The sequence below is a fragment of the Blautia difficilis genome (assembly GCF_014297245.1).
GTDB lineage: Bacteria > Bacillota > Clostridia > Lachnospirales > Lachnospiraceae > Blautia_A > Blautia_A difficilis.
Genome location: NZ_JACOQG010000001.1, coordinates 230,687 through 334,536, shown reverse-complemented (window position 1 = coordinate 334,536; position 103,850 = coordinate 230,687). Strand labels below are relative to the sequence as shown.

101 protein-coding genes (1 of these 101 cut by a window edge) are annotated in these 103,850 nt (G+C 40.7%); 11 read left to right on the top strand and 90 right to left on the bottom strand.

The window, feature by feature from the left end:
* Together H8Z82_RS01475 and H8Z82_RS01470 are read left to right on the top strand one after the other, a co-directional pair.
* The coding region (locus tag H8Z82_RS01475; protein WP_186994031.1) for a tyrosine-type recombinase/integrase at positions 1-324 on the top strand (324 nt) is incomplete at its 5' end.
* Positions 321-1,496, top strand: a complete 1,176-nt coding sequence (locus H8Z82_RS01470) for an IS91 family transposase (protein ID WP_186994030.1) — start codon at positions 321-323, stop codon at positions 1,494-1,496. The genes H8Z82_RS01475 and H8Z82_RS01470, both read left to right, overlap by 4 nt.
* A 623-nt stretch (positions 1,497-2,119) precedes the next feature.
* Here H8Z82_RS01470 and atpC read toward each other — a convergent pair.
* From atpC to H8Z82_RS01390, 17 genes are all read right to left on the bottom strand, one after another.
* The gene (gene atpC / locus H8Z82_RS01465; RefSeq protein WP_186994029.1) at positions 2,120-2,521 is read right to left on the bottom strand and encodes an ATP synthase F1 subunit epsilon; all 402 of its coding nucleotides are present in this window, start codon (positions 2,519-2,521) and stop codon (positions 2,120-2,122) included.
* 15 nt (positions 2,522-2,536) lie between these two features.
* A complete protein-coding gene (gene atpD / locus H8Z82_RS01460; RefSeq protein ID WP_008704959.1) occupies positions 2,537-3,931 on the bottom strand; it encodes a F0F1 ATP synthase subunit beta in 1,395 nt (464 codons plus the stop codon).
* Positions 3,932-3,949: 18 nt separating this feature from the next.
* Complete coding sequence (gene atpG, locus H8Z82_RS01455; RefSeq protein WP_186994028.1) at positions 3,950-4,807, bottom strand: ATP synthase F1 subunit gamma; 858 nt, start codon at positions 4,805-4,807, stop codon at positions 3,950-3,952.
* Between the two features lie 20 nt (positions 4,808-4,827).
* Positions 4,828-6,357: a F0F1 ATP synthase subunit alpha gene (atpA, locus tag H8Z82_RS01450; RefSeq protein WP_008704965.1), complete on the bottom strand. Its 1,530-nt coding sequence runs from the start codon at positions 6,355-6,357 to the stop codon at positions 4,828-4,830.
* A 110-nt stretch (positions 6,358-6,467) separates the two neighbouring features.
* Positions 6,468-7,007, bottom strand: coding sequence for an ATP synthase F1 subunit delta (atpH, locus tag H8Z82_RS01445; RefSeq protein ID WP_019162979.1), 540 nt, complete (start codon positions 7,005-7,007; stop codon positions 6,468-6,470).
* On the bottom strand, positions 7,004-7,507 hold the full coding sequence (atpF, locus tag H8Z82_RS01440; RefSeq protein ID WP_019162980.1) for a F0F1 ATP synthase subunit B: 504 nt from the start codon (positions 7,505-7,507) through the stop codon (positions 7,004-7,006). The genes atpH and atpF overlap by 4 nt, the downstream gene beginning before the upstream one ends.
* Before the next feature lie 118 nt (positions 7,508-7,625).
* Positions 7,626-7,904 (bottom strand): ATP synthase F0 subunit C, encoded by a 279-nt coding sequence (gene atpE / locus H8Z82_RS01435; RefSeq protein ID WP_008704968.1) that lies wholly within the window; start codon positions 7,902-7,904, stop codon positions 7,626-7,628.
* A 131-nt stretch (positions 7,905-8,035) separates the two neighbouring features.
* Positions 8,036-8,794, bottom strand: coding sequence for a F0F1 ATP synthase subunit A (locus tag H8Z82_RS01430; RefSeq protein WP_019162981.1), 759 nt, complete (start codon positions 8,792-8,794; stop codon positions 8,036-8,038).
* 56 nt (positions 8,795-8,850) lie between these two features.
* Entirely contained in the window at positions 8,851-9,267 is a 417-nt protein-coding gene (locus H8Z82_RS01425) for a hypothetical protein (RefSeq protein WP_019162982.1), read from the bottom strand.
* A gap of 20 nt (positions 9,268-9,287) precedes the next feature.
* The gene (locus tag H8Z82_RS01420) at positions 9,288-9,578 is read right to left on the bottom strand and encodes an AtpZ/AtpI family protein (RefSeq protein ID WP_019162983.1); all 291 of its coding nucleotides are present in this window, start codon (positions 9,576-9,578) and stop codon (positions 9,288-9,290) included.
* A gap of 366 nt (positions 9,579-9,944) precedes the next feature.
* The gene (locus H8Z82_RS01415) at positions 9,945-11,054 is read right to left on the bottom strand and encodes a substrate-binding domain-containing protein (RefSeq protein WP_186994027.1); all 1,110 of its coding nucleotides are present in this window, start codon (positions 11,052-11,054) and stop codon (positions 9,945-9,947) included.
* A 155-nt stretch (positions 11,055-11,209) separates the two neighbouring features.
* Positions 11,210-11,950 (bottom strand): RluA family pseudouridine synthase, encoded by a 741-nt coding sequence (locus tag H8Z82_RS01410; protein WP_186994026.1) that lies wholly within the window; start codon positions 11,948-11,950, stop codon positions 11,210-11,212.
* A gap of 931 nt (positions 11,951-12,881) precedes the next feature.
* Positions 12,882-13,007: a hypothetical protein gene (locus H8Z82_RS17535; RefSeq protein WP_019162986.1), complete on the bottom strand. Its 126-nt coding sequence runs from the start codon at positions 13,005-13,007 to the stop codon at positions 12,882-12,884.
* 376 nt (positions 13,008-13,383) lie between these two features.
* Positions 13,384-15,642, bottom strand: a complete 2,259-nt coding sequence (locus H8Z82_RS01405) for a hydratase (protein WP_186994025.1) — start codon at positions 15,640-15,642, stop codon at positions 13,384-13,386.
* A 235-nt stretch (positions 15,643-15,877) separates the two neighbouring features.
* Positions 15,878-16,744 carry a carbohydrate ABC transporter permease gene (locus H8Z82_RS01400; RefSeq protein WP_019162988.1) on the bottom strand — a complete coding sequence of 289 codons (867 nt, stop codon included), beginning with the start codon at positions 16,742-16,744 and terminating at the stop codon, positions 15,878-15,880.
* 4 nt (positions 16,745-16,748) lie between these two features.
* Positions 16,749-17,642 (bottom strand): carbohydrate ABC transporter permease, encoded by an 894-nt coding sequence (locus H8Z82_RS01395; protein ID WP_019162989.1) that lies wholly within the window; start codon positions 17,640-17,642, stop codon positions 16,749-16,751.
* Positions 17,643-17,739: 97 nt separating this feature from the next.
* Positions 17,740-19,098: an extracellular solute-binding protein gene (locus H8Z82_RS01390; RefSeq protein ID WP_186994024.1), complete on the bottom strand. Its 1,359-nt coding sequence runs from the start codon at positions 19,096-19,098 to the stop codon at positions 17,740-17,742.
* A 446-nt stretch (positions 19,099-19,544) separates the two neighbouring features.
* Between H8Z82_RS01390 and H8Z82_RS01385 the strand changes: the two genes are divergently transcribed.
* Positions 19,545-19,817, top strand: coding sequence for a hypothetical protein (locus tag H8Z82_RS01385; RefSeq protein ID WP_019162991.1), 273 nt, complete (start codon positions 19,545-19,547; stop codon positions 19,815-19,817).
* Positions 19,818-19,830: 13 nt separating this feature from the next.
* Here H8Z82_RS01385 and H8Z82_RS01380 read toward each other — a convergent pair whose 3' ends face one another.
* From H8Z82_RS01380 to H8Z82_RS01220, 33 genes are all read right to left on the bottom strand, one after another.
* Positions 19,831-20,487 (bottom strand): hypothetical protein, encoded by a 657-nt coding sequence (locus tag H8Z82_RS01380; RefSeq protein WP_330607794.1) that lies wholly within the window; start codon positions 20,485-20,487, stop codon positions 19,831-19,833.
* A gap of 187 nt (positions 20,488-20,674) precedes the next feature.
* On the bottom strand, positions 20,675-22,045 hold the full coding sequence (locus H8Z82_RS01375; protein ID WP_186994023.1) for a UDP-N-acetylmuramoyl-tripeptide--D-alanyl-D-alanine ligase: 1,371 nt from the start codon (positions 22,043-22,045) through the stop codon (positions 20,675-20,677).
* 69 nt (positions 22,046-22,114) lie between these two features.
* Positions 22,115-23,149 (bottom strand): D-alanine--D-alanine ligase family protein, encoded by a 1,035-nt coding sequence (locus tag H8Z82_RS01370; protein WP_019162994.1) that lies wholly within the window; start codon positions 23,147-23,149, stop codon positions 22,115-22,117.
* 57 nt (positions 23,150-23,206) lie between these two features.
* Positions 23,207-24,586: a L,D-transpeptidase family protein gene (locus H8Z82_RS01365; RefSeq protein ID WP_186994022.1), complete on the bottom strand. Its 1,380-nt coding sequence runs from the start codon at positions 24,584-24,586 to the stop codon at positions 23,207-23,209.
* Between the two features lie 82 nt (positions 24,587-24,668).
* Positions 24,669-25,955 (bottom strand): PLP-dependent aminotransferase family protein, encoded by a 1,287-nt coding sequence (locus H8Z82_RS01360; RefSeq protein WP_019162996.1) that lies wholly within the window; start codon positions 25,953-25,955, stop codon positions 24,669-24,671.
* 173 nt (positions 25,956-26,128) lie between these two features.
* Positions 26,129-27,442 carry a phosphodiester glycosidase family protein gene (locus tag H8Z82_RS01355; RefSeq protein ID WP_207724592.1) on the bottom strand — a complete coding sequence of 438 codons (1,314 nt, stop codon included), beginning with the start codon at positions 27,440-27,442 and terminating at the stop codon, positions 26,129-26,131.
* A 34-nt stretch (positions 27,443-27,476) separates the two neighbouring features.
* Complete coding sequence (locus tag H8Z82_RS01350; protein WP_186994020.1) at positions 27,477-28,412, bottom strand: DUF2971 domain-containing protein; 936 nt, start codon at positions 28,410-28,412, stop codon at positions 27,477-27,479.
* Between the two features lie 221 nt (positions 28,413-28,633).
* Positions 28,634-30,730, bottom strand: coding sequence for a glycoside hydrolase family 36 protein (locus H8Z82_RS01345; protein ID WP_186994019.1), 2,097 nt, complete (start codon positions 30,728-30,730; stop codon positions 28,634-28,636).
* A 28-nt stretch (positions 30,731-30,758) separates the two neighbouring features.
* Entirely contained in the window at positions 30,759-31,628 is an 870-nt protein-coding gene (locus H8Z82_RS01340) for a carbohydrate ABC transporter permease (protein ID WP_186994018.1), read from the bottom strand.
* The gene (locus H8Z82_RS01335) at positions 31,625-32,515 is read right to left on the bottom strand and encodes a carbohydrate ABC transporter permease (protein WP_186994017.1); all 891 of its coding nucleotides are present in this window, start codon (positions 32,513-32,515) and stop codon (positions 31,625-31,627) included. The genes H8Z82_RS01340 and H8Z82_RS01335 overlap by 4 nt, the downstream gene beginning before the upstream one ends.
* Before the next feature lie 71 nt (positions 32,516-32,586).
* Positions 32,587-33,846: an ABC transporter substrate-binding protein gene (locus H8Z82_RS01330; protein ID WP_186994016.1), complete on the bottom strand. Its 1,260-nt coding sequence runs from the start codon at positions 33,844-33,846 to the stop codon at positions 32,587-32,589.
* 113 nt (positions 33,847-33,959) lie between these two features.
* Complete coding sequence (locus tag H8Z82_RS01325; RefSeq protein WP_186994015.1) at positions 33,960-35,228, bottom strand: ABC transporter substrate-binding protein; 1,269 nt, start codon at positions 35,226-35,228, stop codon at positions 33,960-33,962.
* Positions 35,225-36,847 carry a response regulator transcription factor gene (locus tag H8Z82_RS01320; protein ID WP_186994014.1) on the bottom strand — a complete coding sequence of 541 codons (1,623 nt, stop codon included), beginning with the start codon at positions 36,845-36,847 and terminating at the stop codon, positions 35,225-35,227. The genes H8Z82_RS01325 and H8Z82_RS01320 overlap by 4 nt, the downstream gene beginning before the upstream one ends.
* Positions 36,828-38,633: a sensor histidine kinase gene (locus tag H8Z82_RS01315; RefSeq protein ID WP_186994013.1), complete on the bottom strand. Its 1,806-nt coding sequence runs from the start codon at positions 38,631-38,633 to the stop codon at positions 36,828-36,830. The genes H8Z82_RS01320 and H8Z82_RS01315 overlap by 20 nt, the downstream gene beginning before the upstream one ends.
* Before the next feature lie 224 nt (positions 38,634-38,857).
* Positions 38,858-39,043 carry a hypothetical protein gene (locus H8Z82_RS01310; RefSeq protein WP_019162999.1) on the bottom strand — a complete coding sequence of 62 codons (186 nt, stop codon included), beginning with the start codon at positions 39,041-39,043 and terminating at the stop codon, positions 38,858-38,860.
* 118 nt (positions 39,044-39,161) lie between these two features.
* A complete protein-coding gene (locus H8Z82_RS01305) occupies positions 39,162-40,025 on the bottom strand; it encodes a YitT family protein (RefSeq protein WP_173743296.1) in 864 nt (287 codons plus the stop codon).
* Between the two features lie 44 nt (positions 40,026-40,069).
* A complete protein-coding gene (locus H8Z82_RS01300; protein WP_173743297.1) occupies positions 40,070-40,927 on the bottom strand; it encodes a class I SAM-dependent methyltransferase in 858 nt (285 codons plus the stop codon).
* A gap of 282 nt (positions 40,928-41,209) precedes the next feature.
* A complete protein-coding gene (locus H8Z82_RS01295; RefSeq protein ID WP_118331575.1) occupies positions 41,210-42,235 on the bottom strand; it encodes an ABC transporter permease subunit in 1,026 nt (341 codons plus the stop codon).
* The gene (locus H8Z82_RS01290; RefSeq protein WP_173743298.1) at positions 42,235-43,290 is read right to left on the bottom strand and encodes an ABC transporter permease; all 1,056 of its coding nucleotides are present in this window, start codon (positions 43,288-43,290) and stop codon (positions 42,235-42,237) included. The genes H8Z82_RS01295 and H8Z82_RS01290 overlap by 1 nt, the downstream gene beginning before the upstream one ends.
* The gene (locus H8Z82_RS01285; RefSeq protein WP_173743299.1) at positions 43,290-44,810 is read right to left on the bottom strand and encodes a sugar ABC transporter ATP-binding protein; all 1,521 of its coding nucleotides are present in this window, start codon (positions 44,808-44,810) and stop codon (positions 43,290-43,292) included. The genes H8Z82_RS01290 and H8Z82_RS01285 overlap by 1 nt, the downstream gene beginning before the upstream one ends.
* A gap of 301 nt (positions 44,811-45,111) precedes the next feature.
* The gene (locus H8Z82_RS01280; protein ID WP_118247909.1) at positions 45,112-46,155 is read right to left on the bottom strand and encodes an ABC transporter substrate-binding protein; all 1,044 of its coding nucleotides are present in this window, start codon (positions 46,153-46,155) and stop codon (positions 45,112-45,114) included.
* A 188-nt stretch (positions 46,156-46,343) separates the two neighbouring features.
* On the bottom strand, positions 46,344-47,813 hold the full coding sequence (locus H8Z82_RS01275) for a sensor histidine kinase (protein ID WP_186994012.1): 1,470 nt from the start codon (positions 47,811-47,813) through the stop codon (positions 46,344-46,346).
* A gap of 3 nt (positions 47,814-47,816) precedes the next feature.
* A complete protein-coding gene (locus H8Z82_RS01270) occupies positions 47,817-49,463 on the bottom strand; it encodes a response regulator (RefSeq protein WP_186994011.1) in 1,647 nt (548 codons plus the stop codon).
* A 265-nt stretch (positions 49,464-49,728) separates the two neighbouring features.
* A complete protein-coding gene (locus H8Z82_RS01265; RefSeq protein ID WP_186994010.1) occupies positions 49,729-51,072 on the bottom strand; it encodes a radical SAM protein in 1,344 nt (447 codons plus the stop codon).
* 44 nt (positions 51,073-51,116) lie between these two features.
* Positions 51,117-51,698 (bottom strand): HdeD family acid-resistance protein, encoded by a 582-nt coding sequence (locus H8Z82_RS01260; protein ID WP_186994009.1) that lies wholly within the window; start codon positions 51,696-51,698, stop codon positions 51,117-51,119.
* A 135-nt stretch (positions 51,699-51,833) separates the two neighbouring features.
* Entirely contained in the window at positions 51,834-52,388 is a 555-nt protein-coding gene (locus tag H8Z82_RS01255) for a TetR/AcrR family transcriptional regulator (protein ID WP_173743304.1), read from the bottom strand.
* Between the two features lie 171 nt (positions 52,389-52,559).
* Positions 52,560-55,325, bottom strand: coding sequence for a glycoside hydrolase family 3 protein (locus H8Z82_RS01250; RefSeq protein WP_186994008.1), 2,766 nt, complete (start codon positions 55,323-55,325; stop codon positions 52,560-52,562).
* 111 nt (positions 55,326-55,436) lie between these two features.
* Complete coding sequence (locus tag H8Z82_RS01245) at positions 55,437-57,104, bottom strand: sensor histidine kinase (protein ID WP_243176360.1); 1,668 nt, start codon at positions 57,102-57,104, stop codon at positions 55,437-55,439.
* A 58-nt stretch (positions 57,105-57,162) separates the two neighbouring features.
* Complete coding sequence (gene phoU, locus H8Z82_RS01240) at positions 57,163-57,825, bottom strand: phosphate signaling complex protein PhoU (RefSeq protein ID WP_173743306.1); 663 nt, start codon at positions 57,823-57,825, stop codon at positions 57,163-57,165.
* A 2-nt stretch (positions 57,826-57,827) separates the two neighbouring features.
* Positions 57,828-58,586 carry a phosphate ABC transporter ATP-binding protein PstB gene (gene pstB, locus H8Z82_RS01235; protein WP_186994007.1) on the bottom strand — a complete coding sequence of 253 codons (759 nt, stop codon included), beginning with the start codon at positions 58,584-58,586 and terminating at the stop codon, positions 57,828-57,830.
* A 5-nt stretch (positions 58,587-58,591) separates the two neighbouring features.
* Positions 58,592-59,497 carry a phosphate ABC transporter permease PstA gene (gene pstA / locus H8Z82_RS01230; RefSeq protein WP_117674898.1) on the bottom strand — a complete coding sequence of 302 codons (906 nt, stop codon included), beginning with the start codon at positions 59,495-59,497 and terminating at the stop codon, positions 58,592-58,594.
* Entirely contained in the window at positions 59,487-60,344 is an 858-nt protein-coding gene (gene pstC / locus H8Z82_RS01225) for a phosphate ABC transporter permease subunit PstC (protein ID WP_008705066.1), read from the bottom strand. Before pstC ends, pstA begins: the two co-directional genes overlap by 11 nt.
* Positions 60,345-60,490: 146 nt before the next feature.
* The gene (locus H8Z82_RS01220; protein WP_186994006.1) at positions 60,491-61,354 is read right to left on the bottom strand and encodes a substrate-binding domain-containing protein; all 864 of its coding nucleotides are present in this window, start codon (positions 61,352-61,354) and stop codon (positions 60,491-60,493) included.
* A 257-nt stretch (positions 61,355-61,611) separates the two neighbouring features.
* On the opposite strand from H8Z82_RS01220, the gene H8Z82_RS01215 reads away from it, so the two are divergent.
* A complete protein-coding gene (locus H8Z82_RS01215; RefSeq protein ID WP_186994005.1) occupies positions 61,612-62,004 on the top strand; it encodes a C-GCAxxG-C-C family protein in 393 nt (130 codons plus the stop codon).
* A 205-nt stretch (positions 62,005-62,209) separates the two neighbouring features.
* On the opposite strand, the gene H8Z82_RS01210 is transcribed toward H8Z82_RS01215, so the two are convergent.
* The 4 genes from H8Z82_RS01210 to H8Z82_RS01195 form a co-directional block, all read right to left on the bottom strand.
* Entirely contained in the window at positions 62,210-63,022 is an 813-nt protein-coding gene (locus H8Z82_RS01210) for an HAD-IIA family hydrolase (RefSeq protein WP_004074351.1), read from the bottom strand.
* 161 nt (positions 63,023-63,183) lie between these two features.
* Complete coding sequence (locus H8Z82_RS01205; RefSeq protein WP_186994004.1) at positions 63,184-63,984, bottom strand: AraC family transcriptional regulator; 801 nt, start codon at positions 63,982-63,984, stop codon at positions 63,184-63,186.
* Between the two features lie 351 nt (positions 63,985-64,335).
* A complete protein-coding gene (locus tag H8Z82_RS01200; RefSeq protein ID WP_186994003.1) occupies positions 64,336-65,733 on the bottom strand; it encodes an MFS transporter in 1,398 nt (465 codons plus the stop codon).
* Positions 65,734-65,902: 169 nt separating this feature from the next.
* The gene (locus H8Z82_RS01195; RefSeq protein WP_186994002.1) at positions 65,903-68,941 is read right to left on the bottom strand and encodes a glycoside hydrolase family 2 TIM barrel-domain containing protein; all 3,039 of its coding nucleotides are present in this window, start codon (positions 68,939-68,941) and stop codon (positions 65,903-65,905) included.
* Positions 68,942-69,141: 200 nt separating this feature from the next.
* Here H8Z82_RS01195 and H8Z82_RS01190 point away from each other — a divergent pair, with 200 nt between their 5' ends.
* On the top strand, positions 69,142-70,005 hold the full coding sequence (locus H8Z82_RS01190; RefSeq protein WP_186994001.1) for an AraC family transcriptional regulator: 864 nt from the start codon (positions 69,142-69,144) through the stop codon (positions 70,003-70,005).
* A gap of 130 nt (positions 70,006-70,135) precedes the next feature.
* On the opposite strand, the gene H8Z82_RS01185 is transcribed toward H8Z82_RS01190, so the two are convergent.
* From H8Z82_RS01185 to H8Z82_RS01150, 8 genes are all read right to left on the bottom strand, one after another.
* Complete coding sequence (locus H8Z82_RS01185; RefSeq protein ID WP_186994000.1) at positions 70,136-70,294, bottom strand: hypothetical protein; 159 nt, start codon at positions 70,292-70,294, stop codon at positions 70,136-70,138.
* A gap of 23 nt (positions 70,295-70,317) precedes the next feature.
* Positions 70,318-71,223 (bottom strand): YitT family protein, encoded by a 906-nt coding sequence (locus H8Z82_RS01180; protein ID WP_186993999.1) that lies wholly within the window; start codon positions 71,221-71,223, stop codon positions 70,318-70,320.
* A complete protein-coding gene (locus H8Z82_RS01175; RefSeq protein ID WP_186993998.1) occupies positions 71,199-73,232 on the bottom strand; it encodes a beta-galactosidase in 2,034 nt (677 codons plus the stop codon). The genes H8Z82_RS01180 and H8Z82_RS01175 overlap by 25 nt, the downstream gene beginning before the upstream one ends.
* A gap of 31 nt (positions 73,233-73,263) precedes the next feature.
* Complete coding sequence (locus tag H8Z82_RS01170; RefSeq protein ID WP_022066796.1) at positions 73,264-74,073, bottom strand: carbohydrate ABC transporter permease; 810 nt, start codon at positions 74,071-74,073, stop codon at positions 73,264-73,266.
* A complete protein-coding gene (locus H8Z82_RS01165) occupies positions 74,066-74,959 on the bottom strand; it encodes a carbohydrate ABC transporter permease (protein WP_016222129.1) in 894 nt (297 codons plus the stop codon). Before H8Z82_RS01165 ends, H8Z82_RS01170 begins: the two co-directional genes overlap by 8 nt.
* Before the next feature lie 71 nt (positions 74,960-75,030).
* On the bottom strand, positions 75,031-76,311 hold the full coding sequence (locus H8Z82_RS01160) for an ABC transporter substrate-binding protein (RefSeq protein WP_186993997.1): 1,281 nt from the start codon (positions 76,309-76,311) through the stop codon (positions 75,031-75,033).
* Positions 76,312-76,327: 16 nt separating this feature from the next.
* The gene (locus H8Z82_RS01155; protein WP_016222131.1) at positions 76,328-77,179 is read right to left on the bottom strand and encodes a PfkB family carbohydrate kinase; all 852 of its coding nucleotides are present in this window, start codon (positions 77,177-77,179) and stop codon (positions 76,328-76,330) included.
* Positions 77,180-77,188: 9 nt separating this feature from the next.
* Positions 77,189-78,184, bottom strand: coding sequence for an SIS domain-containing protein (locus H8Z82_RS01150; protein WP_019163030.1), 996 nt, complete (start codon positions 78,182-78,184; stop codon positions 77,189-77,191).
* Between the two features lie 309 nt (positions 78,185-78,493).
* Here H8Z82_RS01150 and H8Z82_RS01145 point away from each other — a divergent pair, with 309 nt between their 5' ends.
* Positions 78,494-79,204, top strand: coding sequence for a GntR family transcriptional regulator (locus H8Z82_RS01145; protein ID WP_186993996.1), 711 nt, complete (start codon positions 78,494-78,496; stop codon positions 79,202-79,204).
* Positions 79,201-79,938: a GntR family transcriptional regulator gene (locus tag H8Z82_RS01140; protein WP_008370857.1), complete on the top strand. Its 738-nt coding sequence runs from the start codon at positions 79,201-79,203 to the stop codon at positions 79,936-79,938. Before H8Z82_RS01145 ends, H8Z82_RS01140 begins: the two co-directional genes overlap by 4 nt.
* A 329-nt stretch (positions 79,939-80,267) precedes the next feature.
* Here the strand turns inward: H8Z82_RS01140 and H8Z82_RS01135 are convergent, their stop codons facing one another.
* Complete coding sequence (locus H8Z82_RS01135; RefSeq protein WP_186993995.1) at positions 80,268-80,492, bottom strand: RpnC/YadD family protein; 225 nt, start codon at positions 80,490-80,492, stop codon at positions 80,268-80,270.
* A 351-nt stretch (positions 80,493-80,843) separates the two neighbouring features.
* Between H8Z82_RS01135 and H8Z82_RS01130 the strand changes: the two genes are divergently transcribed.
* A complete protein-coding gene (locus H8Z82_RS01130) occupies positions 80,844-81,203 on the top strand; it encodes an arsenate reductase family protein (protein WP_186993994.1) in 360 nt (119 codons plus the stop codon).
* A 59-nt stretch (positions 81,204-81,262) separates the two neighbouring features.
* On the opposite strand, the gene H8Z82_RS01125 is transcribed toward H8Z82_RS01130, so the two are convergent.
* The 8 genes from H8Z82_RS01125 to ureA all read right to left on the bottom strand — a co-directional run bounded on the left by H8Z82_RS01125 (position 81,263) and on the right by ureA (position 87,177).
* Positions 81,263-82,123 carry an urease accessory protein UreD gene (locus tag H8Z82_RS01125; RefSeq protein WP_243176359.1) on the bottom strand — a complete coding sequence of 287 codons (861 nt, stop codon included), beginning with the start codon at positions 82,121-82,123 and terminating at the stop codon, positions 81,263-81,265.
* 12 nt (positions 82,124-82,135) lie between these two features.
* Positions 82,136-82,744 carry an urease accessory protein UreG gene (gene ureG / locus H8Z82_RS01120; RefSeq protein WP_008705089.1) on the bottom strand — a complete coding sequence of 203 codons (609 nt, stop codon included), beginning with the start codon at positions 82,742-82,744 and terminating at the stop codon, positions 82,136-82,138.
* 21 nt (positions 82,745-82,765) lie between these two features.
* Positions 82,766-83,458 carry an urease accessory protein UreF gene (locus H8Z82_RS01115; protein ID WP_186993992.1) on the bottom strand — a complete coding sequence of 231 codons (693 nt, stop codon included), beginning with the start codon at positions 83,456-83,458 and terminating at the stop codon, positions 82,766-82,768.
* An 18-nt stretch (positions 83,459-83,476) separates the two neighbouring features.
* Positions 83,477-83,953, bottom strand: coding sequence for an urease accessory protein UreE (locus tag H8Z82_RS01110; protein ID WP_186993991.1), 477 nt, complete (start codon positions 83,951-83,953; stop codon positions 83,477-83,479).
* Between the two features lie 49 nt (positions 83,954-84,002).
* Positions 84,003-84,509 (bottom strand): AmiS/UreI family transporter, encoded by a 507-nt coding sequence (locus H8Z82_RS01105; protein ID WP_117674909.1) that lies wholly within the window; start codon positions 84,507-84,509, stop codon positions 84,003-84,005.
* 257 nt (positions 84,510-84,766) lie between these two features.
* Positions 84,767-86,488 (bottom strand): urease subunit beta, encoded by a 1,722-nt coding sequence (gene ureB / locus H8Z82_RS01100; protein ID WP_008705097.1) that lies wholly within the window; start codon positions 86,486-86,488, stop codon positions 84,767-84,769.
* Positions 86,489-86,500: 12 nt separating this feature from the next.
* Positions 86,501-86,860, bottom strand: coding sequence for an urease subunit beta (gene ureB, locus H8Z82_RS01095; RefSeq protein ID WP_019163039.1), 360 nt, complete (start codon positions 86,858-86,860; stop codon positions 86,501-86,503).
* 14 nt (positions 86,861-86,874) lie between these two features.
* Positions 86,875-87,177, bottom strand: a complete 303-nt coding sequence (gene ureA, locus H8Z82_RS01090) for an urease subunit gamma (protein WP_008705098.1) — start codon at positions 87,175-87,177, stop codon at positions 86,875-86,877.
* A 391-nt stretch (positions 87,178-87,568) separates the two neighbouring features.
* Here ureA and H8Z82_RS01085 point away from each other — a divergent pair, with 391 nt between their 5' ends.
* Complete coding sequence (locus H8Z82_RS01085) at positions 87,569-88,753, top strand: SAM-dependent methyltransferase (protein WP_186993990.1); 1,185 nt, start codon at positions 87,569-87,571, stop codon at positions 88,751-88,753.
* A gap of 192 nt (positions 88,754-88,945) precedes the next feature.
* Here H8Z82_RS01085 and H8Z82_RS01080 read toward each other — a convergent pair whose 3' ends face one another.
* On the bottom strand, positions 88,946-89,278 hold the full coding sequence (locus tag H8Z82_RS01080; protein ID WP_186993989.1) for an MFS transporter: 333 nt from the start codon (positions 89,276-89,278) through the stop codon (positions 88,946-88,948).
* A gap of 20 nt (positions 89,279-89,298) precedes the next feature.
* Between H8Z82_RS01080 and H8Z82_RS01075 the strand changes: the two genes are divergently transcribed.
* The gene (locus H8Z82_RS01075; RefSeq protein WP_186993988.1) at positions 89,299-89,700 is read left to right on the top strand and encodes a helix-turn-helix domain-containing protein; all 402 of its coding nucleotides are present in this window, start codon (positions 89,299-89,301) and stop codon (positions 89,698-89,700) included.
* Positions 89,701-89,713: 13 nt separating this feature from the next.
* Here the strand turns inward: H8Z82_RS01075 and H8Z82_RS01070 are convergent, their stop codons facing one another.
* Entirely contained in the window at positions 89,714-90,172 is a 459-nt protein-coding gene (locus tag H8Z82_RS01070) for a ferritin-like domain-containing protein (protein WP_055058331.1), read from the bottom strand.
* Between the two features lie 358 nt (positions 90,173-90,530).
* Here H8Z82_RS01070 and H8Z82_RS01065 point away from each other — a divergent pair, with 358 nt between their 5' ends.
* Entirely contained in the window at positions 90,531-91,898 is a 1,368-nt protein-coding gene (locus H8Z82_RS01065) for an MATE family efflux transporter (RefSeq protein WP_186993987.1), read from the top strand.
* 118 nt (positions 91,899-92,016) lie between these two features.
* On the opposite strand, the gene H8Z82_RS01060 is transcribed toward H8Z82_RS01065, so the two are convergent.
* The 17 genes from H8Z82_RS01060 to H8Z82_RS00985 form a co-directional block, all read right to left on the bottom strand.
* Complete coding sequence (locus tag H8Z82_RS01060) at positions 92,017-92,445, bottom strand: SseB family protein (protein WP_118521419.1); 429 nt, start codon at positions 92,443-92,445, stop codon at positions 92,017-92,019.
* Between the two features lie 57 nt (positions 92,446-92,502).
* Entirely contained in the window at positions 92,503-92,838 is a 336-nt protein-coding gene (locus H8Z82_RS01055; RefSeq protein ID WP_019163047.1) for a hypothetical protein, read from the bottom strand.
* An 88-nt stretch (positions 92,839-92,926) separates the two neighbouring features.
* On the bottom strand, positions 92,927-93,244 hold the full coding sequence (locus H8Z82_RS01050) for a YbjQ family protein (RefSeq protein ID WP_019163048.1): 318 nt from the start codon (positions 93,242-93,244) through the stop codon (positions 92,927-92,929).
* Positions 93,225-93,866 carry a MerR family transcriptional regulator gene (locus H8Z82_RS01045; protein WP_055060018.1) on the bottom strand — a complete coding sequence of 214 codons (642 nt, stop codon included), beginning with the start codon at positions 93,864-93,866 and terminating at the stop codon, positions 93,225-93,227. Before H8Z82_RS01045 ends, H8Z82_RS01050 begins: the two co-directional genes overlap by 20 nt.
* A 153-nt stretch (positions 93,867-94,019) precedes the next feature.
* On the bottom strand, positions 94,020-95,333 hold the full coding sequence (locus H8Z82_RS01040; protein ID WP_186993986.1) for a Na+/H+ antiporter NhaC family protein: 1,314 nt from the start codon (positions 95,331-95,333) through the stop codon (positions 94,020-94,022).
* Positions 95,334-95,423: 90 nt separating this feature from the next.
* Positions 95,424-96,278, bottom strand: coding sequence for a YitT family protein (locus tag H8Z82_RS01035; RefSeq protein WP_186993985.1), 855 nt, complete (start codon positions 96,276-96,278; stop codon positions 95,424-95,426).
* A 186-nt stretch (positions 96,279-96,464) separates the two neighbouring features.
* Entirely contained in the window at positions 96,465-97,118 is a 654-nt protein-coding gene (locus H8Z82_RS01030; protein WP_177285129.1) for a zf-HC2 domain-containing protein, read from the bottom strand.
* Between the two features lies 1 nt (position 97,119).
* Entirely contained in the window at positions 97,120-97,629 is a 510-nt protein-coding gene (locus tag H8Z82_RS01025) for an RNA polymerase sigma factor (protein ID WP_025580248.1), read from the bottom strand.
* A 21-nt stretch (positions 97,630-97,650) separates the two neighbouring features.
* Positions 97,651-97,947 (bottom strand): hypothetical protein, encoded by a 297-nt coding sequence (locus H8Z82_RS01020; RefSeq protein WP_055058326.1) that lies wholly within the window; start codon positions 97,945-97,947, stop codon positions 97,651-97,653.
* Positions 97,948-98,190: 243 nt separating this feature from the next.
* Positions 98,191-99,444 carry an ATP-binding protein gene (locus H8Z82_RS01015; RefSeq protein ID WP_186993984.1) on the bottom strand — a complete coding sequence of 418 codons (1,254 nt, stop codon included), beginning with the start codon at positions 99,442-99,444 and terminating at the stop codon, positions 98,191-98,193.
* A 134-nt stretch (positions 99,445-99,578) separates the two neighbouring features.
* Positions 99,579-99,716 carry a hypothetical protein gene (locus H8Z82_RS01010; protein WP_186993983.1) on the bottom strand — a complete coding sequence of 46 codons (138 nt, stop codon included), beginning with the start codon at positions 99,714-99,716 and terminating at the stop codon, positions 99,579-99,581.
* Positions 99,709-99,843: a hypothetical protein gene (locus H8Z82_RS17530; protein ID WP_279289707.1), complete on the bottom strand. Its 135-nt coding sequence runs from the start codon at positions 99,841-99,843 to the stop codon at positions 99,709-99,711. The genes H8Z82_RS01010 and H8Z82_RS17530 overlap by 8 nt, the downstream gene beginning before the upstream one ends.
* 18 nt (positions 99,844-99,861) lie before the next feature.
* Entirely contained in the window at positions 99,862-100,224 is a 363-nt protein-coding gene (gene crcB / locus H8Z82_RS01005) for a fluoride efflux transporter CrcB (protein WP_186993982.1), read from the bottom strand.
* Between the two features lie 79 nt (positions 100,225-100,303).
* The gene (locus H8Z82_RS01000; RefSeq protein ID WP_186993981.1) at positions 100,304-100,933 is read right to left on the bottom strand and encodes a DUF3786 domain-containing protein; all 630 of its coding nucleotides are present in this window, start codon (positions 100,931-100,933) and stop codon (positions 100,304-100,306) included.
* 377 nt (positions 100,934-101,310) lie between these two features.
* On the bottom strand, positions 101,311-102,270 hold the full coding sequence (locus H8Z82_RS00995) for an ABC transporter permease (RefSeq protein WP_186993980.1): 960 nt from the start codon (positions 102,268-102,270) through the stop codon (positions 101,311-101,313).
* Positions 102,271-102,282: 12 nt separating this feature from the next.
* Positions 102,283-103,779, bottom strand: coding sequence for a sugar ABC transporter ATP-binding protein (locus H8Z82_RS00990; RefSeq protein ID WP_186993979.1), 1,497 nt, complete (start codon positions 103,777-103,779; stop codon positions 102,283-102,285).
* 11 nt (positions 103,780-103,790) lie between these two features.
* Positions 103,791-103,850, bottom strand: the final stretch of a protein-coding gene (locus H8Z82_RS00985; protein WP_019163061.1) for an ABC transporter permease. 879 nt of this gene lie beyond the right edge of the window; the window shows 60 of its 939 coding nt (coding positions 880-939); its start codon lies off the right edge, out of view; it ends in the stop codon at positions 103,791-103,793.

The following is a 103,850-nucleotide window of genomic DNA, read 5'->3' as shown; positions in this document are numbered from 1 at the left end:
ACAGAGTATTGGTACAAATGTGGTCGCCCTAAAGATATCCTTTTCCCAAGTTCCTGGTCCGGTGGATATCTTGATATAGCCAGTGTTAACCAGTTCTTTAAGAAAAGTGCTAAACTCGCCGGCATTAACCGTCATGTTTCCTCTCATGCGTGCCGTCACAGTTTTGCCAGCCACTTATTCGAAAGTGGCACGGATATAAAATATATCCAGTCACTTCTGGGACATGTCGATCCTCGCTCTACAGATGTTTACCTTCATGTGAGCAACAAGACACTTCTTGGAATACGCAGCCCGTTCGACAACCCGGAAGGTGGTGAATCATGAGTAAGGATTGTACGATTCAGGATGTTTTTCATCGTTTTTATTCATCATTTGAATCCACACATGATATTTCTCCCACTCAGAGAAAAGCCGCTTACCACATCATGAATTGCAAAACCGGTGCCTTTGGTGTGAATGTAAGCGTATGCGAGGACTGCGGTTGCATATCAGTCCACTATAACTCCTGCCGTGACAGATGCGGTCCTATGTGTCAGGAGTTTCCAAAAGAAAAATGGGTGGATGCACGGCGTGAGGATATCTTAGATGCTCCTTATTTCCATGTGGTTTTTACAGTTCCGGAAGAACTTAATCCCATTATCTACAGCAACCAGAAATTCTTATACACTGCTCTTTATCATGCGGCTTCAGATACTCTCAGTGAACTTGCTGCTGATAGTAAGTATCTTGGGACTGATATCGGCTATATTTGTATCCTCCATACATGGGGAAGCACCATGAATTTTCATCCTCATATCCATGCGATTGTTCTTGGGGGAGGGCTGGATGTGAAAAATCATTGGAAAGACAATGGGAAAGATTTTTTCCTTCCGATTAAGGCGATCTCCAAAACGTTTCGTGGAAAATATATGGCTGAACTTAAGCAGCTCTGGGAAAATGACAGACTTGAATTTCATGGATCAGCTGCTCCTTACAAAAACTACTATACTTTCAAAGAATTGTTAAATACCTGCTATACAAAGGAATGGATTCCTTATTGTAAGAAACCATTTGATGGTGCCGAATCTGTTATCAGATATCTTGGAAAATACACCCACCGGATTGCTATCAGCAACTACCGTATCAAAGGCATGACAGAATCTACAGTTACCTTTTCTGCTAAAGATTACAAAAATCAAGGGCATTGGAAAGAGATCAGCATATCCGGCGAGGAATTTATCCGTCGATTTTTAATGCATGTTCCTCCAAAACGTTTTGTACGTATCAGGCACTATGGTCTTCTTTCATCCAGAAATAAGAAGAAAAAGATTACCCTATGCAGAAACATCCTTGGTTGCAAAAAATATATTTCCAAGCTGAAAGATATGGATGCACCTGCCATTATCCGTCTTCTTTATAATAAAGATATATGCAAGTGCTCTTCCTGTGGTGGTAAGATTATTCCTCTGCCTACAGAACAACATTTTATAAAACCAAAACCACATATGCTCTGTTAACGTATTATAACTGTATATTTTTTTAGCTTCCTTAGGGAGGCTTATTTCTGGTGTCATAATACAGGACTGAATTATAAATTCTATGTGTTTCTATGTGTACACGCTATCCTATTATAAATAGAGTGTCAGAATTAAAAGTCCATATAGAGTTGACGCGCTTTGTTCAACCAGAAAAAATCGAAATTGATGCAAACGAAAGGGCAGTTAATGAAAAGTCTCAATACTGCTTTTTCGTTTGCACCACCTTCGATTCTTTCCTTAACGATTTGTTACTCACATGATATCATATTTTTTCTTCAATTACATCCACCTAATTTTAATACACTGCCATTCGGCTTTATTCATCATTTTTTCCTTTTGGTTTCCCCGCAGGGGACTTACCTGATTCGCTTAAAGTGTATTTAAAAGAGCCAACCACCAGCATAGAAAAATAATTTATTTCATGTGCATTTGCAGAATATCTTAATGTCCGAAACCGCACATGAAATAAATTATTTTTCTATGCGTCCCTCCTTCAAATTTTTCCTACTATATCCCCCAAAATCATATATACAACAACCAAAAAGACCGACAGTCTCACCCTTCCCGGATTCCCTGTCAGTCTTTTAATAACTCTTATTTTCTCAGTTCTTCACACTCAAACGCACCAACGCCCTCTGCAGCTTAGCCTCCGCAACCTTATAATCATGATCAGTCAAACCACCTTTGGCGATCATCTCCTCAGCTCTTTTCTTAGCTTCCTGTGCGCGCTGCTCATCAATATCCTCTTTCCACTCCCAGGTAGTTGCAAGGACACGGCACTTTCCATTCATAACAGAAAGCATTCCGCCAATACAAGCTGCGGTCCGCCTGCTGCCATCTTCCATTACCACACTTGCTTCGCCCATTCCCAGGGCAGTACAGTAATTACAGTGTCTGGCAAGAATAGCCAGATCACCACTGACAGTTCTGCAGACCACACGCTCCACATTGCCTTCAAAGAGCAGTCCGTCCGGTGTTCCGATTCTCAACGGGAAAGTACTCATAGGACATTTCCCCCTTTACTGATTCTTGGCTTTTTCAAACACTTCATCGATGGTTCCCACAAACAGGAAATAACTCTCAGGAATGTCATCACACTCACCGTTCAGGATCATCCTGAATCCTCTCAGTGTCTCCTTCAGCGGAACATATTTGCCAGGCATACCTGTAAACTGTTCTGCTACAGAGAAACTCTGTGACAGGAATCTCTGAACCTTACGGGCACGGCTTACAGTACGTTTGTCTTCCTCTGACAACTCATCCATACCCATGATGGCAATAATGTCCTGAAGCTCTTTGTAACGCTGAAGAACTCTCTGTACTGATCTGGCAATCTCATAATGCTCTGTTCCTACGATTTCAGGAGAAAGGATACGACTTGTGGAATCCAGAGGATCAACGGCCGGATAAATACCCTGGCTGGAGATCTCACGGGAAAGTACAGTTGTTGCATCCAGATGTGAGAATGTAGTTGCAGGAGCCGGGTCAGTCAGGTCATCGGCAGGCACATATACAGCCTGTACAGATGTGATGGAACCCTTTCTTGTAGAAGTAATTCGTTCCTGCAGGTTACCCATTTCAGTTGCCAGTGTAGGCTGATAACCTACAGCTGAAGGCATACGTCCCAGAAGCGCAGACACCTCGGAACCTGCCTGTGTAAAACGGAAAATATTGTCAATAAAGAGGAGCACATCCTGGTTCTTCTCATCACGGAAGTATTCCGCCATGGTAAGTCCGGAAAGGCCAACTCTCATACGTGCTCCGGGCGGCTCATTCATCTGACCGTAAACCAGAGCAGTTTTATCAATAACTCCACTTTCTTTCATTTCATTATAAAGGTCATTTCCTTCACGCGTACGCTCTCCTACACCTGTAAATACGGAAAGTCCGCCGTGAGCAGTTGCTACGTTGTGGATCAGCTCCATAATCAGAACTGTTTTTCCTACACCAGCACCACCGAAAAGACCAATCTTACCACCCTTTGCATAAGGGCAGATCAGGTCAACGACCTTAATTCCTGTCTCCAGGATCTCTGTTGCAGGCATCTGTTCTTCATAAGAAGGAGCCTGACGATGGATAGACCAGCGTTCCTTTGCCTCTGGTGCCGGAAGATTATCTACCGGGTCACCCAGAAGGTTAAATACTCGTCCCAGGCATTCCTCACCTACAGGAACGGAAATTGGACCGCCTGTATCCAGAGCTTTGGCACCGCGCACCAGACCGTCAGTAGAATTCATGGCAATACATCTTACCACATCATCACCAACCTGCTGTGCAACCTCGGCAACCAGCTTTGCGCCATCATTATCAATCTCTATGGCATTGAGAAGAGGTGGCAGCTCATCGTGCGCAAAGCGGATGTCCAGAACCGGACCAATAACCTGCACTACCTCGCCAATGTGTTTTTCACTCATGTTTATAATCTCCTATTTCTAAAGACCTTCCGCACCTGCAACAATCTCCGTGATCTCCTGCGTGATGCTGGCCTGACGCGCTCTGTTATAATACAGGTTGAGCTGGTCGATCATCTCTTCCGCATTACTTGTAGCTGCGTCCATAGCCATACGTCTGGCTGCCAGTTCACTTGCAATACTTTCGCAGATACCACCATAAACCAGGCCTGCCAGATATTCCGGAACAATGGCATCAAATACTGTCTCTCCGTCCGGTTCATAGAGGATCAGATTCTTCGTCTCAATCTTACCGCCGCTTTCCTCTCTGATATCAGTCATAGGAAGCATGGAAAATACCTCCGGCTGCTGAGAAAGCATGGAATTAAAAACAGTATAGCATAATTCAATATGGCCAAAGGTTCCTTTTCGAAATTCCGTGCAGAGCATATTTGCCATCTCAAAACAGTCCGCCACAGAAATACTTCCCACTTCTGCAAACTGTTCTGTCAGGGCTTCAATCCCTCTCTGTCGGAAATATTCTACTGCTTTCTTTCCAACCGGCAGAACCATGTAGTCCTTACCCTCTGCCGAAGCCTCCAGACATTTGAAAAGATTGGTGTTATAACCACCTGCAAGTCCTCTGTCACCTGCAATCACTACATAGCAGGTTTTATTGTTGGAAGACTCTTTCGCATAAATGGATGAGAAATCTGTATTCTCCCTTGCAATCTCTTTCAATGTCTCATGAAGTTCTGTAAAGTACGGACGGCATACCTCTGCACGTTCCTTTGCCTTACGCAGTTTGGAGGATGCTACAAGCTCCATGGCCTTGGTAATCTGCATGGTACTCTGTACACTCTTGATACGCAGCTTTACCGCTTTCATATTCGAAGCCATACGATACCCTCCTAATCACTTTATTTCTCAGGTCTTGTATTCAGGAAGTTCTCTGTATACGCATCCAGTACGCTGCGAAGCTTCTGCTCTGTTTCCTGCTCCAGCTTACCTGTTGAGCGGATCTCCTGCATAACCTCTACGCCTGCTGCATCTGTATCCAGATAGGTATATAATCCTGATTCATATACATTTACGTCTTCAACTTTTACTGATTCAAGAACACCCTTTGTAACCGCATAAAGGATCGCAACCTGCTTCTCTACAGGAACCGGTGCATTCTGGTTCTGTTTCAGAACTTCCACAATACGTGCTCCCTGTTCCAGACGTGCCTTTGTATCAGCATCCAGATCAGAACCAAACTGTGCGAAGCTCTGCAGCTCACGGTACTGGGAATAAATCAGTTTCAGTGTTCCTGCTACCTTCTTCATTGCCTTAATCTGCGCATCACCACCAACTCGTGATACAGAGATACCCGGGTTTACAGCAGGCATGATTCCTGAATGGAATAACTCTGTCTCCAGGAAGATCTGTCCGTCTGTAATAGAAATAACGTTAGTAGGAATATAGGCAGATACGTCACCTGCCTGTGTCTCGATGATCGGCAGTGCTGTCATAGAGCCACCGCCATGTTCATCATCCAGCTTCGCTGCACGTTCCAGAAGTCTGGAATGCAGATAGAAAACATCACCCGGATATGCCTCACGTCCAGGTGGACGACGGATCAGCAGGGAAAGTGCACGGTATGCAACCGCATGCTTACTCAGATCATCATAAATGATCAGCACGTCTTTTCCCTTATTCATAAAGTACTCGCCCATTGCACAGCCGGAATACGGTGCGATATACTGCAGCGGGCTTGACTCAGATGCTGTAGCAGCTACGACGATGGTGTAATCCATCGCGCCATTTCTTGTCAGGTTCTCTACTAATGTAGCTACTGTGGAACGCTTCTGTCCGATGGCTACATAGATACAGATCACATCTTTTCCCTTCTGGTTAATGATGGTATCTGTAGCAATCGTTGTTTTACCGGTCTGACGGTCACCAATGATCAGTTCTCGCTGACCACGTCCGATAGGGATCATGGAGTCGATGGCTTTGATACCGGTCTGGAGAGGCTGATATACAGATCTTCTCTCACAGATTCCCGGTGCCTTACTCTCAATCGGCCGGAATTCTTTTGTATCAATCGGGCCTGCTCCGTCAATTGGCTGTCCCAGTGCATTTACAACACGTCCAACCATGGCGTCGCCTACCGGTACAGACACGACCTTGCCTGTACGCTTTACGGTCTGACCCTCACCAATGTTCTCATCTGAACCAAAGATTACGATGGAGACACTGTTCTCCTCCAGGTTCTGTGCCATACCGAAGCTTCCGTCCTCAAATTCCAGAAGCTCTCCTGACATACAGTTTACCAGTCCGCTAGCTCTGGCAATACCGTCACCAACCATAAGGATCGTACCTGTCTCGTTCTGTTGAATGGCATTTTCGTAATATTTTATCTGGCTTCGGATGACCTTGGAGATTTCCTCAGGTTTTAATTGCATGTTTCCATTCCATCCTTTTATATTCTTTTATTTTCGATTCCAGGACCAGCATACTAAAATCATTCGTGTCCGCACGAAATGACTCCTTAATCTGTAATCCTGATATCTTCTCACATTACCATTTCATTCAGTTTCTTTGAAATGCCGGAAATACGACTCTGCACTGTACCGTCAAGCTGCACGCCTTCCAGTTCCACACGAAGTCCGGCGATTACGGATGTATCGGTCTTCTGTACCAGATACACCTGCTTTCCGCTTATTTTCTCAAGCTTCGCTTTCAGAGCCTCCATCTGAGTTTCATTGAGCTTCACTGCACTTGTTACTACTGCTTCAGCAATTCCATGTGCACTGTTATAGCGTCTGATGAACTCTTCGCAGCATCCGGCAAATTCTCTCAGAATCTTGCGTTCACACAATAATTTCAGGAAATTCACCAGATACCTCTCTGCCTGCCCTCCGAAAGCCTCTTCAATCATCTTAAGTCTCTCGTCTTCAGGAATTGCCGGTTCTCCCAGCAATTTCAGATATCCCGGATTCTCCCTGAAAATCTGTCTGACTGCGATCATCTGCTCCATGATCTGTCCATCGAGCTTTTCTTCAGCGGCAAGGTCATACAGACTTCCGCCGTAAACTCTGGCAGTTTTTGTCATGATGCCTCACCTACATTCTCAATAAACTCATCAATCAGTTTTGCATGATCTTCTTCACTAATTTCGCGCTCGATCACTTTTCCGGCAATCTCAACAGCCATACCGCCGATTTCTCCCTTGATCTCGTTGACTGCCTTACGTTTCTCCTGGGCAATATCTTTCTCTGCCTTCTCTTTCATGGCAGTTACCTGACTGGAAGCCTCTTTAAGCATCTCTTCACTCTGGATAGCAGCTGTTTTCTGAGCTGTCATCACAATGTCATTTGCCTTATTTTTGGCTTCCTGCATATTCTTTTCATATTCTGCTTTCATTGCCTGGGCTTCTTCCTTTGCCTTCACTGCATCCTGGATCTGGGCATCAGCTTTCGCTTTGCGCTTTTCCAACATCTCATTGATGGGCTTGAAGAGGAAACGTTTGATCAGATATACCTGAATAAAAAGGTTGCAAATCGTCGCTATAAAATTCCACGGCACAATTCCAACTAATTCCTGTACCTGCATGTTTGTAACCTCCTGTCTATACTTATGCGGATCATTCTCCGGCTGTTGCCGGAATTATCCACAGGTTCCATATCAGATGCCGCTTAATCTGTAATATCCGGCATCTCAGCTGTTTTTATCAGCTCAGGAAGTTCATGAACATACCAGGTGCAACGAAGATAAGTAACAGACCGGTTACGAAACCGTAGATACCTGTTGTCTCTGCAATGGCACATCCAAGAAGCATGGTAGAAGTAACATCACCCTTGCACTCAGGCTGACGTCCGATTGCTTCCAGTGCCTTTGCTACTGCGTTACCTTCACCAATACCAGGTCCGATACCTGCGATCAGCGCACATCCTGCTCCAATTGCACATCCTGCTAATGCGATACCTTTTGCCAATAACTGAAAATCCATATTAAAACCCTCCTGTTAAATAATAATCTGTAGCTTTTTCCCCTTTGCTGCGGTATTAATTTTTTCTGCTGTATTCCAGCTTTTTTTCGGTTACCACCGTTGCCGTTTTGCTCCGGCAAATCATGTTTCTGCTACTCTTCTGCTGCATTTGCAATATACATCACAGTCAGCATACAGAAAATAAACGCCTGCATAACTCCCGAGAACCAGTCAAAATAGACCGACGTTATCGCAGGTACACCGACATCAAGAATCGGTATCTTTGACAGTACATTTCCCAGTGCACCCGGGATCAGCCCCAGAAGTGCGGAACTTGCGACTGCCAGTGCCCCATAGATCAGGCCATTGATTACCACACCGGAAAGGATATTTCCGAAATGACGACACGCCATACTGACAGGTGTAGCTAGCTCGGAAAGAATATTAAACGGTGTCATAACTGCGATCGGGGTTGTAAATCCTTTTAGATAACCGCCAAATCCGCTGGTCTTTATCTTCTGTGCTGTGATCATAATGAAAACCACAACTGCCCAGGCAGCCTCAGTAGAAAGGTCTGCTGTAGGGCTTCTAAGTCCGATCAGACTGATCAGGTTGGAAACCACGCTGGTTGCAAAAAGTGCTGCAACAAATGGTATCAGGTATCTGAATCTCTCACCCATATTTCCGATTACAAAGCTGTTGGCCTTCTCTACAATGAGTTCTGCCACAGCCTGACGTTTGGAAATGTTCTCTTCTTTCAGATCATGTGTCAGCCAGATACACAAACCTGTTATGAGTATCATAACAATCCAGCTTACCACCATTGTCTCACTGATCCTTAATTGTCCGAGAACAGGCACATCAATGGGTAATGTAAAGAATATCCTTGCCCCGCTGATATCCAATTCCATACTCTTTATTCACCTCCCGTCTCTCCCGGTACTGTTCCGGTTTGATATAGAAATACCTACTTGTTAGTATGAAAAATTCCTGCAATTTTAATTCCTGTTCCGGGAAATAAAAGAGGAACGATTCCTGCCACAAAATGAAAGCACGGAGCCACGATAGCTATGATCACCCACAGCATCTGGATCAGCATTCTCTGGGAATAACTGGCTTTGATCCTCATTCTTGCTGTATCCTCATCTGTTGCTGCAGCTGCTTTCTGCACTGCAAGTCCCATAAAAAAGAAATTAAGGACTGCCACACATCCTCCAGCCGCACCTCCAAGAAATACCGTATAATCAAGCGGTACCTTCTGCGGCATAAAAACATGCAGCACTCCAAATACGATCCACATAATCACCAGTCCGATTCCGGTAATGGCAGACACCCTTCCGGTTTCTTTCTTTACGACTGGCTGAACATCATTCATAATACTCATACAAATCTCCCTTCCATCCACTATAAATGTCTGTTGAACGATACTTTATTTCTCTTCTTTCTGCTCTCTTTTCTCTGCTGTCTGTTAATAGAAAGATAAAATTTATATGCTACTGTCCCTGAACCTCCCAGGCCAAAAAAGAAGCCAGGAATAAAAATCCATCCACCAACGCCTGTATGGGAAATAAGAAACCAGCAGAACGCCAGACACAGCAAAAGCGGTGTGATAAGAGACAAGCTAAACTGAGACAACATAGTAACATTTTTAATAATCTCTGACCATTGCTTCATGCCATTCTCTTTTTTATCCAATTTTCCTCCTATTTATGACTACAAATCATCCATATCCTTTCAGTTATAAACTTATATAATCCTGTTTTCCTCTGATCACTGATTATGTTCATAATTTTATCATATCGCATGTAAAATTACAAGAAAGCTGTATAATTTTATCAAAATTTAATTATAATTTTACTATTTTTTTGTTATATTTATATCATGCACGTGATTATTTCAACATATAATATTTATTTTTTGTGACCAAATAAAAGCAAAAAAAGCACAAGAACAGTACACTTCTGTTCTCATGCTTTCTCTTTTGTATTTTTCTCTTACCGTAAATACCCGATATTCTCAATAATCATTTTTTATTCATAATCTCTCCGGAAACTGCCAGTTCTAATCTGTATAAAGATATGCACTGCTCTCCGGATCATCAAGAGTGGATGCATCGATCCATGCCGGATTGATCAGCACGTTTTTCTCTATTTTCACCGACTTTCTGGGTGCTGTGGTCTCTGCTGCCGCCCAGATTGTCTGATATCCCATAGCATAAGGCTGCTGGGAAACACAGCCAATCTCTGTTCCCTTTCTGATCGCCTCCTGTTGTTTGGAAGTAGCATCTACACCAACCAGGGCAATACTGTCACTTTCTGTACTTTTATCCATTTCCAGATATAGTTCTGTAACATCCGCATTGGTACAGAACACTCCATCCAGTGTTGGATATTTCTCCAGAACCTCCTGCATTGCAGCTTCCATATCATCAACCTGATCGGAATAAATGGTCTCCACTACCTCAATATCTCCATATTTCTGGATATTATCCATGAAGCCCTGGACTCTGTCCTGTACACTCTTTGTTTTCTCCTGAGCAGAAAATATTGCTATCTTTCCCATCTTTCCAATCGCACTTCCCAGCCTGTATGCAGCCATCTTACCTACCTGTGCATTATCTGTACCACGATATGCCCGCACCAGCTTCTTCTCAGAAACATTAGAGTCAAAAACAATAACCGGAATCCCATTCTCATGAGCTGCTTCAAGCTGTGCCTGACAGGAATCCATATCTCCTGCTGAAATGCACAATACTTCAGGATTCTCTGCAATTACCGCGTCAATAATGTTGATTTCGCTTTCCACATCCTCTTCATCTTCCGGTCCCTCAAAGGTCATGGTAATAGCATCATCCTTCTTATAACCATAGGCATCATTTATGGCCGCCACAGCGTCCTCCATGCCTTTCTTTACCATTTTCCAGTACTCTCCCTTTGTGGACTTGCTCACAACAGCAATTCTGGAACCTGCCTGAATCTTCACACTGGTGTCAATTTCAGGAATCAGAGGACTCTCATCTCCATCCTCCACTGCCTCTGCCTCAGAATCCTCTTCCTCAATAGCATCTGCTACCAATGGCTGGATAGTCTCCTCAACCTCATCCTTACTGCAACCTGACAGCATTGTCAAAGCCACTGTCATACCGATCACTGCTACTATCGGTTTCTTCATGATCAATCTCCTCTTTCTATCGCGCTACAACCGAGCGGGTAAATCATCCGTTTCACTGCTTATACACAGCCGAAAAATCAGGCTTTGTTCATTTACATAAAGCTAACATTATATCCCTTATATTATACACATTTTAAATCTTTCGTCCAGAGATTTTATATTTTTTTCACGGAGAATTCACGAAATGCCGTTCCTGTGGGTGCAACCTGAAATTTCATCTTTTTCCCTGATTCCGGATGTGTAAACTCCAGCTGTATCGAGCATAATGCCAGTGCTTCTCTGCTGTTTTTCACAGGATTATATTTACGGTCTCCCACCAAGGGCATCCCTGCATGTGACAGCTGTACTCTGATCTGATGATGGCGTCCTGTTTCCAGCCGGACCTGTACCATGCAGCGTTTCTGTCCCTGTACTTCCCTGCTTTCCAGAATCTTATAATATAAAACTGCTTTCTTCCCACCTGCTGTACCGGCAGGCACCACTGAAGAAGAATTCGTTTTATTATCCTTGCAGAGCCAGTCTGTGAGGCATATCATCTGCACTTTTTCCTCTTTCTTTGTGTCTGTGCTTTCCTTTTGCAGTACACTTTCCCTTTTCACATCTGTCACCGCCAGATAAGTTTTGGAAATCTCCCCCATCGTCATCTGTCTGTTTAAAGCCGCTGCCGCTTTCGGATTCAGAGCAAACACGAGCACTCCTTCCACCGGCTGATCCAATCGATGGATCACAGCCAGATAAGGTATCTTTCCCGGTTTTTTTTGCGCAATATAATTCTTTAGCAGGTTTTCCAGATCCATACTCCCCACACGCCCACTCTGTACTGCAATCCCTGCCGGCTTATGGCAGACCAGGATATCCTTATCTTCATATAAAATACATTCTCTCACATCTTTCATCTATATATAATCTCCTTTATAAAAGCAGTAAATATCCCAAAAATTATACCTCAATCTTCATTTTCACGCAACGCCAGTTTCACTCCAAGATGGTCTGCCGCAAAACATGCAAAATAAAAAACCACGCCAGGCGTGATTTTTTCAGGCAAACTCAAAGACGGTCATCACTTTTTACTCTACCAGATTTCAAAAATGATGACCGCCTCAATGTTCTTCGTTATTCAATTTATTTTCCTCTTAGTATTCTTTCTATATTATTTATAGACTGTTCTACAAGATTCGCTATTCAATTTTTAAATTTCAAATCTTAAAATTCTTCTCTGATTTCCTGCTCATAATCCAAATGATATGTAATCATTGGTCTTACTTAGAAAGTTATATAGATTTTAATTATAATTTCACGGATTATAATTAAAAATTGGAAATACTGGATACACTTTTTCATCTTTTATATAAGCAATTATAAATTTAACTTCTTAAACTCATAACCGTTTATGTGTTTATACTTTATCATCTCATCCGAACCAGGTTTTTCAAATACAATATTTCTATTTTAATTCAAGAAATCTGTCATCCTATGTAAAGTATTTTGAAAAAGTACCTTCGTAATTCACACTCAATATCTGAATCCATTATTATATGGAAGATATTCTTCTGATGCAAAGCTTCAATCTATATCCTAAAGTTACTGATATACATCTCAAAGTATCGTTCTTACCTTCAATCTATCTGTTCCCTGAAACTCAGCTTTCAGGCTAACTATTGAGATAAGGGTTATACTCTTTTAATAAATATTTCTTTACATATTTATCAAAATCTCTGTACCAGGTCTGTGACAGTTATTCAATATAAGTTATCGCTTCTATAATACTCTGGATACAAATTCTATTCCATTCTGAAAAATAATTTCATTTGTTGGAAAACCGTTTCATCATCTTATGTATCCGGTCTTTCTGGCAGGAAATGCGATATCTGCCACTCTTATATTGATTAAGTCTGTAAATTCATTTCCAACGGAATCACCTAACCCTTCTAAAATAATTTCATCCTTCTTCATTGTAACATTTATCTATACTATGAATTGAATGAATTTCTTTTTTAAGATTTTGTTTCCTGTTTCTTTTTGATGAACTTATAATACCATCATAATTTGTATTTGTCAACACATTTTTCTAGTTATTTTCATATTTTTTATCTTATTATTGTTTTATTTTTATTAATTTCATAATTTCTATATTTATCTTATAATTTTCTGACTTTTTAAGTTTCCAAGATTTGATCCCGGTCAAACGGATATTCGCAATCTGCTTCGTTACTTGCTCATAACCGTTCATTCCGCTCTCAGTAAAACGCTTTGCGGGATATTGCCTATGAACAATAACGACAAAATCAGAAATGCAGCCGCTTCCCAAACGACTGCATTTCTTTATTATTTATTTACGATTATAATTGATCAGACATCCTTTAAGGATAATCTCTCTCTCATCATCTGTAAGCTCGCCCAGAGTCACCTCAAATTCTTTCAGACCTTCCTGTCCGACTACATATCCTTTGATCACATCTGCCTTATTCTCCACAGCCTGACGGATTTCCGGGAAAAACAGGTAATCCCCATTCACAAACGGAAGCTTTCCTTCCTGGATCAAAAATGGAAGCATGCCCCAGTTGATCAGATTCGAACGATATCTCTTTGTTGCATATTCATTTGCCACATTTGCCCATCCTCCAAGTACTTTCTGGCAGGAGGCAGCCTGTTCACGGGCTGAGCCGTCACCAGGTTTCACAGCAAAAATGGTACTTCCAACTCCCAGATTTTCTTTGCTGACCTTCGGATAGGATTTCTTGATTACTTCCATCACCGGTTTCAGCTCCGGAAGTGCTTCAGCCGGACATTTACCCTCTTCAATTGCTTTCTGAGCAATCTGGACTTCCTTGGCGCGGCCTACATAAGCCGGATCCTTTCTGGAAAGGGTAAATTCTGCCAGTCCCAGAGGATTGGAGCGGTAGGAAGAAGTCTCACCGGAAGGAATCAGTTCATCTGTGGTAGTAACCGGATCATGGATCTCAGAAACAACCTTCACAATAAGATTCTCCGGAAGTGCAGACATCTTTGGCCAGTCCTTAATATTGGGACCAAACTGGATCTCTACAGACGGATCAGCTACACCCTTGCTGTCAAAAACACGATTTTCATAAATAGTCTTATCAAAGAAATATTTCTGACCTGTATATCCTCCGGCATATTCCTCAGCAGAAGTAAGGAATCCCTTATTAGCAGCTGTAGCAGCTATAGAGCGGGCATCCATAAGTGCCACAGAAGAAATCTGGCCATTCTGGATCTTAGAGCCTTCACGGTTCGGGAAATTCCTGGTGGTATGACGAATGCTGAACGCATTGTTTGCAGGTGTGTCACCAGCCCCAAAGCACGGTCCACAGAAAGCAGTCTTAACTACAGCACCTGTTTCCAACAGATTAGCCAGAACACCATTTTTTGCCAGTTCCATATAAATTGGAGTACTTGCCGGATAAACACTTAACGTAAAAGCGTCTGCACCAATGCTCTTGCCCTTCAGAATATCTGCTGCAGCACAGATATTTTCAAATCCGCCGCCTGCACAGCCGGCAATAATTCCCTGATCTACATACAGTTTTCCATCAACCACTTTGTCTCTGAGTGTATATGGTACCTTACCATCCAGACTTATCTGAGCTTTTTTCTCCACATCTGCAAGAATATCATCCAGATTGGCTTTTAACTCGTCAATGGTATAGGTATTACTTGGATGGAACGGCATTGCGATCATAGGTTTGATCTCTCCCAGATCAATCTCCACACATCCATCATAGTATGCAGTTTCGCCTGGTTTCAGTTCTTTATAGTCCTGACTTCTGCCGTGAATCTCATAGAATTCCTGAATTTTCTCATCTGTCTGCCAGATAGAAGAAAGACAGGTTGTCTCTGTAGTCATAACATCCACACCAATACGGAAATCAGCACTTAAATTTGCCACACCAGGTCCTACAAACTCCATAACCTTATTCTTCACATAACCATTGGCAAAAACCTTACCGATAATAGCCAGAGCAACGTCCTGAGGTCCCACACCAGGTCTGGGTGCTCCCTTCAGATAAATAGCAACTACACCCGGCATATTAATATCATAGGTCTGGGAAAGAAGCTGCTTCACAAGCTCCGGTCCGCCTTCTCCCATTGCCATAGTTCCAAGAGCACCATAGCGTGTATGGCTGTCTGAACCGAGGATCATTTTCCCCCCTGCTGCAAGCATCTCTCTTGCAAACTGGTGAATAACCGCCTGATGAGGCGGTACATATACGCCGCCATATTTCTTGGCACAGGTAAGTCCAAACATATGATCATCCTCATTGATCGTCCCGCCTACTGCACAAAGAGAATTATGACAGTTAGTCAACACATAGGGTACAGGAAACTTCTCCAGTCCGGATGCTCTGGCTGTCTGAATAATTCCCACAAAGGTAATATCATGGGATGTCAGTTTATCAAATTTAATCTGAAGCTTCTCCATATTTCCGGAAATATTGTGGGATTTCAGGATTGAATAAGCAATCGTATTCTCTGCCGCCTTTTCTCTGAAAACAGACAGCTTTGCCTCAGTCTCCGGTACAATCTCCTTACCATTCAGCAGGTAAACACCGGTATCATATAATTTCATAATATATCCTCCTTTTCCTGACTTTCTCCGAAAGTACACTTTTATACGGTAATTTGCAGAAATTTAAACTTAATTATAGGTTATCTGAAGCAAATAATCAAGTGCCAATCCGAAACAAAAGAAATCCTGTTACCGCGAACGGAGCAAACAATAAAGAAATCCCCCGGAAAGGAGTTACACACACCTTCCAGGGGACTCTTGGCATTAGTTTATGAATAGCAGAATCTGTGGCAGATCAGCCTTTGACAGCTCCTGATACCATACCTTTGATAATCTCCTTGCTAAATGCAAAATACAGGATTACTACCGGCGCCATAGTGATCAACATGGCAGCCATCTGCTTCGGATAATCCGATGCAAACTGTCCCTTGAACTGTGTCAGGGCAAGCGGCACAGTCTGAAGACCAACATCCTTGATCAGAACCAATGCGAAAGAAAACTCGTTCCAGCAGCTGAATACCTGAATGATTGCAATAGTTGTAAGAATCGGACGGCAGATTGGAAGAATAATCGTCCATAAAGTATGGGTAAAGTTACTTCCGTCAATTGCCGCAGCCTCTTCCAGCGATACCGGAATAGATTTCACATAGCCCTCTACCAGGAAAATACCGATAGGAAGGCCAAAGGATACATACGGAAGAAGCAAAGTGAACCATCTGTTGTTGATTCCGCATTTCTGGAATACTACATAAATAGGAACCAACAGAGAATGGATGGGGATCAACATACCCATCAGGAACATGATATACAGTACACGGTTCAGTTTAAAATGAACACGTGCCAGAATATAACCTACAATAAAACTGAATATAATAATAAGAACAATAGACACACCTGTAGTTCTCACACTGTTTAACATAGACTGTCCCAGATGGTAATCCTTATTAGAAAGGATTTTAATATAATTAATCAAAGTAGGGTTCTTTGGAAGCCCCATAATATCTGCATTAAATACTCGTTTTTCCTTCAGTGAGGAATACAGCATCCACACAATAGGGAAAATACAGGAAAGAGAGAAAATAAGCAGGACCGCATTTATGATCACAGCTGCAATTCCTTTTCTCACTTTGTGAGTTGCCGGTACATTTGCACTTGAATTCATAAACCTACGCCTCCTTTTCCCTGGTGAGATATTTGATCAGCGCCTGAGAACCGCCGATTACCAACAACGACAGTACAAAGATTGCTACTGAAATACAGCTACCATAGCCCATGTTACTCTGATTAAAGGAAACCTGGTATCCGTACATTGCCATAACCATGGATGCCGTACCCGGGCCACCCTTTGTCATAACATAAATATTGTCGAAAGCTTTCATATTACCAGCTACACAAAGGGTAATACATACAAGCATTGTGTTCTTGATCAATGGCAAGGTAATATACCATGCTGTCTGAAGTCCATTCGCTCCGTCAATCTGAGCACTTTCAAAAATTTCCGTATCAATAGAAGCAATGGCTGAAAGAATAATTACCATATAATAACCTATGTACTGCCAGATCAGAGGAATTGTTACACAAAGCATAACGATTTTCGGATTATTCAGCCATACCTGACACAAATCTGCACGTCCGATTGCTTTCAGGAACCAGTTGATCAAACCATATTTGTTATGATAGATCATGTTCCAGATCAAACCAATACATACAGCTGCGATCGTACTTGGGAAAAATCCGAAAGTACGGTGCATACCTTTTAATTTTGTTGCTTTTGCATTAACCAGCAGAACCAGGAGGAAAGCAATGCCAACCTGTCCGATGATACATGCGATTACCAGATAAATATTATGCCCAAAAGACTGCCAGAAAGTAGAATCATGGATCAGCTGAACATAGTTTGCAAGTCCGTTAAAGGTTTTTACAGGGCCGCCCTTCCACTCAAAGAAACTATATACAAGAGCTGTTACCAGCGGAACAAATACCGTAAAAATAAACATTGCAACCGGCAGGCACAGATATAAAATAAGAGTTTTAGTTTTAGGTTTAATTGTCGTCAACATATGCTGCATCTCTCCTTTCTACACTCAAAAACCGCTCCGCCCACCGCAGTGGGCAGAACGGTCATTGCTTATAGATTTTTATTCTTATTTATATAATCTATTTATAGTTCTCTTCATATGCTTTCTGAGCATTTGCAGCTACATCTTCCGGAGTCATATCACCATTCATCATAGTCTGAAGATCTGTGTTAAGAACATCCCATACAGCGCTGTTGATGTAGGAGTCATAAATCTCGCATTTTGTTGTATCAACATAAGAGTAGTTGTAGAAGTCCTGTGTAACCTGGTCGAATTTGCTCAGGTCAACATCGTCTGTCTTTGTTAATCCGCTAAGTGCATAGTTCTCTGCTACATAAGAGGAGAATGCAGGTCCTGTAAGTTCCTGTGCAAGGTCAATAGCTGCTGCTAATTTGTCAGCATCGTCAGCAACCTTAGGATTGATTGCTACTGCATATCCAAGACCGATGTTCTGAGAATCAGGATCCTCTGTTGCATCTGCAGGCTGTGGAAGAACTGCAAAGCCGATGTTGTTATATTTTTCTTCATCGCTGTCTTTCAGAGTTGCTGCGATATAAGATTCATCCCAGTTACCACCGATAAATGCTGCTGCATCACCGGAAATATAGTACTCACGTGCATCTTCGTTTGTTACAGAGTTGAAGTCCTCATTAAAGATCTTGGTTTCTGTGAACAGGTGCTGTGTTTCTGTCAGAGCTTTTACAAATGCTTCGTCAGTAAATTTGGAACCGCTGTTGTCGATCAGACCCTGGAACCAGTCTTTACCTGTATATCTGTCACCTAAAGTAGAAAGGAAATCGCTGTTTGCCTGCCATTTTCCACCATTACCAAATGCAACAGTATCAATACCCTGCTCCTGGAAATATTCGGAAGCTTTCTCAACATCTTCCCATGTAGATGGGAATGTATCGTATCCTGCTTCTTTCCACATAGCCTTGTCATAGATAACTACTGTACAGGTACCACCTGTCAGTACTGGATATCCATAAAGCTTATCGCCAACCTTAAATGGTGTAAAGTAATCCTGATCATATTTATCATAATACGGAGAAGCTTTGATTGTGTCTGTCAGATCCATAACCAGTCCCTGCTCAGCCCATGCCTTGGTATTCATACCCTGAAGTAAGAATACATCCGGAAGGTTATCTGCTGCTGCCAATGTAGCGATCTGTGTTTTGTATTCTGCATTTGCAAGAACATTTTCGTTCAATGTAATGTCCGGATGAGCTTCCTGCCATGCTGCAAGAGTTGTACGGAATCCATCAGATCCACCGTTTCCTTCAGACTCCTCTGATGTGGAGTAATGCATGATCTCAAGTTCACCCTTGTAAGCCAGATCATTCTTTGCAACTTCTGTAGCTGCGCTTACGCCTGTAGCGCCTACCATTGATACAACTGTTGCTGCTGCAAGTGCAACTGCCATGACTTTTTTCTTCATTGTGTGTCCTCCTTTTAAAATTAAAATAATTTCGTTCCTTTTGGTGTGTGTGCTTCTCAAATCCAATTCTCGAAACACCTTTCGATTAAGTTTTCCTTGATTTGTTTTACTTAATCGTTTTCTTTCCTTTATTAAACCTCATATCTACTAATTTGTCAATGCTTATTTTGCTTAAATTATGCGTTTCGTATAATTCGCTATATTTTTAATCTGTTTTATTATGCACTTTTACTTTTCTTCATTTTCGCAAGAATTTTATCCGTTTATATTTTTTGACTATTTTCGCTTTTTCCAACTATTTATCCGAACTTTAGCTTAATCGTTTTCGATACTGTTTCCCATAGCTTTTCTTCCCTTTACTGTCTCCTGTTTCTTTACATTTTGCCTGTAATCCTCTATACTGTTTTCATCACTATCTGCAGACAACAGAATCAGGGAGGCAAATTATGTTTCGTTTATGGGGCAAAATATGGAAAGATAACCGTTTATTAAGAGATACTGTAATATGTGACGATTCTCAGGATACCAGAACCCACAAAATATTCCGGGGGCTGGAATCCGTCTGTTATGAAATGGATCTGGGAAATCCTATCTGGCTGGACTCCACTGTCAAGGATTTCCAAAAACATGACAAAGCCAGATTTTATCAGGATAACTTCATTGAACAGATTGATTTTGATTATCTGGAGATCCAGGTTATAGAAGAGGACGGTCAATAGGCCGTCCTCTTTGTCAATCCATAAACTCCCGGATGATTTCTCTCATGATCTCCTCTTCCTCAGGAGTAAGCATTCTGCTGAAATGGCTTCCTGCAGCCGCAGTCTGCCGGATACTCTCTGCAATATGTTCTACAATTTCTTCTCTGGAAGCCTCATCCGGCTTTCCTGCTGCCGGAGTTTCCTCTGTCCAGATCCTGACCTGCTCCACATAATCAGAAAGTGTATTCATAATAAGCTCCTCCTTATAGGTAAAATCCAAAGCCTGGCGAAGCAGCAAAAGAGCTGCCGGTACAATTGCCCCTACATAGAGATAAGCAAGAGGCACCCCCTTCTGCCCGGCACCGGTAGCAGTAAGGGAAATCGCAGTCACCAGGAGAGCGGTACAGAAAAGGGAAGGGTACCATACCATACGATTCATCCTGTTCAGAAGCCTGTCCCTGGTTCTCCATAAATTCATCCATTTCTCTTTGAGATTTGATTTTATCCCTGTGTTTTTTCTGATCAGTCTTCGATAAGTAAGATGTGTTGTCAGCATCCCTGCTGCTCCCAGGCCACCCAGGGCAGCCATTGCATAGAGCAGAAGATGCAGATTCATGACCTTCTCCGCCATAACATCCTCCTTCTGATTCTGAACTGCAGTCATTCCGTAAAATTCCTCTTCCCGTTTCACAGTCTCAAGGTATTTTTCGAAATCTCCATAAATGTATTATACCTCTGTCACAGCCCCCGGGAAACTAAATTCGTTCGTCAAATTCAGCCACAAAAATACAGAACCTGCATATAAAGCAGATTCTGCATCTATTCCTGTCTATTTCATTTTCTTCAGCACACACCAACCGGTATTTGCTTTTCCTCTTTTACATTTTCTGTAATGCTTCAACAACTTCCTCAAACTTCATAAAATGAGATGCTTTTACCAGAATCGTATCCTCTTTCTGTACATATTTTTTCAGATGAGCCAGAAGGCTTTCTCTGTCTGGCTCATAAATCACCTCCAGGGAGGGATTCGCCTCAGCTGCTGCTTCTGCCATATTCTTGCAGAGTGCACCTGTACAGATCAGTACATCTATTCTGCATTTACCGGCATGCTCTCCCACTTCCCTGTGAAGCTCCGCCTCATTGGTTCCCAGCTCTCCCATGTCACCAAGGATAGCTACTCTACGTCCGGCTCCGTCCTGAAGCACATCCAGGGAAGCCTTCATGGACATTGGATTGGCATTATAACAGTCATCCACGATCAGGAATTTCTCTGTCTCAATCATTTTAAAACGTCCGCTTACCGGCTCCAGGCTCTCAATTCCGGCCTTGATCTGCTCCGGTGTCAGTCCATAAATCCTGCCCACAGCTGCCGCTGCCAGGGCATTATATACCATATGACGCCCTGGCATAGGAATATCCACTGTAAAAACAACATCTCCCATATGTATGGTACAGGTCATTCCCTTTAGTCCACGGCTGATGATCTGATCTCCATATACCTGGCATTCTCCATTCATCCCAAAAAATACCGGTGAAATTCCCTCATAGTCTTTTACTGTAGATAGCTTATCATCGTCTCCGTTTAATACAATATGGCCGTCTTTCTTCAGAAACTTGAATATTTCCGTCTTAGCACGCAGTACACCATCTCTGTCTCCCAGATTCTCCAGATGGCAGGTACCGATATTAGTGATCACACAGGTATCCGGTCTGGCAATCCTTGCCAGCCTGGTCATCTCTCCAAAATCACTGATTCCCATTTCCAGCACTGCCAGTTCATCCTCTTCCCGCAGACGGAACACAGTCAGGGGCAATCCCAGTTCATTATTAAAGTTTCCCTGTGTTTTCAAAGTGCGGTATTTCTGGCTGAGTACAGAAGCGATCACTTCCTTGGTGCTGGTCTTGCCTACGCTTCCGGTAATCCCAACTACCGGAATCTGAAGCTGCTTCAGATAGAATTCCGCAATGTCCTTTACTGCCTGAAGGGAGGATTCCACCACAATATATGGAAAATCCGCACTTTCCAGTACATGCTCAGACAATGTTGCCAGCGCTCCTGCTTCCATCACCTGAGGGATAAATCTGTGGGCATCTACCCTTTCTCCTACGATAGGCACAAACAGACACCCCTTATCTGCCTTTCTGCTGTCAGTAACAACAGACTGCACCTCTTCCTGCATTTTGTCTGCCGGTCCATAATAAGTGCCTCCGCAGACCTGTGTAATATGTTCCAGAGTTAAATTCTTCATAATATCTTCTTTCTGTTTTCTCTTCTTTTGGATTCTGTTGGCTTCTGTCCTGACAGCTCTGGCTCCAGACTACTGATACTTTCTCAGAGACACTTCGATCAGTTTCTCACAGAGGGTAGGGTAATCAATTCCAAGTACTCCGGCTTCCTGAGGGATCAGACTGGTAGGTGTCATTCCCGGCAGGGTATTGGCCTCCAGACAGTACATATCCCCGTTTTCCTTCATCATGAAATCCAGACGGCAGTATCCCTCCATAAACAGAGCCTTCGCTCCTGCCTCTGCATAATGCTGCATTTTTTCAGTAAGCTCCGGTGAAAGCTCTGCAGGACAGGTCTCGATGGTAGATCCGGCCTGATATTTATTTTTATAATCATAGAATCCCTGTATGGGAGCAATTTCTATGACAGGATATGCTTTCCCGTCTACTACAGCCACTGAGAACTCACGTCCCTTAATATATTCCTCAATAACTACCTCGTCCTCATAGGAATAGGCATCCTTCAACGCCTGCTCATATTCCTTCTGGTCATTTACAATATAAACTCCCACACTGGAACCGCCGCAGCAGGTCTTGACCACTACAGGGAATTCCATTCCCAGCGCCTTCAGATCTGTGGTCATCTGAGACTTTACCATAGAAACTCCCCTTGGTGTAGGTACATGGTTCATCATAAACATCTGCTTGGTGATTCCCTTGTCCATAGCCATTGCACTGCTAAGATATCCTGTTCCTGTATAACGGATTCCCATCAGATCAAAAGTGGCCTGAAGTCTGCCATCTTCTCCATTGGAGCCATGCAGTCCCAGAAAAACAATGTCTGCCATTTCACAGAGCTTCAGGATATTTTCCCCGAAAAAGCTTCTGCGTTCTTTTTTCATAGTTTCTATTTTATCATCAAACCCGGACATATATGCGGAGGCAGCGTCCACATCATATTCCTCAGGGAAAGGATTCTCCCAGTCTACATTCTCCACTCCACAGAAAACATCTGCAAGAATTGCCTGATGTCCTTTCTGGCGCAAAGCCTTACAAATACCAGTTCCGGATATAATGGAAATGGCACGCTCTGTACTTGTTCCTCCAGCCAATACAACAATCTTCATTTTATTCCTCCTTATAACACATGCCGTTATTATAATACGATTGCGCCAAAATAACAACTATCCATAAATGATAACCGGAGTATTTTTCTCCACTGCACTGTAAATGATCTGAACCTGATCGGCCGGTGCACAGATACAGCCATGAGTTCCCTCAAAATCATAAATCTGTCCGCCAAATTCTGTTCTCCAGGGAGCATCATTGATTCCCAGGCCACCACCAAAAGGAATCCAGTAATTTACAGATCCCGGATAATCCTCTCCGGGTACTGTATATCCGGATATCTTCTCTCCTGTGGAATAGCAGCCCACAGGGGTAGAACAGTTGGGAACATTGGGATTTCCGGTAAGGATCTGTGCATCTGCTGTAGGAACTCCGTCTTTGTAATATACCATCCTCTGGGCAGTAAGACTGATTTCTATATAGGTATATCCGATATCATTGGTTTTACGGCTCAGTCCCTCATGGGCGTACTCCGGCTCCCTTACCTGGGTTTTGCCTTCTTTGATCAGCCCTGTCAATGCCTTTACCTCTGCTTCCTGATCGATCTGCCATCCATAATTACCGCCCTCTACTGTAATTTCCTGTCCGTCATAGGTATGAAAGGTTCTGCTATTACCAACAGTATCGTACTTTTCGCTCAACCCCCTCACATAGGCAGTCACCTGCTTTTTGTCCAGAGTATAATTACCTTTTTTGTCTTTCTTCAGCCAGTTTTTAATCGTCTCTCTGTCTACAGTCTCTGTGCGGTCATCAAAATCATAGGTGATCACCACATCTGTCAGCTTATTGATCTGCTCACAGTTTTTCACCAGCATTTCATCATTCTGATAAACAGACGGTTTCTTATAGCAGCCGCTTTCTTCCAGATTTACAGCCACTTTTCCGGTAAGCATAGCATCCAGGATTACCTGGCGGGTCTTTTCCGGATCCAGGGCTGCTCCCTCTACCTCAGGAATAATGATAAATTTATCATCTTTTTCTGCAATATATGCATCCGAAGGCTCCGTACTGTTCTCAGGCTGCATGCATTTCAGAGCGGCAACTGCCGTTTCTTCCTTCTGTTCATCATACTGGATCGAAGATGGGATCTCATAGTCCTGATGCTGATTAAAAGCCAGGAACCAGCGGAAACGCTGCTGTTCCTTTACCAGCTGGTTTACACTGCCGTCAGACTTGTAGGAAAGCCCTGCATCCTGGGCACTGATGCTCTCCTGTCCGTTATTTCTGGTTTCCACAGCCAGCACATAAGCGCCGATCCGTTCATCCAGAAGCTTCTCTGATTCCTCTACCGTCATATAGGAACAGTTAAATCCATTTACCATAGAACCAGGCAGGAAATGACTGGTAAAATAATAAACCCCATATCCATAAGCACCTGCTGCGAGCAAAAGCAGGATGATGATCAGGCTGATCAGAATTTTTTTCCGGGTACTCATTTTTCTCCCCTTTCCAACTACAACCGCCCGGCACACAAAAATATGCCGGGCAGTTTATCGTTATCGTAAATTTTTATTCAGTTCAGGCATTCTCCAGAAGCTTTTCCACACTTGCAAGTTTTACACAAAGTACAAATACTTCCGCTGCTTTTCCAAGCTCTTCCGGAGTCGGGAAGCTTGGTGCGATACGGATATTGGAGTCTTTAGGATCCTTTCCGTATGGATAGGTAGCACCTGCTCCTGTCAGTACAACGCCTGCCTCTTTTGCTTTGGCTACGATTGCTTTTGCACATCCTTCCATTGAATCAAAGGAAATGAAGTATCCACCATGAGGTTTTGTCCACTCACCGATTCCAAGACCACTGAGTTCTCTGTCCAGTGTATCCAGAACCATTTCAAATTTCGGGCGGAGAATATCTGCATGCTTTCTCATGTGTGCATGAAGTCCCTCCAGATCCTTGAAAAATCTTACGTGACGAAGCTGGTTTAATTTGTCATGTCCAATTGTCTGGATCTGCATATAGCTGCGGAAATCTGCCAGGTTTGCTTTGGAAGCTGCAACTGCTGCAATACCGGAACCTGGAAAGCTTACTTTGGATGTTGATGTGAATTTATATACAAGATCAGGGTTTCCTGCTTTTGCACATGCCTCAAGAATTTCTACAAGGAAATCCTGATTATCATCATAGAGATGGTGGATGCTGTATGCGTTATCCCAGTAGATACGGAAATCAGGTGCTGCCGGTTTCAGTCTTGCAAAGCGTTCTACTGTTTCTTTGGAATATGTGTAACCCTGGGGATTAGAATATTTCGGTACACACCAGATTCCTTTGATTGCTGCATCTTCGCTGACAAGTTTCTCTACCATATCCATATCCGGACCCTGTGGAGTCATTGGTACGTTGATCATTTCGATTCCAAAGAATTCTGTGATCTTGAAATGACGGTCATATCCAGGTACAGGACAGAGGAATTTTACTTTGTCAAGTTTACACCATGGTGTATTTCCCATTACGCCGTGAGTCATGGAACGTGCAATGCTGTCAAACATTACGTTCAGGCTGGAGTTTCCATAGATGATAATGTGTTCCGGGTCTACTTCGGACATTTCACCGAGAAGACGTTTTGCTTCCGGAATTCCGTCGATGACTCCATAATTACGGCAGTCTACACCTGTTTCGCATTTAAGATCTGAGTCACTTCCTAATACATCCATTAATTCCATGGAAAGATTAAGCTGATCTGCTGCCGGTTTTCCACGTGACATATCAAGGGCAAGTCCCTGTGCTTTGATGTCTGCGAATTCTTTATCCAGCTGTGCCTTGAGTGTAAGCAGTTCCTCTTTACTCATGTCGCTGTATTTTTTCATAATATTCCTCCTTGTTCTGCCATAGATACAAACGGCTATTCCGCAAAGGGCAAGCATTTGTTTTTCCTGCGGCAACATTTTTTACACTTTTTACATTTTAGTATGGTAAATCGGGGATTGTCAAGTGTTTTTGGCGAATTGTTAATATAAATCAAAATATGTATGTCTCGGCATTATCGGGTAAAGTAGAGGAAATCGGCGCAGGGGCGCTGAGTATTTCCGATGAGTTTGTTCATTACTTTTCCATTGAAGTATAATGTTGCGGAGCCACCGCCATCCAGGTTGTAAGCATAGGTACAGCCATAGGATTTAAAAATATTAACCATATCCCAGTGATTCAGTCCTGAGTAATTTCCAGTGTCTGTTACAAGGAGTACATAATCATTGGGCTTTACCATCCCCACTGCTGTACGGGGATAATATTTCTCTGTTTCTGCCCACGGCAGCTGTGCTGCGCCATCCTTGATCAGAATCGGCCCGAAGTTATAGGTATCTTTTACACCGGCTGCCAGCAGATCTTTTCCCATAAGGCCCTGAGCAGGGGTATAGATCGTTCCGTTATTTTTAACTGCCATAACAGAATAACTGGTCATATAGTTGCCGTAAATGATTCCGTTTTTGATGCACATTCCAAGTGGAGAAGGTTTTCCTGTCCCATAGTCAAAAGCACTGCCGTTTACCCCAATGATTCCGCCATTGGAGGATACTGCTGAGGAAGTAGTCTGACGTTCCCCTCCGTAGGTTCCGTTGGAAAGTGCAGATCTCAGCTGTTTGGGACTGGCAGTTTTTATATGCGCAGCCCAGTAAGAAATACCGTGGACAGATTTACGCTCCAGCTTAATATTCAGGGTGCCGCTTTTATATGTATAGGTATTTCCGCTCTGACTGACTGTTGGCTTTGCATCTGAAGATTTTACACGCTGTCCTTTGGCATTGACATAATATTTTCCTACCCAGGTATTCTTTGCCATAGCTCCTGTTTTCTTGCTGAAATAGTAATAGTATTTTCCTATTTTCTGCCATCCCTTTGCCATGGTGGAATTGCTGAGAAAATAATATTTTTTTCCATACTCAGTAAGCCACTGGCTGGCGATGGCCACACCGGATTTATTGAAATAATAGGTATATTTATCTCCCGTTGCCCAGCGATTACGGAACATAGCTCCATTTTTACGGTTATAATAATATTTGTTGCCGGAACGTTTCATCCATCCAGTGAACCGTTTCCCATTGGAATTGCTGTAGTAATAGTATCCCTTGTATTTGAAAGAACCGCAGATGAGACGGCCTTTGGAGTTGTAGAAATAGTAGTCTCCGCCTATTTTCTGCCATCCGGTTTTCTTAGATGTAATACTGACAGAGGTTTCATTCTGTTTGACGTAGGCTGCTGCCTGTACGGAGGCTGTACTCATAAAAATTCCCGCTGTCAGAAATAATGCCAGCATAAGAAATACTGCCAGTTTCCTGAAAAATAATTTTCCTTTCATTTTTGTCATCTGCCTTTCCCCGATGTATGATACTTTAACGATAAGTTCCCTGTGATTTATTTACCTGACAACCCGGAAGGCCCAGTGTAGCCAGATAAAACTCCATATCCCGCTGTGACATCAGACATTTCGGCCCTATGACAACCTCTCTGACCAGCTTTTCAAAGCAATCTGAAAAATCAAAGTCCACATAGGATATGAGCTGATTTTCCTTGACATAATAAGAATAATTGTGCAGGCGGGCTCCCTGGGAAAGCTTAACCTCTCTTCCCATGAGAAATTGCTTTGGAGAAAACTCACATAAGCGGATTTCACTTTCTTCTCTGAAAAAAGGATTCTTCATATAAACGGATTCCTGAAATAATTCCATAAACTTTCTCTCAAAACAGCTCATAACATTATCAAGCAATTCTATTTTACAGTCCTGGGAGTTCTTAGCATTTTCCGGATATTCCCTTTCTTTCTGCAGCATTTCCTCAATTTCAGCGATCAGTTCCTTCACGATCTGATGCACAACCTCCCGCTGCTCTGCCTCAGAATAACTAATCTTATGTAATGACACAATAGATGGCTTCGAAATCTCCGGTGAGACTGTGGTAATCTCCTTCAGCACATCCAGATCAAATCCGATGGCAGCTCCCCGTCCGTCATCTGCATACCCGCGCCACTGGCTGAGCAGATCATTCTGATAGGAAAAACAGGTTACATAATATCTGAAATCCGCATAATTTTCATCAAAAAATTCATCTGCAAATAACTTCACATAGCCTCTGAACCTCTCCGGTGAAATACAGGCTTTGAATAAATCCGAAGTATTTTTATAAGCTTTTTTAAATTCTGCTTCATAATATCGACAGATCCAGCTGATCTCCATGGAATCATTGGATTTCAAAATATTTGTCAGACGAAGAGAGCGATTTTTCAAAATAGAATTAAATGAATCCAAACTGCAATAGTGATATACGATCATATCTTTCTCCTTCTGTAAATAGTCCATTCTTTACGTAAAACAACAATAAAACAATATTATTATATCATAAACATTTTACAATTCTGTAAACTTAAGGAAACATTGCAATTATACAATACTATCGGCCAAATATAACAAAAAAACAGCAGAACAGATATATGTAATCCATTCTGCCGCTTACTCATAACTGAATAACTGTTTCGCAGTTTATTAAGTTATAATCATTCCAAAAATACAGCAACTGTATCTCCCTGCTGTAAGTCATAAAAAGTAATTGTTTTGTTTCGGATCTCAGCTTTTTTGTCTTCCCAGCTAAAGAGATCAGATATGTCTGACGGACAATTTTCAGGCAATGAGAATGATATTTTATCCGGTACATCCTTCATAAAGGTATGAAGTACTATATATGCTTTTCCATTATTGCCTATACGTAAAACTGCCTGCCAGCCATCCGGATGACGTATACTTTTTATTTCCGTACCAAAATGATAAGACTGTCCTCTTTTTATTACAGAAGCAATCTTTTTATAAAATACGATTCCATTGTCAATGACTGCCCACTGTTCCTTATTTAACTGCCACACATCTCCTGATATGCACATTCTTCCAAGGAAAGTTGCTGCAACTGAATATGAAATCCTTTTCAGTGAATCTGTTTTTCTGATAACGGCCCAGATCTGACTCTGACGCGGCAGGATAACCCTGTGGAGATTTGCCGCAATAACCGGAATTTCCACACATTCATGTGCGTCAGAAAAAGATGCCATACTTGTAAGAGCCATATAACCAGGCTCCAGTCTGTGTCCTCCTGATGCACAGTTTTCCAGAACAATTCCAGGTATTTCTTTTTTTACCTTCTCAACAAATTCTCTGGCTGCTGCCATATTCTGTCTGAGTCCTTCTCCAATGGACTCATATCCGTCACAGCCCATTCCGACTGTGTCATTATAGTCCATTTTCATATATTCAAAACCATATTTCTTCAGGAACTCAATGACATGTTCTGTGAGATACTGGTTTACCCATGGGTCTGTCATATCCCAGAATCTGCGTCTGGTAGTAGTAAGTGGTTTTCCATCTAAATGAAGCAGATGTTCTGTATTGTTATAAGCCTCAGAAGCCTGTCCCACATTTTCAATCTCAAACCAGATTCCCGGCTTCAGACCGGCATTTCGAATTTCCTGTACTGTCTGTTCCAGTCCCATAGGAAACAGACTTACGGATGGATCATAATCCCCCATGCTGATATCCCACGGAACGCCTTCTCTTTTGTACCAGCCACAGTCGATTACAAAATAAGTAAAGCCTTTTCCTTTTATTGTCTTCAGGATCTCACAAATATTTTCATGAGATGGATTTCCCCATGTAGTGCAGTATTCATTAAAAACAATCGGAAGATCCTGCTCACATTCCGGTCCTGCATCAGCAGCATTCTGACCTGCATTAGCAAGTCTTCCGGTAAAAAAGTCAGCAGAATCTGTATGGCATACCGTAACGATTGCTTCCGGAGTCAGAAATCTCTCTCCGGGAGCTATATTTTTCATCCAATGGCCAAATTCTCTGTCAGCAAGACCTCCGCTTATTGCAAGATTCTCATCAATTCTGTATATTTCCATTTGCCAGGAAGCATTATGTGCAATCTGCATTCCCCAGAATATATGGTTACGTCTGTCTTCTACTCCAAGAAACGGGAAATAATGATTTACAGGTAAAGAACCTGCCTGTCCAAATCTTTCACAACGTACCGCTTCTTTTGTCCAGGATACATCCAGTTGAAGTTCTTCAAGGCTCTGGGAGAGAAGACGTCCCTCCTGACTCCATCTGCTCTGCAGACGATGGACCATGATCTCTCCTGCTTCATCACCTGAGATATAAGGTGAAATTTCACTGAGAGATACACTTTCAAACATTTCCAGTTTCACAGATTCTGCTGATTTATTCAGAAACTCACACTCTGCACGCAGGACCTTTTCCCCCTGTACATAGGAAAGCTTATGAGTAACCTGATATCCTCTTTCATCTTCCATAACTGTTATAACAGTCTGAACATTATTCTCCTCAGTAAGTTTCTGGGAAACATATTTCATCCGAATAGTACTTTCCCCATTACGAAGGGTATTTCCCGGAGCATATGCTCCATTGTACATATCACCTGCAATTTTAAGCTGTACCAGACTATCTATGGCAGTATCAGGATTGGCACATTTTTCAAGCGGCATATCTGCAGGATACAAAAACAGCCCTACCTGTTTTTCATCATTGATCTCATAGCAGACCACCATATCATCAAACTGATATCTGTTTAAAATCTGTTTCATAAAACTTCTCCTAATATTTATTCCTATATCATCCCTTTACGGCACCAACGGTCATACCTTTGATAAAATATTTCTGTAATGCCATAAACAAAACTGCAATCGGCAGGACCGAAATTACAATAGCTGCCATAGCAGTTGTATAATCACTGCTCTGTGCTGAGAAAAGCGACTGGATTGCTACAGTAAGAGTCTTCAGCTGTTTCTTGCTGACATACAGACTTGCAAGAAGATAATCATTCCAGATCTGAAATGCCTGCATAATGATCAATGTTGCCATGGCCGGTTTCAAAAGAGGAAGTACGATCTTAAAGTATGTCTGAAATACAGAGCATCCATCTATTCTTGCCGATTCTTCCAGTTCCAGAGGAACTGTATTCATAAAGCTGGTCATCAGAAAGACTCCAAACGAAATACCTGTTGCCACATACATCAAGATAATACCATACCGGGTATTTGTAAGTTTCATTCTGTAACCGATAGTATAAATAGGAAGGAATAATGCCTGATATGGGATCAGGATTCCTACTATAAAATAAACATATGCAAACTTGAAAAACTTACGGTGACATCTTGAGATTGCCCAGGCTGTTGTACCACACAAAATTGCAAGGATCACAACACTGGCTGCTGTATAAAGCAATGTATTGACAAACGTGCTTTTCATATTAAGTTTTTCAAATGCTTTTACATAATTTTCAAAATTCAGAGATTCCGGAAGAGACAGGGGACTTCCCAGATATAGTTCTCTTTTTGTCTTAAATGAATAATTGAATATGATAAAAATAGGTGCCAGGAAAAATATGGCACATATGGTCATAATAACCTGAGTAATTGCAGTTGCCTTTGTATATGGCTCTTTGATTTTCTCTTCCTTTTCTTTGCTTTTTCGGAATATCATGCCTGTACCTCCTTTTTACGAAGTCCTTTTACCTGGATCAGAGCTACCAGGAGCAACGCTATTACAAGCGTTACTGTCATCGCTGAACCATAACCATACTGGCGTCCGTTAATAGCTGTTGTATAGGTTTTATAAATAACAGATGTAGAAGCACGACCCGGGCCTCCCTTTGTGGAAGCTACCAGCAGATCATAAACCTTAAGAGAACCTGTAGTAATACCTACTACACAGATTGTAATGGCCGGTGCAAGCATAGGAATTGTTACATTAAAAAATCTATGTATCGCATTTGCTCCGTCAACCTTTGCGGCTTCATATAATTCAGCCGGAACAGACTGAAGACCTGCAAGATAGATTAGCATCCAGTAGCCAACCCACTGCCAGTTATTTGCTATAAGAAGACCACCAAGTACAGTTTCTGCTTTTCCAAAAAGAAGAAAATTAAATCCGGTTCCAAGCAAATCATTAATTGCCGGAAGTACATTGGAGAACATTTTCAGCCAGACAAATCCAACTACGATCGCACTGATCAGACATGGTACAAAAAATGCTGCACGATATAATTTCTGGAAACGGATCCCACTGTCCAGTGCAACCGCAAATAAAAGAGCAAGTACGTTCTGGATAATCGTATTTCCTATTGTAAACTTAATGGTAAACCACCATGATTCCAAAAATTCTTTATCCTTAAATAATTTAATATAATTCTGTATACCGACAAAAGTTTTTTTGGCAGTCATACCGTCCCAGTCTGTAAGAGAATACCGGAAAGACAAAAATAAAGGGATAATCAATCCAACTGTAAAAATGATCATTCCGGGAAGTACTAAAACCAGATACTGACGAACCATACGTTTTTCTATTCCTGAACCACCTTTTTGTTTCATATTCTTTCACTCCTCAGATTCTTTACGGATTTTTAATAAGGGAGAGATTTCTCCCTCCCTTTCCAAACATATCAGTTAGCACTGCTTGAATCTACTCTGCCATCGCAGGCTTTCAGGCAGTCTTCAATGGATTCCTGACCCTGAAGCCATGCAGCAATATCTTTTGCATTTTCTTCCTGGAATCCACCCCATACAAGCTGGTTGTTTCCAAGTGTTACATCCACGATCATATCCTCTGATGCATATTTATCTATGTCTTCCTGACTTGGATTACTAAAGGTTGGTGTAACATCTTTAAGCATGGAAGCTGTTTTTGTGTAATCAAGGATTTCTACGGCAAGATCTTTATCAGAACTCATTAAATCAAGGAAATCATTAACTGCATCCTGATGTTCTGTATTGGCACTTGTCATAATTGTGATATTTGGCTCAAAAATCAGTTTTGAATCTCCGGTCTGATTCGGAAACGGGAATATACCAAAATCAAAGTTTTCATCAATATCAAGGAAGTTCTGGATAGACCAGGAACCTGATACCTTCATTGCAGCATCACCTAATACCATTTTTGCATCACAGTCTGTCTGCTCAGTTGAGAAAGTATCCTCAAAGGTGTTGTCATAAATTAATTTGTTATAATTGAGTGCATTCTGCATATCTTCGCTGTCAGAGAAGCTTACTTCTCCTGCACGGAATTTATCACCCCAGTCCGGAGTCTTATTAAATACGTCATTCATTGCAAACTGCATGCTCATATTTCCGATAGACCAGGTATCTACCATATGGCTGGCGAACGGAGTAATTCCTTTTTCCTTACAGTCATCAATGATCACCTGCAGATCATCAAGTGTTTTGGGGATTTCCCATCCGTTTTCTTTAAACATAGCCTTGTTATAATAAACGCCCTGATACATAGCATTGTAAACCAGGCCATATGTTTTTCCATCAATGGTAACATTTTCTCTGGATGCATCCAGACCTCTGTCAAGATAGGTACTGTCAATTTCGCCAAGAACACCCTGTGGTGCATAAGTTGAAACATCCTGCGCTTTTCCGATCATAATATCAGGAAGTCCTGACTGCATATACTGCTGCATTTTGGGCTGAAAATCATTTCCCCAGTCTACACATTCCCACTCAAGGGTAATATTAGGATATTTTTCTGCAAGCGCTTCATCGATCATATCCTCAATTCCGGCATCTGTAGTAGACTGTCCTGCCAGTACTGTAAGTGTTACAGGTTCATCATCTGCTTTTACCATCACTGCAGTTCCTGTCATTGTTCCTGTGATCATTGCTGCTGCAAGTAACACGCTCATCGCTCTTTTTCTCATTTTCTTTCCTCCTTAAAAATGATCTGTTTTATTTGATGAGTGTATTATATAAAAGAATCCTGCAGAAGTATTAGGGCTGTTTTGAAAAAACTGGTAGTAAAATATTGAACTTATTATTCAAGATTACCACTGTCCATTCTGTTTCTGTCAGCAAACTCCAGGACATCCTCCAGGGATAACCGGCCTTTTAACCATTCCTGGCATTTTTCAGCAAGATTGATCTGAAAGCTCCACACGATTTGCGAATTTCCCACAGCTGCTTCTATGATTTTATCTGATTTCACATAATCCTGTACTTCATCGCTGATACAGGTATAGCTTATCTCCTGCATATCTTTTCTCACAGAAAAAGTCTGGGTAAACTCAAGTATTTCATTCAGCAATTCTTTATCATCCATCAGCATCTGAAATATTTCATCTACCAGTTCTCCATGTTCCGTGTATGCACTTTTCATAAAAGTCATATTTGTTTCCCGGATCAGTCTGGAATTTCCTTCAGAATCAGGATATGGAAAAATACCATAGTTGTATTGATTTTCTGACTGATTGGCAAACTGAAGCGACCAGCAGCCTCCCGGATACATGGCAGCTATTCCCTCGTCAAAAAGCCTGTCACTGTCTGCCTGAGACAGAGAAAGTGCATTCGAAAAAGAATGATCATAAATATAGGCAATATCCTCAAAACAGTTCTGTATTTCTTCAGAATCAGAAAAATTCACTCTTCCTTTTCGAAATTTCTCCCCCCAGTCAGGCGAATCCATAAAAATATTCCCGATCATTGACTGCATAAATAAATTTCCGATTTTCCAGCTTTCCATAAAGTGTCCTGCAAAAGGCGTTATTCCTTTCTCTTCCAGAAGCTGTACTGTTTTTTCCATATCTCTTTTGGTCTGCGGAACACTGATATCATATTTTTCAAAAATATCTTTATTGTAAAGAACCCCCTGATACCATGCATTATAAGGCAATCCATACAATACACTGCCTGACTTCACTGTGTCTGCGGCCTCTTCATAAAAAATATCTGTATCCTTAATTTTTACAGGAGACAAAATACCTGCATTTGTAAATCCCTCTACATCCTGAGCTTTCCCGATAATAATATCCGGCACATCTCCTGATGACAGTCTTGCCCGCATTCTGTCAAAAAAATCTTCTCCCCAATCTACACATTCCCATTGAAGCTCAACCTGTGGAAAACGTTCTGTTACTGCATCTTCAATCATATCCTCCGTACCTGCATCAGACGTAGACTGTCCTGCAAGAATACTGATTGTTACAGGTTTCCTGATTTCTGTATCCTCCTGATGATTTTCTGTACAGCCACTTGATATAAACATTAAAATTGACAGTAATATCCCTGCACATTTCTTTTTTTTCAACTCTTTTGATCCTCCAGCTGATTTCTGAACTCTCTTGGACTTATGCTCATCATTTTTCTGAATACCTTATTAAAATATGTATAATCATCGTAACCTACCATGAATGCGATCTCAGTAAGGCTGCGCTCTGTATTTCTCATATATTCAATTGCTTTTTCCATTCTTTTTCTGCAAATATAGAGCATAAGATTTTCTCCTGTTTCCTTCCTGAACATTTTGGAAAAATAAGAACTCTCAACATGGAACTGAGCAGACAGAGAGGAAAGACTGAGATTCTCTTCAAAATGCTCGTCTATATAGATCACTGCCTTCTGAATCCCGCTCTTTATGGAATCTGAGTCTGTCTGCTGATTGTTTTCCACAAAAACATCTATTACTTCGTCAAGAATCTCCTCCAGAAGTTTCATATCCATACTGTCAACTGCTTTATCTGCCATCTCCAACATGCTCTGAGTTTCCATGATCTTAGCAGTTTCTGCCCCCTCTGTCTTTTCTTCAAAAAGAAGATTCAGGAAACGTCGTACTGTCTGCCGCACTTCCAGATAAGTCCATCCATCACTTTCACACTGTTTCAGTCCTACATTTTCATACAGATATTTTTTTACTGCAGATGGAGACTGTATCCTGATATATCCCTGCAGTTCTTTTATCTGCATATCCTGTAAGTGGTTGATAAAGGATTTCTCTTCGTCAGAGGTATTTTCTTCTGCCTGTATAAAAGCAGACTGCTGACCAAAAGAACGCTGCATCAGATTTGAAACATCCTGTACATAAGCTTCTGCAAGATTTCCCATAGAAAAACAATGGCTGCTTGCAACTATGGTGATCGGGCTTACAGTAGCATTTTCAAAGTCCCGTATAATATCCTGCGCCAGTTTACATACCTCAGATATTCCCAGTTCCCCTGCGATCAGGAATTCATTGGAACGGTAAATATGATTAAAAATAAGCACTTCAGGATTACCGCTGACTTCCTGCAAACGCTTTTTCACAGAAAAGGAAAGCAGATTCATATCATAATCATACAGTTGCATAAACTCCTGCAGGCGATGTATCTTTACAAGGATCAGCGTTCCTCCTGCAAATTCCATATGACTGTTCAGCACAAAACCTGCACTTGAAGAAGCTGCCTTTGGATCAAGCAGCTGCGAAAATTCACGGTCTTTAATAAAGGAAGAAGCCCTCTGTAATTCCTGCTGTTTCTGCAGTTCCTCTTCTTTTTTGCTCTGCCTCTGACTGATCAGTTCCAGTGCCTTTGACAAAGCATTGATAAGATCTATTTTTCCAACCGGTTTCATAAGATAATGAATAGTCCCTGACAAGAAAGAGTCCCTTACATATTCAAAATCATCATACCCACTGATCACAAATGTGATCAGTTCCGGATATTCTGTATGAACCTTCTTCAAAAGTTCCACTCCGTTTACATAAGGCATATTAATGTCTGTAATCAGAATATCCGGTTTTTCTTCTGAAAGCCGTTCCAGTACCTCCTCTCCGTCAGAAGCCGGCTTCAGAAACTCCAGAGAATATTTCTCCCATGGTATGATCCTTGCCATCTTCTCTCTTGTCCAATATTCATCATCTGCAAATAAAACCTTATAACTTTTTACATGCATTTTGATTCTCCCCCTGTTTTTTTCTTGGAATTTCCAGAAAAACAACCGTACCCTTTTCCGGCTCACTTTTAATCTTCACACCGTATGATTCACCGTATAAATACTGCATACGTTTATGTATATTAAAGATTCCAATGGAACGATTTTTCTGTTTTTCTCCAGGATCTTCCGAAAATAATTCCCGTATCTTCTCATCCGACATACCAATACCATTATCTTCTACGGAAATTAACAGATCATCATCCCTGATCCCAGCTGAAATAATAACCTTTTTCTTTCCTTTCTGATTTTTCAGCCCATGGTTTAATGCATTTTCAACCAATGGCTGAATAGAAATTCTTGGCAATGTGTCCTGCAAAACATTATCATCAATATGAAATTCATATTCTACCTGATTCTGCATACGTACATTCATAACATAAATATAATTTTTCAGATGGACAAGTTCTCCTGATACAGTGGAAAGAGGATTTTTCATATCCAGGCTATACCGAAACAGGCCTGCCAGAGACTGACAGAGATTACTCACCTGAATGCAGCCCTGTATTTCTGCAATACTTCCCATTGTGTCCAGTGTATTATATAAGAAATGAGGATTGATCTGCGCCTGAAGTGCCTGATACCTTGCATAATTCAGAGACATTTTGTTTTCATATTCATCAGCAATCAGCTTTTCGATCTGATCCAGCATATTGTTAAAACTCTTTCCAAGTTCCCCAACCTCATCATTTCTCAGGTTTTCCATTCTAAGCTGAGTTTCGCCACCCTGGATTCTTTTAACTGTCTTTGTCATCTCCTCAAGCGGCCGGCTTAATAACCGACTCACAAAATAAAAAGATATACTGACAACAGCAAGCATAATCAGTGTAATAAGTATCAGGTTTTCATTCAGAATCTTCTGATTCCTATTCAGCAGATCTCTTGGAATAAGAGTATAGGCCCCAAGATTGTACTTATCCTGATAAACTGAAAAAAACACTTTATTTTTCTCCTGTATATTCTCAAATTCCTGATTTCCTTTTTGTATCTGGTCACAAATCTGTTCATACACATTACTGTCACTGTCCATGATATTTCCGGCAGCCAGAACAGGTCTGTCATTAAACGGCTGTAACCAGATAAATATTTCATCCTCCGAAGTGTACTTTCTCATAATTTTTTTCAGGATCTTACTGTCCACGTCACAGACTACATATCCTATCTTCGAATGAATATTTACCGAGTTATATACCTTCAGTACAAAACGCACTATATTTTTCTCACGATACACATTATAATAACTGGAAATCAGCATCTGAGTCTCATCTGAATCAACATATTCTTTTACTTTCTCTGCATTATCATTAAATAACGGATCATAAATATCTGTAGGATAATTATGTTTCGGTGTCACCGCCCGCCTGTATGTACTGATGATCCTGTGGGATTTATCATAAATATACAGAGAAACGACGCCATCTGAAGTCTGAAAATTCTCTGTGGCAATATCATAAGCAGTACGATAATACCGGTTTTGCAAGGTTGATGACTCCATTCCACTTCTCAGATCCATAATGAATTCCTTCTCATTATAGATATCGATCAGTCCATTCTCAATGGATTTGATAAATGTATAAATATCATCCTGCATATTCTCCATAGAACGGTAACTGTCAGACTTTGCCTGATTATAAATCAGCTCCGACGAAGTTGTCTGGAATAAATAAGTCTGTAAAAGAAGTCCCGCCAGTGTACATCCAAGACACAAAAATAAAATCTTCAAACGCATAGTTTTATTTTTCAGCATAAAAAAATCCCCCATAAAAACATTCCTGCCACAATTATAACAGACATTACAGGAAACTCTTAGGAGATTTTATAAATTTTACTAGTAATATTTTGAAATTTTTGCAATTATCGAAAACCACAAAAATAATGCAAGCCGCTGTATATTCCACAGCGGCTTTGTCCGTTCTGCCACCAGAGTATATTTGAAAAAGTCTCCGGTAACAATTTTTAATTGTGTTGAGGTTAATAGTTATATGCTCCCTCATAGGCATTACACCTGTCTAATTTCCGTGACTGATTCTGGCAGGAGCTGCATCTGTCACAGAACTCCTGCTCATAACAGGTGGAACAGGCGCATGTCCTGCAGGCTTTGCGGTCATAGCCTGAGGTATTGCTGTGAGGAAGTGTGCTTTCTGCTACATTACCCATATATATCACCCTCCTTGTGTGCCGGTTACTGTTCGTCCAATCTTGTGTAAAAGTCCCATGAACGAGCAGAGTTCCTTGTACCTTATATTATACGCTCACAGAAGGGGAATACAAGTAATTAATAATCTGTTTTCTGGTAAAATCTTCCGTTTATGTAGTCGGTCTTAATAATATTTACAAAGGCTTTCGGATCAATCTCATGAACCTTCTTTACCAGATATTTCGCTTCTTCTGTAGAGACTACAGAATAGATCATACTGGTCTTCTCGTCTGTGTAACATCCGATACCTTCAAAACGTGTCGCCGTATGATTGGTAAGTTTAAAAATCTCCTCATAAATCTGATACGGCTCCTTCGTGATAATAAACAGCGTATGCTTCTTATATCTCTGATGCAGCATCTGAATCACCTGAGTAGAGGTAAACTGAAAGATAATAGAGTAAAGTGCCCTGTCCCATCCAAAAAGTAAACCTGCCACAGTCAGAATCACTGCATTTCCACACAGAATATAATTCCAGATATCTCTGCCGCTCTTCTCAGAAAAATAAATTGCAATAAAGTCAGTTCCACCTGTACTTGTATTACCGATCAGACAGAGACTGATGCAGAAGCCATTAATCAAACCGCCAAAGATACTAATCAGCAATGTATCATAAGTGATCGGCTGACTGGGAATAATATCTGTAAGCAGACCTGAAAGCACGATCACACAGACAGAACTTATGGTAAATTTCTTTCCGATAAATTTCAGACCGATAAATACAGGAATAGAGTTCAGCAATACATTAATCAGCGTATACGGAACTGCAATCCCCATAAATGTCTGAAAAATATTCTGGAGCAGCAGAGTAAGTCCTGTAAATCCTCCCGGAAAAAGACCTCCTGCACGAACAAATGTCTTAATATTCAACGCCATGATCGTTGCAGCCAGAACCGCACAGCCGTAACGCTTGGCTTCATGTTTTAAATTAAGTTCCTTCATAATTTAAGCTTCCTCCCATCCCGCCAGGCAGGTAAAAACAAGTTCTAAGCTTCCCATCTTCCAGAAGCACCACACGGAAGAACCAGTCCATTAGAACTTACCGGAAGGCCGATTTCCTGAGAGTCCACATGTCCGCCGAACTTCTTAAGCTCAGTAGAAAGCATATAAGTAAGAACTGCCGGTGCCAGACCTGTTGTATAAGAATTTATCAGGAAAAACAGAGGCTCATCACTGAGAATCTTTGTACACAGCTTGATCAGATCATGAATACAATCCTCGATCTTCCAGATTTCCCCCTTCGGTCCACGTCCATAAGAAGGGGGATCCATAATGATCGCATCATATTGATTTCCTCTGCGGATCTCACGCTCCACAAACTTCACACAGTCATCTACCAGCCAGCGTATCGGTGCATTTCCAAGGCCGGATGCTACTGCATTCTCCTTCGCCCAGGTAACCATACCCTTAGAAGCATCCACATGAGTAACAGAAGCTCCCGCTGCTGCTGCCGCCAGAGTGGCACCACCAGTATAAGCAAAAAGATTCAGAACCTTCACCGGACGTCCCGCATGACGGATCTTATTGCCAAACCAGTCCCAGTTCGTAGCCTGCTCCGGAAAAAGCCCGGTATGCTTAAAACTAAAGGGTTTTAAATGAAAGGTCAGATCCTTATAATGAATCTCCCACTGCTCCGGCAGATCAAAAAACTCCCATTCACCGCCGCCTTTCTTACTTCTGTGATAATGCCCGTTCATATGCTTCCAGCCCTTATTTACCTTGGGCGTATCCCAGATAACCTGCGGATCCGGACGCACCAGAAGATAATCCCCCCAACGCTCCAGCTTCTCCCCACAGGAAGTATCAATCACCTCATAATCTTTCCATCCATCTGCAATCCACATTGTATAATAATCCTCCTAAAATAAACGCATAATAAGTTACGATTGTACTACATATCCAACCATTAGTAAAGCCATATTTCTCACATAACTTCCATTGTGTAAAGTATAAAATAAAACTCCTCTCATGGCAAGCAAACCGTCATAATTCACAGTTATAAACAAATAAAGTTTACTGTTCATGTTCAACTTAACTCATAGCCAGTACCCAGCGCGAAACAGCATCTCTCTGCAAAAAAACAAGCCAAGACTCCCAAAAGTCCCAGCTTGTTTCATATAAATCACTTATTTCGCTTTCTTCTTCATAGAAGCAATCACTGACTGAATCACAATAAAGAAACACAGCAACAGTGAAAGAATAATTCTTACCCACCAGCTTGATAATGTACCCTGTGTAGTGATCAGACTGGAAATGGTACCCTTGATCAATACACCAAACAAAGTACCGATCGGTGTACCAACACCACCTGAAAGAAGTGTACCACCGATAACCGCTGAAGAAATCGCATCCATCTCAAGGCCCTTCGCCTGCTCAACAAAGCCTGCACAGCTGTTTAAGCAGAACAGAAATCCACCAAGGCCTGCAAGGAAACCATCCAGCACATAAGCCTGGAACATTGTCCTCTTAACATTCAGACCCATCATTAATGCACTCTGGCGGTTGCCGCCGATTGCATACAGCTTACGTCCGAATTTACGGTATTTCAGAAGAACTGCAATGATAATAACAACGATCACTGCGATCACTACTGTAGGAGGAATATAAGCCGGAATGAATTTTCCTTTCTTATTGGTAGAACCAAAAGGCATATAGAAACGGAAGTTTGCCCATTTCAGGAATAACTCATTCTTAATGGAAATCATATCTGTGCTGATAATAGCTGTCATACCACGTCCAAAGAACATACCTGCCAGGGTTACGATAAATGGCTGGATATCCAGGTATGCTACCAGAAAGCCCTGCACAACACCAAAAGCAACACCAATAAGCAGTGCAACTAAAACTGCCACATATGTATTTACACCCTTGTTTTCCATCAGATCTGCAAGAACCATACAAACAAGAGCTGTTACAGAACCTACGGAAATATCAATACCGCCGGTGATCATTACAATGGTAAGTCCGCATGCAATAACCAGAAGTCCTGCATTAGATACAAACAGATTCAGAAACATCTGCGGTTTTGCAAAACCTTTGTCAGCAAAGATGATCATACCTGCAATATACATTACTGCAAATAAAGCGATTGTTATCAGAAGCAGGAAGCCGTTTCCTGTCATTTTCTTTTTCTGCATTCCATTTGCTTTCATTACTTCTGACCTCCTTCTACTGCCACACTCTTTTTAGCTTTTAAGCCGGCAATATATTTTTTAAATACATCACTCTGCAGAGTAACGATAATGACTACCACGATTGCCTTATAAACAGGAAGCTGGTCAGCCTTTACGTTCATTGCATAGAGTGTTGTGGTCAGAGCCTGAATGGTATAAGCGCCAATTACGGAACCGATCAGACTGAATTTACCACCGCCAAGGAAGTTTCCGCCAAGTGCTACTGCAAGGATAGCATCCATTTCCAGGTTAAGACCAATGTTGTTTGCATCTGCGGAATAGATACGGCTGGATGCCACGATTCCGGCAATACCAGCCAGCACACCGCAAATGACATAAGTAAGGAATTTGATCATTGTGGAATTTAATCCAACAAGGCGGGCTGCCTTTCCATTAATACCAACACTTTCAATGTAAAGACCAAGTGCTGTTTTCTTCAGGATCAGATAAACAATTAAAACTGTGATGATTGCAAAGAAAATAGGAGTTGGGATTGGACACTTTCCAATGTAACCACCTGCCATCTTGAAAGAATCCACACGAATATAAGTAATCTGTCCATTTGTTACAAGCTGTGCAATACCACGTCCGGCTGTATAAAGGATCAGAGTTGCAACCATCGGCTGAATATTCAGCTTAGCTACCAGAAATCCATTGAATGCACCACATAATGCAGATGCAAGAAGTGCTGCAATCACTGCAATAATAATAGAATTCTGATACTCATTTACAGAAACCTGTCCGCCGGAAAGAATCTGGCAGCAAACTGCAGCTGCTACAGCCATGACCGCACCAACACTGATATCCTGTCCACCGGATGCCGCTGTTACCAGTGTCATACCGATTGCAAGGATAACCAGCTCTGAAGCACGATTGATAACATCAATGATATAACCGTAAAGTACACCGTTTCGAATAGATACATTAAAGAAGTCCGGTGTCTTGATCACATTGAGCAAAAGTACGGCGATGAGACACACGATAGGAAGAAACAGACGCGCACTTGTTATTTTCTTTAATTTACTCTTATTCATTATTTATCGTCACCTCCGGCAATAGCTTTCATAACTCCGCTCTGGGAAAGTTCATTCTCTTCCAGCTCGCCTACCTTCTGACCGTCACGAAGAACTGCCATACGGGAACAAGTACGGAGCATTTCCTCAACCTCTGAGGAGATAAATGTAACTGCCATTCCCTGATCTGCAAGATCAAGAACCAGTTTCTGGATTTCAGTCTTTGTACCGATATCAATACCTCTGGTGGGCTCATCCAGAATCAGATAATCCGGATTTGTCAGAAGCCATCTTCCAAGGATAACCTTCTGCTGGTTACCGCCTGACAGACTCTTGATCGGTGTTTCACGGCTTGCAGTCTTGATCTGCAGTAATTTAATATACTTATCGGCTGCTTCATCCATTTCTTTTCTGCTTAATGGATGGAACATACCCCGTTTAGCCTGGAGCGCTATAATAATATTTTCTCTTACAGAAAGATCTGCAATGATACCTTCTGCTTTTCTGTCTTCCGGAAGATATGCCATACCAAGTTTCATGGCATCCAGAGGACTGTTGATCTTTGCTTCTTTTCCCTTTACCTTAAGGGTTCCTGTCTCAGCCTTATCTGCACCATAGATTGCACGAACCAGTTCAGAACGTCCGGAACCAAGAAGTCCTGTAAGACCAATAACTTCTCCCTTGTTAATAGTAATGTCGAAGGGTTTAATGGTTCCTTTATGGGAAATTCCTTTTGCTTCAATAACAGGTTCAGGTTTTCCCTGTTTCTTATCTTTGTGCTCGCTTTTAATATCAGCAAGATCATCAAAATCTTTACCCATCATCTTGGCAACCAGCATAACTCTCGGAAGATCCTTTGTCTCATATTCTCCTACCAGTTCGCCGTTACGAAGAACTGTAATTCTGTCGCAGACTGCATATACCTGTTCAAGGAAATGGGTGACAAAGATAATACCTACTCCTTCGTCACGAAGTCTTCTCATAAGTACAAACAGCTTCTCAACTTCATCGTCATCCAGTGATGAGGTTGGCTCATCCAGGATCAGCACACGGCATTTCATATCAACTGCACGTGCAATTGCGATCATCTGCTGGATAGCGATGGAACATTCTTCCAGCATCTGTGTTGGCGGCACATGAATGTCCAGGCTCTCAAGAAGCTTTCCTGAGCGCTCATTCATCTGCTTCCAATCAATCATTCCCATCTTTCTCGGCTCTCTACCGATAAATAAATTCTCGGCTACAGTCAGGTTCGGGCAAAGGTTTACTTCCTGGTACACTGTACTGATACCGTTTGCCTGTGCCTCCTGCGGAGAATGATTTAAAATTGCATTGCTGTTTCCGGCCATATGAATAGAACCGCTTTCAAATTCGTGAACACCGGTCAGCACCTTGATCAGTGTTGATTTACCTGCACCGTTCTCACCCATCAGTGCGTGGATCTCACCTTTACGAAGGGTAAAGTCCACATGGGAAAGGGCACGAACGCCAGTGAAATTTTTGGAAATATCGCGCATCTCCAATACTACATTTTGTTCCATAATCTTTCCACCTGCTTTCTATACTGTTATTTACCCCTCATTACCGAATTTTTTCAGCAAAGCGGGTTAATTGTTACTGTTCACAGGTAATATCCCGCGAGGTGTTTTTTGTGAGCGAAGGTCACAGAAAACCCGAGACATACCGCGCGAATTTATGCGATTAGCATAAATCCTGTGCATCGCGAAGCGTGTTACTGGGCACGAAGTGGACAGTAACGGTTAATTCATGGCATAAAGGTAGCGTGGTCCGCAACCCGGGTTTCTCCGAATTATGAACCACGCTCCGGATTTACACTAATAATTAGTATGCACGTCCATCAATGATGTCCTGTGTAATAGTTGTTACTTCATAGTCAGCGTCATCAACTTTGATAGATGTAACTGTATCATCAGCTGCAAACATTTCTTCATCTACATAAGCCTGTTTGTCAACCTCTTCGCCAGCTTCAAGTTTCTCAATGATTTCCTGTACACGTGGTCCGTGTAATGGGTTACACTCTGTATCCAGTGTGATCTTTCCGCTTAATGTATCTGTAAGACCAGCGTTTGTTGTATCGAAGGACATTACAAGGATCTGGCCTTCTTCTCCACCAACTTCATAACCAGCTGCTTCGATGGCATCAATTGCGCCAAATGCTTCGTTATCATTCTCACAGTAAACAACATCAATGTCATCACCGCTCTGTTTCAGGATAGATTCCATAACTTCCTGACCTTTGGCCTGTGTAAATTCACCTGACTGCTGTGCAAGTGTTGTCCAGTTGTCATGAGCCTCTACTGCATCGTCAAATCCCTGTGTACGTCCGATCTGAGCAGATGCACCGATGGTTCCCTGGATATCAACAAGATTTATTTCTTCATCTCCACGTCCCTTTGCTTCCAGATATGCATCCAGCCATGCCATAGCTTTCTGACCTTCAAGTTTGAAGTTTGAGCCAACCCACGCTGTGTAAAGGCTGTCATCAGATACATCAACCATACGGTCTACGATGATTACTGGGATTCCTGCATCTTTTGCTTCCTGGAGAACTGTATCCCAACCTGTCTCTGTTACAGGAGCAAGTACAATATAGTCAACTTCCTGCTGGATGAAGTTACGGATTGCTGTTAACTGGTTTTCCTGTTTCTGCTGTGCATCATCAAAAATCAGGTTGTATCCGTTTTCTTCACTAAAAGTAGATTTCATGGATTCTGTGTTAGCTGTACGCCAGTCAGATTCAGCACCAACCTGTGAGAAACCAACTGTGATTGTGTCGTCCGCTGCTGCCACCCCTACTGTAGGAACTACACACATACCGCATACCATTGTTGCTGTTAATAAAGCTGATACAATTTTTTTCTTCATTTTGTAAATCCTCCCGATTCATTTAAGATGTTTTTATTATAGTAAAATCCATAAAATATTCCATAGATTATCTTCTTCAAAAAGTTTGTTCTTCTATCATATTTTGTTCACAGTTTATACAAAGTTTGTTTTTTTATGATAGAGGTTAATTATTTTACTATGCATAGTGTATAAAATATAAATGGGATTTATTTTTCTTTTATCTGTTTTGCCAGATACACTTCTATCACAGTTCCCTCTCCTTCTATAGATGAGATTCGAAGTCCATATCCGGCCCCATAATATAGTGCAATTCGTTCAGATACTGCTGCCAGTCCAAATCCGGCCCGTTCTCCTGTACAGATAGCATCCTGAACCTCTTTCAATCGCTCCGGTGTCATTCCCTGCCCGTTATCAGTAACCCTGAGCATCATATCTTCACCCAGATCAAATCCCTCAATGAGGATTTTACCCTTACCTCTCTTATTTTTGATTCCATGATAAAGTGCATTTTCTGCCAGCGGCTGAAGGGTCAGTTTAGGTACCATGACTCCTTCCAGTTCTTTGGGAATTCTGATTTCAAATTCCATAATATCCCTGTATCTGGACTGCTGGATCTCCAGGTAACTCAACGTATGGCGTTCCTCCTCAGCCAGCGAAATAATATCTTTTCCCTTTGACAAGGAAGTACGGAAAAAAACCGAAAGGCTGGTGATCATATCCACCGCATCCTGCTCCATGCCTCCTTCTACCAGCCAGACAATGGTATCCAGCGTATTGTAGAGAAAATGGGGATTGACCTGCGCCTGAAGCAGCTGCAGCTCTGTAAGATGCTGGGCATCCTGTTCTTTTCGCACATTTTCCAGCAGGCCTTCGATCCTTCCTGCCATCTTTCGCGTTCCTTCATCCAACTCCTGGATCTCAATGCAGTCCGCAATTACCGGAGCAATATTCTTGTACTCCCCTTTTCCAACCTTTTTAATGTTATGAAGGATCTCAGAAATTGGCTTCGTAATACTATAGGTTAACCGGAAAGAGCGATTAAAAAGCAATAACATGGTAACCAGAAGTACCCCACACATTGCCATCAAGGTCAGACGTACATTTCCTGCCAGCTGAGACTCCACCTGCACCAGCTGAGTGGCCTCCTGATAAATATAGTTCTGCATTTCCTTTTCAAATAAAGTAGTCAGGATCACCGTATTATTTTCCATAAATTCCTGACGTTTCTGGTAATCATGGATCTCCAACAGCTGATTCATGCGGTTTTTTAGATTTTCCAGATAATTGGTGAGATATTTCAGTGAACGAAGACTTTCCTCCTTTGTAGTTGTGGTTTTCAGTCGTTCCACCGTTTCAATCGCTTTATTCACCTGCTTCACAGGAAGATCATCTTTCCCTTTACGTCCGATCGTCACATAGTAGATGTCCATATCTACTTCCGCCTTAAAACTCATATCATTACTTGAGTTTTTATAGTTGGCATTGTACTCACTGCTTACAGCCAGATTATTGGATAATTTATTATATTCATTGGTATACTGCCAGAAAACAACAAGCAGCACTATGATCAGAACTGCCATAGGGATCATAGTGCTGAAAAGCATCCACCTCATTTTAAACTCCAGTTTTCCAGGTTCTGCTTTCTTTTTCTCCGGCCCTTTTTTATGCTTAGACATAGGTCAGGCCTCTCCTCTCATTTTACGGTATTCGCTGGGAGTCATTCCCTGGGTTTTCTTGAACAGATAACTGAAATAATGGGCATCCTTATATCCCACCTCTCCTGCAATCTCACTGGAACGCATAGCTGTACAACGCAAGAGCTCTTTTGCCTTACTCATCCGGAGATCTGTAAGATATTCTGTAAAAGTCTGTCCCATATTCTGACTGAACAGGGCACTGAAATGATTGGCACTGACATTTGCCACATGTGCAGCCTTATTCAGTGAAATTTCCTCATCCATATAATTATGATCAATAAAATCAACAGCCAGTTTTAATACACTGCGATTCTGATCTCCCGCATTTTCATCTCGGAGTTCAATAGCCTTTTTCAGTATCTTTCCACAGTAAGCCACTGCTGCTTCTATAGTTTTTCCAGTCTCATCCATAATATTTTCCATCTCTTGCCCGGATATTTCACTGTCATCACAGCCCAGCTTTTTCAGGAAGGACAATACAGAAAACCGGACATTCAGCACTACATAATTGCGGAAAACCAAAGAACCCATCGGTTCCTGACCAATTGCATTGAAATAATCCCTGATAAAATCATCCACTTCTTCTGCCAGTCCACTGCTCAAAAACTTCTGGAGAATTGCCGGATTCAGGGCATTGATATTCACATTCCTTAATTGTACAGAATCCTCTCTGCGTGAATCGGATGGATTTTCCTTTTGAGCTTCCAGTGACTGATAATCCAGAATATGTCCATCATACAGATAACGGAAGGAATTGGCTCTGACAGCTGTACGATAGCTATGTCCAAGCATGCTCAGACGATCTGCCGACTTTCCCACTGCAATAAACCAGTCTGTCCTTCTCTCTGTCTGATCCATAATATCCTGTATTGCTTTCACACATTCCTCTGTATTTTTCTCTATTGTATCTTTCTGTCCTTTGACCAGGATCGCATAGCTGAATACCTGATGCCTAAAAAGAATTGCCACCGGATGATTTAGGAAATAAGTATTAATTTTATCCTGCACCTCTGCTTCCCAATCAGAACATGCTTCATAGGAATTATAGTTTCCCTCTGAAGTATCCGGAGTAAAAATCAAAATATTATATGCTTCTGCTACAATATCCAGATTTAGCTTATCTGCTCTCCTGTAAAGCTCTGCCAGGTCAGAATCTGCCCGGACAAGAGTCTCAAAAAAGTCCCTGCTGGCATTTTTCTCATATTCCTGCATTTCCAGGCGAAATTTCTCATAGTATTCCCTCTGTGTTTTCTCATGTTCATAACGATTATGTATTTCTTCCAGCCGTTCTATAAAAGCATTTTTCGTGATAGGTTTCAGAAGATAGTCTTCTACCCCTATGCTGATAGCCTGTTTTGCATAATTAAAATCATCATACCCGCTAAGTATAACGATCCGGATATCCGGAAGCTCTTTCTTCACTAATCTGCAAAGAGTCAGACCATCCATAAACGGCATCTTAATATCTGTGATCAGAAGATCCGGCTTACTCTTCAAAATTAGCGGCAAAGCCATCTCTCCATCTGCCGCTTCCCCAGCTAATTCAAACCCGTACTGCTCCCAGGGAATCATCTTTTTGATCATCTCTCTGATCACCACTTCATCCTCTACCAAAAATGTCTTTAACATTTTATTCCTCCTGCCAATATGATAAGTCACTCATTCGCTCACAGTACACTCTCAATTATATAACTTTAATACTTATTGTCCTTCCAGACAAGTTATTTTTCACATTTATCCCAGCTTCAGCAGTATCCGGCGTAGCATCTCATCTCCTCCGTTCAATGCAGAAAGAGTCTTCTGTCCGGCCTGCAACAACCGAACAAAAGACTCTTTCTGACTATTTAGCTAAATTTGAGTTAACATTTTTATATATGAAAATTACTTTTTACTCTTATTTGGTATGAAATAACTCCTCTGCCTTCGGAGCCCAATGCTCTGCATAGGCATCACACTTTGCGCAGAGATGTTCTGCTGTTTCCGGAGACTGAAGGTCTGTTGATTTAGCGCCGGACTTCTCTACCATCTGGCGAAGCAGCTTGGGATTCTCCAGCATCGGACACGGACGGAGCATATTTTCATTGAAGGGCTGACCGTCATGATATGCCATAAAGATCGGGCTCTTCAGTGCTTCCAGCAGTGTGTTATCATAAATGTTGGAATTGGAATAATGGATAAATACGCAAGGGTCTACGTCACCGTTTGCATTGATATGGAGATAACGTCTTCCACCAGCAATACATCCACCTACATATTCTGCATCATTCTGGAAATCCATACTGAAAATAGACTTGGTCTGACGGAATTTACGGATCTGATGATACATTTTCTCACGCTGCTGTGGATTTGGCATCAGCTCTACTACTGCATCGTTTCCGGTTGGCATATAATGGAAGAACCATACAAACAGAGCCCCACAGTCAATAATTTTATCAAAATATTCTTCACTGCTTACACTGTCCACATTGGCAGAAGTATAGCATGTAGAAATACCAAAGGGAAGCTTGTGAGCTTTCAGCAATTCCATAGCATGCATAACCTTGCCATATACTCCCTCTCCACGGCGTCCGTCATTTGCTTCCTCAGAACCTTCCAGACTAATAGCCGGAACAAAGTTCTTTACGCGGAGCATTTCCTGGCAGAATTCCTCATCAATCAAAGTTCCGTTTGTAAAGGAAAGGAACTCACAATCCGGATATTTCTCACAAATACGAATCAGGTCTTTTTTGCGGACCAAAGGTTCACCGCCTGTATAAATATACATGTATGTACCAAGCTTTCTGCCCTGCTCTACAATAGAACAGATGGTGTCAAAATCAAGATTCAGCTTATGTCCATATTCTGCTGCCCAGCATCCTGTGCAGTGCAGATTACAGGCACTGGTAGGATCCAACAGGATCGCCCATGGTACATTACAGTTATTTTTCTCAGATACCTCTTCCTGAATGGCACTGCCCTTCAGGCTTGCATTAATGATAAAGTTGGTGAAAAATGACTCACGTACACCCGGATCCAGTTCATAGATTCTCAGGATCAATTTGTACCAGTTACTATTTTTATCCTGGATTGCATTTCTGATCGCGTTTCTCTGGCTTTCATACCAGCCATCCGGAACTACCTTATCAATCAGCTCCATTAATTTGGGTATATTTACTTCAGGATCCTTCTCAAGATAGCTTAATCCTGTTTTAACGGCAGCGATCAGGGCCGCCTGTTTTGCTTTATCCATGATATTCATAATATTACTCCTCCTTGTTGTAATGTAGTATTTGTAGTATTTATTTAATACTCGTCCATATCTATGATATCCTGTCTCTGATTTTTGATAATTTTCACTGTATAAATAACAACACACAGATTCAGGATTCCCTCAAACAGAACAGAAACTCCCACCAGGATCATCATAACCTCTGCTGCCTCAAAAGGCCGGATCAGAAGTAATACTCCCAGAACACCAGTGAGAATCGCCATCAGTAAGATTCTCCACCAGAGACTTAATCCGAATTTCTTGGCATCTATGGACATCTGGATTTTGAAAAGCGCATCCGCAAGTATGAGAACACCAAAAATTCCAAAGATCAGGTTCACCACCAGATTTCTCCGTACAATAATGATCACGCCCACAGCTGCCATCAACACTCCGAATGCCAGATCAAACTGAAATGCCAAACAGTAAAAATCCCTGGAAAAGTATCCTATGATTTTGATACATCCATATGCTATGAGCATGATTCCCACTGCTGTACAGAATACTGCCATAGAACAATCAGGCCAGATGATCAGGCAAATTCCCAGGATCATAAATAAAATTGACATAACAATATATCCGTTTTTTGCCAGCTTTAACTGTTTCAATGTATCCATCTTTCTCTCCTCCTTCCATATTATTTTACAGCCATTCCTTTTATGTCTGTTATTATAGCTGTGATAAAATTAACAATAAATAGACAAAAAAAAGCTCCTGTCCAAAAATCAGACATGAGCTTTATTTTGTATAAGTTAAAATCCATTCATAACTGTATGCAGTTCCCGGTGCTTCTCCATCACTTCAGCAGCCTGGCGCATTTCTGTCCCCAGATCCTCTTTCAATCCATGATCCAGCCATTCTATCAATATTCCCACAAAAAGGCATTTATAATACCTGACCAGTATCTGGATTTCATTTTCCTCCAGCTGGAATTTATTTCTGTTCTTTTTAAAGTACTCCGTGATAATATATAGGATAACATCATTCATATAAATCAAAAAGGTGTCCCGCTTCACCGATTTATATACATTCAGCATCAGCTTACGGTTATCTCTGACCAAAGACGCCATTTCCTCCATACATTCCAGAATAGAGTTTTTTTCCTGAGGTGCTTCCTGGATTTCGTCCCATTTCCTTTTCAAAACAAACTCTACTACATCCGGAATATCACGGAAATGATAATAAAACGTATTCCGGTTCACTCCACACCGCTCCACAATATCCCTGACTGTAACCTTGGACATCGGTTTCTCGTCCAATATTTCCGTAAAAGTCTTTGCAATTATCTCTTTTGTAAAACCAGACATATACTCTTTTCCTCATCATACTGTTCTAATTCCGTCAATTGTCACTCTTCTCTGAACAGCCGTTCCGCACTCTGAAAATATCATGCATCCCATGATCTTCCAACGGGTCCTGAGCATTGGTATAATTATGCCACAAATTAAAGTGGATTGCAAGCTTTCTGGTAATTGGTCTTACCTATTTGGTATGAATAAAATTTCTTTTATTTCCAGATTATCTGCTCCATAGTACAATTTAATATAGTGATTGTGTCCAAAGGGCATGTCAAAAAGCCGGCTTTCCTCTACCCATTTTCCATTTGTTCCCTGTACAGAAACTGTCATCTTATGAATATTATCCATAAATACAGAAATTGGAAGCTGCGCCAGTTCACCAAGCTCTGATCTCAATACAAATTTCACAGTGAATTCTCCCATATAATCATTGGTCACTGCCAAAATATCCGTATTTCCCTTTGCAGGATGAAGAAGGCTGCCATCCACCACCATCTCCTGTGTTTCAGGATCACTGGTAATCGCGATCAGATCACCGGCATCCACATCATCTGCTTCCTTTGTATTCATAGCTTCCAGCTCTTCTGCACAGATTCTGTCTGTCAGAAGCAGAATAGATGGACTCTTCAGCAGAAATCCCAGAATATTTGCCGCATTTCTCTGCAGCTCACCCAAAGTGATCTTTCCTGCATGAAGCATTTCTTCCACATCATCTTTCTCCGGATTTGCTTTGGCATCACTTACTACCATATAAATATCATTCTGGGCTGCTACCATGGGAGCCTTTACCTGCACTTCTGCCTGATGACCTTCGTAGTTGGATTTTGCCCACCAGTCAGTCATAACAATTCCTTCAAATCCCCACTCTTTACGAAGGATCGTTGTACACAGATCATAGCTTCCCGCAGTCCAAAGTCCATTTACGCTTCCATAGGTAGTCATAACAGAACGGGCACCACCTTCCCTCACTGCCATCTCAAAGCCCTTCAGGTAAATTTCCCGGAGGCATCTCTCAGACATTACAGAATCTGAAGTACTTCTTCCTACTTCCTGATTATTGCCGCAGAAATGCTTGATGGTACTACCAATTCCGGACTTGGCCATTGCCTTCACCTGAGCTGCGCAGATTCTTCCTGTCAGAAGAGGATCCTCAGAAATATACTCAAAATTTCGTCCGTTCAGCGGATTTCTGTGAATGTTCATACCAGGTCCCAGGAGAGAATCGATCTTATTCAGACGCAGTTCCTTACCTGTCATCTCATATAAATCACCTACAAGCTCTGTATTAAAAGTACATCCCAGTGCAGTTCCATTTGGAAGGGAAAAAGCCTTTGTTCCACAATCCATGCGAATACCGGAGGGGCCATCTGCACAGCAGCCCACTGGGATTCCCAGTGCTTTCATGGACTCTGTCACACCCCCAAATGCAGCCGCTGTTCCCGGCGTTACCTTGGGACTGCACATGCCCTCTCCACGGAACATAGCGATCAGATCTTCCTCTCTGATCTGTGCCACAAAGTTCTCCATAGATACCTTGCCATCCAGCACATCCACCAGCTTATATCCTTTGTCTCCCGTATAAGCCAGAGTTTCCGGAAGATTCTGTTTTCTCCGCTCCTGAGAATCTACAGTACGGACAGGCACTTCCTCTGTCACCGCCTGATAACTTCCGTCCGGCATCAGCACAGCTTTCATTCTGCTGAACTTCTCAACCGGGGCATAGGCCTCCTGCAGTTTTTCAACTACACGGAATTTCTCCTTGTAACAGCCTGCAGACTCTGCACTTCTCACATCGCTGCCCACAAAAATCTCATAAATGCCTTCTTCCAACACATAACAGGATTTATGACCGGTCACGCCGCTGTCATCATAAGAGGTGAAGTCATATTTAGGAATTACAATAACAACTTCTTCCTTTTCTCCAGGCTTCAGTTCCCCTGTCTTAGCAAATCCGATCAGCCTTCTGGCCGGATTTCCAAGCTTACCCTGGGGCACTTTTGCATAAACCTGTACTACCTCTTTTCCCTTCACAGCTCCGGTATTGACAACCTCTGCTGCCACTGTAAGTTCCTCTTCACTATTCTTCAGGATCTCTGCTTTTATTTCGAAACTTGTATAGGATAATCCATATCCAAAGGGATAAAGCACCTTGTCCTTCGCAAAGGTTTCAAAGTAACGGTAACCTACATAAATGTCTTCTTTATAATAATTCTTAAATGGATCTCCAAAATTCTCTGTAGAGGGATAATCTTCGATGCTCTGTGCAATGGTATCTGTCAGTTTACCACAGGCGCAGACTTTACCGGTCAGCACATCTGCCACGCCATTTCCACCTTCCTGTCCACCCTGCCATGCATACAGGACAGCCTGTGGGTGATATTTCTTCACCCAGCTCATGTCAATAATATTGCCAACGTTCAGTACTACAACTGTTCGCTTACTTACCTGGCAGACCCGCCGGATCATATCCTCCTCTGTCTCAGTCAGACAATAGCTTCCCGGCCCGGCATTATTATCCTGATCCTCACCAGCAGTTCTTCCGATAATAACCAGAGAAACATCATTGTCACGGGCGCATCCAAGCATCTCATCCGTAACCTCCATCTCCTTCTGGCACCAGGGCACACGGCCCCAGCCCTGTCCCTCATCAAAAGGATTTTCTCTGATCCAATCCTCATAAATTCCCATCAGCTTCTCATCCAGGCGGATTTCCTTGCAATCTTTCAATGCGTCCAAAATCCCCACAACATACCTGGTATTCACCAGACCGCCGGATCCCAGTCCGCTTTTATAATAATGAAATGCCATGCGGCCAAAAACAGCAACCCTTTCGCCCTCTCTAAGAGGCAGAGACTGTCCTTCATTCTCAAGCAAAACGCAGCCTTCCGCTGTTGCCTGTCTGGCCAATACCGCATATCTCTCAAGATCCAATTTATAATTCTTCATAAGCAATCTTCCACCCTTTTACTTCATATTATCCTTATCCGATATTACCACAAACCACCCTCTCTGCATACCCAAAACAGTTTCGAGATTATTTTTCGAAATTATTTTCGTTTATTCTACATGGGTCTTCGGAAACTTCATACAGATTTCTGTTCCGCACCCTTCTTCACTTCGCAATATAACACTGCCTTTCAACGTGCCCACCGCATGCTTCACAATAGAAAGTCCCAGTCCGGTACCACCAATCTCTTTGGAATGACTTTTATCCACTCTGTAAAATCTCTCAAAAACTCTATCCTGATCTTCCCTTGGAATTCCCACGCCTGTATCCTTAACCACAATCTGTATCTCATGTGCAGTCTGAGTCAGAAAAACGCTTACACTTCCGTCATTTCGATTATACTTAATGGCATTATCGCAGACATTATAAACCGCTTCTTCCAGAAGTGTCCGGACTGCTTCCATCTTCATACTATCCCCGCAAATATAAAGATGCACATTCATACTCTGTGCTTTCTCCTTCAGGCTTTCAAAGGCATTCTTACAAACCTGATAAACATCCACCGGCTCCCAGGTGTAGGATGTTTTTTCCTCGTCAAGCTGGGAAATCTGGATCACATCCTCAACCAGCTGCAATAATCTCTGGGATTCCTTATAAATACGTTCTGCAAATTTTGGAATATCCTCCTCCCTCACCAGACCATCCTGCATGATCTCTGCAAATCCCGAGATAGAAGTCAAAGGAGTTTTCAGCTCATGAGAAACATTGGCAGAAAATTCTCTCCGCAGATTCTCCCTCTCCAGCTTTTCTGTCACATTTACAAGGAGAATCACAGCACCTTCTGTTTTCTGTCCACGTACCACAGGATTGGCGATCAGCTGAATATCGCTTCCGTTTAATTTCAGTATCAGTTCCGCATGTTCCCCGCCAAGTACCTGCTCGATTGCATGTCTGAAATCTTCTGCGCGATCCAGACAGTAAACGCTTTCTCCCTGACTCACCTTATCCACACGGAACAAACTCCAGGCACTGGAATTGGCAGAAAGAATCATAGTATACTTATCGATCACAATCAGGCCTTCCTGCATATTTTCTGTAATAAGTGAAAATTCTGCCTGCTGCTGTTTTGCCAGCTCCAGCTGATTCTGAATTTCCCGGTTCTGTCTGTGTATCTTACTTAAAAGCGGAGAAAGCTCCTCATAGATCTGATTCTCTTCCGGATGCTCCAGATCCAGTTCATTCACCGGTTTTACAATTCTTTTCGATATCACTGATGCCATAATTCCGGATAAGATCAGCATCAGAAATAAAACCAGGACTAAAGGAAGTACAAGATTTTCAACTAAGGCAAGCACAGAATCCTGAGTACCTGAGACTCTCAAAACTGTACCGTCTTTCAGCCTCTGCGCATAATAAATGGTTTTCTCAGAAAGTGTATCCGAATATCTGGAAGATTCTCCTACACCATATTTCTCTGCTTTTTGGAACTCTTTCCTGTCACTGTGGTTTTCCATCTCAGCGGCATCTGCCTTATTATCATAAAGAACCGTTCCATCCTGATCAATGTAGGTAATTCTTGCATTTTTGTCCTTTATATTTTTAAGATAATCTACTCCCTGCTGATCTACTCCATATGCCAGATAAAGCGCTTCCTTTGACAGTTCTTCGCGCATCTGCCCGTCAAAATCATTGTACAGTATTCCCATGACAGCAACCAGCCCTACTGCCAGAACCAGTGCGCAGACCAGCATGGTAGACTTAAATATTTTTTTTGTCAATTTTTTCACTTCCTGTCCCTGTTATCATTGCCAGGATTTCTGATAAGGAACTTTGTTTTTAATTATTCTGATGCTCGTTATTTCTGTGTACTCCGGTAATTGAATATTCAACCCATTCTGCAATATTCACAGCATGATCTCCGATACGCTCAAAGTATTTGGCTGTCATAAGAAGATCCAGCCCTGTTTTTGCATCCAGATTTCCTCCATAGATCATATCTGCAAGCTTTGATTTAATTTCATTAAATGCATCATCCACCAGATCATCATTACGGATTACATTCCTGCAAAGCTCCAGATCACTTTTCACAAAAGAATCTACGCTTTCAGTCACCATGGTAACCGTATCCTCTGCCATTTTTGTAATGGTTTCAGGAATAGAAGTGGCATTTTTTGCAATGTATAAAGAAAGGTCTGCAATATCAGCAGCCTGATCTCCGATACGTTCCATATCAGAAACCATTTTCAAAGCTGCGGAGATTTCTCTCAGATCCCTTGCAACCGGATGCTGGTGCAGAAGCAGACTCATACAGAGATTTTCAATTTCTCTTTCCTTTGCATCAATATCTCTATCTGTATCAAATACCTGGCGAGCCATCTCTTCATTCTGAACTGCGGAAATCGCTTTTGCAGAAAGAGAAATTGCCTTTTCACAATAGCTTCCCAGAGTAATAAGCTGGACATGCAGTTCCTCCAGCTGTCTCTCAAAATACTTTGACATAATCAACCAAACCTTCCTGTAATATAATCCTCTGTGCGCTTATCAGAAGGCATAGAGAACAGTTTATCAGTATCATCAAATTCAACTACCTCTCCCAGAAGGAAGAAAGCTGTTTTATCAGAAATACGGGTGGCCTGCTGCATATTATGAGTTACCATAACAATGGTATAATCCTTCTTCAACTCCATCGCCAGCTCCTCGATCTTGGAAGTTGAGATAGGGTCAAGTGCGGATGTAGGCTCATCCATCAGAAGTACCTCCGGCTGAACTGCCAGTGCTCTGGCAATGCAAAGTCTCTGCTGCTGACCACCGGACATACCCAGTGCGCTTTTTTTCAATCTGTCTTTTACTTCATCCCAGATAGCTGCATCACGGAGAGATTTTTCTACAATATCATCAAGTCTGGCTTTGGAACGGATACCGTGAGTTCTCGGTCCATATGCAATGTTATCATAAATGCTCATAGGGAAAGGATTAGGCTTCTGGAATACCATTCCCACTCTTTTTCTCAGAAGATTCACATCCATATCTCCGTAAATGTCTTCACCGTCAAGCTGTACCTTACCGGTGATCACACATCCCTCAACCAAATCATTCATTCTGTTTAAGGATTTAAGCAGTGTGGATTTACCGCATCCGCTGGGTCCGATAAATGCTGTGATTTCTTTCTCCGGAATTGCCATGTTTATATTCTTCAGCGCATGGAACTTTCCGTAATGTAAATTCATATTTTCAACTGTTATTTTTTCATTCCCACTCATTTTTCTTATCCTTTCGCAATTCGTTTGGCAACCGCTCCGGACAGGAAATTGATCACAAGAACAAATGCCAGAATAACAACTGCTGTCGCAGATGCCTGATTCATATGAAGGCCCTCACCGGACAGCACATACATATGAAGTGCCAGTGTACGGCCGGAACCCATCAGATTCTTCGGTACTTCTGCAACCGTACCTGCTGTATAGATCAGTGCTGCTGTCTCACCGATCACACGACCGATTGCCAGAATCACACCAGCCAGGATTCCAGGTACTGCTGACGGCAGAACGATCGTAAAAATTGTACGCAGCTTACCTGCGCCAAGTCCGAAACTTGCTTCACGGTAAGAATCCGGAACAGATTTCAAAGCTTCCTCTGCGGTACGCATGATCAGAGGAAGAATCATGATCACCAGTGTAAACGCACCGGATAAAAGTGACAGCCCCCAGTGAAGTGCTGTCACGAAAAACAACATACCGAAAAGGCCATATACAATAGATGGAATACCGGAAAGTGTCTCGGCTGTGATACGGATCACATTTACAAGCTTGCTTCCTTTTTTCGCATATTCTACCAGATAGATTGCTGCAAAAATCCCCAGCGGTGCTGCGATCACAAGTGAAACAACTGTCAGGATAAATGTGTTGATCAGAGATGGTAATAAGGAAAGATTCTCTGAATTGTAAGTTAAACTAAATAAGTCTGTTGACAGATATGGTACACCTTTGACCAGAATATATCCGATCAGAAAGAACAGTAATGCAAATGTCAGGACTGCACCCAAAAGGGTAAGCAATGCAAGAACACCTGATCCCGGATGCTTAATATATGCCTTCATCTGATCTGAGAGCGAAGACTCATTCTGCTTTTTTTCTTTGGACAAATCAATTGCCGCTGCTGTATCAATTTGCATGTTCTGCCCTCCTGTTCAGTAAAGAAAGACTCAGGTTAATGATAAGAATAAAGATAAATAACACAACTGCTGTTGCAATCAGTGCTTCTCTGTGAAGACCTGTTGCATACCCCATCTCCGTGACGATATTTGCAGTCATTGTACGGACACCTTTCAGGATTCCCTGTGGCATTCTCGGCTGGTTACCTGCAACCATTACAACCGCCATTGTCTCACCGATTGCACGACCGATTCCAAGAACTACAGCTGCCAGAATACCTGACTTTGCTGCCGGAAGCATGACAAAAAAGATGCTTCGCTCCTTGGTTGCTCCCAGTGCTAATGAACCTTCGTAATAACTCTCAGGCACACTGCGGATTGCAGATTCCGTAACTCCGATGATTGTCGGAAGGATCATCATTCCAAGCAGAACACAGGCTGCCAGCATGCTGGTTCCTGTTCCGCCGAAAATCTGTCTGATCAGAGGAACAATAAGGATCAGTCCAAAGAAACCATATACAATAGAAGGTACACCTGCCATCAGTTCAATTCCTGATTTCAATGGTCTGTAAATTTTCTTCGGACAATAACGTGCCATAAAAACAGAAGTAAACAACGCAATCGGCACACCCAGAAGAATGGCACCTGCAGTTACATAGATACTTGCTACGATCATTGGAAGGATTCCAAAAATATCATTTGACGGCTTCCACTTTGTTCCCAGCAGGAACTTCAGCGGACCGATTTTCCCGATAGCCGGGACACCATTTGCAAACAGAAATGCACAGATCAGAAATACTGCCAGCACTGAAGTACAGGCTGCGATCAGAAATACACATTTCATTGCTTTTTCTTTAAAGTGGTTCATTCATTACACCTTTCTTTCCCTATATCAAAAATCATAACCTGTCACTTTTACAGCAATTCTGAAAATATGATTTTCAACATATAAACAGCCCGCCTGCTGTACTATTTCATTCACAGGCGAACTGCTCTGAAACTAAATCTGTTACATTATTTAGCAAGGTCTTCCCATGTAGTAGTCTCGCCTGTGTATACAGCTTTTACCTGATTGCTTGTAAGTTCATCAATGTCATTGTCTTTGTTTACGATAACTGCGATACCATCTCTTGCAATGACTGTAGCTGTAAGACCAAGATCTTTCTCTTCATCCTTCAGGTCACGGGATGCCATACCGATATCTGCTGTTCCTTCTGCTGCCATGTTTACGCCTGTTGTGGAATCACTCTGCTGAACTTCTACAGTTACGTCTTTATTTACTGCTTCATAGCCTTCTGCAAGTTTCTCCATAACCGGTGTTACAGAAGAAGAACCGGCAACAACTACTTTACCTGAAACTCCGTCTGCTGCTTCATAAGCCTTAGCATCTGCTGCTTCTTTGATATATCCGTTGTCTTCTACGATCTTCTGTCCGTCAGAGCTCATGATGTAGTTTACGAAATCCTTTGCTGCATCGCTTTCTTTATCAGATGTAAGGATGTTGAATGGACGTGCTATCTTGTAAGAATCATTGGAAACATTATCTACAGTAGCTTCTACGCCGTCGATCTTAACTGCCTTTACTGTATCATCCAGAGAACCAAGTGAAATATAACCGATTGCATTCTCATCACCTGCAACTGTTGTCATCATAACAGATGTGCTGTTTGTTACACTTGCTTCATCTGTTGTCATATCAACCTTCTGTCCATCCTGCTCTTCTTCAATTCCGAACAGTTCTACGAATGCTCCACGTGTACCGGAACCATCCTCACGGGATACAACTGTAATGTCTCCGCTTGCTGCACTTACGATTGTTGTAAAAGTTGTTGCTCCGATAACTGTTGCTGTAAGAATTGTTGCGATTTTTTTCTTCATGATAATTTTCTCCTCTTCCCATGAGCCATGTTTTTAATATAAAGTGAAAGGCTCATTTCCTTTTTAATATTTTTATGTTTTATAACTTGTTGCCTCATTTACAAGTGCTATTATAGAAATCCAAAGTTAAATGTAAAACCACGCTAAAGTAAAATCTTTGTAAATTGAAAATTTTTGTGAAGGTTGTAAAAACAGCCTCCAGATGCTATCATAAGTTATATCTTCGTTTAAAATTTATATGCAGGAGGATTTTATATATGGAAAACTTAAGATGTGAAAAAGCAGTAGAAAAGAAACATAACGGCTATAACTGTGCACAGGCTGTGGCCTGTTCTTTCTGTAAAGAGGCATCCATGGATGAGGATACACTCAAAAAGATCACACAGGGATTCGGTGCAGGTCTTGGCACCATGGCCGGTACATGCGGAGCAATCTCCGGTGCTGCAGTTGTAGCAGGACTTATTAGCCAGGATAAAGCAGGAACCTCTCAGACTGTCCGCTCTGTCATGAATCAGTTTAAACAGCAGAATGGAACTGTAATATGTAAAGACTTAAAGGGTGTGGAAACCGGAAAGGTACTCCGTTCCTGTGATGACTGTGTCAGAGATGCGGTGAAATTCCTGGAAGACGCATTAAAATCAGGAAATTGATTTCAGCAGATATTAAATTTGCTTCTGATTATTACTGTATTATTCTCTATTTTTCAATTGACTTATAGATATATTATAAAATCTGTCAAATAAATATTCATACGAATGCAAACAATTTCATAATCAAACAGAGCTTGATAGACAACCACATTTTCGATTGTCTATCAAGCTCTGTTTATCTCTTAGTACTTCAGATTATTCATTATTACTCTGCCTTTGACTTTGCTAACATAGCAATATCCCCCACACCATTTAAAACCATAGTTGGACGATACGCATAAGTTTTGAGTGTATCCTTCGTTGAACATCCAGAGAGAACCAATACAGTAGACATACCACTTTCCATTCCTGAAATTACATCTGTATCCATACGATCCCCAACCATTACAGCTTCTGCTGAATGACATCCAAGCATATTCAATCCTGTTCTCATCATCAGTGGATTCGGTTTCCCACAGAAATATGCCTGTGTACCTGTTGCCATTTCTATAGGTGCAATCAATGCACGACAAGCAGGAGCAATGCCGTTCTCAATCGGTCCGGAAACATCTGAGTTTGCTCCGATCAGCTTTGCACCTTTCAGAACTAAATTCGTTGCTTTTGTTAATGTATCCAATGAATAGGAGCGTCCCTCTCCCACAACAACATAATCCGGATTTACATCATTCATTGTAATGCCAACATCATAAAGTGCATTTAAGAGACCTGCTTCTCCTATCACAAATGCTGAACAGCCTGCCGCCTGTTCCTTTAAAAATGCGGCTGTTGCCAATGCACTGGTATAAAAATGTTCTTCTGGCACATCAAGTCCCATCCTAGCCAGTTTCTGATTTAATTCCCGTGGTGTATATCCACTATTATTTGTCAAAAACAAATATTCTTTCTTTTCATCATGCAACCACTGGATGAATTCTGGAACACCTGGCAATATCTGATTGCCATGATAAATCACACCATCCATATCACAGATGAATCCTTTTTTTTCATTAAAATCGATTATGGATTTTATCATGTTCATATGCACCCTGCCTTTCTTGTTTCTTTAGAATACACCTTACTCTTTTCATAATAAAGTAAAACTCTTTTTTCTACAAATATTTTTATATTATATCATCCACACATGAAATCAAATACATAGCACTGTAAAATCAAAGTAAATATTTCGATCAACAGAACCTTTTATGACAACATCTCTTTCACACAAGTACTTCGATAATCACTTGGTGATATTTTATATCTTTCTTTAAATACTCGGTTAAACGTTCTCTGACTTTCAAATCCACTATCCAGACAAATGTTTGTAATAGAATCACTCGTATTTTCCAAACGATGGCATGCATAGTTCAGCCTTGCATCGTTAAGATATTGATTAAAGTTTCTATGGAATGTCTTGGAAAAGAGTCTGGATAAAACATATTTGCTCACGCCCAGGTCTTTTGCCATCTCTTCCAGCGAAAATTTCTTCTTAAAATTTGCTGATATATAGGAAACTGTCTGGTAAATAAGATCGTTGCTCCCCACACTGCTCTTTTCTACCAAATTTAATTTTCCTATGCAGCGTGCCACCACAATTTGAAGATATGCCTGTGCAACAGTAATATCCGACTGTTCTGTCTCTAAAATTGCATTTATAACCCTATATACTTCCGGTTCAACCTTTTCCGCTTTGATGATTGGGTATTCAGGAGCCATGGATTGCATGATATCTGCAAATTTGGCTATCGTAAATGGCGATGCAATCAGATAAGTCGCTTTATTTACACCGGGTGTCAGTGCCTGATAGTGATGAATAACATCTGGAAATACAAAGCCTATATCTCCTTTTTCCATATGGTATAGTTCCTGTCCGACACCAAGTTCTAATGCTCCACTTGTTACACAAACGATCTCCAGTGCATTATGAAGATGTGGTTCAATATGTTTTGACTTCCTATTTATTGCTATGATCTCCTCTTTTGTGTCAACATATTTTAACTGCATGAAATACTCCCCTTTGCAACATTTGTCTATATCTTCTTTCGATTTGGCAAGCAATCCTTTTACACCTATCTTATAATCAACTTGTAAATAAGGAAAGGAGGAATTGCAAATGAGCAACCTAAAAAAATATCTGAATGGCCTTTTAGTATTCTACACTGAATATTTTGAGCATCCTTACCATGTATAAATACTAAAAGGACTATTTTGTGAAAACTGAATATTTTCTTAAGGCCATTTCACAAAAATGAAGTGGTCCTTTTTTATTTTCAAAATACAGTTCAATCACTTTATATATAGAAAAAAGCACTGTCTCATCAAGCAATGACCAGACAACGCTTTCTCCTGTCAATTCTAATTTATGTCTGATGCATCTGTTACTTCATCTGCAGCAATTTCTTTTTCTGCTTTCAGTTTTTTATTTGCATCTTCTACATTCATTCTTGAAAGTACAAACATAATCAATACATCAAAGATTAACGGAAGCCAAAGATACATGAACTGCATCATATCAAGTGCAGACTGTGGCTGAGTTACATTTGTTCCGACATATCCACTGAACTCAAGCATCCATCCAACAACAGCGGTTCCAATACCTCCACCGATTTTTACACCAAGAGAAGTACAAGAGTACATCGTTCCGTCAATTCTCTTTCCCTGCGTAAGGTAAGTGTATTCAGAGCAAGATGCGATAACTGCATTCATATCTCCCTGCCATGGTCCCTGACCTAAGGCTGCAAGAGCTGTAAATGCCATCATCAGCGGAATACTGCCCATATATCCGGCAACAACAACAAGTGCTCTACCGATGACTGCTAAGACGTAACCTCTTAAGTTCAGTTTATACATACCTTTCCACTTACCAACTAATGTCGGTGTGAAAATCAGAGCAATGATCAGTGGAATATTTACTGCCCATGCAAATTGTCCAAACAAATTCTTATTTTTCAGTACCCATGTCATGTAATAAATGCCAGCTCCAATCATGGCACCATATAACTGCTGTAAAATATATGTTCCACAAATCATCATGTAATATTTGTTTTTGACAAGAAGCTTGAATGCCTGTACCATTCCATACTTTTCATTATCATTCTTTACTTCTCCTTCATTAAGTTCTTCCTCCGGAAGTTCCTTAACAGAAAGTGCTGAAATCGTATTTACGACCAGACCAATGATTGCATAGATAATAGCAACCGTTCTCCATGCCGCAGCATCTCCACCACATTTATCTACAAATCCAACTGTAATCGCCTGAATCAGAAGACTTGTTGAAAACGCAAAAATAAAACGGTAAGATCCCATCTGCACACGCTCTTTGCTGTTCTTTGTAATCAGTGACGTAAGTGCTGAATAAGCAATATTGTTTGCTGTATAAAACACACCATTTAACAGTGTATAAGAAATAAAGAACCATGCATATTTAGCCGTTGTTCCCAAACTCACCGGTACTGCAAAGCAGCCGACCAGCGTAATGGCACAACCAATATATCCGTATAGCATCCAGGGTTTCGCTTTTCCCATTTTACTGTGTGTTTTGTCAATCATTGATCCAAAAAATATATCCGTAAAACCATCAAATAGTTTTGATACGGCAATCAGGGTACCTACGACACCTGCAGCAAGTCCTACTGAGTCCGTCAGATAGACCATCATAAAAGATGTCAGGAACGCATAGACTACATTACCTGCAATATCGCCTGATCCATATCCAATTTTGTTATACCATTTCAAATACTTTTTTTCTTCCATCGAATTTCTTTGCTCCTCATCTTCATCGCACTTAGAATTTCAAGATGTCTAACAGAGTATGATGTCTAATTCTAGTTTTTTCTCTGTTTTTGTCTGATTGCTCTGTATATCCGGACTTTACATTACAATCAGACTCTCTTTCCTTGTTTACGGGTTACATGAAACTTTATTATCCCTTTACATACGGTATCAGTGTAAACTGGAACCGGAATAATACATCATCAAATCGGTACTGCTCCAATACAACTGGACCACAACTATTAGAACCAATGCCATTTAATGCGTAGTCAACACAGAATACTACACTATCTGATTCTATTAATTCATAATTATGCGTTTTCTTCTCAAGTTCTTCCTGTGTATAATAAGAAGCATTGAATGAAAATGCCTTTTCTGCGGATGCCACAATTCCATATCGGCTGTTGTTAAGCTCTACATATTCACAATCATAATGGCTTCCATTTTCCTGTGGACGGATATAGTCCTCATGTAAATCCCCTACATCTGCCCGGTACAAACCGTGGCTCGCAGCCTGATGTTTATCACAATAACTTTCCTGTGGTCCCATTCCAAAGTATCTTACAGCTGAAAGTTTTTTATCCAGGAACATCCTCACACCAAATCTCGGAAGATCCGGGAATTCATCGTCTTTTGTTACTGCAATATCTGCATCAATCTTTCCAGCAGCTTCTATTTTCCATGTAATCGTCACATCAAGAATCTTCTGTACTGTCTCTGCCACAACGGAAGCATGGCTTGTAATCTTCACACCATGTTTTCCCTGCACAACCTCTGTCGTATAGGCTCTTGTGTAAGCCTTATCATAGTGGGCTTTCTTCCATTCAGACTTGATGTACATATCGTTATCTGTTGGAGCCCTCCAGATATTTAATTCCATCGGATGGTTCAAGTATTCCCGCCCTGCGAATTTCATCTCTGTAAAGAGTGCAGTACGTTTGTCTATGGTATAAGCAAATTCACGCCCCTTGATATGAATCTGTGTATCATTTTCATTTACCTGTAATTCAGAGTCCACTACTGTTTTTGGTATCCATTTCTCTGCAAGTTTACATTTTGTATCCGCTTTACTTACCTCAATTTCATCAAATCCAAGAATATGGTCTTCATCCAACAGTGGCAATTCTTTTTTCAGATGGTAAATAAGTTTTAAATAACATTTCCCATTCTCTGGAACATTGATCTTCAGGTTTGTTTTTCCTTCCCCGTGTGGTGCCACAGAAAACTCCGGAAGTATGCCTTTGCTGATCACAAGACCATCCTGTGTCAGCTCATAACTAATCTTCACATAATCTTTCAAGTCATCAAAATCCATGTAGTTATGAAGCACCAGTTCTCCGCTTTCTTTGTTATAGGAAATAACTCTTGCCGGGCGATAAACATTCTTGTATTCCAAAAGTCCTGTATGTACCGTTCTGTCCGGATATACTAATCCATCCATACAGAAGTTGCCATCATGAATTTCTTCGCCATGGTCGCCCCCATAAGCATATATAGTCTTTCCATTCTCAGCAGTTCCATGAGCAATCGCATGGTCACACCATTCCCAGACAAAGCCGCCGCACATTTTATCATTATCCTGAATCATCTGGAAGTAATCTTCAAAATCTCCAGGTCCGTTTCCCATGCTGTGACAGTACTCTACCAAAAGGAAGGGTTTGCTTCCATCTTTATCCAGATATTCCTGAATTTCGGAAAGCGCTGGGTACATCCGGCTGTACACATCCAGATTGCTGTAATCATATGTTTCATCATAATTACGGTATCTTGCACTCTCATATTGTGTGATACGGTCTGGATCAAAATTCTTTGTCCATTCCAGTGCTTTTTCAAAGTTGCAGCCATAAGCACTCTCATTTCCCATTGACCACATAACAATACAGAAACGGTTTTTGTCACGTTCCACCATGAGTTTTACGCGATCAACGATTGCCTCTTCCCATACCGGATCATCTGCAATCTTCTCATTCCATCGTTTGAACCGATTGTAATCAGTGTCTTCTTTTCTGTAGATCATAAATGGACCATGAGCTTCAATATCTGCTTCATCTATTACCATGAATCCATACTTGTCACACATTTCATAGAAAAATGGTGCGTTCGGATAGTGGCTGGAACGGATCGCATTAAAATTATGCTGCTTCATTAACGTAAGATCGGTTGTGAGCTGTTCCAGACTGATTGTAAATCCAGTAACCGGATCAGAATCATGTCGATTGACACCACGGAATTTAATCTTCTGTCCATTTAAATAAATTACCTGGTCTTTAATCTCTATCTTTCTTAATGCAATGTGATCTACAATTACTTCATTCTCTGTTTCAAGAATCAGTTTATATAGATATGGATTTTCTGTATTCCAAAGTTCCGGACTTGCGATTTCTAATACAGCTGTTCCTTCTTCAGCAATACTTCCTAGTGCTACAACTGCTCCGTTTCTATCTTCAATCGAAATTTTTACATTTAACGAAGAGTAGAATTTCATTTCAATTTCTACTTTCGCAAGCATATCCTCAATTCTTGTTTTAATATGATAATCACTGATTGCCTGTTTTGGGCGTTTCAAAATGTACACATCCCGGAAAATACCACTCATACGGAATTTGTCCTGATCTTCCAAATAGGAACCATCACACCACTTCATGACCAGAACCGCTATGCTGTTCTCTCCGTCCCGAAGGAGGTCGGTGATATCAAACTCACTGGTCATATGAGAAACCTGGCTATACCCTACATAAGAGCCATTGATCCATACATAAAAGCAACTGTCTACTCCTTCAAAATTCAAGAAAGCTTTTGGTGCATTTTCATCTTTGTGATAAACAAAGGTATGTGCATATGTTCCACATGGAATATCCTGTGGTACATACGGTGGATCAAATGGGAACGGATATCTGATGTTTGTATACTGATGTGTGTCATATCCTGCCATCTGCCATACACTCGGAACCTGAATCTCATCAAAATTTTCTGTATCATAATCTTTCTCAAAGAAGGGTTCCTGAACATCATAGATACTGTTAAAATACTGGAACTTCCAAGTTCCGTTCAATAACTGCATTCGGTCTGACTCTTCCCTGTGCTCCACCAGGTTATCCATTCTTTTGGATGCCGGAATAAAATAGGCTCTGGCTGGCATTGTATTTTCATGCAGTACGCTTAAATCCTCATAATAACGTGGTACAATCATAAATAACTCTCCTTTAATACATATACATTTTTTTGCACTTTGTTTTTCCACAGCAAACCTTATCTTTTACTTTTATGTTTACGTTTCTCTGTTTTGCTATATATATCTTATCCTAATCTGCAAAACATGTCTATGAATTGGATTAGACAAAATATGCACTAAATGATACAATAACAAAAAAGGAAAAGAGGTGCTACCATATGTATATGAATACCGGTTATTTAAACCACTCCCATATGGATTTCAAAGACAAAAGTCGCCCACTGGTTGTAGGAAGTTGCGGTACTTACCGCCTTTCCAGCCATCCAAAGTTACCAACCTACCGTCCAAGGGGACGCCTGGATTATCAGATTATCTATATCACTGCTGGTTGTGGGCATTTTCATTTTGACAATGTGGATAACGAAATGATTGTCCCCGCCGGTAATATTGTACTATACAGACCGAAGGAACTTCAGAAATATGAATATTATGGAAAAGATAAGATAGAAGTATACTGGATTCATTTTACAGGCAACAATGTAAAAAATATCCTACGGCAATATGGATTCCCGGATAAAGAGCGTGTATTTCAGGTCGGAACCTCTATGGAATACGAACAGATTTTCAAGCGTATTATCATCGAGCTTCAGCGTTGCCAAGATAATTATGAGGAAATGCTTGTCCTTCTGCTCCGTCATCTTCTGATCAGTTTCCACCGGGAACTGACAAGAGAGCACATATTAAAAAATGAATATCTTGATCATGAGATGGATAACGCAGTTACCTTTTTCAGTGAAAATTATAACCAGAATATTAGCATAGATGATTATGCTGCCTCACGTGGAATGAGTGTCAGCTGGTTTATCCGAAACTTCAAAAAATACACAGGTTCTACACCAATGCAGTTTATTGTGGGAATCCGAATTAACAATGCCCAGATGTTACTTGAAACAACAACCTATTCCATCAATGAGATTTCTAAGATTGTCGGATATGATAACCAACTTTATTTCAGTCGGCTTTTTCACAAGTTGAAAGGATATTCGCCGAGAGAATACCGAAAGCTGAGAAACATGCAATAGAATCCATGCTACTAAATAAACAACGGGCTGAACAGCAAGAAATGCCATTCAGCCCATCACATTATATTTTGTATTCTATAAACCTATGATTTTATCATCAATCTGAGAGGTTTACACAGAATAATTTACACTACCGAATATCCTTCTTTTTAATATTTTTCTGAGGATAAAAAAGTAATTCCACCTCTTTTGGTGGCATCATCTGGAGTTCTTCAATCGGAATTCCTCCCGCGTGATAACGTTCCATAATCAAAGATAATGTTCCGGATCCAATCTTATACCGATCCATGCTAGAACTTCTTAATTTTTATATTATATTGGCTTGAATCCTTGTCCACGCACTTCATTCGATTCCATTATAACAAGAAACGCTGATGAATCTACTTTCTTTACAGCTTCTTGAATCGTATACATTTCTTTATTGTTACATGCACACATTAATACTTCTTTTTCACGTCCTGTATAACTTCCTTCTGCCTTAATCAAAGTTGCCCCTCGTTGTGATAGCTCATCAATTTTTGCCGCAATTTGTGGTCCCTTTTCTGTTACAATCAAAGCAAGTTTTCCAGCATCAACGCCATACATTAGCTTATCTACGACAAATGATAGAATATACGTTCCAATTAATCCATAAATAATCTTATCAATGTTTCCACGCATCAGAATTCCACCAATAATTACAATAATAAAATCCATAACAATGATAATTTTTCCTACAGAAATATGTGGCTTTGCCTTGTGTATTGCCATCAAAACAAAATCTGCTCCACCTGTAGAGGTATCTCTCATGTAAATTAATGCATATCCGATTCCTGAGAATACACTCATACAAATACAAGATAACATCATATCACCATGGTAAACTGGAAACAATGGAACAACCCAGTCCATCAGTATATTAGAAATTAACATTGTCTTTATTGATCTTAAAAAAAATTGTTTTCCCAACAACTTGTAACAAATTAAAATAATTGGAATATTCAAAATTGTCGTCATTGTACCAATTGGAATTTTCCAAAAATAATAAAACACGATTGCAATACCTGATATACCTGCTACCGGAAATCCAGATGCCACTGCAAAATTATAGACTCCAATCGCAATGAAACAACCACCTACAATATCAAGTAAAATATCAATTAAAAATGTCTTTACCTTTGATTTCAATGTGAGTTCCTCCCTATTACGGAATCTTATTTCTTTTGCATCACAATACATTGATATGTTTGCAGTTTTATTGAACCTGTAAGGATTTCATCAGTAATCAAATTTGTATAACATTCATTCAAAACCATCTTCACAGGATGTCTGTTAAAATTCTGAAGAAAATATACATCATCTTTCTGTTCTTTTCCACTTCTTTTTGAAACAGTAACTCCATAAGGTAATGTTTCCGTCAAATTTGCTTCCACATTTGCTTCCTCAATTACATCACCCAAAAATTCTTTCAAAAATTCCAGATCTGGTTGAACAACAATATAGTAAGCTTTTCCTTTGCCATACACATTTTCCGTAATTGCTGGAGTATTTACATTGTAATCTTGCAAGTATGTTCCCAACGGCTTTGCAGTTTGAAGTGTCACAACTTCTCTTAACACACCGGCTTTATATACACCGTCTTTATAGGAGAAAGTATTTGGAAAATATTCATTCCCCACATCAATCTCATCAACTGATAATCCTAGCAATCTCTCATGTGGTCTCTCTCCAATAAAACATAAATCTGTTTCATTTACTACTCCACTCCAATAAGTTGTTACATATATTCCACCTGCTTCCACGTATGCTTCTACTTTATGAATATACTCTTTTTTATGCAAGTACAAGGTCGGAGCAACCACAAGCTGATAATCTAACAACTCTCGATCCATGGAAATTATATCAACTTCAATTCCTTTTTCCCAAAAAACCCGATAATATTTTAAAAGTTCTTCCGTATAATCAAATTTTCTCGATATTGCTTGTGCGTCAGAAAGAGCCCACCAATTTTCCCAATCCATAATAATAGCTACCTTCGCCCTATTACATGTACTTAGTATTTGACTGCTTAGCTTTTCTAGATCTTTGCCAATCCAAGCAACTTCTTGAAAAACTCTATTCTTTTCTGACGCATCATGATCAACAACCGCTCCATGAAACTTTTCACTCGATCCTCTGCTTTTTCTCCATTGAAAATAAAGAACACTATTCGAACCTAACGCAATTGCCTGCATTGAAGATAAGTAATTCATCCCCGGTCTTTTTACATTATTTTCCTCATCCCAATTCACAAGTGATGGTGTTGATTCCATCATCAAAAATGGCTTCTTCTGAAATCCTCTCATCTGGTTATGCATAAAGGCTGCCCACACAGCAATCGGTACTTCATCTTCTTTTGTATGCCAACTCGGATAAGAGTCCCAAGAAATCACATCCAACTCCTCTGCCCATTTATCATAATTCAATGGTGAAAAATACATCATCATGTTTGTTGTAACTGGAAGATCCGAATATGTTTTAACAGCTCGAATCTCTTCTCTACAAAAGTCCTGTAACTGTTCACTCACAAATCTTTTCCAGTCCAATTTCAAACCGTGTAATTCATCCTCTCCCCTCGGAGAAGGTGAATGAATCTGTTCCCAATCGGTATAAGTATGACTCCAAAACGCACTCCACCATGCATGATTCAATGCATCCAATGTTTTGTATTTTTTTTTCAACCATTTCCGAAATGCTTTTTGACATTCTTCGCAATGACAAGAAGCATCCCTAAAATTTCCTCCGTATTCGTTTGATATATGCCAAAGAATTACTCCTGGATGTTTTCCAAAGCGTTCTGATAATTTCAAATCCAACTTTCTAGTTTTTTCTCTCATAACAGCAGACGTGTAACAAAAATTATGCCTTTTTCCTGGTAAATTCTGTATCCCGTTTTCATCTGTCTGCATTACTTCAGGATATTTTTGAGTCATCCAATTTGGCATTGCACCTGTTGGTGTAGCTAGATTTGTATAGATGCCATTGTCATATAAACGGTTAATAATTTCTTCTAAATAGTCAAACTGATATTTTCCTTCTTCTGGCTCTAAAAATGCCCACGAAAATATTCCTAGTGAAACATTATTTACATGCGCTAATTTCATTAACCGGATATCCTCTTCAAGAATATCCGGTCTATCTAACCATTGTTCAGGATTATAATCTCCACCATGCAGAAGACCTGGCATATTTATTTTTTTATATTCCATTTCTAATCCCTTTCTTTATAGATATCATTTATTATTTTACAGCTCCAGTAATACCTTCTGCAAAATTCTTCTGTAAAATAAAGAATACTAAGGCGGTAGGCAATGTACATATTAAGACTGCCAACATAAGCATTCCATAGTCTGTTACATATCCCTCTGTCAGATTTGCTACAACCATTGGCATTGTCATGCTCTTGGATTGTGTCATGATTACTTTCGGCCACATATAACTATTCCAAGCATTCATAAATGTAATAGTCATAGCCGCTGCATATGTTGATTTCATTGTAGGAATAAACATCTGAAAGAAGATTCTAATTTCCGAAAGTCCATCTAATCTGGCAGCTTCAATAATATCACGAGGAAATGATCTTGCACTCTGTCGAAACATCATGATTAAAAATGGGGTTGATACCGTTGGTAAAATGAATCCCAACGTACTATTTAACATTTTCATTTTTGCAACCATCTGAAACAATGGGACCAATATCGTAATAAATGGAACCATCATTGCAAGAAGAATCACACCCATCACGGCATCTTTTGCTTTATCATGATAAATTTCAAATCCATATCCTGCCAAGGAACATATCACCATCGAAACTATTGTAAGTAATATTGCATATTTAAATGAATTGACCAATGCAGCCCCTACATCTTGATTTGCCAGCAGATTTTTCAAGTTTTCTCCCAAATGAGAGCCAAACGATAATACGCCTTTTGATACATCCACACTTTTGTTTGTGGATGCACTTACCATCCAGTACAAAGGAAATACTGAAATAAAAGTAACCAAAATCAAGAATGCATACATTCCTATATTTTTCATCTTTTTAATCACGTTTATCACCCACCCTCATTTGTATAAATGCTAATACTGCAACCAACAGTAATATAAAGAAGGACATCGCTGCTGCATATCCAAAATTCGGCACATACTTAAAACATAAATTATATATGTAATGTGACATAGAGATTGAAGCATTCGCAGGACCTCCATCGGTCAAGTTAATTGATTCATCAAATAACTGTAATGTTCCATTTGTTGACATTATTGCTGTCAACAAGATAGTTGGTTTTAATAATGGAACAGTAATCTTAAAAAATGTCTGTATTGCTGATGCTCCATCAATTTTTGCAGCTTCGTATACTGAATATTCAATGTTTTGCAATCCAGAAAGGAAAAATACCATATTATATCCTGTCCATCTCCACAAAAGAGCCAATATGATAACCATTTTTGCCGCAAATGGTTGTGTCAAAAAATTATATGGTTTATCCAAAATTCCCAAATTCACTAGAACATAATTTACTAATCCATCATTTGCAAACAAAGACCGAAAAATAATTGCATACGCAACCAATGAAGTTGTACACGGCAAAAAAATCATTGTTCGGAAAAATCCTTTAAACCGTAAGTCTTTTTTATTTAGAATACAAGCTAACACCATCGCTACTACAAGCATAATGGGCACTTGAAGAATGAAATAAAAAAATGTGTTTTTTATTGACTGAAGAAATACATCATCTTGAAACATTCTGATGTAATTTGTAAATCCAGCCATCTGCATATTTCTACCTTTCCCTGTCTGAAAAGATAAAACTAACGCTTTGATCATTGGCCAAAAACTAAACACCGCAATCAAAAATGTTGCTGGTGCCAAAAAAGCCCATCCTGTTAAATTATGCTTTTTTTCCAACGTCATTTTTCTTGGTTTGTTAGACACAAAAACTCCTCCTCTCTATCCATAAGGGGGATGGTTCTACATTCCATCCCCTTGTATGATAGGAACCTTTCTTACTGTCCCATATTAAAATTAACAGTATCTTCCGCTTTTTTAAGCTCTTTCTCTAAATCTGCACCATTTGTAATATTTGTTGTCGCAACAGAGATTGCGTCTCTTGCTTCATGGAAATATGGTCCCGTAATAATAGAAGGAACTTTTGTTGAATAGTCAACTATTTTTTCAAACACTACATCACCAGAGAAAAATTCATTCGGTACTGCATATTCATCAGAATCTCCTGCTGGTGTCCATGTAGCAATTGCTCCACAAGAGAGAATATTATCATATAACTCTGTACTTCCAGCAAATGTAGACGCAAGAAAATCTTCTGCTAACTCTACGTTTCCACAATTCCCTGAGATTGCCCAGGAAGAACCTCCAATATTTGAATAGTTTGTGGCACCCTTTACATTTGTAAGTTTTGGAATATTTGTAATAGCCCATTTTCCTGACTGATCCTCAGCTGTCTGAATTGTTCCCATAATCCAACACCCATTAATCACACCTGCAACTTCACTGTTCAACATTGAGCCAGTGTATTCATCCCAGTTATTTACTTCCTCTAACACACCTGAATCTTTCATTTTACAATATGTATCAATTACCTTCTTCAAAGTGTCATTTTTTGCAATATTCGTTGTTCCATCTTCATTAAACAAAGATGCTCCTGCAGACTGTAACATCATCGTAAGCAAATCACATTCGCCTGCTAACGTTGTCAATAATGGTTTTCCTGTTTTTTCCAGTACTACTTTGCCTTTTTCAACCCACTCATCCCAAGTAATATCTGTAAAATCTTCTAAAGTCATTCCAGCTTCTTGCAAAATATCTGTACGATAACAAGCAATTGCTGCTCCGTTGTCAAAAGGCACTCCATAGTGTTTTCCATCTACAACAGAAAAATCTGTTTTACCAGAAGCAAATTCTGAAAAATCAATTTTCTTTTCAGAAATTTCTGTAAATACATCTGGATAAGATATTACATTTTTTTGGAATGCATGGTCTTGCATCAAAAAAATATCTGGCAATGTGCTTAGATCTCCTGATGTACCAGCCGTAGTAAGTCTAGACTGTACATCTACATCTCCAACTTCGACAATATCAATTTTCACATCTTGATGATCTTCTTGATAAATTTTTGCAGCTTCTTCCATTGCAAAAATATTAAATGTTTTGTCCCAACACCATACTGTAATTGTATTATCGTCTTTTTTGTCCCCTGAACCTCCGCATGCTGCAATACCCATTGCCATCGTAGCTATCAATAAAATTGCCACTATTTTTTTTCCCATTTGTTATATTCTCCTTCTACCATGCCCCTTGATAGCCTATTGTTACCGCACTATTCTGAGCTCCTGCTTCCATCGAATCTTGAACATTCAATCCATTCAAAATCCCATATAAAAATCCGGCAATAAAACTGTCGCCTGCACCCATTGTATCAACAACTTTACACTCTATGATTCCAAATCGATACCAAGAATTTCCATCATACCCAATGCTTCCATTTTTCCCCAATGTTGCAATAATGACTTTAGGTCCTTTTTGTTGCATTGCTTTCATGAATTCCTTTAATTGTTCCATACAATTTTCTTTTTCTTTTAAGCCCATGCTATGATATTTCTGTCTAAACTCATTGCGTGATTCCTCGTCAAAAGAGAAGAATGCATATGTCACATATGGAATCGCTTTCTCAACAATTGGATTTGCAAATTTATTTGCAAAATCAAATGCAACTGGAATTTCTTTCGAAATAAGTGGAAGCTCATCTTCAATCATTCCCCAAATTCCTGTAACCGCTAAATCATGTTTCTTTATAAAGGAAATGTCTTGTTCTCTTAGCTTAAAGTCTGCCAAAACACCTTCTTCATATTTTCCAAACACTCTATCTCCATCTACAATGTCAACATGTGTAACTGCGGTTTTTCCATCCAGCACTTGAATATGAGAAGTATCGACTCCTTTATTTTGAATTGCACTTATCATGATTTTTCCGAATGAATCAGTTCCAACAGCACCTGTATAAGAACTTTCTCCACCTAATCGTTTTATGTATACAGCAACATTCACTGGGTTTCCCCCTGGATAAGATTCATTCAATGAATCATAATAATCAATACAATTATCTCCTATTGCTGCTACTCTTATCTTTCTGTCCATTTTGCCACCTTAATAGTCCAGACGTCTGTAATATCTTCTGATTTCCATAGGATGACAATTGACTTTTTCCATATGTGCATCAATTCTCTGTGTTACCGCATGCATCACTAAATGTGATATATATCCTCTGTACTCTGGACTAATTCCTTTTAATTCAAATTTCTTGGTATCAATAATATTGTATTTTCCACAAATGCGTGGCAAGAAGTTTGCAACGCGCTCGCTCAATGATCTCTGAGAATCTTCCCCAATAAATACTGTAACTGGTGTATCTTTGTCAATTATTTCTAACATTCCATGGAAAAATTCTGCACTGTGGATAGATTTTGTACGAATCCAATGCTGTTCTTCCCAATAACACATTGCATAAGAATATGTGGCACCATACTGGTTCCCAGCCCCAACAAAATAATGAATTTTGTCGTCCTTATGACGATTTGCAAATTCTTCTCCGAAAGCATCTGCTTCCTTTTCAACTTCCACAAGTGCAGTTGCCAAATACTGATCCAACTCCTTGTATAAATCCTCATATTCTGGAAATTCTCCTGCATTGTACATAAATCTATCTGCTACCATATAAAATTTCAATTGTTCATTGGCAGGATATGTAATCACATAGTCTACAAGTTTTGCAAGTTCTGCAGTAGCAACATCAATAAAACCAATCACCCTTGCTCCACTCTTCTGTGCTTTTTTTACTCCATCTACGATTTCAGAAGTTGTTCCTGTAACAGACGAAATAATTACAATAGTTCCTTCTCCAACTTTTTTATTTCCAGTTGTCAAATACTCTGCTGCGTTTTCAACAAAAAATGAAAGTTTTGATTTTTCTTTCATATGAACCTCTGCCTGGAGGCAAGATGCATATGTTCCACCGATACCGAGCCAACAAATATTCTTGTATCCTTCTTTACAAATTCCATCAATCAATTCATTAATTTGATTTCTCAGAGCAAGCGCTCCATTCACACTTTCAATCTGTTTCTGTTCATTAAATTTCAACATAGTTTTTTCCCCTTTCGCTTCCTTTGTATTGGTGACTATTTTTAAATTTAGTATACCACTTTTTTTTATTTTTTCAATACTTCATGTAAAGAATATTGAATATTGTTGTATTTTTATAAATATAAATGCATTTATTTATACACAATGCATATATTTCTTTTATCCTGGTATGAAGCATATTTCGAATTTACTATACCAGTTTTTATATTTATTTATTCATTTCTTTTTTCCTTTCCATTTGCTTTTTAAGAACTGACAACGTATAATTTGATTATCATTTACAAGTAAATTATAATATTAGGAGTTCTTATGAAAAAAAATTTATTAACTTTAGATGTTGCATTATCAAAAGAAATCAAATACATGCTAAAGGAAGAACACTATCTTCCAGGTGACAAACTGCCTTCGGAACGAAAGCTGGCAGAGCTGTTTCATGTACAACGCTTAACTGTTCGTGGAGCCTTGAATCTGTTACTTCAAGATAAAACAATTATCTCAAAACCACGAAGTGGTTATTACGTAGCGCCTAAACGCATTTTACAATCCATTCGTAATTTTTCCTTACATTCAGAGGAAGATAGCGGACAATTAACTTACGAATTATATGATTTCAAAAAAATAGAAGCAGATAACTATCTTGCAAGCGAAATGTTACTTCCTGAAAAATCGAAAATATACAAAATTGTTTGGCTTTATTCAGATGGTGCTCAACGAATTTGTATCAATACAACTTACATTCCTGAATATATCTATCCAGATCTCACCCAACAAATTGCTGCTTCTGCTCCTGCAATTGATTTGATTACAAACAATTGTCAAATAACCTTAGCAAAATCGAATCAAAAAGTCACCTTACTTTACGCAGACACAAAGACTGCTCAAATTTTAAATATTCCTGTTGATAGCCCTTTAATGAAATACAAAGGGCTCATGTATGATAAACAAGGACATCTTGCAGTCTTTTTTGAAAATAATATGCTAATTGATCGTTTTGGTTTTATCAAGGAGGTAGTTTTATGAGCAATGATGATGTATTAGCCGCACAAATAAAATCTAGTATCATTACAAAAATTAAAACACAGGAATATCTTCCTGGGGAGTTGCTTCCTAGCGAACGGGATTTTGCAACAATGTATAGTGTAAGTCGGTATTTGATTCATGACATCTTTGACGAATTAATTAGCCAACATTACTTAATTCGCGTTCACGGAAAGGGAACTTTTGTCCGCAAACCCGAACAAAATCGAGTTGCTTTAGGAGTACTAAATGAATCAAAAAATGCCAGCTTTACCTCTTTAGTTCGTAACTTTGGTATTGAAATTTCCAATAAATGCTTAGGCACAGGTATAATCAAAAACAGAAAATACTTTGCAGATAAACTTGGACTTTCTGAAGAAGATGAAATATACGGTATTCATCGAATTCGTCTTGGAAACAAGGAACCTCTTGCAATTGAGTTTACCTATGTTCCTCTTCATTTTTTTTCAGATATCGATAATTACAATTTTGAGCACATATCGCTTTATGATTATATGAAATCCAAAAATCATTTGCCTGTAAAATTTAATGAGACAATGATGATGGTAGAAGCTGGCGAAAAACTTCAAAAGCACCTTCATCTTCCAAGCGCCACCTCTATCGTCAACTATATTGAATTCATAGGATACGATGAAAATGGTAATTTAGTTGAATATACAGAAAGTTATTCACGCCCTGATAAACTTGAAGTGCGCTTTGTCACAAATGATATCTAAATTTACTTTAATTTTACCATTTAGTATGTGTATGCACCATAAACAAAACAAGATAGAATATACACAAAATAATACTTTTGTTAGGGCGGGGAAAATTGACCACCTAAAGCCGCTTAGAATTAACCATTTTTAGTCGGATAGAAAAGTCATTGTATTTTTCTCTTCGTGTTCTAAAATGATGTATGCCAATGCATCAGTAGAAATCACAATGGAAGAAAAACACATAAATACCAACGCAGAAGAGGCTATACACTCATAACGTGCATAGCCTCTCTCAATTTCAAATTTTCTCAGTTCCCTATTGACTTTATAGCAGTAATTTTCTTCTACTATCTGTTTACAGTCATCTGTTGTTCCTGAACTTTTTTTATTTCCTCCAGAGGCAGATTCAGCATCTTCGAAACCTCTTCCGGAGTTTTTCCACTCATGAGAGCGCCCAGAATCATTCCCTCATGACGTCCTTGTTGTATTCCTTTCTGTATTCCTTTCTGTATTCCATTTTGTTCTCCTGTACGCATTCCTTTTTCATAAATCCTATCTCCAAATCCTGTCATTTTTCTCGCCTCCTTCTGAAATGGTTCTGACCATTTTATATGTGAATATTTTTGTATCCTGTTTATATCACCGTCAAATATTCCGTTCAAATACTCAAATATTCCGTTTTCTTCTGGTTCTTTTCCCTGTCGAATCATATCGTCTCATCACGCATGATTTCTCCTCTCCGGGGAACTGGGACTGTTTTTTCTTTTGTATATGGATATATTGACATGAAAATCTAAGCCTTACAATTCTTCCATAACATTCTCTTGCAAAATCGCCCTTTCCAATTTATGATATATCTATCTGGAACAATAATGGAGGAAGTAATTACCTGTAAATAGTCACAATAAATCTATACGAGGAGAATGTCTATGAAAGTTTTAGTTTACCGCAAATGCAGTACCTGCATGAAAGCCCTGAAATGGCTGGACGAACACAATATCAGTTATGAAGAACGGGCTATTAAAGAAGAAAATCCTACTTATGAAGAATTAAAAGAATGGTACTCCAAAAGTGGTCTTCCACTGAAGAAATTCTTTAATACAAGCGGAATGATCTATAAGGAAATGGGATTGAAAGATAAGTTAAAAGATATGTCTGAAGATGAACAGCTGAAGCTTCTTGCCACAGACGGAATGCTGGTGAAACGACCGCTGGTAATCGGGGATGACTTTGTACTTACCGGATTTAAAGAAAAAGAATGGATCGAGGCTATGCACGTATAATGTGTATAGCCCAACACCAAGTTTATCTACAATCTGATGGCGGGAAATCCCGCCATTTTTTATCTCTGTTCTGTTTCGTATAACTTTTTGATTTTTTCCGCTACCTGCTGCAGTTTCTGAGCACGATGACCGAAGATTCTCAATGCCAGATCTCCGGTTGTGAGACGGGTAACTCCGCCATCTATTTCTGAATCTTCGTCAAGGATCTGCCAGATTTTTTCCTGAAGTTCCAGATTGATTGTTGAATCTGCCGTTTTGACAGTTCCGGATTCCTGACTGCAATTTTCACCATCTCTGCTGCAGATCTTAGAAAGAAACAGGTTTGCCATATGTGTGTAACCCTCGTACATTCCGATTCCTTCCATGGGCATTTTGTCCGGTTCATAGCTGGTATTATCACGATAAATCAGTTTGTCTCCTCTGTACAACAGGACTTTTGAGGAGAATCTGCGGTACTGAAAACGTTCGTCATGAGCGTTTCGACCACAGGAGATGATCTCCAGCAGGAATAAACGGGAGGTTTCGTCTTCCAGATGGATAGTCATTTTGCTGTCAAAGGCTGACTGTGCGAAAGGAATCACCGGCTGTGGATAGTAATATAATGTGGCGTTTTTGTCTACCTGTACTTCGATGGTTCGGGCGGCTGAGCCTTCGTCCATTTTGTGGATTTTCTCAAAGGACTGGGACAGGACTTCCAGATCTGCACCTTCCTTTACATGATAGGAAAATTCCTGGGAATCGCCTGCCATAATTCCGGCGGAAGCACAGAGCGGCATGATCTGGATCCCACCGTTTTCTTTTTCGAAAGGCATCATGATCTTGTATGGTGCTGTAAAAGACAGATCTTCCAGAATAGTCCTTCCGTCTTTTAAGGCTGCGCAGGCGCTGATACGGGATATCTTTCCGAATTTGTTATCCATAGACATTTTCTTTTACATTCCTTCCAGGAGTACGTTTTTCTTGATCCACTCTACCACTTTATCTACATTCTCATCTCCGCGGATATTTGTAAACTGGAATGGTCTGTCACCACGCATTTTCTTAGAATCCCGTTCCATTACTTCGAGACTTGCACCTACATATGGAGCCAGGTCGATCTTATTAATTACAAGAAGATCAGAACGTGTGATTCCAGGACCGCCTTTACGCGGAATCTTATCTCCTTCTGCTACATCAATAACGAAGATGGTTGCATCTACCAGTTCCGGACTGAATGTTGCAGACAGGTTATCTCCACCGCTTTCGATGAAAAGAAGTTCAATATCAGGGAAGCGTTCCATCATCTCATCTACTGCTTCCAGATTCATGGAAGCATCTTCACGGATGGCTGTGTGAGGGCATCCACCTGTCTCTACACCAATGATCCTCTCTACTGGAAGAACGCTGTTCTTTGCAAGGAACTGGGCGTCTTCTTTTGTGTAGATATCATTTGTGATGACACCAATGCTGTAATCCTTTGCCATCTTTCTTGATAATGCTTCAATAAGTGCTGTTTTTCCGGAACCTACAGGTCCGGCAACTCCGATTTTTACGTATGACATACCGATTTCCTCTTTTCTTTCTTACGACATATATAATCTGGAATACAGCTTCTCATGCTGGATTCCTCTGATATCAAATCCGGGTGCAGAAAGACATAAGTCCTCTTTACTTCTGTTCATGATATCCTTTAATATCTCATCAAATTCCCCATAGCATCCGCTCAGAAGCTGCTGCCCGGATGTCTGGCTGAGTGGAATTGTTTTTACGCAGTTGGTAACGATTGCAGATGTCTGTGCGTATAGATAATGCGTCAGCGCTTCTTCCAGAGGAATCTGCATTTCCGCACAAAAAACTCCGTAAATACAGCAATGATTTACCGCTTTTCCCTTTCTTGCATCCAGATATTCTCTGAAAATCCCTGTTTCACTGATAGAAAGCCCCAGTTTTTCAATGGTCTTTGCAAAACGGGAACCCATTTTTCTGGCAGCTTCTCTCTGTTCCATAGGAATTCTGGATGCTTCCAGAAGTTCTTCCAGGTACAGAAGTTCCTGCAGGTCTTTTTTCTCTGCAGCTTCGTATGCAAGTCTGGCTGCCAGAAGTTCTGTATATGCAAGATTCCATTTGATTTTGTGAGTGATGTACTCTCTGGCTGTGTCTGCATCGTGGACGATTCCACGCTGAATATAAGTCTCAAGTCCCTGGGAATGGGAATATCCTCCGATGGGAAACAGCGCATCATTTACCTGTAGAAGATAGAACTGTTTTTCTGACATGAAGAACCTCCGTTGTTATTAATGATGATGATTATGAATACTTGCAGAAATTCTCCTGTCAAAGTCCAGCTTCAGCACTTCTTTCTCCGCCTGAACTCCATGGATTTTCTGAAGCATAACAAGCATTGGCTCATTATAGATCGTGATAAACGTATCATTCTCTCCCCAGAAAAGCGGTGCGTGTCTGTTTCCGATTTCATAGCAGACTTTTGCAGACATTTTCTCATGTCCGGGAGTCAGAGAAACACGGATAACTTCGCATGGCGGTGTATTTACCACTACAAGCTTCTCATTATCTGCGTAGATCACATCATCCTGATACAGACCTCTGGCAAGAATGGAATCATCCATGCGGATTCCCACTTCTGTTCCTTTGTCTGTTATTTTTTTATGTATTTTCTTAAATGCTTCGTGCCATTCAATATCTACATATTCTATTGCTTTTCCTATAGTATCAAAGTCATGAAGCTTTCCTAAAACCTGTTCACACAGCATTATTTTCTACCTCCTGAATCCGATAAAAATTTCTTATCAGGTTTATTTTTTACCAAATCTGAAGTAACATCATAACTCCAGGGATCCATGCAGTTACGATTCCTTCAAATACCTGAAGATATGGAACGAATTTTCCCAGTTTCTTTCCACAGATATCTTCTACGAAAGCAGTTCCCCAGAGAATTGCCCACAGATACCAGATTGCTGCCCAGCGCAGATCCGGTGTGATTCCCAGTGCAGTGCTTCCTGTAAATCCTTCGATTGTACCGAAGATCACCGCATTGATGGCTACAAAAGTAGAAAACCATGCAAATGGGATCGGGCTTGCTTTCAGGAATTTACTCAGGGCTACGAAAAGATAGGTAAAGCAGAACAGTAATCCTGTTCCTGCTGCATAATAATTGCCCTGCACCAGATTGACAAAGTTAATAAATAAAGAAAGACCACCTGTAAAGATGTTCATGATGGCGGTTGATTTTCCGTCTACATTATATAAAGAACACATACCGTTGTTAATCAATACGATTCCTACGAATAAAAGACAAACTCCTAACATAATATTCTCTCCTCTCCTGCTTCTTCAGTATATTTTTCTGTTTATATTTCGTAAGTGGAAATACTTTTATTCAACACGCATAACAAGATGAATAAATCCTGCTTATTTTCATATAAAAATCAGAATTTTATACTGACAGGACTGCCGTTATATCGTTTGGTAAGTTCTTATAAAAGTTCTCACAAAACTTCATAAATAACAGTCCTGCGAATATCATTTTTATGATCAGATAACCAGATTGTAACTATTCAGAATTTTTAGAACAGACTGTAAAGCTGTGTCAGCGGAAGCTTCTCTGCCGGTTTGGAAGTGATCTCTTCGCCGTCAACAGTAACCTTATATGTCTCCGGATCTACAGTCAGTTCCGGTGTTCTGTCGTTAAATACCATATCTTTTTTGCTGATATTTCTGCAGCCCTTTACAGGTACTACAGTTTTCTCAAGACCGTATTTCTCTTTTACATTCTCATCCATGGCAGCCTGGGATACAAAGGTCAGGCAAGCTTCGTTCTTAGCTTTTCCATGAGCTGCAAACATTGGCTGATAGAGAACCGGCTGTGTAGTCGGAATGGATGCATTTGCATCGCCCATCTTAGATGCAATGATCATACCGCCTTTGATGATAATATCCGGTTTTGCACCAAAGAATACAGGATTCCAGAGAACGAGGTCTGCGAATTTACCTTCTTCCACAGAGCCCACATACTGGGAAATACCGTGTGTGATTGCCGGGTTGATGGTATATTTGGAGATATAACGTTTTACACGGAAGTTGTCATTGTCATGTCCTGCATCTTCCGGAAGTGCACCTCTCTCATCTTTCATCTTACTTGCTGTCTGCCAGGTACGTGTGATAACCTCACCTACACGTCCCATAGCCTGAGAGTCAGAGCTCATCATACTGAAGATACCCATATCATGAAGAACATCCTCTGCTGCGATTGTCTCAGGACGGATTCGGGAATCTGCAAATGCAACATCTTCCGGGATTCTCTTGTCAAGATGATGGCAGACCATAAGCATATCCAGATGCTCATCCAGAGTGTTTACTGTATATGGCATTGTTGGGTTTGTGGAGGATGGCAGTACGTTCGGAGCTGCTGCTGCGCGGATAATATCCGGTGCATGTCCACCGCCTGCGCCCTCTGTATGATAAGTATGGATGGTTCTACCGCCAATAGCTGCAAGTGTATCTTCCACACATCCTCCTTCATTTAATGTATCTGTATGGATAGCAACCTGTACATCATATTCATCTGCCACATTCAGACAGTGATTGATAACTGCAGGTGTTGCACCCCAGTCCTCATGAATCTTCAGTCCCATAGCTCCGGCTTTTACCTGCTCAATGAGAGGAGCTTCGTCTGAGCAGTTACCTTTTCCAAGGAAGCCTAAGTTCATCGGGTATTCCTCGGCTGCCTTTAACATCATTTTTAAGTTCCATGGTCCAGGTGTACAGGTAGTTGCGTTTGTACCGTCTGCAGGGCCTGTACCACCACCGATCATAGTAGTTACACCGCTGTATAATGCACAGTCGATCTGCTGCGGACTGATGAAATGGATATGGGTATCAATTCCACCTGCAGTTACGATCATTCCCTCTCCTGCAAGTGCTTCTGTAGATGCACCCACTGTCATTCCGGGTGTGACACCATCCATGATGTCCGGATTTCCGGCTTTACCGATTCCTGCGATTTTGCCGTCTTTGATACCAATATCTGCTTTTACGATTCCTGTAGAGTCTACGATCAATGCATTGGTAATTACCAGATCCAGATCTCCGTCTTTACTGCAGGTTTTTACAGACTGTCCCATACCGTCACGGATTGTCTTGCCGCCGCCGAACTTTACTTCGTCTCCATAGGTTGTATAATCTTTTTCTACCTCGATCACAAGGCTTGTATCTGCCAGACGTACCTTATCTCCTGTAGTCGGGCCATACATTGCCGCATATTTGCTTCCGGAAATTTTTGTACTCATTATTGTCCCTCCTTACAGAAATCCTTTTAATTTCGCAGTTTCCATGGATGCTGCTTTTGTATCGTCAGTTGCCTGGGCGCGGGTAAGGTCATTCAGTCCGAATACTCTCTGTCTGCCGCCCATTTCTGTAAGCTGAACCTCTTTTTCTTCACCTGGCTCAAATCTTACAGATGTTCCTGAAGGAATGTCCAGATGATATCCATAGGCTTTTTCCCTGTCAAAAGAAAGGCATTTATTTACTTCAAAGAAGTGAAAATGAGAACCGACCTGAACCGGTCTGTCGCCTTTATTTGCCACTGTTACTGTCACTGTTTTTTTGCCTTCATTAAGTGTAATCTCACGATCTGCGGCCATAATTTCACCGATCTTCATGCTCATTCTCCTCCTTACTGAATTGGATTATGTACTGTCACAAGCTTGGTTCCATCCGGGAATGTTGCCTCTACCTGAACTTCACCGATCATATCAGCAACACCGTCCATTACGTCATCCTTTGTAAGAATCTTGGTTCCAAGCTGCATCAGCTCTACTACTGTTTTACCATCTCTTGCAAGCTCCAGGAGTTCAGAACTGATATACGCAAGTGCCTCCACGTAATTCAGTTTCAGACCTCTTTCCTTTCTCTCTTTTGCAAGATTTCCTGCCATATGAAGCATTAATTTTTCCTGTTCTTTGGGATTCAGCCTCATGATATTCCTCCTCTCGAATTGTGCGGATTATAATATGCAAAAATCTGTTACTGTTCACTCCGTTCTCAGTAACGTAGCCAAAACACCTCGCGGGATAGTGGTGGGTGAACAGTAACAAAAATCTTCGTAGTACGCAAAAAAGAGCAGTCAATGGGATTCTTTCTCAGACCCCATTGTCTGCTCTTTGCACGAAAATTTTTATATAGGGGATTATAACTTGTGTTTCTTTGATGGTCAAGATGTTTTTTGTGAACTTTTTGTTTCTTCTTCTATTTCCATTATTCTGCTACAAGTCTGACCAATTTCCCAGATATCTTTGTTTAATTCTCCCCTTGACGATAAGCGCCCCCAAAGGTGTATCATAGTTTTGTGTTAAAGGAGGTAAACTATTATGTTTGAGACATTAGAAGAAAAGGCTGAAGAAAAAGCAATGGTGCAGTTCCTTGAACGCTTTACGGACTATCCATTTCTGGTAAGGTTCAAGAATTCCGAATATCCGATCGGAGAGGGAAAACCCACATTTACAGTAAATTTTAAGAAAACAATTCCTCTGGCCGAGCTGCTAAAAAGCACTTCCCTGGCATTAGGCGAGGCTTATATGCGGGGAGATCTGGATATTGAAGGAAATCTTTACGAGGCACTGGATCATTTTCTGGGACAGATGAGCAAATTTTCTACCAATGAATCTGCTCTGAAAAAGATCATGTTCAGTTCTACATCCAAAAAAAATCAGGAAAAGGAAGTCACAAGCCACTATGATATCGGAAATGATTTTTATAAATTATGGCTGGACGAAACCATGAGTTATTCCTGTGGCTACTTCATTCATGACGATGACTCTTTATATCAGGCACAGGTTAATAAAGTAGATTATATTCTGAAAAAATTACACCTGGAAGAAGGTATGAGTCTTCTTGATATCGGCTGCGGATGGGGTTTTCTGCTGATTGAGGCTGCCAAAAAATACAAAGTACATGGTACAGGAATCACTTTAAGCCACGAACAATATACAGAATTCCAGAAGCGCATCAAAGATCAGGGTCTGGAAGATTATCTTACAGTGGAACTGATGGATTACCGTGATCTGCCGAAACATAACTATCAGTTTGACCGGGTAGTCAGTGTAGGAATGCTGGAACATGTTGGCCGTGACAATTATCAGCTCTTCCTTGACTGTGTAGAGAAAGTTCTGAAACCGGGCGGATTATTCCTGCTTCACTTTATCAGTGCACTGAAAGAACATCCGGGTGATCCATGGATCAAGAAATATATCTTTCCAGGCGGAACCGTTCCCAGTCTGAGAGAAATCCTGAATCATATGGCAGAGGACAATTTCCACACTCTGGACATTGAAAATCTGCGTCTGCATTACAATAAAACTCTGCTCCACTGGGAAAAGAATTTCCGTGAGAATATAGAAAAGGAAAAGACCATGTTTGATGAATCCTTCCTGCGTATGTGGGAGCTTTACCTGTCAGCATGTGCTGCAACCTTCCATAACGGAATTATTGATCTGCACCAGATTCTGATGACTAAAGGAATCAATAATGATCTGCCAATGACACGCTGGTATTAAAATAACTGCCTGGATTTTTGTTTTTGAAATCCAGGCAGTATATAGATGATATTCGCTTTTAATATTTTGTTATTTTCTTTTATATTTTCTCAATTTTATTCCGCAGCTTCAACATTTTTCCATCCTGCCGGGCGATTTCCTCAGCATATTCTTTTAGCTCTAATGGTATTTTCCCTGTTTCGCTTCCTATTATTATTCACCTCTGTGTTTTCCCTGTGATAAATCTTCCACAACTTTTCCATAATATTTATCCACATCAAAGAATGCCATGCAGATTACACAGATTACAGATGTGATAACCGGTACCCATGCGAATACTACAGCAATTGATGACAGTGCTGAGGCACTCTGGACTTTAAGCTGTGCGTCAAATCCGCCTGCTGCAAGGATCCAGCCAAGTGCTACTGTTCCCACACCGGAACCAACCTTCATACAGAAGGAAGAAGCTGCATTTCCCATACCTGCTGTACCGTATCCATTATACCATTCACCATATGTGATTGCATCCTGAAGGCATCCAAACATAGTTGCTCCATCACATCCGAATGGAATATATCAAAGCGGTAGCTGAAATCCGTCAGCAAAAAAAAGTTGCTTCTGATATTACCTCCAAAAATATCTGGGTGAAACAGTCCAAAGATTACATTTTCAAATATTTACACGAAAAAATCCGCATCCAGGATATTGCAGAGTATCTGCATCTGAATGCGAATTATCTTTCTGAACTATTCAGGCAATGTGAAAACGTTACTCTTACGGATTTCATTTTACAGGAAAAGGTGAAGCTTACCAGGAATCTTCTGGCTTATTCCCCCTATTCTTATATTGAAATCGCCACTTATCTGGGATTTTCCTCTCAGAGTCATCTGGGAAAAGTGTTTAAAAAATATACAGGAATGACTCTGCGGCAGTATCGGGAAAAATACGGGCAGAACTTTAATAAATGAATGCTTTTCGCTGTTATGCCATTCCATTCACTGTTTTATACTTATACAGCATCTCTGCATGGTTCTGTTCCTCAATCTGGATATCTGCCAGCAGCTTGCGTACACCACTATCGCCAAAGGCAAATACATCATCATTGTATGTTCCTGACACCAGCTTCTCTGTACCGATACAGTCTGTTGCAAGAAACGCATCGTGCTCTTTGTCTTCCGGTGAACTCATGGCTGTATAGACTGCTTTTGGCTGATAGTCTTTGCCTGACCTGTCATTACAATTACATTCAGGCACACTTCCGGAAAGAATCATTGACAAAGACTCATAATGCTTCTGTTCTTCCTGCTGGATATTCCGGAAAAGATTTTTAAGCTCCGGGTCTCTGGCCTGTTCTGCGTATTTTCCATACTTTTCCACACAGCTTTTCTCTTGTGTCTGAAGATCTTCGATTACTGAACGTTCCTTTTCTTTTAAAATCATAGTCTGTTGTCTCCTTTTTTAAGAAATACTGTATTTTGTTACATGAAAATAGTATGGGTAAAAAATGCTTTTTTATTCTCTGTATCATGACTTATGACAATTTCAGAGAATATTTTGTGTTACTGTTCACATGCCACTGTCCCGCGAGGTGTTTTGGCATGAATATGCCAAAATCCCGAGACATACAAGCCAAAATTCCATTGCCGCAGGCAATCTGGAATGAATTTTGGCTACGTTACTGTGAACGGAGTGAACAGTAACTATTTTGTTCCAACACCACTGTATCAGAGTGAATTTCTGTTTACTTTATGATATACTTATATGCACGATAAAAGTTTTAAACTTAGGAAGATTTATAATGAAACGAATTGATTTTGAAAACGGAACTGTAACCAACAATATATTAAGCGCTGCACTTCCCATGCTGGTAGCGCAGATATTGAATCTTTTATACAACATTGTGGACCGTATCTATATTGCCAGGATCCATGATATAGGAACAACTGCACTTGGTGCTGTGGGCTTATGCTTTCCGATCATTATGATCATCACAGCTTTCAGCAATCTCTTTGGCTCGGGAGGTGCCCCAATTTTCTCTATCAACCGCGGAAAAGGAGATTCCAGGACTGCTGACATGATCATGAATACTGCTTTCACCATGTTATGTGGAAGTGCTGCTGTGCTGATGCTGATTGGATTTCTTTTTGCCCGCCCCTTACTGACTCTGTTTGGTGCTTCAGATGATGCTCTGGTTTATGCGTATCCCTATCTGATGATTTACCTTCTGGGTACTCTTCCTTCCATGATAGCAACAGGAATGAATCCTTTTATCAATGCACAGGGATATGCCATTATCGGTATGCTGTCAGTGGCCGTCGGTGCAGTTACAAATATTATTCTTGATCCGGTTTTTATTTTTGTTCTGGATATGGGGATTAAAGGTGCAGCCATCGCTACTGTGATCTCTCAGATTCTCTCCGCCTTGCTTGTATTTTATTTTCTTCATGGGAAATCGGAATTAAAGGTAAGATGGATTCATATAAATGAGATTTCTGAGTGTACCAGACATGCCAGGGATATCATCAGTCTGGGGTCTGCTGGATTTATCATGCAGCTGACTAACAGCCTGGTAAGTATCTGTTGCAATAATGTTCTTTCCGTGACAGGCGGTGATATTTATATCTCTGTCATGACTATTATATCCAGTGTTCGCCAGATGGTGGAAACGCCTATCCATGCGATCAATGAGGGAACCTCTCCTGTTCTCAGCTATAATTACGGAGCCAGACGTCCTGACAGGGTAAAGAAAGCAGGGGTTGTTCTGATCATTATGGTTCTGATCTATACAGGTATCATGTGGAGCGTCATTCTCATTGCCCCTGAATTTCTGATCGGGATCTTCAGTTCAGACAAACTGCTATTAAAGGATGCAGTTCCTGCACTGAAACTTTACTTTGCAGCCTTTATTTTTATGGATCTGCAGTATATTGGTCAGACAGTGTTTAAATCATTAAATAAAAAAAAGCAGGCGATTTTTTTCTCCCTGCTTCGTAAAGTATTTATTGTGGTTCCGCTGACTTATTTCCTGCCCTATGGATTACACATGGGCACAGATGGCGTGTTTATGGCAGAGCCTGTATCCAATGTAATCGGTGGTTCTCTGTGTTTTATTACCATGCTGATCACAATATTGCCTGAATTAAATAAAATGGAAAACTCTCGATAAGCAGAAAAGTCCCCATCATTTATCCATTTTTAACTATCGCATAACTTTGCAGAAATTGTAAAAAGGATAAACAATGAGGACTTTTATTTAACTGAACATGAGAGTTCTTTATATAGCTTCACATATTTCCCAATATGATATTAATCAGGTTCTTATCGAGCATGATCGTCCGGTTCCATGGGTTGAGGATGATTCCCTCAATCTCATTTACCTGTAATGCTGAATGAAAAAGCTGATCTATGTCTGTCAGAAAAGTGGATTGTACGCTTCCGCCGCCTTTCAGTTCTTCCTCAAAGCTTGTAAATGCCGCCCACCAGACTTTTCCATCTCCGGTTTTCACTGTGCCGATCCGGAGCTGGTTGTCTCCTGTGGGCGGTTCTACTGAAAGGATAAACTGGCCGTTTTCTCTCATTCGTCTACGGATTACAGTCAGTGTATGTGCCAGCATTTCCTGAGTGGCTTCCTGCTGCAGAGCAGCGATCGCCTGCTCTATTTTTTCATTTCCCTGAAGACCTTTATCCTGATTTACATTCTTATTATCGCTCATATTAATATCTCTTTTATGCCTTTCATCGTTTTATTTCCAGTACATTTTCTGAATTTTTCAGCTTTTTGATGGCTTTCTCAGGATTTCATGCGGTGCTTCTATCTCATTTGCCAGCGTATGTTCTGTCAGCTCTGATAACAGTTTCAACTTCTTATTGAGCAGAGGCCGCATACAGTTCGGAACATGTTCCTGGTGTGCTCTGTGGATTGCCACACATTCCTTGCAGTTTCCGTGATAACGACAGGCTTTCTGGCAGGAACAGTGATCCTTCTCCTTGTATTCTTCACGAAATTCTGCCGCGAATTCCTCCTGCAGACGCAGACCCTCTGCACGGTTTCCTTTATGAAACTCAGCCATTGCGTCTAATTCCTTCTGATTTCCTTCAATCTTCATATGTTGAATTTCCTTTCCCAGCCTTCATTACGGATTTTCTGCTTTACTTAAGATCTCTTTTTGCGTTCTCTGCTCTTGTTCTTAATTTTTAATCCTGTTTATATTTCACAGCAGTTCCATATGCAATCACTTCTGCTGCCCCTGACATTACCTGGGAGGAGCCGTATTTTACACCAATCACAGCATCCGCATTCATCTCTTTGGCTTCATCTACCATACGTTTGGTGGCAATCTGTCTTGCCTCATTGAGCATTTCCGTATAGCCAGTGATCTCCCCGCCTACCAGAGTCTTCATCCCTGCCATGAAATCTTTTCCTACATTTTTTGTCTGTACAACTGTTCCCTTTACAATTCCCAGTGCCTCAAACTCTACACCCGGAATGTATTCAATACTTAGAAGCTTCATCCTCTTCTCCTCCTTCAATCTCTTTCATGCGTCCTGCAAGTGCTGCCAGAATTCCTCCGATGATCACAACCGGTATGGCGATCAGAAATATCAGCAGTCCGGTCGGTATGGGATCTTGTGTATTTGCCCACAGCATAAGCCCTATGGTAAATCCCATAAGCAAGATCATAACTACTGCTCCAATGATCGCTCCTGTCCTTCTTTTCTTACGGATATCTGTTTTCTTTATATCCATAAACCTTGCACCCTCTTTCTCCATCTGCTCGATTTCTTCCAGACAGTTCTCGGCATTCAAGGTATCCAGGGACTGATGCTCTGCAATCAAGCGCTCACACATTTCCTGCATTTTCACAAGGCCCTCCCTGCGGCGTTCCAGTTCTCCCAGGTGCTGTTCCAGACAAAACTGCAGGCTTTTCCTTTTTTCAAAAAGAGCTCTCATCTCTTCTATGGAAATATCCATCTTCCGGAATAATTTGATTTCCTGAAGTCTGGCAATGTCTGCCGTATGATATTCCCGGTATCCGTTCTCTGCACGCTCCACATTCAGGAGACCCTGCTCTTCATAAAAACGGATATTCTTTCTGGTGATGCCTACCAGCTCTTCCACCTGTTTGATCTTCATTCTGTTACCTCTTGCTTTCCTAACAGCAGATACAGCCTATCCGCCGCTCTACTGCCCTGTCTGTGCTTTCTTTATACTGCTTCCACAAGGAGGAAGGTCAAGTATTTTTTGAAAGAAATTGAAAAAAATATAGCTTCCGGCAGGGGGAATCTTTTAAGCTCCTGTACGGTCTGAACCTCTCATAATTGTGATCAGAGAACTGAGCAGCAATAACATAGGATAAAATAATTTCGGCATGATCTGAAATGCAGAAATCTCACCGCCCAGTTCATTCACTGCTGAGATTGCAACCAGCATCTGTGCACCATAGGGAATCACTCCCTGGAAAACACAGGAAAAAGTGTCCAGTAGGGAAGCTGTCTTTCTCGGTGTAATTCCATACTCCTCTGCCATTTCCTTTGCGATAGGGTTAGCCATGACGATCGCCACTGTATTATTGGCAGTAGCAATATCCATAGTTCCTACCAGAAGTCCCATTCCAAGCTGTCCGCCTTTCTTTCCGCGGAAAATTTTATGGATCCAGCCAAGAAGTGCATCGAATCCACCATACTCACGTATCAGCGCACACATGGCAGCTACCAGGATTGCCACCATACAAGTCTCAAACATTCCGGATACACCGGATCCCATATTTTTCAGGATCTCTACAGGTGTGATATGTCCTCCGACCAGCATGATAAATGCTCCGGATACGATTCCTGTCAGCAATACCACAAACACATTGATCCCAACAATTCCTCCGATCAATACCAGCACATACGGTATTACCTGAGTCAGATGATAGGGCTGGATCACACGGCCCTGGATTTCTGTCTGAAATGACAGGATCAGGATTAAGATCAGTGTGGCAACGGCTGCCGGAAGAGCGATCCAGAAGTTCTCCCTGAATTTGTCTTTCATCTCACATCCCTGACCATTACATGCAGCAATCGTCGTATCTGAAATAAAAGAAAGATTGTCCCCAAACATGGCTCCTCCCATAACAGAAGCCACACAAAATGCCAGATCAAATCCTGATGCTGTGGAAACTGCTGCTGCAATCGGTGTCAGAAGGGTAATGGTTCCCACAGAGGTTCCCATAGCCACAGACACAAAACAGGCAACTATAAACAGCACAGACACTGAAAATCTGGCAGGTATCAGACTCAGCATACAATATGCAACACTCTCAGCACTGCTTCTTCCCACAACTCCTACAAAAGATCCGGCTGCAAGGAAGATTAAAAGCATGGTGATGATATTTTTGTCCCCAACTCCCTGTGCCATGATCTCCAGTTTTTTATCAAAATCCAGTGCTCTGTTCTGCAGACAGGCAACCAGGATTGCAGCAAGAAATGCTACTACAATAGGCACATTATAAAATCCCATGGGGATTTCCATCACATACTCAAATAAAATGCCCAGTCCAAGGTATAATACAAGAAATACACCAATGGGAAGCAGGGCAATTCCTTTTCCTTTTTTCATCTTTCATCCTCTTTCTACCATAATCTCTTTATGGTTATATAATCACCCTGCTATTTTAGCATACCCACAGCTTTCCTGCCATAATATTTCTCACAGTTTTGGCTGATAGCGCATATCCGATACATTGTAAACCGTCACAAAGGCCTTTGGATCTTCATGATTAATGTAAGCCATCAGCTTCTGATATTCTGTTTTATCTACAATCGTAATGATCTCATTGCGTTTCTTCATATTATAGGCACCTGTCGCTTCATAGATCGTCGCTCCGCTGTGCAGATCTTCGATAATGAATTTACGCAGTTCTTCCTCTTTCTGCGTGATGACACAGACACGACGTTTAATATTATGGTCAAAGATAAAGTGATCCAGAACCATTCCATTAAAGTAAGTTCCAAGGATACTCAGTACAACTGTCTTCTTATCATATACCAGTGTAGCTGAGAGTGCCACACACATACCGGAGAGAGACATTGCTTTTCCCAGTTCCATGTGGAGATATTTATTCATGATCTTTGCCACAATATCCAGTCCGCCGGAGGATGCATTTCTGTTAAAAAGAATGCTCAGTCCTACGCTGACTATCAGAATATAGCACAGCACATCCAGTTCCTGGCTGTTGGTCATAGAACCAAAGTCCGGAAATACTTTCTCGAATAATCCGAGAAATAAGGGCAAAACGATACTGGTGTAAACCGTTTTTACGCCAAATTCGCGTCCGCAGGTAAAGAAACCAATGATCAGAAGTACCACATTCAAAATCATGGTGATTGCAGACAGTGGTAAGGGTACAAAGTTTGATAACACGATACCAAGACCGGAGATACTGCTTACAGAGGTATGGCTCGGCACCAAAAAGAAATAAACTGCTGCCGCAATGATCGCTACCGCACCTGTCAGGATCAGTGCTTCCTTTATGATATCTGCATAATTTAGTTGTTTTTTCATAGTTAAGTTTCCTGTCTTTCTTTCCATATTCTTGTTCTATTGTAACATATGGAAAGAGAATGTCCATCAGCAATTACAAAAAGAGGCTGCCTTCCATGACAACCTCTTTATAAATCCTTATAACCTATAGAAATCTCTAAAATTCGCTTTCATATTTTAGAGCGTATTTGAAAATACTCTAATATTTTATCCCAATGGCTCTGTATGTTCCTCAGATAAATAAGCTTTCTGTTCTTCCTCCTGAGCTTCCCAGATTGTTGTTGTAGTTCCATCCTTATCTACATACACTTCTTTTATCTCATCTTTCTTCAGAATATCATGAAGATGATCATATGGATAAAAAATACAGCTTACATATTTTTCCCACAAGCTCTGCTCAAAATAAATAGTCATTACGCCTGTTTCCCTGTCTAAAGATGTTCTCCAGCGATAATTTCCTTTTATATTCGTTTTATATTTTACTTCATCTTTATTATCCTCAACAATAGTTATCCCTGCATCTTTGTAGCTGATATATGTAACGTGTTTATTCATAAAAGTGAACACTGCCACAAAGCAAATTACGGTTGCTGCTATGGAAAGCAGGATTGTTTTTATCTTTCTTTTCTTTAAAAATTTTCTGAAACTCTTCAGATCATTTGCTTCATTGCTGCTTTCTTTTGTCTGTGCAGAAATTTTCATATCATTTTCAAGGTCTGTCTTTGTCTCATGGTATACCCGCTGGCAGATTTCGCAGTTTTGCAGGTGTTCTTCTACAAGTTCTTTTGTATCATCACTTACCACATCATCAATGTATAATGGCAGAATATCCTGGATCACATTGCAGTTTATTTTTTCCATCTTACTTTTCCTCCTGACTTATCTGTGCTCTTATCATCTGTCGTGCACGATGGCATGTTACTCTTGCCCACCCTGCACTTTTCTGATAGCATTTTCCGATCTGCTCAAAGGAGAGCTCACCGTATATCCGCAGGTGAAATACTTCCCTGTAGGGTTCCGGTATCAGTTCTGCATAGCGTTTGAGATTCCGAACTGTCTCATCCTGCACGATCTGATCCAGTACTGCCGGGGATGTATCCTGCATGGAATCCTGCATTATTTCTGAAAATTCTTCACCCACATAGATTTTATTTCGCCTGCAATAGCGGAAATATGTATTCTTCGCAATTACAAATAGCCATGCGCGGATATCCTTCCGGCCGTCAAATTTCTCAATATTATTCATTGCCTTCAGGAATGTTTCCTGGGTGATTTCCTCTGCCAGACTTTCATTTTCGGAAAGTGCCCGGATATAGAGAAAGACATCATGGAAATACTTACGGTAGATTGTTTCGATTTCTGATTTCTCCATTTCCGCTCCTTGTATTTTTTATTATCCTACTGCATCTTTCGGGATTTTTAATGGCCCGGTCTGACCAATCGTGGTGCCATCCTTATCCAGAATATAACCATCTTTATCCTGATATGACCCTGCCGGCGGTGTCCACATAGATCCATCTGACGACCTGATCTGTCTTCTTCCATTGAATGTCTGAACACGGTTCTGATTTTGTTGTATCTGCATTGAATATGCACGGCTGCTCACCTGAGTATCACTGTCTGTATCAGATGCACAACCTGATAAACCAACCATAACTGTCAGAATGAATATTCCTAAATATCGTTTCATGATAATCCTCCTGTCTGCTGTATCATTATTTTATCTAATGTCTTTCTATATAACTAAGTCACAGACAGAAGAAACGTTACAGGAAAATTTATATTTTGATTTTTTAATCGAAGCAAGTAAGTCCCCTGCGGAGGTTGCAGAAAACAATAAGCAGTGGATGGGGACTTGCTTGTAACCTATCTGTTGCGAATGAACCTGATACTTTCTTTGAATTTCCGAAACGTTGTTTCGAAAATTCAAATCTTAGCTAATGATATATTTTGTACCTTTCCCTTTTCCTTCAACAGTAATCACACCTTTTTGACACATTTCTTTCAACAGCTTTGTTGTCTTTGATTTGCCAAAAGGTACATATGGTGCAACTTCGCTAATGGGCTTCAGTATCGTCTTGCTTAAGAGCTTATAGATCACGATTTCATCTTCTGTCAGATCAACATTTTTTTCAAATATCGGAAGCATAATTTTTATAGCATTCTCTGAAACTTCAAAATCCGGTTTTATCAAAGCTTCCGCATACAGTTGTTTTATTCTTGTAATTCCCGTTCCGAATATCTCTACAAATCCTAATCTGTAAAATACATTGGCAAGATTTCTATTTCTTAAAACAGAAAGTTTGCCTGCCAAATATTCTTCTTCCGTTATTCCAGACGGCAACCCGCCAGGAGAAACAATTTCGATTCGATCATCGAACATCGAAACTCTGATTTGCGAATCCACATCCCATACTCTATGAATCAGAGCATTGGCGATTGCTTCTCGGAAAGCAGCTTCCGATATTTTCTCCATTTTCTTTCGATCAGCACCTTGTATTACTTCATATTGGTAATAGTCTCTGAATACCTCAAGTGTCTTTTCATATACCTCTAAAACCGATACATTTTCAAACGTTGATCTCTTTTGAATGATGCTGATGTTTTCTCCGAATTTGACAATATCAATTCCAGGAAAATGATTTTTATCTGCCAAAAGCCCCGCCGCATTATTGAATCCATTATCATCGTTATACAGGTTCAATGTCTTCAGTGTGTCCTTATCAAAATTTTCGATCCGGATATTTTCTTTCAGCTTACGGCGTAAAATTTCAAAAGACAACTCCTGGTCTTTGCAAGGCAATTCTTCAAATCGAATGTTTTTCCCATCCAACACAAGTCTTGAGAACTCCAGAGTGTCTACCTCTATCGTTGCTGTATCATTCCGCTTGTATGCTTTCGATTTATATAGATACGGCTTCTGAAGTCCGCTTTTTACAGTAAGTTTTATCGTTTGGTCACTATTCTGTATCTCAAGCATATAGTCTGGCTGCGGTGTAATGCTGTCGTTAATTTTATTTTCAATATCCAAACAAGCTTGCTTGGCATCCGGCAAACCTTTTATATTTCCATCATCATCTACACCAAAAAGAATGGTTCCACCATCATAATTTGAAAAGGCACTGACTGTCTTTAAAAATGTGTTCGTAATCGTTTCTTTGAACTCTAATGTTCTCGTTTCACGCATATCAATCGCCTCCATTTCGCTCTTATTGAATATATTATATGCAGAAACAATCAAAAAAGCAATCGTATTTTTTTACGATTGCTTTTTTGATTGTTTTTGTCATGAACTCAAATGTTTCTGTTCCTAAACAGCAACTAAACACCCTGCATCCTGATTTCAACACACTCTTTTTGTGTCTCTTTGTCCTTTACAATTTTGAAATCATCACCAAGTGTATGTTTTTTCAGATATTCGTTCAGCATAAGCACCCAGATTCGATCTTTCTCATACATATTCGGATGCGCCAGATAATAATCCACGGAAATCATAGTAGAAAAGGTATATTTTATATCCATACTGTTCCTGGTAGGCAAGATTCTGTCTGGTATGAAGAAGATCATCCAGCGATATTCGTTTCATTGGTAAATTCCTCCAGAATCAGGCTGTAAGATATTCCACTGTAAAAATCGCCAGCACGCCCACCAGCACACTAAGTAATATATAACACAGGGCTATTCCCATATGTCCATCCCGGATCAGTTCCGAAGATTCCAGTGCAAAGGTTGAGAATGTGGTAAATCCACCACAGACTCCCACCTTCAGAAACAAAATCATCCTTGGCGGAACAGACAATTTCGCCGCCAGTACTGTGATTACTCCGATCACAATACATCCAATCACATTGATACAAAAGGTTTTTGCCGGAAAAATCATGGTTTCCCCTGTGGGAATCAACCCGATCAGGTACCGCAATACTGCTCCTGCAAAACCACCCAGCCCTACTGCCAGACAATTCATCATTTTATCTCTCCAAATTAATATAAATTTACTTTCAAAGCAATCATAACATGAATTTACTTTATCGTAAAGATAACTGTTGTTACACAAATAAGCTTGTTTTCTGAAGTATAGCCTTCAGCAGATCCCCCTGAAGATAATAGGTAGTTTCAAAATGAAGGTACGATAACGATACTTTATCCCACAACAGCAAAATCTTGGGCTGGAATTCTTCATCTCCATCCCAGAACTGAAATAGCACAGAAAAATCCTGGAAAACAGGCATTTCAAAGGTCAGGTCTGCCCCTGCCAGACGCTCCATCTGCTTTCCTCCCAGACAGATACAGGCCTGTTTTACCTCTTCCACTTTTCCCGAAAATGCTCGTGCATACTTTTCTACAAAGGGGTCTGTAGACGGACTGCTTCCGGCAGTTACAAATCTGCCCACCGGCTGCCACTGACCAGTCAAAGGCGGCAGTATTTCCTGCCCGGAACAACAAAGAAAATCATAGATTGTCATAACAATCGTATATTCTTTGCAGTCCATCCATTCCTCACCCTCAGAATATGCAATGGCGCCATCCCTGCGGCTGATCCGATATTCTGTTCCAATATATTTCAAATACAGATATTCTTCATCATGTTCCAATCCATATTTCTCTATCAGCTTATCCTGCTCATGCTGTAAAAACAGCTCTCTTCCTATATATACCTGTTTTTCATAATTATCCATAAACGTCTTCTCCATTCTGTGTCATGTAAAGGAATAAATACATTTCTATTATAATCTATTTTTCCAAATTAGCAAAAACAAGTTATACAAAATAAGTTTTCGCTAAAATGTAAATCAAAGTCCAAAAATCCCCAACTCCCGCAGACCAATTCTGCGGGAGCCGGGGATTTTATGTAGGTATGAACATGATACACGAATATGTCAGATCAAGCGGATATTCGCAATCCGCTTCGCTACTTGCTCATAACCGAATAACTGCTTCGCAGTTTATCAGAACCTCCTGATACAAGCAAGTCCCCACCCACTGCTTATTGCTTTTCGCAATTGAAGCAGGGGACTTACTTGATTCGGTTATATAATCGATGTTTTACAATCTCTTACTTAACAATCATACCAGTCTTTCTGTCACTGAAGATTGCTACTTCGATCAGGAAGATGATACCAAGGATGAGCTGCTGTAACTGTGTCGGCATCATCAGCATTACCAGACCACTGGAAAGTACTTTGTATGTCATAACACCAAGGATGATGTTATAGAATCTTACTTTAGCACCGCCGTTTACAGGCATTCCGCCAAGTACCAGGGCGATCATGATCTGTGTTTCCAGCTGGTTTCCGGCTGTTGATGTAACGGAACCTACTTTGATAGCATTTACAAATGCTGCCAGTCCTGTGATACAGCCTGCTGCCACGAATACGAGGATCTTTGTAGTCTCTACGCGGATACCTGCAAATCTTGCTGCTGTTTCGCCGGCACCAATTGCTTTCAGTCTGGCGCCCAGACCTGTGTAAGTGAATACAAGATATGCCACTACGAAGATGATCACTGTAAAAGTAAGCATAAATGGCAGTGTGTTGTATTTGGAAATATCACTTACTGCATAAACAGGTGAATTAGTTGTTGCATAAGCACAAACTCCACGGAACAGATACATGGTACAGATTGTAACAATGAAGCTTGTGATTTTTCTCTTAACATTGAAGTAACCATTGATCAATCCGATCAGTCCGCCTGTTACCACACCGCCAAGCGCTGCCAGAACCATGTTGTAATGGGAAAGGTAGCAGACTACGATGGAAGCAACACCAAGCATGGAGCCCTGGGAGAAATCCAGGCCACCCATTGTCATTACCATGAACACGCCGATAGCTGAAATCAGCAGCATGTATGACTGGCTCAGAAGCAGTGATATATTTTTCGGCTGAAACAGTCTGCCGTCTGTGAGGAATGCAAATAATACACAGATGATCACAAATCCTGCGATAGGAAGGATCGTACGCACAATGGGACGTTCCAGAAATGGTACTTGCTCAGTTGATTTTTTTGTTGTACTCATTTTTTTACCCCCTTAAATCATATTGTCAATCAGATCTGTGTCTTTCAGATCCGGAGAGCGAAGGAATTCACCATTGATCTTACCGTCCTTCATGATCAGGATACGGTCTGACATACCCAGAAGCTCCATGATTTCCTCAGAGATCATAATAATGGATTTTCCTCTTTTTCTCATATCGTCCATCATGGCATAGATATCAGCTTTAACTTTGACATCAATACCACGGGTAGGGGAGTCAAGGATGATCAGGTCGGAGTCCTTACCAACCCAGCGTGCAAGAACGACTTTCTGTTTGTTACCGCCTGAAAGAGCAGATACAAACTGGTCAACGCCTGTCATTTTTGTACTCATCTGTTTTGCAAATTTATTGGCAAATTCATTCATTGTCTTTGCACGAAGGAATCCATGAGTTTTCAAATCCTCCAGGGATGGAAGGCAGATGTTATCGCCAATTGTATCATTAATGACCAGAGACTCATTGTCTCTGTCTTTGGAAGCATATGCAATGCTGTGTTTGATGGCATCCGGAATGGAATTGATCGGTGTGCCGTCTCCCAGAGTTACACTTCCCTGACGGAAATAGGAAGCTCCGAAGAGTGCCTTTCCAACCTCATGCATACCACATTCGGAAAGTCCTCCGATACCAAGAATCTCCCCTTTGTGGAGATCAAGGTTCAGATTCTCGATCTGTCCTTTTACTGTCACGTTCTTAGCGGAAAGAACAACTTCGTCAGATACCTTTTCGCCGTAGTCTGTACGATAGTAGCTGTCGCCAATCTCACGGCCTACCATTAAGGCTTTCAGTCTGTCAGGTGTAGCTTCTTCCTTTGTGATGGAACCGATCTTCACACCATCTCGAAGTACGCTGATGTTATCAGACTGCTCAATAACTTCCTCAAGGTCATGAGAAATAAAGATTACGCAGTTTCCTGTGTCACGAACCTTGTGCATTACCTTGAAAAGCTCTTCACGGCCTTTCTGACCAAGTGCTGTTGTTGTCTCGTCTACAACCAGAACCTTCGGATTAAAGTAAGTAGATTTTACAATCTCTACCAGCTTACGATCCTCGAAGTTGTAATCATCGATTACTTTAGTTGCATCAATATAATTGAATCCATAGCTGTCCAGATATTCCTGGGCTTTCTTGTTCATTGCTGCAGTATTTTTGATACCACATTTAGTAAACTGATCCTCGTTTCCAAGGAAAATATTCTCTGCTACAGTCAGTCCGGAAAGTGTTCCGATCTCCTGTACGATAATGGCTACACCCTGATGGTTTGCTTCAACCTGGTTTGTTGCGGTGATCTCTTTTCCTTCAAGAATAAACTTACCGGAATCTTTCTGGTAAATACCTGTCAGGCAGGATGTCAATGTGGATTTACCAGAACCGTTTTCACCGATCAGTGCGTGGATCTCACCTTTATTAAATGTAAAGGAAACGTTATCCAGGGCGTGTGTGATGCCAAAATGTTTATCAATATTTTCTGCTCTTAATAATATTTCACCCATAATCGTTCTCCTTATTTTACTACAAGACCTTTAACCGGTTTGGTTGTCAGTGCAACGATCACCAGCAGTGC

Coding starts and splice junctions, on each gene's coding strand:
- H8Z82_RS01410 (WP_186994026.1), bottom strand. CDS start 11,950: ATGAAAGATGTGAGAGAATGTATTTTATATGAAGATAAGGATATCCTG.
- H8Z82_RS01195 (WP_186994002.1), bottom strand. CDS start 68,941: ATGATTGTACCACGTTATTATGAGGATTTAAGCGTACTGCATGAAAAT.
- H8Z82_RS01110 (WP_186993991.1), bottom strand. CDS start 83,953: ATGCTGTGTGAACAGGTTTTAGGAAAGCTTCATGACTTTGATACTATA.
- H8Z82_RS01145 (WP_186993996.1), top strand. CDS start 78,494: ATGAAAAAAAATTTATTAACTTTAGATGTTGCATTATCAAAAGAAATC.
- H8Z82_RS01300 (WP_173743297.1), bottom strand. CDS start 40,927: ATGTGGATTGCAGATGGATGGAAAGATTATGAGGTGATTGATACTTCC.
- H8Z82_RS01135 (WP_186993995.1), bottom strand. CDS start 80,492: ATGACAGGATTTGGAGATAGGATTTATGAAAAAGGAATGCGTACAGGA.
- H8Z82_RS01335 (WP_186994017.1), bottom strand. CDS start 32,515: ATGAAACAAAAAGGTGGTTCAGGAATAGAAAAACGTATGGTTCGTCAG.
- H8Z82_RS01365 (WP_186994022.1), bottom strand. CDS start 24,586: ATGAGTACCCGGAAAAAAATTCTGATCAGCCTGATCATCATCCTGCTT.
- H8Z82_RS01010 (WP_186993983.1), bottom strand. CDS start 99,716: ATGTATGAGAAAGATCGAATCTGGGTGCTTATGCTGAACGAATATCTG.
- H8Z82_RS01340 (WP_186994018.1), bottom strand. CDS start 31,628: ATGATATTCCGAAAAAGCAAAGAAAAGGAAGAGAAAATCAAAGAGCCA.
- atpE (WP_008704968.1), bottom strand. CDS start 7,904: ATGGATTTTCAGTTATTGGCAAAAGGTATCGCATTAGCAGGATGTGCA.
- crcB (WP_186993982.1), bottom strand. CDS start 100,224: ATGATGAATTGTCTGGCAGTAGGGCTGGGTGGTTTTGCAGGAGCAGTA.
- H8Z82_RS01350 (WP_186994020.1), bottom strand. CDS start 28,412: ATGATCGTATATCACTATTGCAGTTTGGATTCATTTAATTCTATTTTG.
- H8Z82_RS01260 (WP_186994009.1), bottom strand. CDS start 51,698: ATGGATACATTGAAACAGTTAAAGCTGGCAAAAAACGGATATATTGTT.
- H8Z82_RS01080 (WP_186993989.1), bottom strand. CDS start 89,278: ATGTTTGGATGCCTTCAGGATGCAATCACATATGGTGAATGGTATAAT.
- atpA (WP_008704965.1), bottom strand. CDS start 6,357: ATGCAATTAAAACCTGAGGAAATCTCCAAGGTCATCCGAAGCCAGATA.
- H8Z82_RS01035 (WP_186993985.1), bottom strand. CDS start 96,278: ATGAAAAAACAACTAAATTATGCAGATATCATAAAGGAAGCACTGATC.
- ureB (WP_008705097.1), bottom strand. CDS start 86,488: ATGAGTACAAAAATTTCCGGAAGCAAATATGCGGCAATGTATGGCCCG.
- atpH (WP_019162979.1), bottom strand. CDS start 7,007: ATGACAAAAACTGCCAGAGTTTACGGCGGAAGTCTGTATGACCTTGCC.
- H8Z82_RS01050 (WP_019163048.1), bottom strand. CDS start 93,244: ATGAAGCTTCTAAGTATTGAATACATTCCGGGTGTAGAGTTTGAGGCA.
- H8Z82_RS01390 (WP_186994024.1), bottom strand. CDS start 19,098: ATGAAGAAAAAAGTCATGGCAGTTGCACTTGCAGCAGCAACAGTTGTA.
- H8Z82_RS01395 (WP_019162989.1), bottom strand. CDS start 17,642: ATGTTGACGACAATTAAACCTAAAACTAAAACTCTTATTTTATATCTG.
- ureA (WP_008705098.1), bottom strand. CDS start 87,177: ATGAGGCTGAATCCCAAAGAACAGGAAAAATTAATGCTTCATATGGCA.
- H8Z82_RS01405 (WP_186994025.1), bottom strand. CDS start 15,642: ATGAAATTATATGATACCGGTGTTTACCTGCTGAATGGTAAGGAGATT.
- H8Z82_RS01000 (WP_186993981.1), bottom strand. CDS start 100,933: ATGGATAATTATGAAAAACAGGTATATATAGGAAGAGAGCTGTTTTTA.
- H8Z82_RS01060 (WP_118521419.1), bottom strand. CDS start 92,445: ATGAGCGATAATAAGAATGTAAATCAGGATAAAGGTCTTCAGGGAAAT.
- H8Z82_RS01020 (WP_055058326.1), bottom strand. CDS start 97,947: ATGAAACGATATTTAGGAATATTCATTCTGACAGTTATGGTTGGTTTA.
- H8Z82_RS01280 (WP_118247909.1), bottom strand. CDS start 46,155: ATGAAGAAAAAAATTGTATCAGCTTTATTAACAGCAACAATGGTATGC.
- H8Z82_RS01160 (WP_186993997.1), bottom strand. CDS start 76,311: ATGGGAAAAAAAATAGTGGCAATTTTATTGATAGCTACGATGGCAATG.
- H8Z82_RS01105 (WP_117674909.1), bottom strand. CDS start 84,509: ATGTTAGGAGTTTGTCTTTTATTCGTAGGAATCGTATTGATTAACAAC.
- H8Z82_RS17535 (WP_019162986.1), bottom strand. CDS start 13,007: ATGAAGAAGGATGAAATTATTTTAGAAGGGTTAGGTGATTCCGTTGGA.
- H8Z82_RS01305 (WP_173743296.1), bottom strand. CDS start 40,025: ATGAAGGAACTTAATTTAAAACATGAAGCCAAGCGTTACGGCTGTGCG.
- pstC (WP_008705066.1), bottom strand. CDS start 60,344: ATGAACCACTTTAAAGAAAAAGCAATGAAATGTGTATTTCTGATCGCA.
- H8Z82_RS01175 (WP_186993998.1), bottom strand. CDS start 73,232: ATGGAATATAAAAAAATAAATATGCCAGGTCTTCTGCATGGTGGAGAT.
- H8Z82_RS01115 (WP_186993992.1), bottom strand. CDS start 83,458: ATGTCAGAAAAACAGTTCTATCTTCTACAGGTAAATGATGCGCTGTTT.
- H8Z82_RS01025 (WP_025580248.1), bottom strand. CDS start 97,629: ATGGAGAAATCAGAAATCGAAACAATCTACCGTAAGTATTTCCATGAT.
- H8Z82_RS01125 (WP_243176359.1), bottom strand. CDS start 82,123: ATGGATAACAAATTCGGAAAGATATCCCGTATCAGCGCCTGCGCAGCC.
- H8Z82_RS01290 (WP_173743298.1), bottom strand. CDS start 43,290: ATGAATAAGAGTAAATTAAAGAAAATAACAAGTGCGCGTCTGTTTCTT.
- H8Z82_RS01295 (WP_118331575.1), bottom strand. CDS start 42,235: ATGAAAGCAAATGGAATGCAGAAAAAGAAAATGACAGGAAACGGCTTC.
- H8Z82_RS01275 (WP_186994012.1), bottom strand. CDS start 47,813: ATGTCTAAGCATAAAAAAGGGCCGGAGAAAAAGAAAGCAGAACCTGGA.
- H8Z82_RS01150 (WP_019163030.1), bottom strand. CDS start 78,184: ATGTTGAAATTTAATGAACAGAAACAGATTGAAAGTGTGAATGGAGCG.
- H8Z82_RS01205 (WP_186994004.1), bottom strand. CDS start 63,984: ATGCAGTTAAAATATGTTGACACAAAAGAGGAGATCATAGCAATAAAT.
- H8Z82_RS01430 (WP_019162981.1), bottom strand. CDS start 8,794: ATGGAATTGGATATCAGCGGGGCAAGGATATTCTTTACATTACCCATT.
- H8Z82_RS01070 (WP_055058331.1), bottom strand. CDS start 90,172: ATGATTTTAAAAGAAAAGGAACGTTCAGTAATCGAAGATCTTCAGACA.
- H8Z82_RS01415 (WP_186994027.1), bottom strand. CDS start 11,054: ATGAAGAAACCGATAGTAGCAGTGATCGGTATGACAGTGGCTTTGACA.
- H8Z82_RS01180 (WP_186993999.1), bottom strand. CDS start 71,223: ATGTATTGTGATGCAAAAGAAATAAGATTCCGTAATAGGGAGGAACTC.
- H8Z82_RS01055 (WP_019163047.1), bottom strand. CDS start 92,838: ATGAAGATTGAAGGAAATCAGAAGGAATTAGACGCAATGGCTGAGTTT.
- H8Z82_RS01015 (WP_186993984.1), bottom strand. CDS start 99,444: ATGCGTGAAACGAGAACATTAGAGTTCAAAGAAACGATTACGAACACA.
- H8Z82_RS01330 (WP_186994016.1), bottom strand. CDS start 33,846: ATGAGAAAAAGAGCGATGAGCGTGTTACTTGCAGCAGCAATGATCACA.
- H8Z82_RS01220 (WP_186994006.1), bottom strand. CDS start 61,354: ATGAAGAAAAAAATCGCAACAATTCTTACAGCAACAGTTATCGGAGCA.
- H8Z82_RS01425 (WP_019162982.1), bottom strand. CDS start 9,267: ATGAGTATTATGAATGATGTTCAGCCAGTCGTAAAGAAAGAAACCGGA.
- H8Z82_RS01315 (WP_186994013.1), bottom strand. CDS start 38,633: ATGCTGAAAAATAAAACTATGCGTTTGAAGATTTTATTTTTGTGTCTT.
- atpC (WP_186994029.1), bottom strand. CDS start 2,521: ATGAGTACTTTCCCGTTGAGAATCGGAACACCGGACGGACTGCTCTTT.
- H8Z82_RS01265 (WP_186994010.1), bottom strand. CDS start 51,072: ATGAATATCATGGATAAAGCAAAACAGGCGGCCCTGATCGCTGCCGTT.
- H8Z82_RS01400 (WP_019162988.1), bottom strand. CDS start 16,744: ATGAATTCAAGTGCAAATGTACCGGCAACTCACAAAGTGAGAAAAGGA.
- H8Z82_RS01370 (WP_019162994.1), bottom strand. CDS start 23,149: ATGAAGATTGTTGTATTGGCTGGAGGAACAAGTACAGAGCGTGCCATT.
- H8Z82_RS01075 (WP_186993988.1), top strand. CDS start 89,299: ATGGAATATATCAAAGCGGTAGCTGAAATCCGTCAGCAAAAAAAAGTT.
- H8Z82_RS17530 (WP_279289707.1), bottom strand. CDS start 99,843: ATGAAACGAATATCGCTGGATGATCTTCTTCATACCAGACAGAATCTT.
- H8Z82_RS01375 (WP_186994023.1), bottom strand. CDS start 22,045: ATGAAGAATTTAACTCTGGAACATATTACACAGGTCTGCGGAGGCACT.
- atpF (WP_019162980.1), bottom strand. CDS start 7,507: ATGCAGGTACAGGAATTAGTTGGAATTGTGCCGTGGAATTTTATAGCG.
- atpG (WP_186994028.1), bottom strand. CDS start 4,807: ATGGCTTCGAATATGAAAGCGGTAAAGCTGCGTATCAAGAGTGTACAG.
- atpD (WP_008704959.1), bottom strand. CDS start 3,931: ATGAGTGAAAAACACATTGGCGAGGTAGTGCAGGTTATTGGTCCGGTT.
- H8Z82_RS01255 (WP_173743304.1), bottom strand. CDS start 52,388: ATGTCTGGTTTTACAAAAGAGATAATTGCAAAGACTTTTACGGAAATA.
- H8Z82_RS01065 (WP_186993987.1), top strand. CDS start 90,531: ATGAAACGAATTGATTTTGAAAACGGAACTGTAACCAACAATATATTA.
- H8Z82_RS01285 (WP_173743299.1), bottom strand. CDS start 44,810: ATGGAACAAAATGTAGTATTGGAGATGCGCGATATTTCCAAAAATTTC.
- H8Z82_RS01345 (WP_186994019.1), bottom strand. CDS start 30,730: ATGAAACAGATTTTAAACAGATATCAGTTTGATGATATGGTGGTCTGC.
- H8Z82_RS01085 (WP_186993990.1), top strand. CDS start 87,569: ATGTTTGAGACATTAGAAGAAAAGGCTGAAGAAAAAGCAATGGTGCAG.
- H8Z82_RS01045 (WP_055060018.1), bottom strand. CDS start 93,866: ATGAAGATCAAACAGGTGGAAGAGCTGGTAGGCATCACCAGAAAGAAT.
- H8Z82_RS01470 (WP_186994030.1), top strand. CDS start 321: ATGAGTAAGGATTGTACGATTCAGGATGTTTTTCATCGTTTTTATTCA.
- H8Z82_RS01215 (WP_186994005.1), top strand. CDS start 61,612: ATGGAAAACTTAAGATGTGAAAAAGCAGTAGAAAAGAAACATAACGGC.
- H8Z82_RS01360 (WP_019162996.1), bottom strand. CDS start 25,955: ATGAAAAAATACAGCGACATGAGTAAAGAGGAACTGCTTACACTCAAG.
- H8Z82_RS00995 (WP_186993980.1), bottom strand. CDS start 102,270: ATGAGTACAACAAAAAAATCAACTGAGCAAGTACCATTTCTGGAACGT.
- pstA (WP_117674898.1), bottom strand. CDS start 59,497: ATGCAAATTGATACAGCAGCGGCAATTGATTTGTCCAAAGAAAAAAAG.
- H8Z82_RS01140 (WP_008370857.1), top strand. CDS start 79,201: ATGAGCAATGATGATGTATTAGCCGCACAAATAAAATCTAGTATCATT.
- H8Z82_RS01250 (WP_186994008.1), bottom strand. CDS start 55,325: ATGAAGAATTATAAATTGGATCTTGAGAGATATGCGGTATTGGCCAGA.
- H8Z82_RS01185 (WP_186994000.1), bottom strand. CDS start 70,294: ATGGATCGGTATAAGATTGGATCCGGAACATTATCTTTGATTATGGAA.
- H8Z82_RS01210 (WP_004074351.1), bottom strand. CDS start 63,022: ATGAACATGATAAAATCCATAATCGATTTTAATGAAAAAAAAGGATTC.
- H8Z82_RS01270 (WP_186994011.1), bottom strand. CDS start 49,463: ATGTTAAAGACATTTTTGGTAGAGGATGAAGTGGTGATCAGAGAGATG.
- phoU (WP_173743306.1), bottom strand. CDS start 57,825: ATGTCAAAGTATTTTGAGAGACAGCTGGAGGAACTGCATGTCCAGCTT.
- H8Z82_RS01200 (WP_186994003.1), bottom strand. CDS start 65,733: ATGGAAGAAAAAAAGTATTTGAAATGGTATAACAAAATTGGATATGGA.
- H8Z82_RS01030 (WP_177285129.1), bottom strand. CDS start 97,118: ATGGAAAAAATAAACTGCAATGTGATCCAGGATATTCTGCCATTATAC.
- ureG (WP_008705089.1), bottom strand. CDS start 82,744: ATGTCATACGTAAAAATCGGAGTTGCCGGACCTGTAGGTTCCGGAAAA.
- H8Z82_RS01040 (WP_186993986.1), bottom strand. CDS start 95,333: ATGAAAAAAGGAAAAGGAATTGCCCTGCTTCCCATTGGTGTATTTCTT.
- H8Z82_RS01310 (WP_019162999.1), bottom strand. CDS start 39,043: ATGGGTAATGTAGCAGAAAGCACACTTCCTCACAGCAATACCTCAGGC.
- H8Z82_RS00990 (WP_186993979.1), bottom strand. CDS start 103,779: ATGGGTGAAATATTATTAAGAGCAGAAAATATTGATAAACATTTTGGC.
- H8Z82_RS01385 (WP_019162991.1), top strand. CDS start 19,545: ATGTTTCGTTTATGGGGCAAAATATGGAAAGATAACCGTTTATTAAGA.
- ureB (WP_019163039.1), bottom strand. CDS start 86,860: ATGAAGATCGGTGAAATTATGGCCGCAGATCGTGAGATTACACTTAAT.
- H8Z82_RS01320 (WP_186994014.1), bottom strand. CDS start 36,847: ATGCATGTAAAAAGTTATAAGGTTTTATTTGCAGATGATGAATATTGG.
- H8Z82_RS01155 (WP_016222131.1), bottom strand. CDS start 77,179: ATGGACAGAAAGATAAGAGTAGCAGCAATAGGAGATAATTGTATTGAT.
- H8Z82_RS01190 (WP_186994001.1), top strand. CDS start 69,142: ATGTATATGAATACCGGTTATTTAAACCACTCCCATATGGATTTCAAA.
- H8Z82_RS01130 (WP_186993994.1), top strand. CDS start 80,844: ATGTCTATGAAAGTTTTAGTTTACCGCAAATGCAGTACCTGCATGAAA.
- pstB (WP_186994007.1), bottom strand. CDS start 58,586: ATGAGTGGGAATGAAAAAATAACAGTTGAAAATATGAATTTACATTAC.
- H8Z82_RS01355 (WP_207724592.1), bottom strand. CDS start 27,442: ATGAAAGGAAAATTATTTTTCAGGAAACTGGCAGTATTTCTTATGCTG.